Below are 115,343 nucleotides of genomic sequence, written 5' to 3'. Positions count from 1 at the left end.
TGCAGCCTGTCTCGAAAACGCCAGTTCATGCGGTACGTCTGAATTTTTGATAAACGACCCGTCTGCCAGCGATGCCTTGATCAGAGATATATAGGGATCACGACCCTGCCGGGGAGAGACGACGACAAATTCGTAGTTGATATGGGTAGATGTCTTTTGCCCGGGTGTGAATGTTTCTCCGCTGGTGGAGAAGTACGTCAGGTTACCATGTCGCTTCATATGGTCCAGCATTGTACCGAAGTCGTGAAAGCCCAGATCGTTAAATGCCTGCCGGATAGGCTTATTGAAACGAAGTTCCTCATCGATATATCTACGCTCTACTATTTGAAGCAATTCGCGTTCAATTGCGTCTCTAGTAGGAATATCTCCCTCTGCCGCAAAATATTCCTTGCGGATGACCTCAATGCCTTTTGAACTTTCACTATTTGGCACTTTGAGCGAGGTCCTGATCTGATCCAGTTGATAGGGTCCATTATCATCCTTGGTGAACAAGTAAACATGCAGCAGATCATTTTCATTTTTCGTGGCATCATATAGCGCAATGCCGTCTTTTCCAAATGAATCCACCTCCATAAATACAAACATGGCAGTGCCACGGATCGCATCAGTGAGTGTGTGCCCTTTCAGATCTAGCTGTTCCGAAATTTGTTTCTGTTCTTCTTTTGTCAGTTGGTCCCACATATTTTGATCTTTTTGGGTGTGTGTCGAGCATCAGGACGGTGTTATAGCCGCCTTCCTTTTGTTGGTTTAACCTGCTGTTGCTCGTTTAGCAACTTTTCCGGGAAAGTGTAAAGGGTACGAGTCCCGTCCTCACTGTTGGTTTTCAGGATGGCGCCCTCGAAAAGGGTATAGTGGTATTGGCCTTTGGAAGTCAGTACGGCAACCGACGCCCCCCAATCATCCATATAGGCACCGGGATGGACGAATTGGCAAAAGGCCATCAAAACACCAGAGGGATCGCCCGATGCACGTCTCAGCTCAGCCAGTTCTTTAAACATCGGGGTCTTACCTGTCAGTTTGATTCGTAAAAGATCCGTGGTCGTCATAATGAATGCCATTTCGTTCTAAACCATGCAAGGATGGGGTACGGTTCTCTTTTCCCTGGTCAAGCCGCTCAGGCCTTTTGCCCGCCGTCCAGGACCTTCCGGGGGGCAGGAGGCTTTTGTTGCATCGGGAGCTGCATCATCTTGTTGGGTTGTAACAGGCTTACCTGCACACCAGTCACGACCGTTGATGTGTCTGTCAGGAGTCTCGGAAAAAGGATGCTCAGGCAATCGACCTGGGGTGGGTCCAATTTGGTGCTATTGCCATTCGTGGCATCCACCAGGGTCCAGTTGTTCGCTACTTTGATAACATAATACATGGTAAACTGCTATTGAACTTGTATAATAAATGCCTGGTCAACGACCTTGTCGCTGAAAGCGCCACGGCATTTCCACCAGGAGGGCGTCGATCCAGCGTCGCGCGATGCTTTTCCAGCTTTTGAAGAAATTGCCCCTTTTGCTGGTCCATAACCGTTTTTCATAAAACAGGAAGAATGTTTCCGCTTCACGCTCGGGCATACCTTTCTGGTTGAAATACACTTTCACGTCCTGGATGGTCGGCGGCATAGAATTGGTATAAAGCATCGGTTTGCTGTCCATAGGCTATTTCCTTTTTTTGGTGTTGTCGTTGATGTATTGACCTGACCGGTTGCGGCCAGCGGTTTTTCGTCGCTCCAGCTCGCGGTTGATGTCGTCGGGGTCGTAAAAAAAAATTGCTCCCCAGCTTACTGTATGGAATAGTCCCGTTGTCCCGCAGCGCCTGAAGCGTCGCCGGGCAAACGCCCAAAAGTTGCCTGACCTCTTTGGTCTTGAGCCATTTTTTGGGTGGAGGATGGGGCTGTTCATGGACGATCACGCGGATCTCCCTGAGCATATCGGTCTTGAAGGTTTGGAGATCATCCACCGTGACGATCTGGTCAAGGGTGGGTTTGGGACGCGGTGGATGATACTCCTTACTGTTCATGCCTATGCTTTCGACAAATGTCGCATGGCAGAAAGGCGATTTCTCACAGTTTCGAAAGACGGGGAAAGATTTCCAGGAGCAAACCGCAAAGCGGTTGCCCGTAAGTTTTGACGGCTGAAAGAGGAATAAAGAATCAGCCTACGATGAACCGTGGGTCCATTTTTAATGCCTGGGGGGCAGGCAGGTCGATCTGTTGTTCGTGGCTTCTTTCATCCAGGTAGCAAATACAAAAGGAAAGTTGATTGGCACCGGGCATTAAGGGGATCATTCCGGGGTGATGCATAACAATGCCGTGCCCCTGGGTATAGGCACGCCATCTAAATTCATCTGTATGGGTTGCTGGAATATTGTAGCTGGACTTCCAGGCATTTTGTCCGCTATCGTGCAGGTTGAGGTTATAGATTTCGCCGTTGATATTAGCAACGATGCGGAGGTTGCGCATCGACCTGGCAACCGGATCGTCATTTTGTATGGTAGCCTGACAGTGAACTTCGTATATTTTTATTTGCCCTCCTTCCCGGAGATGGCTGCCGCGTCCATCATAGTGTGAATAAGAATAGCTGCAACGGGCATCATGAAACAGCAATTTTTTTCTGCCTTTTATTTTATCCCATAACCAACCCGTAGCCTTGTTGGCAATTGCGTTCTCAACCGGTGTTAAAGAAAGTAGCATAGGTGTAATTTTATTGATGTGGTTTAAATTGGCTGAATAAGGATATAGGTAGAGGCGGCTTTGAAATGGCTGCTTTAAAGCGCTCTTAGCATGGTAAATAGCAGATACAATGTAAGAAAAGTTGGTGGGACCTTAAAAAAGCGGGCTTTTGTAGTATTTCCCAGGCCAAAGGCATTCGGCATATTTTTGCGCCCTTCTACCCCGTTAACACGGCGGGCGACGCCAAGAATATTCCAAGATAATCCTACAACTAATAACTTCTTCCTGGTCATGATAATTAACAGAAAAAAATTTGAAATACTGCAATTTAACGAACATTTGTGCCGGGCAAATACCTGGTTACAGATTGCTTTTTGTAGCTGCTTTTGTTACCTTTCTTCTAAAAATATGTAACATAATCTAAGAATAAAAGAAAGAGCCATGTGTAGGAAAAATCGCCTTCTGCGTAATAAAATGTGGGAATCTAATCCTTACTGCGAAAATTGTGGGGTGCTCACCATATTACCCAAAGATGTCCCAGGGGAAATAAACCCCAATAATGGCCACAAGAACATAAAAAGTAGCACCGGACAATATGGCCACTGTTCACAACAAGTATTCACGTCTGCATGAGGAACGGCAAAACCCGTCCGACTACGAAAGACGGAAGTTCCTATGGTGCTATAAATGTACCCAGGAAGAAAGCGACATAGTTCAAAGTAATGTATCTATTGAATTATTGCATATTCTCTCCGGAAGGGGGACCGCTTTGGAAAAGTAAAGAGCGCATGTAAAGAACGCGCTCCTTTTATCTATCTCAAACGGCATACAGCCGAATGATCTTTGCGGGTTCTTCCTTGCTGGTGGTCGATATGCTGGACCTGAAAGTACCATCTGCATTGAACAGCTTTTCTTCCACCATCTGCATACCCTCGCTGATAGCGTTCTTATTGCCTTTTAGATAAATCATCAGCGTTTTGATAGATTTAATGCCCATGATCTTCATCAGGGTTTTCAGTGATGTGATGCCATTGTTAAAGGCAACCTCGTTGACAAAGTAATACCGAGAGGTGTGCCCATCTAACTTGATGTTCCAGCCCATTTGTTTTTCCATTCTTTTAAGCTCCCGGTTATATACGATATTGCTAGGGATCGGCAGGCAGCTACCGCGCTTTACGCAAAGGGGATGGTCTTTGTACTTTTCAATGAGATCACGGACGACCGGCAGCAGTGGCAGTGTTTCTTCTACCCCGGTCTTTCGGCGATTTTTCCCGCTCCACCGCTTACCGTCTATCCCGTCGACGATCTCGTCCGGCTTGAAGGAATACAATTCTGCATAAGCATAGCCGGTATAGCAACCGGCAATGTAGCAATCCCTTACCCTGTTCTGGAGATCATTTTTAAATACATGGGTCCTGAAATCTTCCAGCATCGTAGGGGTCGGCCATTTCCTATCGGTTTCATCATAGTGGCACTGGAACGCATCAAATACGTTGGCGGAAACCCATCCCTGGGAGGTTGCCCGGGTAAGTACTTCCTTTAAATTTTGGACATACTTCATCGAAGAATTATCATTCATGTCGTATTGGGTAATGTTGTAGATGAGGAGCTGGTCGGCCATCTTAAATTGCACCTTGTCGAGGGGCATGTCAATTGTATCATGTCGGTACTTTAAAAACTCGACATATCGCCTTTTCCGCCCCCACATACGTTCCAGGGTGGTATAAGACCTGTTTTCCGAAAAGGACAAGTCAAAAAAATTCACCAGGTGTTCGTCTACTGCCAGGATCATCGTCTTTTCCCAATCGGCATCATCGAAGATTTTGTTTCCCCGCTTTTTTATCTTTTCCAGTTCTTTTTTCAGGGCTTCCTTTTCCTTCTCCAATAGCTCGGCTTTGATCGTGTGGATGGGCATAGCCTGGTCCCTGGCTTTCTCGTCTTTCTTACAAAAGATGACATAGCGCCGGACCAGGTCGTCCAGGGCTTCGCTGAAGGCCAGGTTCTCAAGTTGCTCTTCTTTGCGCTTTTCTGCCTGGATGGGGGTTTTGTAGGCTTTGAACACCAGGGCGGGGGTAGCTACCCCTTCTTTAGCCTGGATCAGATCGAAGTGCCGGTTCAGGTCGGTGGTCATGTTGCTAAGGACCTTGTTCTTGGTGTCGGCTTGAGGGTCCGCATCGGTTATTACCTGTTCTTCCTGATCCCAATGTTCGGGATGAATGAACACACTGGTAGAAATTTCATCGACCAGCCCGTCGATGGTGAGTTTTACATAAAGGGGGACCAAGCCTTTACTGTTCTCCCTTTTGAGGCTTCTGTAAAACCGGATGGAAATGCTTTGCTTAACGTACATAAAAGGTCTTTTTGAGTTTGAAAAATTGCCTTTCGCGTACGTCGATGATCAACCCGGAAGAGGGGCTTTAAGGCCGCGGGGGCCTACAATATAGTCCCCTGAATTGTCCCCTAAATCAGGGGCCGAATCAGGTAGTTTGAAATAGATTTAAATGATGGGGAAAGTTTTCAGAAATCAGCGCAAACCCGCTTCCATCATGGGTTTGCACGAAAAAACCCGCCTGAAACAGGCGGGTTATACTTTCTACTGGTGACCCGGATTGGATTCGAACCAATGACCTACAGCTTAGAAGGCTGCCGCTCTATCCAACTGAGCTACCGGACCGGGTCACCAAATGAAAAATAGACCGTGCAAAGATAATTTTTTTTAGCTTGCGGGGGAACGGAATACACCAAATATGGACGTTAAGATTGCGCCCTCCTGGAAAACTGCATTACACAAGGAATTTGAACAGCCGTATTTTGGCGAGATTGTTCGCTTTATAAAGACGGAAAAGGCGGCGGGGAAGGTGGTTTATCCGCCTGGGTCCCAGATCTTTCATGCGTTTGACGCGACGCCGTTGGACGGGTTGAAGGTGGTGATATTGGGGCAGGACCCTTATCATGGGCCGGGGCAGGCGCATGGGCTTTGTTTTAGCGTGCCGGACGGGGTGAAGCCGCCGCCGTCGTTGGTGAATATCTTTAAAGAGCTGAAGGAGGACGTGGGGATGGAGATCCCGAAGAGCGGGAACCTGGAGCGCTGGGCGGACCAGGGAGTGTTGTTGCTGAACGCGGCCCTGACGGTGCGAGCGTCGGAGCCGAACAGTCACCAGGCGATCTGGGCGCCGTTTACGGACGCGGTGATCCGGACGATTTCGGAGCAGAAGTCGGGGATCGTATTCCTGTTATGGGGTAAATTTGCACAGGACAAGCAGGTGTTGATCGACGCGAGTCGTCACCATATCCTGAGGGCGGCGCATCCGTCGCCGTTTTCGGCGGACAAGGGCTTTTTCGGGTGTAAGCATTTTTCGAAGGCGAACGCGCTGCTGGTGAAGGAAGGGCGGGAAGCGATCGATTGGAGACTGGATTAAAAATAAACCATGCGTATTAAGAATATCTTGGGGCGGATTTTTGCCGTTTGGGGGGCCATCGTTTTTGTGGGGACCATGTTGCTGATCGTGATCCCGGTGGGGTTTACCTATTGGATACCGGGGCGTAAGGGGGTGGAGCAGTTCCGGAAGTTCGGGCGGGCGTGGATCCATTCCTTCCTTTTCCTGACGGGTTGCCGGATCGTCCGCAGAGGGGCGGAAAACTTTAAAAAAGGGGAGAATTACATTGTCATCGTCAACCATAATTCGCTGATCGACATCCCGATCTCCACACCGGAGATTCCTGGCCCGAACAAGACCATTGCCAAAGTAGAGCTGTCGCGCATACCGATCTTTGGGATCATCTACAAAAGGGGGTCGGTTTTGGTGGACCGCAAAAACGCGGAAAGCCGGAGGGACAGCTACCGGGCGATGAAGGCGGTGCTGGCGGAGGGGACCCACATGTGTATCTACCCGGAAGGCACCCGGAACAAGACCGGCAAACCGTTGGCGCCTTTCCATGATGGGGCCTTTAAATTGTCGGTGGATACCGGCAAACATATTGTTCCTGCCTTACTTTTCCATACCAAAAAAGTACTTCCTCAGCACAGGCCTTTCTTTTTCTGGCCGGCCAAAATGGAAATGCATTTCCTGGAGCCGGTATCGCCGGAGGGTTTGGACGCGAAAGCGCTGAAGGATAAGCTGCATGAAATCATGGAGGCGTACTACGTGGCGCACGCATAAGAGAGCGGCCCTAATACCCAGGTATATTCGAATAGTATGACCGCGTCCGGTTGATCCTCAGATCCCGGAGGATCCCGCTTTTCGGACTGAGCGTAATGGAGAACGACCGGTAATACCCGAGGGGGGTTACGTTGATAGCCATCTGCCAGCAGTGGAGGTTCCGGGCGATGGAGGCCTGGAGGAACTGGAATGAATAGGAGTCTATACTAAATGTACCGCTGCCGATGATCTTCCAGTTGGGGGTGAGGTTGAAGTCCCCGTTGAAGTTGACGGACTGGGTGGTCCGGTTGATATACCCGACGGAATTGGAATTGAGCTGGCGGCTGATGGTCAGGGAGTAGGACAGGCTGAGGTGCCAGGGGATGTTGAAGTTGGCGAACTCGGCGGGGTTACTCCGGATATAGTTGAGCTCCCGCTGGTCGTCGGACATGGCATTGGGGTTGTTCAAATCCTTATTATTGAGCAGGGAGTCCTGGACGTTTTCCTGGCCTTTGGCTTTTTTGGACTCGAAGGTGGTGGAGGCGGATACATAGCCACTGACAAAACGGCCTACGGAAAAGTTGTGGCCGGACCAGACATACTTATTGATCTGGTTGCCGATGGCGTTGGTTTGATAGGGGCTGAGGGTGGCGCCGCCGGAAAAGTTGATTTTATTAAACAAATTGCTCCGCGCGTAAAGGGATATAGGGGCAAGCTGGAAGGAGTCGGCGACGAGGTTATAGCTGGTGGATATACCGAAGTTGTCGATGAGCTTGACCTTTTTATAGGGGTTGCTGCCGGTGGTGTCTTTCCCATTCCGGACTTTCATTTCGAGGTTGTTGTCGAGGGTGAAGTTGATCCCGCCGAAGGTCCCCTGGCTGTAGGGGGAGAAGATGCCGCCGGCGTATTTGTTGTAGGTGCCCCAGTCGGGTTGCTGGGTACCGCCGTTGGTGAAGGTATCGATTTGAACGGAATAATAGGCGCCCTTGTTGAGGTCGGGCTGGTAGCTAAAGCCGATCTGGGGGCGGATGACGTGGCGGATGGCCTTGACATAACCGTTCCCGAAATTAAAGGTCCCGTACAACGCCGTGCTGGTGCTGACGCCATAGGTCATTTGGCGCTGCTGAAAAAAGCCTTTATAGATGGTGGTGTCGAGCTTTGAATTTTTGTTGTCCCAGGTCTTGATGAGTTGGCGGGAGAACCAGGTCTCGTCGTAGCTGACGCTGGGGGCGATCTGGACGGCGTGATTGAATATGGAGGGCAGGGACAGCGTGATGGGTATGGTGTGGTGGACGCCCCATTGGAGGGTGTCCAGGACTTGTTTGAAGGAAAAGGCGGTATCGTAAAACGACATCAGCGTCTGATAGGAACCGTTATAGCCGATGCCGAGGTTTTGGTACCATTTTTTGGTGCCCACCTGGTCCTTCTTTTGGAAAGGATAGATGGTATTCATGGTAAAATTGAGGTTGGGTAGCGAGACGTTCCACAACCGCTGCTGGGTGTTTTGGTTCTGGCTGAACGCGGCGGAAAAATAAAACGGGGTACCCGTAAAGGTCCTGGTATAGGCCACGGAGGACTGGACCTGGTTTTGGTAGACCTGGCCGATATAGTTGGTCTGGTACTGGTTGTATTTACTCGTCATCAGGTTCACCGAGGAATTGAAAGTGATGCCGGGGTGGGCCTTGGTGTCCTGGGTGTGCGCCCATTGGAGGTTGAAGTTGGTGGACTGCTGGTAGTCGGGGTCGCCCTTAAAGGCGATCTTGGTATCGATCACGGAGAAATTCACGGAACCCCTGTAGTGGTAACGGACGTAATAAGAGGGATCCAGGTCGAGTTCCCAACTGCCGTAGGAATAGATGTTCCCCTTGATGAGGAAGTCCATATTCTGGCTGATCACCTTGTAATAGCCCAGCCCGGTGAGCCCCAACCCCTGTTGGTCGTTGACGGTAAACGCCGGCGGCAGCAGACCGCTGTGCTGGCCGTCAACCAGGGGGAAGATGCCGTAGGGGATGCCTATGGGAAAAGGGATCCCTTCGAATTCGGGACGGGTATAGCCGGTGATGGCGAATTTCCCGGAGATATACTTGATGCGTTTGGCGCGGAAAGCGAAGTGGGGCGTGTCGAGGTCGCAGGTGGTAAACCGGGCGTTGTAGGCGTAAAAGGTGTTGTTGTCGATCTTTTTTGACCGCTGGCTGTGGATAAACATCTCCCCTTCCTGCCCGTCGGCATTAAAGCTAAGTCCCTTTTTCGATTTCATGTTGTACTTCATGGAATCGGACACTACGAGGTCCTGTTTCTGGGTAAACTCGGGGCGCTGGAGGAGCAGGCCGTTGGAGTCGACCCCGGGCGCGGGCAACGCGGTGAGGACCTGGGAGGTCTGGTCCATGACGATGATGCCGGATTTGAGCTTGAGGTCCTTGTAATCGGTTGTCGCCTGATCGTAGAGCAGGACGCGTTTGTGGGGAATGTCCAGGACCATGGAGTCTTCGGCCGCGTAGCTGATGGGGGCGTCGAGGGAATCTTTGGCCAGGGGGATCGCCAGGGAGTCGAGGACCAGGCGGTGGGTCGAGTCGCCGGAAGCACGGCTCGTCGTGTCACCCGGGGTGCGGTGCGTGGTGTCCGCGGCCCGGCCGGTGGTGTCGCCCTGCGCACGGCTCGTCGTGTCACCCGGGGCGCGGTGCGTGGTGTCGCCAAGTCCGCGGGCATGGGCCGTGTCGGCGGCCGCTGGCCGGACCGTAGCTCCGGGCCGCGTGGTGTCATCCCCGGCTGTGCGCAGCGGGTTGCTGACGGTACCCGTGACCGTGACCCGCCCCTGGACGGGGCCGGCATACCACGCCCTTTTCGAAAAGGGCCGCGGATGGGCGACGGCAAACAGGGATACGCATACAATGCCCGTCAAAAGATATTTATAGCTAAATTTGCGATGACTCCTCATACAGCACCGGGGCAAAAATAGCAAATGGGTATTATATTGCTCAGTAAAGGAGGGGGTTTATGAAAAATATAACTAAGGGTATGAAGCGACAATCCATAGGCATTCTGACTGGCTGTGTCCTGCTCCTGTTCGTGACTGTATGTTCGTTTTACCGTGGCCCCGTGAAAAAGGGTCCGTTCCAACTACACAAAGGGATCAATACCATCATCGTTGACGCAGGCCACGGGGGGCGCGACAATGGGGCATCCGGCTCCTATTCCAAGGAAAAGGACCTGACCCTGCAGATCGCCATGAAATTGGGGAGAACCTTGCACGAAACCCTGCCGGGCGTACGCATCGTGATGACCCGCACGACGGACGTTTACCAGCCCGTAGGAGAAAAAGCACAGATCGCCAATGATAACCATGGGGACCTTTTTCTTTGCATCCACTGCGACTATATGGACCTGGTCAAGCGGCGCTTCGAAGGATACCGCAGAGTCGCGTACTATACGGGCAAGGGCAGCGCCCGCAAACGCCACATACGCAAGATCCCCATCTATCACAAATACTTTGTCGCAGACCCGGAGCCTGTCGGTACGGCTACCTTTATCTTCACGGCCAGGAAGGCAGAAGACAAAGTAAAAGCGGCGCTGGAAGGCCTGGCCGACAGGGATACCACCACCGCCGAGGGCGAAATGGAGTCGGATTCCACGGACTCGGAAAACACCCTGCCCGACTCGCCGGAAGCCACGATAGAAGCCATGCTTTGGTCCAAGAGCTATTTCCAGAAAAGCTATAAACTGGCGGGCATGATCGAGGACGAGTTTGGGGACCGGAGCCTGGGTGTAAAGCAACGCTATACGGGTATCCGGGTCCTTGAATCCACGAACATGCCGAGCGTCCTGGTGGAAACGGGTTTCCTTTCCAATAAAGGGGACGAGGATTTCCTGAACAGCGACAGCGGCCAGCAGGAGATCGCCGACGCGATTACCCGGGCGGTGGTCAAATACAAGGCACAGGCGGAAGGCAAGACGGTGGCGGAAATCACCGATTCTACGCGGCGGAAATGAAAATAACGCCTTACTTTTGGCGTTGGGGCGTCTTCGGCGCCCCGCAACCCAGATAAAGACCAGCACACAAACCGGAATGAAGATATCTAATGAAACAAAGGTAGGCGCCCTGGCGGCGGTTGCCATCACGTTGCTGATCCTTGGCTTCAACTTCCTGAAGGGCCGCAATTTGTTCTCCAATGCGCACCGGATTTACGCGAAATACGCCAACGTATCCGGCCTGGGGACGTCCAACCCGGTCATGATCAACGGGCTCCAGGTGGGCACTGTATACGACATCAAACCGCTGGATAAGAACGTCGACACCATCCTGGTCACCCTTAACCTGACCAGGGACATCAATATTCCTGACAATTCGGTCGCGGCTATCGCCACCCCGCTCCTGGGAACCCCGGAAGTGGACCTCAGGATCGGGAATTCCACCCGCCTGATCCAGGTGGGGGATACGATCCAAAGCCAGGCCGCCCTCGGCCTGATGGACAACGCCCTGAAAACGGTGGACCCGGTACTGACGCAGGTGGGTCTGGTCCTGCATTCGGTGGATTCTGTCCTGAATAAGTTCTCGGACATCCTCGACCCCAGGACCAAGGGTAACCTTCGCGACATGATCGCCTCCTTTAGCAAGGACGCCAGCGCCCTAACGGTCACCCTTAACCGGGTCAACGGCCTGCTCGACAAGGAGAACGGCTCCCTGTCCAAGACCATGGACAACCTCGATTCCTTTACGGGGAACCTGGCCAAAAACAACGACGCCCTGACGGGGACGCTTCAGAACCTCAAAAAAACGACCGACCAGTTGGCGGACGGTAACCTGGGAAAGACCCTGGAACAGTTGAAAACGAGCACCGCCCAGTTGCAGGACATCCTGACCAAAGTCAACAACGGCAGCGGTTCGGTAGGGGCGCTCTTAAACGACAAAACCCTGTATAATAAGTTAAATTCGACGGTGCGGAGCATCAATACATTGGTGGATGACTTAAAATTGCACCCGAAGCGTTATGTCAACATCACCGTTTTTGGTAAAAAAGACCGGTCTACGCCCCTGAAGGCACCGTTGAGCGAGGACAGCACGCAGCACTAAGCATGAAAAGCGGCATTTTATTTATTATACTGACCCTGTTGGGGGTCGCTGTTTTTGCGCAGCAGAAGCCCGCGGGAGCACCCGTGGCGCCCGCTCCGGATACGGGCACGCGTATCGTCATTATCATCCACACCGACCAGCTCGAACAGATCACCCGGGACACGGTGCAGTTGGAAAAGCTGATCGGCCATGACACGCTCCGGGAGGGGAATACAAAGCTGTACGCGGACAGCATGTATTTCAATCAGCGGGCCAACGAGGTCGAGGCCTTTGGCGCGGTCCACATCAACGACAACGACTCCATCAATATCTATTCGCGCTATCTGAAATATTACGCGACGCCGAAAAAGGCCCTGTTGCGAAGGGATGTGCGGATGACGGATGGGAAAAATGTATTGACCACGGATTCCCTGGACTATGACCTCCCGACCCACGTCGGCACCTACATCAAAGGAGGAAAGGTGGTGAATGGCACGACCGTCGTCACCAGCATCAACGGTCTTTATAACGGGAACACCAAGGATGTGACCTTTATAAAGAACGTCCACCTGGTGGACCCCGCCTATAAGATTACGAACGACAGCCTGACCTATAATATGGAGACGAAGGTGGCCAGTTGGGAGGTCCCGACGGTCATCGTCGATTCTACCGGTACGATCCACACGAAAAGCGGGTATTACGACCTGAAGAAAAACCTGTTTTACTCCACGAAGCGGCCCGTGATCGTCGACAGCGCCGGAAGCGTCACCGCGGACCAACTGGCTTACGACAGGGCGAGCGGGAACGGGGAAGCCCGGGGGAACGTCGTCTACAAGGACACCTCGTCAAATACGATGCTGGCAAACCATGTCTTTTTCAACCGCGCCCGGAAAAACGTGCTGGCCACGGAAAAACCGGTGCTCATCGTGCTCCAGGGCAAAGACACGACGTATATCGCGGCGGACACCTTTTATTCGGGTTTGGTCAGACACCTGAGGGTTTTCCGCAGACACCTCAACGCGCTGGGGGACACGAGCCTTTTCCCTCCGGGATCGGATTCGTCCTATCATCCCAGGAAGAAGGACACCTCGGCCCAACTGGCGTACGAGGAACCCACGGACAGTCTGCCGCCCGGCAAGGACAGCACGCTTCGCTTCATGATGGGTTTCCACCACGTGCGCGTTTTTTCGGATTCGCTCCAGGCGAAGTCGGACAGCCTTTTTTACTCGGACGTGGATTCGGTATTCCAGTTTTTTACCAAACCCGTGGTGTGGGCCAACAAAAGCCAGATCACAGCGGATACGATGTACCTGTATACCAAACACCAGTCCCCGTCGCGTCTGTTTGCGTTTAACAACGGGTTTATCATCCAGAAGGTGGCCAAGGATTTTTACAACCAGATCCAAAGCCGGACGATCAACGGCTATTTCAAGGACGGGGCGATCGATTATATGCGGTCGAAAGGGAATGCGCACAGCATTTATTTTGCGCAAAACGACAGCCTGCAGTTCCTGGGATTGAGCCTGGACGAGGCGGACGCGATCGACATGTATTTTGAAAAACGGGAGCTGGACCATGTCGTGTATAGAAATGGGGTGAAAGGGACGACCATCCCGATGGGGCAGATCCAGATCGAACAAACCCGTTTGCCGGGCTTCCGCTGGCTGGAAGCGCTCCGGCCCAAATCGAAGGAAGAGCTTTTCCAATAACTGCACAACAGCATCTTATGAAAGTCTACACCGGCCAGCAGATCCGGGCGTGGGACGCCTATACGATTGCCCACGAGCCCATTTCTTCCCTCCAGCTCATGGAACGGGCCGCGGTGGCCTGTTGCCACTGGATCACGACCAACTACGCCCTCAAAGGGAAGGTCTATTATATCTTTTGCGCCAAGGGCAACAACGGGGGGGACGGTCTGGCCCTGGCCCGGCTCCTGCTGGAACGGCACATCCCCACACAGGTATTCATCCTGGAGTTCGGGAACAAGGGGACCGAGGACTTCCAGGCGAACCTGTCCGCGTTGCACGCGCTGACCCAGAACATCATGTATATCCAGGGCGAGGACGCCTTCCCTACCCTCCCGGCGGGCGCGGTCATCGTGGATGCCCTGCTGGGTTCGGGTCTGAACCGGCCCCTGGAGGGGCTGACGGCTGCTTTGGTGCGTTTCCTGAACGGCAGCGGTCTGCCCATCCTGGCGATTGATCTGCCGACGGGTTTGCGGACGGACGAACCCAGCACGGAGGGCCCGTCGGCAACAGGCACCGGGGCACAAGGCGCCAGCACACCGGGTGCCGGGGCGCCGGACGGCGGAGCCGTCGTGATCCGCGCCGCCCATACGCTGACGCTGGGCGCCTGGAAGCTGGGGCTGCTCCTGGCGGAAAACGCACCCTTTTTCGGGGAAGTGCACCTCCTGCCCATCGGGCTGCACCCGGGTTACGAGGCGGAGTCGCGGCTGGAAGTGGTGGAGCCCGCCGTGGTGGCAAAATGGTACCGGCCGCGGCCCTCCTTCGGACACAAGGGTACCTTCGGACACGCCCTGCTGGTCGCGGGAGGTGAGGGCAAAATGGGAGCCTGTATCTTAAGCGCCCGGGCTTGTCTCCACAGCGGCGTGGGCCTGACGACGGTTTTTGTCCCGCATGCCCAGGTGCCCATCGTTCAGACGGCGGTACCCGAAGCCATGGCCCTGGCAGACCTGGCCCGCATAGACCCTGCGTCTTATAAAGCCTTGGGGATAGGCCCGGGCATGGGGACGGACAAAAAGGCCCTGGACCTCCTGGAGCGGTTGCTGGTCATGGCGCGCTCGACGCCGCTTGTCCTGGACGCCGACGCCCTGACCCTGTTGGGAAATCATCCTCATTCATGGAAGGATGTTCCGGAAGGGGCCATACTGACGCCCCACCCCAAGGAATTCGAGCGGCTATTCGGCCCCGTCGCCACCGACTTCGAGCGGCTCCAGATGGCCCTGGAGCAGGCGGTAAGGCGCCAATGCGTCATCGTCCTCAAGGGACACCGCACCCTGGTCGCCGGCCCGGACGGATCCGGGTATTTCAATACAACGGGCAATGCCGGTATGGCCACCGGCGGGAGCGGCGACGTCCTTACGGGCATCCTTACCAGCCTTTTAGCCCAGGGCTATCCCAGCTTCCAGGCCGCCGTTTTGGGCGTTTACCTGCACGGTCTGGCGGGGGACCTGGCGCTGGACGAGCAGTCCATGGAAAGTTTGACGGCCTCCGGGATCGTGGATAGCTTGGGGAAAGCCTTTAAACATTTGGGTTCTGGACATATATAAATCGACCCATTCCCTTATTTTTGCCGTCATTTTATTATTGTCATTGCTATGAGTAATATTGTTTACCTGGTTCCAGCGGCCGGCATTTTGGCCCTCATTTATACCTTTATTCGTTTTAGTTGGGTCGCCCGCCAGGATGCCGGGAACGACCGGATGCAAGACATCGCCAGACACATTGCGGAAGGCGCCATGGCCTTTCTCAAGGCTGAATACAAAATCCTAAGCTATTTCGTGATCATCGCCGCCCTGCTGCTTGGCTACATGGGCAGCCAGAACGCGGGGTCGAGCTACCTGATTTTCCTTTCCTTCGTACTGGGCGCCGTATTTAGCGCCCTGGCCGGGTTTATCGGGATGCGGGTCGCCACCAAGGCCAACGTTCGCACGGCCCAGGCCGCGCGGAGCAGCCTTGCCAAGGCGCTCAACGTCTCCTTTACCGGGGGCTCCGTCATGGGGCTCGGGGTAGCCGGTCTGGCCGTCCTGGGTCTGGGCAGCCTCTTTATCGTCCTGATCAAATTGTTCGCACCCGACGTCATGGCGACCGATCCCCTGGTCACCAAGGCCATCGAGGTCCTCACCGGTTTCTCGCTGGGCGCCGAGTCCATCGCGATGTTTGCCCGTGTCGGCGGCGGTATCTACACAAAGGCCGCGGACGTAGGGGCTGATTTGGTAGGAAAAGTAGAAGCAGGCATCCCCGAAGACGATCCGCGCAACCCCGCCACCATCGCCGATAACGTAGGCGACAACGTGGGCGACGTCGCCGGTATGGGCGCCGACCTTTTCGGTTCCTATGTCGCCACCGTCTTAGCCACCATGGTGCTGGGTCATGAAACCCAGGCCTCCGACGCCTTTAACGGGTACTCCCCCATCCTGCTCCCCATGCTCATCGCGGGAGCCGGGATCATCTTTTCCATCATCGGTACTTTCTTTGTCCGCATATCGGATTCCGCCGGTATCAGCACGACTGCCGTACAAAGGGCGCTGAACATGGGCAACTGGGGGTCGATCATCCTGACTGCCATCGTCGCCTACTTCATCACCAACTGGCTCCTCCCCGATACGCCGATGGAGCTGCGTGGTTTTAGCTTTACCAAACTCCAGGTCTTCGGCTCCATCGCCGTGGGTCTTGTCGTGGGTACGCTGATGAGCCTGATCACCGAATACTATACGGCCATGGGCCGGGGTCCGGTCACCAGCATCATCCAACAATCGGGCACGGGTCACGCCACCAACGTCATCGGCGGTCTCGCCGTGGGTATGGAATCAACCTGCCTCCCCATCCTGGTCCTCGCCGGTGGTATCTATGGTTCTTATGCTTTTGCCGGGCTTTACGGGGTGGCCATTGCCGCCGCGGGTATGATGGCCACGACGGCCATGCAGCTCGCGATCGACGCCTTTGGTCCCATCGCCGACAACGCCGGCGGGATCGCCGAAATGAGCGAACTGCCCAAGGACGTCCGCGAAAAAACCGACATCCTCGACGCCGTGGGCAACACCACCGCCGCCACGGGTAAAGGCTTTGCCATCGCATCCGCCGCCCTCACGTCCCTGGCCCTGTTTGCCGCTTTTGTGGGCGTCGCCGGGATCACCGGGATCAATATTTATAAGGCCGACGTTCTCGCCTGTCTGTTTGTAGGCGGGATGATCCCCTTCGTCTTCTCTTCCCTGGCCATCCGCGCCGTTGGACAAGCCGCCATGGCCATGGTCGAGGAAGTCCGCCGCCAATTCCGTGAAATCCCGGGGATCATGGAAGGCACGGGTAAACCCGAATACGAAAAGTGCGTGGCCATTTCCACAAAAGCCTCCATCCAGAAGATGCTCCTGCCCGGCGCCATCGCCCTGCTGTCACCGTTGATCATCGGGTTCCTCGTGGGTCCCGAAGCACTGGGCGGTTTCCTCGCCGGTGCTACCGTGAGCGGTGTTTTGATGGGTATCTTCCAGAACAACGCCGGTGGCGCCTGGGACAATGCCAAAAAGAGCTTTGAAAAAGGCGTCGTCATCAAAGGCGAAACCTACTACAAGAAATCGGAACCCCACAAAGCCTCCGTCACCGGGGACACTGTGGGTGATCCGTTCAAGGATACGTCCGGGCCTTCCATGAACATCCTGATCAAACTGATGAGCATCGTGTCGCTCGTGATTGCACCGACGCTGGCGGCGGTGTGGCACACGAAGGATGCGGCGCCTGCGGCGAAGGTGATCAAGCACGAACCCGTGAAGACGGTGGCTGTGCACACCACTGCCTACGCCCACTAGATTATATAATTATTAAGCGCCCCCGGGAACCACTTCCCGGGGGCTTCTTTTTTTTACTTTCGCCGTCACATTGACTGGCGAGCTCATATACGAAGAACGTTTGCTCCTGGCCCGCATAGCGGAAGGAGACAAAGACGCCTTCCGGCGCCTGTTCCATCGCTACAACCCCACGCTCTGGCCATTTATTCTAAAGCTCACGGGTTCCCCCTCCGCGGTGGAAGACGTCCTCCAGGAAGTCTTTTTAAAGATCTGGATACACCGGGACAAACTAACAGCCGTTGAAAATCCGAAGGCGTATATCGTCCGCATCGTTTCCAACGAATCGGCGAACTACCTGCGGCAGATGGCGCGGGAGAAGCGTTTGTTCGCGCCGGGGCTGCCCGGCGCTGCCCCGCTGGCCGATGAGCCCTCCGCCCCGTTGGTCGACGAAGCCCTCGCGCTCCGCGAAACCGAATCCCTGCTTCGGGATGCCGTCAGCCGCCTGCCCGAGGCCTGCCGGCAGGTGTATCAGATGAGCCGGGAAGACGACCTCCGCATCCCCGAGATCGCCTCCGAACTCCACCTCTCCCCTCATACCGTCAAGAACCAATTGAGCAAAGCGCTTCGCGTGCTGAGAGGGCAATTGGGGCCGGCGGCGATGGGCCTTCTTATTTTTTTTAACCGCCCGTAGTCCCATTCCCATTTTGTAGCGTCTTGTAAGTATATGCTACAGGACCTGCTCCGCAAATACATGCAAGGCACGATCAGTGAAACAGAACTTCACGAACTGGAAGAATGTCTTGATTGCGCGGACACGAGTCTTTCCGAAGCGTTGGCAAGCCTTCTCGAAGAAGCCCCGGAGATGCCCGCTTACCGGGATGAAGACTGGGAGCCGGTCTACGCGCGCATCGAGGCGCGTCTGCCTGAGCGGGCGCGCCCCGCGGGTATAACGCGCCGGCAGTGGCCGCGGTTTGCCGCCACTGCTGCGATCGTGCTCGCACTGCTCGGGGTCTTCCTGCACAAACAATTTTCCCGCCCCGCGCAGGTTGCCCCTGTGGTCGCCCATGATATAGCGCCCGGCGGAAACAAGGCGACCCTCACCCTGGCGAACGGGCGCGTGATCGATCTGGGCGAGGCACAGGAAGGGCTCCTGGATAGACAGCCGGAGGCAAAGGTCGTCAAGCAGGGCGAGGGAGTGGTGGCCTACCAAAAGGATTCTAGCATGGCGGGTGACGGTACGGCCTATAATACACTCGCCACGCCGAGGGCGGGTCAATACCGCGTAACACTTTCCGACGGCACCAGGGTCTGGTTGAATGCGGCGTCCTCGCTACGGTATCCCGCGGCCTTTCACGGACGCGAGCGCGTCGTGGAACTCACAGGGGAAGCCTATTTTGAGGTGGCGCCGCACTCGTCCATGCCTTTCAAGGTCACGGCCAGGCGCACGCCGGACGCGGCCCCAGTCGAGGTCGACGTCCTGGGGACGCACTTCGACATCATGGCCTACACGGATGAGCCACACATAGAGACGACGCTCCTGGAAGGATCGGTCAGGGTACGGAGCGGTGACCGCTCCGTTTTGCTCCGGCCGGGACAACAGGCGCTGGAAGCCGGTTTTGCCCAAAAGGTAGACACGGATGAGGTCGTTGCCTGGAAAAACGGATTATTCAAATTCAACGAGGCCACGCTTGCCCAGGTGATGCGACAGGTATCCCGCTGGTATGACGTCGACGTGGTCTATCAATATACCCCTTCTCAGGACCGCTTCGGTGGAGAAATGTACCGGAATGTACCGGTGTCCAAATTGTTAAAGGTGCTGCAAGCCAGCGGCGTCCACTTTCGTGTGGAAGGAAGGAAGATTATAGTCAATTGATTGGACTGGCCCTAAAAAACCAGGAGCGTGGCAACCGCTCCCGGGGAATGTTGGGTCTGTTTGATATATAACGCGAATCACACATCAATGTAAACCCAAACACGGCAAAATTATGCAATTGCACCCGCATGTAAAAAAATCATTATTCAACATCATGAAATTGACCGTCTTCCTGCTAACGGTAGCGTGTTTGCAGGTCCACGCATCGGGTCTGGCCCAAAGGGTCACCCTGTCGGTGAAAGGACGTCCCCTGGAGTCCGTCTTCCAGGATATAAAAAATCAGACAGGGTATGTATTCTGGTATAACATGGACGTACTCAGGTACGCCCGGAATGTGACCCTCAAAGCCAACAATGAAGACCTGACGCAGGTGTTGGCGGAGCTTTTTAAAGACCAGCCCCTGTCTTACGAGATCATCGACCGGACGATCGCCGTCAAATTAAAAGATTCGTCGGTAACCATGGCGGAGCCGCCTCCCGGGATCACGGTCAGCGGTCGCGTGACCGATGAGAAGGGGAACCCGCTCGCGGGGGTGTCCATACAGGTGCGGGCGCATGGCGCGACCCGCGGTGCGCAGGGCGGCGACGCGGCGCAAGCCACGCAGGCGGCGAGCGGCGCAGCCCAGGACGCCGGCGGCCCGGCGCGGGGCGCGCAAACCGACGCCAACGGGCGTTTTAGCCTCGAAAACATTCGCGAAAACGCGGTGCTGATTTTCTCTTACGTAGGCTACCAGGAGCAAGAGGTGCACGTAAACGGTAGGACTACGATCGATATTACCCTCCGCCCGGTGCCCCAGGCGATTGGCGACCTGGTGGTGGTCGGTTATGGGAAAGCGAGCCGGCAAAACCTGACGAGCGCCATTTCTACGCTGAAACCGGACGACCTGAACCAGGGGGCGATCACGGACGTGGGGCAGTTGCTCCAGGGCCGTGCGCCGGGGTTGAACATCACGGCGAGCGGGGACCCGAACGTCCCGGCGGCGGTGATCCTGAGGGGCGCGTCGACGATCAACAGTCCCGGGGGTCCTTTTTATGTGATCGACGGGGTACCGGGGGCGGACATCTCGACGGTGGCGCCGGACGACATTGCTTCGGTGGACATCCTGAAGGACGCGGCGGCCACGGCCATTTATGGGAACAGGGCGTCAAATGGCGTGATCATGATCACGACAAAAAGGGGGAGGAAAGGACAGACGCAGGTCAGCTATAACGGGTACGTGGGCTTGGAAGAAGTCTCCCGGAGCCTCAAGGTGATGAATGCGTCTCAGTTGAGGGCCTTTGTGAAAAAGAACGGTCTGGGTTTTTCGGCTGCGGACGACCAGGGAGCCAATACGGACTGGCAAAAGGCGATCGAACGGCCTTCGGCGGTGTCGACCAACCACAACCTCTCGTTCTCCGGAGGGGGTGACCATGGGTCGTACAGTGCGAGCCTGAACTATGCCCAAAAAGAAGGGATCATCCGGAACACGGACCTGACGCGCATCATCGGCCGTCTGAACATAGACCAGTATGCCTTTAACGACCGGGTGAAGTTCAGCTTAGGCGTCGTGAACTCGAACAGCAACGGGGACGAGGTGCCTTACCTTGGGGTGATCCTTCTCCAGGCGGCCAAGTACCTGCCGGTCTCGCCGGTGAAAAACCCGGACGGGTCCTACTTCGAGGACCTGACGACGGGGAACCAGAACCCGGTGGCGATGATGAACAACAGCACGATGAACGATAAGAACAACAACCTCATCGGGAGCCTCAACACGGATGTCAAACTGCCCTGGGGGTTGTCTTATGACATCAACCTTTCCTACCAAAGCTATTCCAACCTGCACGGCGAATATTACGACTCGTATTTTACGAGCCACTACAACGACATGTACAACAACCCCAACCCGGGTCCGGCCAGCCGTACGCAACAAAGCTTCGGCCCTAACGGCCAGGCGTACCGCAGCTCTTATACGAGCACGGCCAAGGTCATGGAGATGTACTTTACCTGGGACAGGCACTTCGGCGCCCACGCGCTGAACGCGGTGCTGGGGTATTCGTGGCAGGACAACATCAACAACGACGGGTTCCAGGTGACCTCCTTCAACTACCCGGTGGACAATATCGGCTACAACAACTTTGCGCTGAGCGCGCCTTATGCGTCGCCGACCTATCCGCACATCAGCCTGGGCCCCGACGGTCTTTACCAGGAAACGAAACTGATCGCGGACTTTGCCCGGGTGAACTACAGCTTCCAGGACAAATACCTGCTCCAGGGTTCCATCCGCAGGGACGGCAGCTCGGTCTTCGGGGCCAACCACCAATTCGGGTATTTTCCCTCCGTAGGCTTGGGCTGGCGGCTGACCAAGGAAAAGTGGTTCCACATACCGGTGCTGGACGACCTGAAGCTGAGGGGCAGCTATGGCGTAACGGGGAACGCTTTTGGGTTTAATGCCTATACGGCCCAGTTCTTTTCGGGCAGCCTGGGGACGTACTATTACAACGGCAACCAGGTTAATGCCTACGGCCCCACGCAGGCGGCCAACCCGTACCTCCAGTGGGAGCAGACGGCGACCGGCGAAGTAGGCCTGGACGCCGCGGCCTTCAAGGGACGGATCGCGGCTTCGGTAGACCTGTATAACAAAAAGACGACCGAAATGATTTTCCCTTATTCCGTCAACCCGGTCCTGGTGCCCAGCGGGAGCATCGTGGCCAACGGGGGCGGCATGAGCAACAAGGGGATCGAAGTGACCCTGACCGCGGGCGTGATCCGCAAAACGGACTTTACCTGGACCACCGCCCTGAACCTGACCCATAACGTTAATAAGATCACCAGCCTCAACAACCCGCTCTTCCCGGGCGTGGACTCCATACCCGAAGCACAGCCTTCCGGGGGCGGGGAGTCCGGGGTGTTTATCCAGGTGTTGAAGGCCGGAAAGGCCCTGGGTACTTACTATTCTTTGCAATACGCGGGCAAAAACGCCAGCGGCGTCACGCAGTTCTACGACCACAACGGCAATCCTACGGTGTCGCCTGTCGCGGGAACGGACTACCACTACTTAGGCAATGCCCAACCGAAGCTGCTGTTGGGTTGGACCAATACCTTCCGCTACAAACGCTGGGACCTGCGCGTCTTTATGCGGGGTGTATTCGGAGACAAACTGTTTGACGCCACCAGGGCCGATCTTTTCCGTCCGGCCACGGCGGGCACGGCCAACATCCTCGTGGATGCCGGTAACGAGTCCTCCGCAGATGGAAACGTCTTCCGTTATTCTTCCCGTTTTGTGGAGAACGGGGCTTACCTGAGACTGGACAATGCGACCCTCGACTATAACGTGAAGGGTATAGATCCTTATGTAAAGTCCATCCGGTTGTACGTCACGGTGAACAACCTTTTTGTCCTCACGGGATATAAGGGGATCGACCCTGAGATAAACCAGGGCGGTATCGCACCGGGTGTCGACTACAATGATTTTTATCCAAAGACCCGCACGTTCCTGTTTGGTGCCAACGTAAACTTTTAATTCCTCAAACATGAAAAAGATCACGCTCTATATACTCGCCGCCTTTGTGCTCGGCGCCTGTCAGAAAGTGGGGGTCGCCGTCACGACCGAGCTGACACCCCAGGTCTTTCCGCAAAACAACCAGCAATTTATCGAAGCCTCGGGACCGCCTTATGCGGCGCTCAGGGGTAACTTTTCCCTGGATTATTGGTTTATGCAAACCCTGAGTACCGACGAGGCCATCCTTCCGGCACGGGGTGGGAACTGGTATGATCCTTCCAACGGGTACAACAACCTCCACTACCACAACTGGGGCCCCGCCAACGGCTGGACCAACTCCTGCTGGTCCTGGCTTTCCACGGTGATCGGGGCGACCAACCAGGCGCTCTCCATTTTAGGTACCACCGAGCCGGACAGCCTTTCCTACAAGAAGTCCAACCTGGCGGAACTGAAGATCGTCCGGGACATGGCCTATTTCTTCCAAATGGACCTTTACGGCAACATCCCCCTGGACACGACGTATGGTGACTTTACGCCGAAGGTGAATACCCCCCGGGCGCAGGTGTTCGCGTGGCTCGAAGGAGACATCAAGGCGCAACTGCCTTACCTCAGCACCGCCGCGGGTACCCTGATGTATGGCCGGGCCAACAAGTACACGGCGTATGCCCTCCTGGCCAAGATGTACCTGAACGCCGAATACTATACGGGTACCGCCCGCTATAACGACTGCGTGGCGGCCTGCGACAGCATCATCGACGCGGGTAACGGTGTCCAGTATGCGCTCCAGCCCCGGAGCACCTATCTCCAGATGTTTTATCCCACAAACGGGCCCACCACGCAAACGGAGTTTATTTTTGCCATCCCCTACGACCCGAGTGCCATCGCGTATCCCGGTACCAACGGTTTTATGTACCATGCGCGGTACGACCTCGACCGCACCCTGGGGATCAAATACGGCTACGCCGGGGGCACCCCGGGTTCCGTCGTTGACCCCATCGTCGGCCAGGCCTATCCCGGTACCGGTTTGATCGCTACCTCTCCCAGCGGACCTGAAAGCACCCTCCCAAGTTTTTATGCTTACTTCTCTGATACCAACGACATACGCAACGGCCAATGGCTGACCGGTCTCCAGTACAACAAAGACGGTACGCCCCTGATGGTCAAAACGACAAAGGGCGGCGCCCAGGGCTATGACGCGACCTATACGGGTACGGACGCCGGCGCGACGTACTACTACCAACTGAACCTTACCCCGGACGTGTATTTCCGCACCAACCCGGCCAGCGGCGCCAACCCCGCGCTGTTCGACCTTGGCAACGACCACATCGCCTGGAACATGGGTTACCGGAACATCAAGTTCCTGGCGGACTACACCAACCCGTCCAACCGCAACCAGAACAACGACGTCCCGGTATTCCGGTATGCGGATGTCCTTTTGGAAAAAGCCGAGGCCATCCTCCGCGGGGCCACGCCCACCCAGGGCCAGACGGCGCTTTCCCTGGTCAACGCGGTCAGGGCGGCGCGGACCACTTCTGCCGCCTGGGGTTCCCTTACCCTGGACTCTGTCTACAACGAACGTTGCCGGGAGATGACCTGGGAAACCTGGCACCGCAACGACATGATCCGATTCGGGAAGTATGAAGGCGCCTGGGGATTCAAAACGGACGCGGATCCCAATCACAGGATTTACCCGATTCCGAATACGGCACTCTTGCTTGACCCGGCACTGACGCAAAATCCGGGGTACTAAAACGAACGACCCGGGGAGACCATCCCCGGGTTTCTTTAACTTTTGCAACATGAAACTTTTTCTCGGCTTAGCATTTTCCTGCGCCCTCCTGTGGGCCGCGCCGGATACCGGTCTGGACGACCTTACCATCAACCAGGTCCAGGTGATCGGTTCCCACAACAGTTACAAACAAGCCATCGCCCCTGCCTTGTTCCGGCTGATCATGGCCAAAGACTCGGTGCACGCGCCGGCGATCGAGTATAGCCACGTACCCTTGTCCGAACAGCTGGACCTGGGTCTGAGGAACCTGGAGATCGACGTGTACGCGGACGAAAAAGGGGGGAAATATGCGCACCCCAAAGGACTCAACTGGGCGAAGCCCCAGGATCCTTATGATACCGGGGGCGTGATGAACCAACCGGGCTTCAAGGTCTTTCACATACAGGACATCGACTTCCGGAGCAGCCAGCTCACCTTTTCGGGTTGCCTGCGGGAGCTCAAGGCCTGGTCCGACAAACACCCCAACCACTATCCCATCTACATAACGATGAACGCCAAGGATGAGGCGTTCAAGCTGTCCCCCGAAAACCTCCCGGAAAAGTTCACCTCCGCGGTCTTCGACCGGTTGGACAAGGAGATCCTGGACTACCTGGGCAGGGAAAACCTCATCACGCCGGACGACGTCAGGGGCGACTACCCCACCCTCGAAAAAGCAGTCCTGGCGGGTCATTGGCCCACGATGCGCGCGGCGCGCGGGAAGTTTATGTTTGTCCTGGACGAGCACGGGGAAAAACGGCAGGCGTACATCGCCGGACACCCCTCTTTGAAAGGGAGGGTGTTCTTCGCGGACGCCCCGGTGGGGACTCCAGAGGCAGCCTTCCTGATCATGAACGATGCCAAAAAAGACAGCGCGTTGATACGCTCGCTGGTTCAGAAAGGGTACATGATCCGGACCCGGGCCGACGCGGATACGAAGGAGGCACGTGCGAACGACCGCAGCAGCTTTGAGGCCGCCTGCGCCTCCGGGGCCCAGGTGATCACCACGGATTATTATTATAAGAGCACCTTTTTCCCATCCGACTATAAGATCAGCTTCGAGAACGGGACCTATATACGCCGGGACACCGTTTTCCCGGACAAATTAGTCACCTATGTCGATCCGTTTATCGGGGCCGCGGGCCTGGGGCACATCTTTATCGGCCCCTCCTGTCCCTTTGGGATGGTCAAACCCGGACCGGACAACAGCATGCATTCCAACAGCGGGTACTCGGTGGATCCCCGGATGCCGGTCTATGGCTTTAGCCAGACCCATGTCAGTGGAACGGGCGGGGGTGCCAAATACGGGAACATCACCATCATGCCCTTTGGCGGGGACTTTGACTCGGTCCACCAAACGTCGCTCCGCGACCAGGAGACAGCGGCGCTGGGTTATTACGGTGTGCGCCTGACCAAGTGGAACATCAAGACCGAGCTCACCGCGTCCCGCCGTGTCGCCTTTTACCGCTTTGTGTTTGGTCAAAAGGGGCGCAAGGGCATCAAGATCGACCCGGGGGAATACCTGGGCGAAACCCCCGATCCCGACGGGCGCGAGAACCAGCAGTTTGTCGGCTGCGAGACCCAGTGGGTATCTCCCACGGAAATCCGCGGGTACAGCCGTATCCGGGGCGGGTGGAATAACGGTGCCGCCTATACGGTGTATTTCTCTGCGGTCTTTAACCGGCCCGCAGCGCAGAGGGCTACGTTCAGGGACGGGAAGCTGCAGCCCGGGCTTCAGCAATTTGACGCCGGCGACAAAAACGGAGCCATCGCCTTTTTCGACGGCGGGGACACGATCCTTGTCAAATTCGGTATCTCTTATATCAGCGCCCTCAAAGCGCGCGAGAACATCGACGAGGAAACACCCCGGTGGAGTTTCGAGGAAATCCTCCACCAGACCCAGGACAAGTGGGAGGCGTTGTTGAGCAAGATCGCCATTGATGGCACATCCGATCAAAAGGTGATGTTCTATACCGGTCTTTACCATACGATGCTTCAACCCGTGGACCGGACGGGGGAAAACCCGCTGTGGCAGTCTCCCCTGCCCTACTATGACGACTTCTATGCCATCTGGGATACCTTCCGTTCTTCCAACCCGCTGATTACTTTGATCACCCCATCGCGGGAAATAGACATCGTCAATGCCTTGCTGAACATTTACCACCGGGCCGGCTATATGCCCGATGCCCGGAGTGGCAACGACAACGGGCGTACCCAGGGGGGCTCGAATGCCGAGGTCCTGATCGCTGATGCGTACGTCAAAGGATTACAGGGGATCGATTATGAAGAAGGCTTCCGGGCAATGCTCAAGGACGCCAATGTACCGCCCGGGGGAAATGAGGAAAAAGAAGGCCGGGGCGGGCTGACCGACTACAACACGCTCGGCTATGTCTCCAACCGTTTTGTCCGCTCCGGGAACCGTACCGTGGAATACGCGTATGACGATTACTGTATCGCCGAGGTCGCCCGCGGACTCGGTCATACTGACGCCTATGAACGGTTTCTTCACCAGTCCGACAACTGGCAAAACCTGTGGCGGCCCTACACCGACCACGGGTCCACCGGCTTTATCCTACCGCGGGATCCTTCCGGCCGCTGGGTGGACTCGATCGGATGCGATGTACTCAATCCGCGTGCCCCCTCTATTGCTTATACGCCCCTTACCCGGGACTACCCCAACTGCGTGTGCTGGTGGTGCGGCTTTATGTATGAGGGCAGCTCCTGGGAATACTCCCTGTACGCGCCGCACGATGTCGCCTCCCTTATCCGCAAGACCGGGGGGGCCGAGGCATTCCAGCAGCGTCTGGATACTTTTTTCGGGAATCATTATTTCAATGTCACCAACGAGCCCTCTTTCCTGACGCCCGTTTTGTACCACTGGATCGGCCGGCCGGATCTCAGCTCCAAACTCGTCCGCGACATCATCCACCGGTCCTACGGCACGTCCATGGCGGGGCTGCCCGGGAACGACGACTCGGGGGCGATGTCGTCCTGGCTGGACTTTCACATGATGGGGCTGTATCCGAATGCGGGGCAGTCTTATTACCTGATTACGTCGCCGTTTTTTGCATCAACCGTCGTACACCTGGAGGACGGGAAAACCTTCCGGATCGTGGCGAACCATCTTTCCGATAAGAACATCTATATACAATCGGCCCGGCTCAACGGGGTGCCGTTTGGGCAGTCGTGGATCGAGCATGCCGACATAGTCAAGGGCGGGGTGCTGGAATTAGAAATGGGCGAGGCACCGGCAGGTTGGGGGGGCGGGGCGCCGCCGTCGAAGAGCTAAAGCGCGGGTACGCCGATACCGGCATCTGCGGGCGGGCCGTCGGCCGGCGCGGCGGACGCGGCCGGCTCGCGCCCGCGGATCTTCTCCCGGTGCATCGCACCCCACTCGCGCAGGGCGCCCAGGACGGGACTGAGTGTGTCGGCATAAGGCGTCAGCCGGTATTCCACCACCACCGGGGTACCGGTGTCGACCGAGCGCTCCAGAAAACCGTTTAGCTCCAGTTGTTTCAATTCGGTGGACAGGACCCGGGCGGAGATGCCCCGTACGGACCTTTGGAGTTCGTTAAAGCGAAGGGGGCCGTTCTCCCTCAGGGCGACGATCACCGGTAATTTCCATTTTCCGCCTACGACGTATAAGGCGTCTTGCACGGCGCCCATGGCGGCCATGCATCCTTGTAAGGTTTGGGGTCTTCCGTTTACGGGCATCTTTATTCCTTTTACTAACCCAAAGGTAACTACTAACCTTTAGTTTACTACTTACTTTTTATAAGCATGCGGGTCTAGTTTTGCCTTATGAAAAAGATCCTGCACGTTATTTCGAGTCCCCGCAGCGGGGAGAGCGTTAGCCTCAAGCTGGGCAATGCGATTATCGACAAGTTGCTGACGGCCTACCCAGGCAGCACGGTAACCACCAAAGACCTTAGACACTTACCGCATGTGAATGAGAAGCACATCGCCGCGTTTTTTACGCCGGCTGACGCGTGGACCCCGGAAAATGAAGAAGCGATCCGGTATTCAAACGAGGCAATCCAGGCCATTTGGGACGCGGACATCCTGGTGATCGGGGCGCCGATGTACAACTTCAGCATCCCCTCCAGTCTGAAGGCCTGGCTGGATCAGATTGTACGGGTCGGGGTCACGTTCAAACCCGGGGCAACCGGAATCGAAGGGCTCATCACCGGAAAGAAGGTGTACCTGGCGGTTGCTTCCGGCTGGGTGTATTCCGAAGGGCCGATGAAGGAGTACGACTTCGTGGTGCCTTACCTGCAGCGGATACTCAGTACGATCGGGATGAACGACATCACCGTCATCCGGGCGGAAGGGGTAAACCGTCCGGAAACGAAGGTGGGCGCGTTCGAGAGGGCCGTAGACAGCATTGTCCTCTAGGTTTCGTACCTTGTAGGAATGCATCATGCTCCGTCCATCCTGGTCCATGCGATCCCCGGCTTTATCCTCCTGATCGTCGCCGAAGTCATCTACGCGGTACGGACACAACGGGAGCTCTACGAGGTGAAAGATGCGTCGACGAGCATCGCCCTGGGGCTGGGGAACCTGGCGGTAGGGCTGGTAAGTAAGTCGCTTATCCTGGCGGTCTTCCTGCTGATCTACCGGTACCGGTTATGGACCATCCCTTATGGCGCCTGGTGGGCGTGGGTCCTGTGTTTTTTTGCGGACGACTTCAGCTACTACTGGTTCCACCGGACCTCTCACGAAGTCCGGTGGTTCTGGGCGTCGCACGTGGTCCATCATTCCTCGGAGCGGTATAACCTCGCGGCGGCCCTCCGGCAGACCTGGACGGGGGACATCACGGGGGCTTTTATTTTCTGGACGTGGATGCCCCTGGTGGGTTTTGAACCTGGGATGATCCTGGCGATGCAATCCTTTAGCCTTTTGTACCAGTTTTGGATCCATACCGAGGTGGTCGGGAAGATGCCGCGGTGGTACGAGGCCGTTTTCAATACGCCGTCCCACCACCGGGTCCACCACGGTTCGGACATCGACTACCTGGATAAGAACCACGCGGGGACGCTGATCGTCTGGGACCGGCTTTTCGGGACCTTCGAGGCGGAGGTCCGGCGGCCCACCTATGGGCTGACCCAAAACGTCCATACGTTTAACCCGGTCAGGGTGGCGTTTCACGAATGGGTGCGCATGGCGCGTGACCTGGGGCGGGCGCGTACCTGGCGGCAGGCGTGGCTGTTTGTCTTTGGGGCGCCGGGGTGGAGCCCCGACGGGAGGACAAAGACGACGAAGGCGATGCGGCGGGAGCGAACGGCCACCGGGATCACGCAACTGCGGCACGAGCCGGCGCGGGACCCGCGCCTGGGCGCCTAGCGCTTCGGCACTGAGGGCCGGCGGCTCATCAATTTATGAGGCTGGGCATTTCTCCTTTTTCCTCAAAAAATACTCAGTTTTGCCTTCTATTTTTATCTCATGAAGTTCGCCACCCTCCTCGCCCTCTTTCTTTTCGCCTTTTTCGTTGTACAAGCCCAGGACAATTACGAGATCCAGGTCTATGCGTCGCCTACCGTGGGCAAGGACACCACGATGGTCGAGCTCCACAGCAACTATAGTTTTATCGGGAACGGGGCGGCGGACGGGGTTGTCTCCACGAATCACATGGACCGGGAGACCATCGAGATCACCCATGGGTTTACGCCCTGGTTCGAGGTGGGTTTTTACATCTTTAATTGTATCGGGGATATGGGGCGGAGCAATTATGTAGGCAGCCATATCCGGCCCCGGTTTATGGCGCCCACCTCCTGGAACTGGCCGGTGGGGGTCAGTATCTCCTTTGAGGCCGGGTTTGTCAAGGACGGTTATGACCCGGATCCCTGGACACTGGAAATCCGGCCGATCGTCGACAAACAACTGGGCCCGGTTTACCTGGCCTTTAACCCGGTGGTGGACTATACTTTTAAAGGCGCGGACGCCGGGCGGGGGGCCATTTTTGCACCGGATTTCAAGTTCAGCTACCAGATCGGGAAGGTCTGGGCGCCGGGGATCGAATATTATGGCTCCGTGGGGCCTTTTCAAAAGTTTGACCCGGTGGCGGTCCAGCAGCACCAGTTGTTCATTGCCGTGGACGCAGACTTCGATCCGCGCTGGGAATTTAATGCCGGGTACGGGTTCGGGTTGACGCCCAGTATCGACCGGAGCATCTTTAAAGTTATCTTGGGGCGGCGATTTGGGGGCGGGGGACACCGCGCGCCCGCGCGGAAGGCGCCTTAACGCACGGAAGGCTCCCTAATTTTTCCACAAATTTGATAAACGGTTTTGATCCCACGAACCAACTCGTATATTTGAGTACGAAAATTATCGTAAAATGGGTAAACAATTAAAGCCAACCGAAAGTGAACTGGAGATTCTCCAGGTATTGTGGGAAAAACAAAAGGCAACCGTGCGGGAGGTGCATGAAACCCTTGCCCAGACAAAGGATGTTGGGTATACCACGACGCTCAAACTGATGCAGATCATGTATGACAAGGGGCTGGTGAAACGGGACGAGAGCAGCAAGACCCATGTCTACGAACCCCTGGCCAGCCGGGAAAAGACCCAGAAACAACTGGTCAGCCGGATGGTCGATACGCTTTTCCAGGGTTCCCCGGCCCAGCTGGTGATGCAGGCCCTGGGGCAACACAAGACGTCCGCGGGCGAACTGGAAGAGATCCAACGTTTATTGGACAACCTCAAAAATCAGTAACATGACTTCCCTGAGTGGGTCTGCTTTCCTCCAGGCATTGGGATGGGCCATTGCCGGCAGTCTTTGGCAGATGGCGCTTCTCTGGACCATCTACCAGCTTTGTTTCGGTGTGTGGCGGAACATCCGGTCTTCGGTTAAGACCGGCGCCGCCACGGTACTCCAGATGGCGGGTTTCGGATGGTTCGTTTGCTCCCTGGCGGAGCACTACTGGAAGCTGAAGATGGCGCCCCCGACGACGTTCGCCAGGACGTTTTCGGTCTCCCCCGAGTCGCATGACCCACTCTTTTGGATCAACCGAGCCCTGGCCTGGTCCGAGCACTACCTGCCCTACCTGTCCGGGGCCTACCTGTTGGTCCTTGCGTTCCTGCTGGCGCGGGTGTTTAAGGCCTATCGCCACGTCCAGGCGGTCCGGACCGAGGGGCTTTCCAAGATCGACGTCGAATGGCGGGTCTATGTACAGGAGCTGGCGGCCCGGATCGGTATCCGCCGGGACATCCGGGTCTGGCTGAGCGAAAAAATCGACATCCCGGCCACCATCGGCTACCTGAAGCCCCTGATCCTGCTGCCCATCGCCAGTTTTAACCACCTCAGCCCCGAGCAGGTGGAGGCGATCCTCTTGCACGAGCTGGCCCACATCAAACGCAACGACTACCTCCTCAACCTGATTCTCACGGTGATGGACACCGTCTTGTTCTTTAATCCTTTTGCACAGCTCATCGCACGGCATATCCGGACGGAGCGGGAGAACAGCTGCGACGACTTCGTCCTGCAGTTCCGCTACAACCCGCACGTCTATGCCTCCGCCCTGCTCAGCCTGGAGCAACAACGCCTGTCCCCCGAGCTGGCCATGGCGGCGGCCGGTAAAACCGACCTTTTGGACCGTATCCGGCGGATCATGAATGTGCCTTCCCGGCCGATGAACTATGGGCAAAAGCTGATGGCCCTGCTGATTACCGCGGGCATCCTGGCGTCTTTGGCCTGGCTGACGCCGGAGAATATCGAGCACAAGCCTATTTTGAAGACGATGGCCGTGCTGCTGCCTTCGCCGCCCCCGGTGGCGCCGGTGGCACCGGAACCCGTGATCGAGGCGCCCGCGCCGGCGCCCGTCAAGACGCACCACGCCTGCCCTGCGCCGGCACCTTCTCCAAGGAGCGCCAGCGATGCCCCCTCTTCCTCACCGGAGGACGACGTGGTGATCGATGAATCTCAACCTTCGGGTAATGCTGTCTGGATCGCGCCGCCTACGTATTCCCCGGACAAGGTGATGCGGATGACGTTGAATCCCAAGACCTTCTACTTCCGGGCGGATTCCATCCGCGCCATCAAATTTCAGATGGATACGCTCCAGGTACAGTTGAGGAAAGCCTTCCGGATCGGACAGGAAGCCCTGCAACAACGCCAGGACGAGTTGGCCCGGGTGTACGAGGACCAGGCCCGCGATTACCGGGCGCAGCGGCTTTCGCAGACAAAGGACGAAGAGGCCCTGCGGCTCGCCATGTCAAAGACAGCGGAAGCGCAGCGGCTCGCCAGCCTCAAAGACCGCCAGATCCAGTTGATCCAGCTCCACGAACTGGAGCTCCAAAGCCGGCACCTGTCCAAGGAACAAAGCCGCCGGGTCCAGGAAGAAATTACCCAGGAAAAAAAGAATACCGTCCTGGTGATCCAGGCCATCGATAAAAAGCTCCATGACGCGGCCAGGGGCATCAATGGGTACAGCAGCCGCAATGGCTACGGAGGCCGCTTAAAAGCCAAAGTCCTCGACCAGCAAGCGGAAGACGACGACAATGGGATATCCGCGGATCAGCCGGAGTTCCAGACGCCGGCCGTTACCAACACGGCGTCTTCCCGCTGGAAGTTCATCCCCGTTACCTATACGGTGTCCCAGAAACACAAAACGGCCACCGCCTACCGGGAACGGTATACGCTCTCCTATTCCCCTCAGGCCAGCCGCAGCCGTGAAAACGCCTCCGCCTCCGGAGAAGCCTACAGCGAAGCGTCCGGTCCTTCCAGTGCTTCCAGCGAGGACGAGAACAGCACCGACCAGGACTGTTCCAAGTCCATCCGCAACACTTCCGTGGACCTCGTCCATAAGCTGGAAACCGACGGGTTCCTGTCCGGGAGCTGCAACGTCCGCATTGTCGTGGAAAACAACTCATTGACCATCAATGGGGTACACCAGTCCGAAGGCGTGTACGCGCGGTACAAGGATTGCCTGGACGGGAAGGCGATTGTCATTCTTTCTACGGGGAAGGTGATACAGGTGACGGTGCGCTAAGCGCGGCGCGTTTAGGCGCCGCCATTTTCGCGGCGCGCTGCCTCCAGGATCCCTTTTGCCCCCGGTCCCTCGCAAAACAGCAGGTCCAGGATGCACAGGTTGGCCACGAAGCCGTGGCGGTCTTCGAAAACCTGCGGGTAGCGGTAGGGCGCCTCCGTCATCGGGGCGCTTTTATATTCCACCCTTTCTCCGGGGGTCTCCGTTTGCCCCCATTCCCCCGTCCATTTCAGTTGTTTCAGGACCCATTGCTGGGTCATCCGGTTCCATTCGTCCAGGTATTCCGGCCGCTCTTTAAAGAGCGGTTCGAGACCGTGTGCATAGTATTCGAACCAGGGCGATCGCCGGTAGGCGTCGTGGATCGATCGCCAATGCCGCACCCCCCATTGCTCGCGGTATGAAATTCTGACATCTTTCAAATGCGTTTTTTGACCCCTCCCGGCCTCCAGGGGGACACTTAAAACGAGGGGGTTATTGGGCCCCAACAGGTAGCAACGGTTCAAATGACGGCCTTTTTCCCACCTTTGGTATTGTTCAAAATTCCAATATGAGAATTCTATTGAAGCAACATAGTAATCTATGCTTCCAAAATATTGACTTTCAGTTGTTAATACCATTTTATTTTTGAAGTGTTTCGGGGGCGTAGGGAGTGGGGCTTTTAGGGTGGGATTTCGTTTTCTGGCGGGAGGATTTATTTTTATTTTAGGTATTGATAGGCGTTATATTTTATTGATTAACATTGATTAAAGTAAAAATATAAATGCTAATTATATTGGGTTGCTGCGGCTTTTACTTAAATATTAGGTAAAGCGGGGAATACCAAGGATTTTAGTAAAGGTACGAAAGGTTTTTGAAGGGCATAATCTATGGCCCTTCAGAAGTTGGTGCCATGTCTGCGCCCACCTACCCTTTCAAAAGCCCTAAACAGGAAAATGACAGTTTGTCCTTAGATTTGAATTATGAAATATACCCTGCTGGCCCTCGCCCTCATCGCCTGGCCCGGCCCCCCACCCCTGACCATCACGCACCTGACCGGTGACTGTTATGTATATACCACCTACCGTCCTGTGGGCGGCGAACCTTACCCCGCCAACAGCATGTTCCTGGTCACGGGGAAGGGAGTGGTGATGTTCGATGTCCCCTGGGATACCACCCAGTATCAACCCCTATTCGACAGCATCTCGACCCGGTTTCACCAACCTGTGGTTCTTTGCATTTCAACCCACTTTCATGACGACCGCACCGCGGGATTGTCCTTTCTCAAACAGCGGGGGATTCCCACCTGGTCATCGGCGCTGACCCGAGAGCTTTGCGTGCTGCACCATAACGACGTGGCGGAAAATGTCTTTACAAAGGATACCACCTTTACCGTGGGCAATTATTCCTTCAGCACGTTTTATCCCGGTGCGGGGCACACAACGGACAACATCGTCATCTGGGTGCCGAAAGCCCGGGTTCTTTATGGAGGCTGTTTCGTCAAAAGCACGGAGGCGCCTGGCCTGGGTAATCTGGCGGACGCGGATCCGGTCGCGTGGCCGGTGTCCCTCCAACGGTTGATGAAGGCGTTTCCGGATCCGGATTTCGTCATCCCGGGTCATCTGGGCTGGACAGACAAGGAATCCCTGCGGCATACGGCCAGGCTATTGCAAGCGTATAAGGGGGGACAGTAAAAGATCGACGCCCGTGTGCTTCTGACGACGAAATAAAGGTTACCTTTGTGCATTCATTTCCCCCGGTCCTTGCCTATTCAGCCACTATCAAGTCTTTGGCAATCAATTATTAAGGTGCAAGTCGGCCAGTCAAAACATTAGTCACTAACAGTATATTTATGGGCGAATCATTTTCAAAGAAGGACAAAGCGAACAAAAAAAAGAAGGACAAACAGGACAAGGCCCAGAAAATGCTGGACAGGAAGTCCAATAACAATAAGGGCAAGGGGCTGAATGATATGCTGGCCTATGTAGATGAAAACGGGAACCTTTCTTCTACTCCGCCAAACGCGGCGGCGAGGAAGGAAATTGCCCTTGAGGATATACAGTTGGGCGCCGCTCCCATACAACCGGAAGAAACGCAAAGAACGGGAACCGTCTCCTTTTTCAACAGTACCAAGGGATTTGGCTTCATTACCGACGATAAGAGCGGTGAAGACGTCTTCTTTCACACAAACCAGTTGGCCCAGCCTGTCAAGGAAAAGGACAGGGTCAGTTTTGAAAGGGAAAGGACGCCCCGAGGATACAGCGCCGTACGGGTCGTCAAAACGAAATAATCAGTCTCCGGGGTTCTCATAATCATCATCCTTCAGCACGTCGAAATAGGCGTGGAGGACCTTTGCAATAAATAACCAAAACGGCGGTGCCACGCAACTCATGAATTGGTCCGGGATCAAATGCCGGGACCGCCAGATGTGCCGCAGGGCCATCGTGGAAAGGATCAGTGCACGTTCCCTGTCGTGGGTCAGCGCATAAGCATGGGCGTTGGAAAAGTCCTGGTGTTTGATGATAAGCGCCTTATAGGCTTCTTCATCGTCCCCCTTTAGCTCGGCGACCAGAATAAAGTCGGGGAGTCCCTCTTTGGTATGTGTGGGTGCAAGCATAGGTCCGAACCGTCCGTTAGATTTTGAAAAACAAAATAGAAAAAATCAATTGCATCATAAAGACAAACTTTATACTCTTTACGATTATAAATATCGTCTTATAGAATATAATTGATTAAAATTCAATTATTTAAGGGTGGCTATCTTTGTCAACTTCATGACGAGAGCCAGGTACAACAGGATTAAGGCGGCGCTTTCTGAGGCGAATTTGACGGCTGGGGCGTTGGCGGAACATATGTGTGTCCACAAGTCCACGGTGTCCGACTGGTGTACCAATAACAACCAGCCCTCGATCCAGGACCTTTTCAAAATCGCCAAGTTTCTGGGCTTGGATCATCCGGGCGATCTCCTGGTTCCTATCAAAAAGGCGTGGCCGCAAAAGACCAATTAGTGGGCGCCGGTAACAACCGGTTTACAAATTAGGACTACCTCCTTCCAAAATATAAGTGTATATTCGACATACATCTAGTACTCATGAAGAAACGTGTTTCAGCCATCCTGATGATGGTATTGGGGAGCATGCTGCTTTTTATGGGATGCTCCAAGACGGCTTACTTCGAACCGCATTCCCCCACCAGCTTTTACACAACGGATGCGAGCGTGGCTCCTTTTTACGGGGACACGGTGCTGCGCGTGACGGGCAGTACGCTCCAGGATTACCTGTTCCGGCCGGCTGCGATCAAAAGCCAGGGGCATTTTGTAACCTGGCCGGCGGGGTTGGTGGTTGACCCGCAAACAGGGGTGATCAACGCGGCGTTGAGCGAGCCGGGGGCCCGGTATAACGTGGGTTTTGTGAGCGCAAAAACCGGGGATACCGCCTATAGCCAGGTGGTCCTGGCGGGGATTTCATTTAGCAACACCGTTTATATCAAGAATGATGGGGATTCCGTCCTGGCGCCCTATGCGATGGGAGGGACGATCACCGGTATCGGGAACCATGCGATCAACCTGAATGCCCTGCAACCGGGGACGCACGAAATAAAGGTGTCGTTCCGTATGGATGGAGGGGCGGTGCAAACCACGACCGTGCTGGTGTCTTTTAGTGACGTACCCCCTCCGCCGTTGGTGGAAACCATGAGCATAACCGCTTCACCGGCGTCAAAAGTGACGGTGACGAACGTGAAACCGACGGCCCCGGCGCCGTGCACGCCGCGGCCGCCGCAGATCGTTATTATCAATAAGGGACACTGAGGTGGCCCTTTAAAATATTATGCGCCCGGTCAAGGCTCTTACCTATTGTCTCCTGGGTTGTCTGCTCTGCTTGAGCGGCCAGGGCGCGTTTTGCCAAAGCACGTTTGACCGCGCAAGCGCTTATTTCGCCACCAATCATCCTACAGTCTTGACGGATTCGCTGGCCCTGGCCCTGTTCGACCGGGTTATCCGGGAGGCGCATCCGGGGGACAACGTATTGGCGCGGTCTTACCTGGACAAGGGGATCCTTTTAGACGTGAAGGGGCGGTTTGGGGATGCGCTGGAGGCTTACCGGGGCGCGATAGCAAGCGCCGGTGCCGGCCGGAGCGACACCTTGCTTTTCCAGGCGTTCGTTTACGGGGGAACGGATTTCTACCGGCTGGACGATTTTGACTCGGCGGAGGCCTTCCTGACAAGGGCGGAGGCCTTGGACAACCCGGGTTTGCCGGAAAGGGACCGGTTGTACAATGCCCTGGGGGCGCTGAACTATGAGGGGGGCAATTACCTGCAGGGCAAGGACTACTTTATAAAGGCGTTGGACATCACCCGGCGGGAAAGGCCGGGGGACATGGTGTCCCGCAGCAATTTCGAGAACAATATTGCGAGTTGTCTCTACAAACTGAAGGACTACCGGGGCGCGCTCACGATTTACCTGGGGTTGACGGGGTCGGAGCAGGTGTACCTGAATATGGGTCAGTGTTACCGGGAAATGGGTGATTATAAAAGCGCGCTGGCGATGTACCGGCGCGTCCGGCCCCGGAACCTGCCGGGGGTGTATAACGAGATGGCGAATGTATATTTCCTGAAGGGGGACGAGGACTCGGCCCTAACGTACCTGGATACCTGGAGACGGGAAGCCCGCCCGACAAAAGTAGACGAAGGCATTAACGCCCTTTACCGGGCGCAGGTGCTGATGGCGCGGCGGCAGCACCTGGAGGCGCTGGGGTATTTGCAGGATGCGATCATTGCTTTTTCCAGGACATTCCGGGACCAGGATATACACGCGAACCCGTCTTCGTTTACGGGGGCCTTTGCGTCTTACCGTTTGTTTGACGCCCTTTCCTTTAAAGCGAATACCCTGGAAAGCCTGTATAGCCAGACGGGCAAGGGGGAATACCTGGAAGAAGCGCTGGGGGCGTATAACAGCGCCATCCTTTTGTTCCGGTATATCGAAAAGACCTACGCGACGGACGATGCCAAGCTTTTCCTCAAACGGAACAACCAGGACCTGTATGAAAACGCGGTCATGGCTTGCCTGGAGCTGGACCGGTTGCACCCGGGGGGACGCTACCTGGAAAAGGCCTTTATCACCGCGGAGGAAAGCAAGGCCTCGATCGTATCGGGGCGGCTGGAGGAGCGGGCCCTGAACCACCTGCCGGGAATGGATCCGCAACTGCTCCGGCGGCAGCGGGAGCTCAAACGCCGTATCGCGCGCCTTGACCTGCAGGATGACCTGGAACACTCTTCCGCGGCGGCCGGTCAAAGAGTCAATGAGGAAATCGAGCTCGCCTCGGTCCAGCGCGTCATAGAGCAAAACAGCGCTTATTATAAAGACGATTGCCCCTCCGTCCGGGAGCTCCAGGCAGGGCTCGCGGACAAACAGGCCATCGTGAGCTTTTTTGCGTCCAAGGAAGGTTTGCACATCTTTACCCTGACGGCAACTGCGTTTCACTGCCTGTTCGTGGATTCGCTGGCGACCCTGACCGCTAACGTCAGGGCCTACCTGGACCTGTTGGGGAATACCAACCAGGGGAACCGTTTTGGCGACAGGACACTGACGGAAGCATTGTACCACCGCCTGGTAAAACCCTTGCTGGACGACCTGGGGGACAAGGAAGAATGGACCATCATCCCGGATGGGATCTTTTACCGTTTTCCCTTCGAGGCGTTGCCGCTGGATCAACCGGGGCACTACCTGATCGACCGGGTGACCATCGGGTACCAATTGTCCACCAAATTCCTGGACAAGGCGTTTCACCACAGCAGGGCCCAGAACGAGCCCTATAACGTCCTTGCTTTTGCGCCTTTTGCAGACAGGGGCGCGCTCACCCGGACGCCGGCGTCGCGGTATATGAACCGGCTGTCGGGCTCGGGGCCCGAGACGGCGCATCTGCCCGGGGCGCGTTTTATCAACGAGCACGCGACAAAGGCGCGCTTTCTGGAGGAGCTGCCCCACTACCGGGTGATCCACCTGGCCACGCACGCCATCACGGATTCGTTGATTTGTTTTTTCCCGGTGGACGCGGATCCGGAGGACGACTGTCTTTTCCTCCCGGAAATTTATGGCTTGGGCATGGATTCCACCGACCTGGTCATCCTGAGCGCCTGCGAAAGCGGGAACGGCAAGATCGAAGGCAATGAAGGTCTGATGAGCCTGTCCAGGGCTTTTATGTATGCGGGCTGCGCGAGCACGGTGAACAGCCTTTGGAAAGCCGACGACGGGTCCACCGCGCTTATTTTAAAACAATTTCACGTCTACCTGGAAAAAGGACTGTCCAAGTCCGAAGCCCTGCGACAGGCAAAGCTGGATTATATCCACAGCAACGCGGTATATGTCAGTCCCAATTATTGGGCACACCTGGTGCTGGTGGGCAATACGGAGGCGATTGTGGGAGGGAAATCAAATGCTTTTGGCGCCTGGTGGTGGATCGCAGCGCTGGTCATTTTGTGCGCAGGATCAATAGGTCTACGCCGTTTATTTCTTTCACCTTCCGGTAAAAAAGATGTTCCGGGTCTGTCTTGATTTTTTGGAAAAGAAGGAGCGCCGAGTCGGTCTGGTGGCTGGCGAGGTAGGCCAAAGCAAGGTAATACTCCGACTCATCCCGGTAGTCGGTACCCAGGCGCCCGACCGTTCTGAACTGGTTGATCGCGGGTGCGTACTGTCCTTGCTCCATAAAGGCCATCCCCGCCAGAAACCGGTCCTCCGGGGTGGGAAATGCCTTCACCCGGAAAATATCGTCTACAGCAGACCAGGCTTTTGATTGATAAGCGTGTTCCAGGGGGGCGAGTTCTTCGCCTCCGCGGGTGGTGCCCATGTCATAGGAGGTATACATTTTATCATACATCCCGGTAGGGGTCGTCAGGAGGTATTTGCCGACGCACAGGATAAGGGCGATGCCTGCGGCGACGCTCAGGGAGATGACCGCCAGGCGGCGAACGGGGGCTTCCCGTTTTTGCGGGGGGGGCGGCTGAGACGCGGAGGCGCTGTCCAGCGGCTGCGCCGCGGGGGCGCCGTCGAGCGCCTGGTGGGCGCGGGCTCCATCGAGCGCCATTTGCGCACGGGCGCCGTCCAGTGCCTTGCGCACGCGCCGGCTGAGCGCGTCAAACCGTATGGCCTCCACCGCAAACGCCAACACCTTGTTCTCCTGCGCCGCACCTTCGGGGACGGGGTTCTCCCCTGCGCCCAGGCGTTCGTCAAGTCGATCAAGTTCGCGTTGGAATTCTTCCGGTGTCATACGTTTTATTTTGGCGCCCCCTTCAGGGGCACGCTTTGTTTAATGGAGGGGTGGCGCAGCCTCGGAAAAGGGGAAAAGACCGGTGAATGAATATATGATAAACGGTTGAAGTCAAAGTCGTGAGCTGGTTTCTTTCATGGACATCGGACATTCCCTCGTCGTGTATTGTAATGGTTTCAGAGGACTACTGGATGGATAGGGCACTTTGACTTTTCGGTTTTTCGTTCGGTATTGGATATAGGGCATATAGATGTTTCGGATCAGGGCGATAGCGTACGGATTAAGGGCAATATGAACCCGGTCTTTTCCCGCTTTTCAAAGAACTGCTTGTTATACTGAGTAAACGCAGCGGTCCGTTTCGTAACCACATTTTTATATATTTATTTTAATCATACATAAGTTTCACTTGTTCCATAACTTCCGGGTCATCCTGGATCATATCCGCGAGCGATTTCATGCATTTATATTTCCGGTTGCGGACAACTTGCTCGTTTTCGTACCCGGTTTCCTGAACGATCTCCTTAAAGGACCGGTTCTCATAATAGAATAATGTCAGGATGGTCCGGCAGGGTTCCCCGAGCCGGGTCAATAAGGTAAGAAAGTGACGGTGGAGCTCCCGCTCGTAGAGTTGGCCGGAGCCGTCTTCTTCTTCGGTGCCTTTGTTTTTCTCGTATACGGCTCCCCGTTGGTCAAGGCTTTTGCGTTTCCTGATTTCGTTGTACCAGACATGGCGTCCGATACCGATCAGCAAGGTCTTGACGGTGGCTTCGCCCCGGAATTTACCCCGTTGGACGAGGTCGATAAATGCCACGATGGTTTCCTGAAATACGTCGTCCGCGTCCTGCGAACTCCCCCCGTTTTGGAGGACATAGGCGGACACTGCACCGTGATACTGGTGGTAAAGAGGGTAAGCAACGTCGTCGATCCGGTCCGATAGAATCCCGGCAACGATGGACTGATCAGAAGCCAATGATTGCATGGATAAGGGGCTAGTACATAATGAATATACGAATTTATTGGTGTTTAAACACAAAAAGGGGCTGCCGTAAGCAGCCCCTTTCGGGAAAATTGGCGCGGCGGCGGGGCCGGGCGCGGTGGCAGCCCCTTCAAGAAAAGTTTCCGGCGCGCGGGCCGCAACCGCGGCCGCGGGTCACGCGGTTTAGTACCCCGGGTTCTGAGGGAAATTCGCGGTGTTATGGATAATATTCAGTTCGGAGGCCGGAATTGGATACACGAATTGGTGCGCATCGATCACGATGGGCGTCCCGGTAACGACCTCTTTCCCGGCGTCGGCGGCGATGGCGGTGATGGCATTGCCGGTGCGGACGAGGTCAAACCAGCGGTCGCATTCGAAGGGGAGTTCGAGACGGCGTTCGAGGTAGACCTCCTGACGGAAAGTGTTTTGGTCGGGGAGGCTGGCGGCGGTCTCGGCGGCAAGACCGGCGCGCTGGCGGACCTGGTTGAGGTAAGTAAACGCCGTGGGGTTGTAGCCCTGCTCGTTGAGGGCTTCGGCTTCCATAAGCAGGACGTCGGCGTATCGGAGTACGGGGAAGTCCATACCGGAATTGTTGGAAGCGTCGGGGGCGTCGATATACTTCCGGGGACCGGTAAAGCTGAGATTGGTGGGTTTGACGGCGTCGGTCAGGGTTTTGCGCAGGTCACCGGCGCCGTAGGCCTTGACGATGGAGCTGTCGATCGTGGGCAGGTTGTTGTTGTCGGTGAACCAGAAGGCGTGGTCCTGGCCGGTGATGCCGGAAGCATAACGGACGGCATAGAGGATTTCGGAATTGTACTTGGTGGTGAAGACGGTGGCGATATTGGCTTGCAGGCTATACACCCCGGCGTTGATCACGGCCTGTAGGGCGGTCGCGGCCTGGCTGTATTTTTTTTCGTACAAATATACCTTCCCGAGCAAACCGTTGGCGGCCCCGGCGGTCACGCGGCCGACGTCGGCGCCGGTGTAGGAGGCCGGGAGGTTGGCGGCGGCAAAAGTGAGGTCGGCTTCGATCTGCTGATAAATAGTGGCGACGCTGTCGCGTTTGAGCTGGAGGGCTTCGGAGGAGCTGATGACGTGGGTGACGAGAGGAACGGGGCCCCACAAACGCACGAGGTTGAAGTAGTGGAGGGCGCGGAGGAATTGGGCCTCTCCCCTCACCCGGTTTTTCAGGGTGCTGTCCATGGGGATGGGGCCGATCTGGTCCAGGAGGGAGTTGCAAAGGAAGACGCCGTTGTATAACTGGACCCACGCATTGTATAAGAGGGCGTTCGAGGGGTCCTCGATAAAGTGGGCGATCTTATAGTTGGTACCCGATCCGGCGGAGATGTCGAGGTCGAGGACGTTGTCGCCCCGTTCTTCCATGAGGACCTCGACATCGGCCCCGTACAGGTTGGTGGATTGGTTGACGGTATAACATCCGTTGACCGCGGTGATGGCGTCGGCGGACGTCTTATAAAAGGAACCGGTGGTCACCTCGGACTTGGGTGTCAGGTCGAGAAAGCTCTTGCTGCAGGAAGAGAGCAGTACCGCAGGCGCCAGGATGTATGCTAGTTTTTTCATTGCGTGTGGCTTTTTTTTGTTAAAAGGAAGCGTTTAACCCGAGGGCGTAGCTGCGCGCGACCGGGTAGGAACCATAGTCTTCCCCTTGGCGCAGGGCGTCGTTGGGCCGGTCGGATATCTCGGGGTTGAACAGGCTATAGTGGGTGAACGTAAAGGGATTCTGGGTCGCGGCATAGAGACGCACATTGCTCATGCCATACCGGCGCACGACGCGGCTGCTAAACGTATACCCCAGGGAAATCGTCTTGATCCGGACAAAGGAACCGTCTTCGACGTGCCAGGTGGAAATGGTCCCGTTGTTGCCGGTGGCGATGCGGTTGGCGCGGTTGATGTATCCGGTGCCGATGTCGTTGGGGTTTTCGTACCGGCCTTTCATCAGGTTGAGGTTGTTAAAGTTTCCTTCGGAGCTGGCGATATACCGGCGGAAAAGATCGAGGATCTTGCCGCCCTGGCTGCCCTGGATGACAAAGCCAAGGTCGAAGTTCTTATAGTTGACGGCACTGCTGAACCCAAAGATGTATTTGGGTTGGTAGTTCCCGACGATCGCACGGTCGGTCAGGGCGTTGAGCTGGCTGCCGCCGTCGATGGGTTTGAACTTGAAGTCGCCTACATGGGAGTTGGAAAAATGGGGGTTGTTTTGCAGGTCTTCCGTATTCTTATAAATCCCGTCCTGGACGAGCAGGAAGTAGCTGCCGATGGGCTGACCGACCTGGGTGATGTAGTAGGCCGTACCGGTGCCCCCGGAGACGATGATGGGCTGGTTACCGGGCCCGAGTTGGTTGACGGTATTCCGGTTGAACGAGATGTTTCCACCCAACGACACGCTCCAGTTTTTATCGATCGAATTCGTGTAGGACGCCTGGATTTCGACGCCCTTGTTGGTCAGGGCACCGATGTTTTGCAGGGCGGAGCTAAAGCCGCTGGTGGCCGCCGTGGGTACGTTGAGCAGGAGGTCGGTGGTTTTGGAATGGTAATAATCCACGGACACGCTGAGGGTATTGTGGAGAAAACCAAGGTCGATCCCGGCGTTGGCGCTGGCGGTATGTTCCCAGGTCAGGGAAGGGTCCGCAGGGGTGCTGACGACCGCCCCGGCCGTCAGTGATTGGTTGCCGAGGATATAGTTGGCAGGGGTTACCTGCGACTGGGCGCCATAGTTAGGGATGGAAAAGTTCCCGGTCAGGCCGTAGCTGGCACGGAGCTTCAAGTTACTGACGAGGGACAGTGCGGGTTGGAAGAAGGCTTCCTTTGACATCGTCCAGCCGCCGGATACGGAGGGAAAAGACCCCCATTTGTGGTCGGCCCCAAAACGGCTGGACCCGTCCTGCCGGAAGGACGCGGCGAGGAAATAGCGGTCCAGCAGGTCGTATTGTACACGGCCGATCATCGACACCAGGGTCCATTGTTCCAGTTCGGAATAGGCGGCGGTGGGCTGACCCGCGTTGAGGGTCGTCACGAGGTCGTTGGGGAATTTGTCGGCCACCGCGTAGTTATGAAACTGGTTTTCTTTCTGAGCACTGTAGCCGGCCAGGGCATTGAGGTGTCCACGGCCGATCCTGGTATCATAGGTCAGCGTGTTCTCCAGGTCCCAACTGAGGAATTGATCCGTCTTTGTCAGACCGTAGGCCACCGACGGCAGCTGGGCGCTTTGCACGGGGAGGTTGGTGGGCCGGTAGTAGTTTTCCAGGAAGTTGTTGTAGTCCGCGCCAAAAAATAGTTTATACTTTAACCCCTTGATAAACTCGCGTTCGGCAAAGGCCGAACCGGTGAACCGGAAGTTGTCCACTTCGTCCCTGGTGAGCATCGCGATGGCGACGGGATTCAACACGGCCGTTTGTCCGTAGCCCCATTGGTTGACCGAGTCCGCATAAGTGCCATCGGGGTTATAGATGGGGAAAATGGGCGCATACGTGAGCGCGTTGGCCACGACACCCGCGGTCTGGGGCATCCCGTAAGGATTGGAGCCGGCGGACCAGGGGCCTTCGGAGGAGACCTGGTGGTTGATGGTATAGGAAGGTGCCAGGTGGACACCGAAACGGAACTTGTCCTTGCCGCCTTCGATGTTCCCCCGGAGGGCGTAGCGTTTGAAGTTGTTGTTGATGATGATCCCGTCCTGGTCGAGGTAGTTGCCCGATACATAGTAGTTCAGGTCATCGGTCCCCCCGCTGACACCCACGGAGTAGTCCTGGAAACCTGCGTTGCGGAAGATGGCTTTTTGCCAGTCGGTATTGGTCAGGCCCTTGGTGCCCGCCAGGTAGGGCAACACCTGGGGTGGCACCTGCATGGAAGGATTGTTGGGACGGATGTTGTTGGGGTCGGTGGCCTTCCCGGTGGGAACGGCGTCGAAGTAAGCGTTGTTGTGGCTGTCGTATGCTTCTTTCGCATAGTCGTATGCATTCATCACGTCGACGTGTTTGTTCACCTGCTGGATCCCCCCGTTGATGGAAAGGTTGACACGCGGCTTGCCGGCGATACCCTTCCGGGTCGTGATCAGTACGACCCCGTTCGATCCCCTCGACCCGTAGATCGCGGCGGAAGCGGCGTCCTTGAGCACGTCTATGGAGACAATGTCGTTCATGTCGATAGACGCCAGCGGGTTCAGGGGTTGTTGATAGTTGTCGGGGTTGGCGGTGTAGTTCGTCGTGACGTCCTGGGAAATGGGCAGACCGTCGATCACGAACAGGGGGGTGTTCCCCGCCGATATAGACGAGATTCCCCGTACGCGGATGGATACATTTCCACCGGGTTCCCCGGTTGTTTGCATCACCTGTACACCGGCCATCTTCCCCGCCAGCGCCTGGTCAAAGGAGGTCACCACCTGGTCTTTAATGTCGTTGCTTTTTACCGTGGAGATGGCGCCGGTGACGTCACTTTTTTTGCGGACCCCGTAGCCGATAACGACGACCTCGTTCAGGTTGGCGCTCGCGTTCCGCATGCGGACGAGGATGGAATTGTGCTCGCCGGCCTTGACCGTGTAGGCGAGGCTGTTCTCTTCGTATCCGACGTGGGTAAATGTAATTTCGTATTTGGCGCCGGTCCGGAGGTTGGACAGCGTACACACCCCCCGGTCATCGGTGGTGTTGGTTTGTTTGTCTGTCGTTCCTTGTTGCTTGTACAGCACCGTGACGCCCCCCAGCATTTCGCCGGCTTCGGAGGCGACGGTGATCTTGAGCGTGTTTTGTGCCGCTGCACTCATGCTTATCGCGAGCATAAACAGCAGCCAGGTCAATTTTCCGTGTTTGAACAAAAACATATCATCGGGTTTAATGGTGCATAGTTCTCTTGCTGCGTCCCTTGTTGGGGGCACAGAAGGCGCTTTCCTGGTACGAGCCTATCTTGTGGTTTGGATCACGATCCTGCCTTCTTCCTGCCGGTAGGTAAGACCGTTCATATTACAGATCACGGACAGCATCATCGTCAGTTGGTCTGTTTCCTGGAAGCTGCCGGTAAACCGGAGTTCCCGTATATCGTTCGGATCGTAAGTGATCTGTATATGGTGTTTGTGCGCGATGCGCTGGAAAACGATGTTGAGCGGGGTTTTGTCAAAGGTCAGGGGCTCGGCCTCTTGCGTCTTTTTCAGCGTCTTTAACATCTCGCGCCCGGTGGCCGTTACGGATTCTCCCGGTTTCAGGTAGACCGTTGACGCCCCTTCCACCAGGACCCGCCCGGACAATAGTTGCACCGTAACCCTTTGCGGGGTTTGCGCATTGACGATAAACTCCGTTCCAAGGACCCTTGTCGTCACGTTACCTGCCTGTACACTAAAGGGCCTTCCCGCGTCTTTTGTTACCTTGAACCGGGCCTTTCCTTTTAGATATATGCGGCGGTCTGTGCTGTCGAAGGCTTGTCCCAGTATGATAAGGCTTTGGGGCTCCAGTTGTACGGTCGACCGGTCACGCAGGGTAAGCGTTTGGGCGATCGTGCCGTCGTTTCTCAGGGTATCGGTTTGCCTCGGTATTGCCTTTGCGACTACGGGCTTTACGACCTCGTGTTCTTTTTTCAGTAGTGTGGTGGCGATCACCCCTGCTACCACGGCAGCGGCGGCGGCCCACCCTATCCAGCTCAATGACCGGACCTTCGGGGGGGCGGTCTGTTGCAGGAGTGTTTTTAATATCTCTTCCGAGCGCTGTTCGGACATTGCGGGCGTTTTTTGTCTGAGGTCTTGCTCATACAAAACCCTGAATGTCTCGTTGGCGCCTTCACTGGACAACCATTGCAGCAAACGGTGTTGCTCTTCGGGACTGGCGGTCCCTTCCCAGAATTTCCGTATCAGCGATGGGAGGTCTTGCATATACTCCATATAAAATGTCGGAAATGGCCCGGAGGGGGGTGTGGGGGGGTGTTACCAAAATGTTACCAAAACTCGCGGGCGCCGCCCGCGCTGCCTGCGGGCCACCCGCGATGCTGTGCGCGCCGCCCGCGCGGTTGCGCGCGCTTACCCTTGGAAATACAGGGCGGCTTCGAGCACGCATAGCCCCATCAGGGCGGGGCTTTGGGCCAGGACGTATTGTTTGACAAACTGGGAGGCGGTCTTGACGTAATCCTTGACGGAGGCCGTGGTCAGGCCCAGCTCGTCGGCGGCTTCCTGGTAAGTTTTTCCTTCCAGGCGGCAGAGGCGGAAGGCCATTTTTTTGCGGGGGGGCAACAGGTCGATGGCGGTATGCATGACCGAAAGCCGAACCTCCTGGCCGGCGTCCCAGCCTTCGTCCGGGACGTCCTGGATGCTGTCGGGCAGGGGTTGCAGGTTTTCCTTTACGGCTTTGCGCAAGTGGGCAGAGGCCTTATAAAAGCTGGTCGTAAACAACCAGCCGGCCACGGTATGTTCGGGCTTCAGTTGATGCCTTTGCTCCCACAACAACAGGAAAACTTCCTGGAGCAGGTCTTCGGCGACGGTTTCGGGATGTACCAGGCGGCGGATGTTGGCAAAAACAGCAGAATGGTATTGCCGGTATATTTCCTTAAAAGCCTCGTTGTCATCACTTTGCAACCGTCTCACCCATGGATCTTTGGTGGACTCGTCGGACATACGCCATTTTTCGGGGCCAAAGATCGAAATAATGGGTAAGGGAGTGTATTATCTAATTTTTATTTTTAGTGCATGTCCATAAAAGTAAAGTTTAGTTGTTTCTGGCAGGATCATTTGGCTGCGTACCACCACATGCAACAATATGCGTTCGGAAGCCCGGTCTGGAAAGACATGGAACTGGTAGCGGATGAATCGTATGATGTTCTTGCCATTTTGACCCGCCCGCACCATTCCCTGCGGCAATACGACCGCAGCAAAGCCGTTACCTTCCTCACCGAACCGCCGGAGTCAAAGAATGTGATCCCCCATGAAACCTCATCGATCGTTCCCATGTACCTCCCGCTCCCCTTCTGGCAAAATTTTTCCGCCGGCGAGCGTCAACATGTACAAACGGTCAACCTCCCCAAAACAGAGCTGCTGTCCTCCGTCACCAGCGACCTTACCTTCCTGGAAGGGCATGTTGCCAGGCTGCAACTGATCCGTCTGTTGGACCAGAGGATCGAAGACGGCTTTGACCTATGGGGCAAGGCCTATACCGATACATTCTTTGACAAGATCACCGCCTACAAGGGGGAGATTACCCAGAAATACGACGCCCTTTGGCCGTACCAGTATCACCTCGCGTGCGAGAATTCTTTTGTCGACAATTATTTCACGGAAAAAATCGCCGACCCGATCCTCGCCGAATGTCTTTGTTTTTACGATGGGTGTCTGAACATTGCGCAATTCATCGATGACAGGGCTTTTATCAAGATAGACGTCTTTGATCCGTTCAACGCCATAGACACCATCATTCGTTCCATCGAGGACGACGAATGGAGCAAACGAATCACCTACATCGCCGCACAGAAAAAAAGGCTGTTGTCCGATTTAAATCCGCTTAACATCGTATGGCTTGCCCTAAAAGGCAAGGATGTCATCAAGGAATGTTCGCTTTAATTCCTAATTTTAGCCCATGTCGACACTCCGATGGCTTGCAGCCGTGACCTGCCTGGCGCTGATGACCAGCTGCCGTTCCTACCAATCCCTGGAATTCCGCCGGATCGAAAACGGCCGCATGGCCCACTTCGATTTCGTACACCCCTTGGTGATGGCGGACGTCGTGTACTACAATCCCAACAACGTTGGGTTTAATTTTAAAGGAGGTGAAGTGGACGTCTACCTGGATTCGCTTTGGCTGGGACATGCGCTTTTGGACACGACCATCCACATCCATCCGCGTTCTGAATTTACCATCACGCTCCCCATGCAACTCGACCTCCAGCGGTTGATCAAAAGCGGGGTACAAACGTATCTGAACCGCCAGGTACATGTCCGTGTCGATGGTTTCGTCCGGGCGTCGAAGGGGTTGGTGCAAAAAAAGTTCCCCATTCATTTTGAAGGGGAACAGCGTTTGGACCTCAAGTTATTTTAGGGGGCGCTTCGCGGGCGGCGCGCGCCGCCGCATTTTCCGCGCTTCGCGCGGGCGCTATTGCCTCTTCGGCATGCCGCCGCCGTCTTCGGGTTTCTTACAGCACAGCGGTAAAGCCTTATAGGAATCCGGATTCGCGGTTACGTCGCCCGCGTCATAGCCGACGTTAGCGATTGCGGTCTTGATGTTCTCGATATTCGTCCGGGAAGTTTGGTAGGTCACGATGGTGATCTTCTTGCGCCAGTCCACGTTGATCTTGGTGATCCCGTCCTCGTGGCTCATATAGTCTTCGATGCGCTTTTTGCACATCTCGCACTGGACGGTGGGGGTCTTGAGGGTATCCGTTACCTTGTCCTTCATCTGGGCGGATGCGCCGGTGGCAAAGGCCAGGCCGATGAGGCCAAGAAGGATTGTTCTGATGTGCCGCATATAGGGTTCGTTTTGTCCTAAGTTACGACTTTTTGGGGTGCCGCTCATTTGCCCCATAAGGCCGGGTTTTGCCTCCATTCCATCAGCAACGCCTGCTGGCTGGGATTGACGAGGCCGCGTTCGACAGCCAGTTCGATCAGGGTGGCGTAGTTGCTCAGGGCGTAGTAGGGTACCCCGGCCGCGGCAAAGGCGTCCCTGGCCGTGTCGAAGCCATAGTCGAAAATACCTACCGCACCGATCACCTCGGCGCCGGCCTGACGAAGAACGGCGACGGCTTCCAAACTACTTTTCCCTGTAGAAAAAAGATCCTCGACGACCACCGTCTTCTGGCCGGGTTCGAAGTGCCCCTCGATCTGGTTGCCCAGCCCGTGTTCCTTGGGTTTGGAGCGGACATAGACGTAGGGCAGTTTCAGTTGGTCGGCGGCCATGGCCCCCCAGGCGATCCCGGCGGTGGCTACCCCGGCCAGGACCCCGGCGTCTTCCAGCTCGGTAAAGATGAGGTTGCAAAACTCGCTTTTGATGAACTCCCGGACCGGGGGAAACCCAAGGGCTTTCCGGTTGTCACAGTAGATCGGGCTTTTCCAGCCGCTCGTCCAGGTAAACGGACTTTCGGGATTCAACCGAATGGCGTTAATTTGCAGAAGCCTTTCGGCTACAGCCTTTTGATTGGTCATACAGCGCAAAGGTATGTATATTAAAATCTACTTCGGGGAGAAACCGGTTTTTCTGTGCGACGAGATCGACGATACGCTGCACGAATACCTGCACCATCCCGACACCATTTTCCTGGACGAGGTCTCCGGCCCGGCCATCAAGTCGTTGCTCCACGAGATCGTCAAACCCGACTACCAGGCGGGTATCCTCTGGCACTCGAAACTCGACGTGCTGAAGAAGGCATTCTGGAAACACTTCACCATCGTCAAAGCGGGCGGTGGTTTGGTGGAAAATGAAGCACACGAAGTGCTCCTTATCCATCGCCGGGGCAAATGGGACCTGCCCAAGGGCAAACTCGACCCGGGTGAAACGATCGAACAATGCGCGCTTCGTGAGGTCCATGAGGAGACCGGGTTACAGGCCGCATCTTTGGGCGCCTTTTTGTTGACCACGTATCATACCTACAACGACTACGGCCACGAGGTCCTGAAAGAATCCTATTGGTACCGGATGAAGGCCGCCTCGTCAGAACACCTCGTTCCGCAAACGATCGAAGACATTCACGAGATCAAGTGGGTCGCGCGCAAGGACCTGGCGCCGTATATGGTAGAGACGTTTCCTTCGGTGAGAGACGTGCTGCGGGCGGGTTCTATGGCTTCTGCGGGCGAATGATCGCCACCGTGAGCCGGCTGATACACACGAGGTGCCCCCCTTCATCCCTGATGCGAATATCCCAGACGTGGGTTGTTTTCCCCAGATGAATCGACGTGGCGGTACCCGTCACCAACCCCGACCGCACGCCGCGGATGTGGTTGGCATTGATTTCCAGGCCGACGGGTTGAGCTTGTGTGGGGTCGATCACCAGGTAGGAAGCCACGCTCCCCAAAGTTTCCGCGAGGACGCAGGAGGCGCCGCCGTGCAAAAGACCTGCGGGTTGATGGGTGCGATGATCCACCGGCATGGTGCCCGTCAGAAAGTTGTTTCCGATTTCGGTGAAAAGAATGCCTAAGTGACCGGCCATGGTGCGGTCGCTCAGGGGTTGTATGTCGGCGATGGTGACGCCGGGGTTGAGCCAGATGGAAGGCATGGGCGTTATTTTTTCGGCGCCGCCGCCTCGGTGGGCTCGGCTGCCTTGGCCGCCGCCAGCGACTTTACTACCGCCGGGGGCAGGAATTTGGCCACATCTCCGCCATTGCGCAAGACGTCGCGGACCAGTGTGGAGGCCACAGACGTGAACTCCGGCAGACAGGTCAGGAATACCGTTTCGATGTGTCCCTCCAGGCTGCGGTTCATGTCGGCAATGGCCTTTTCGTATTCGAAATCGTTGACATAGCGGATGCCCCTCACGATATAAGAGGCCCCCACCCTTCGGCAGCACTCGACAGTCAGCCCGTCGTAGACCACGGTTTCGATCCGGGGCTCGTCCCTGAAGATCTCGTTAAACCATTCCAGCCGCTGTTCGTTGGAGAACATGGGCACCTTGCTGATGTTGGTTCCAATCCCGATAAAAAGCCGGTCGAAAAGGGGAAGTGCCCGATGGATGATGTCCAGATGGCCCAGGGTTACCGGATCGAAGGTCCCGGGGAATAGCGCAATACGTTCCATGGATGGTGATTCGCAGCGAATATAGTGTAAATTACAACCAATCCTCGCAATATGAGTACTGAATACAGCGCGCGCGGGATCGTCCGCCGGAAAAGCCCCCACTCGGTAAAAGAATCCCTGGACCGGTTCCAGGAATTGCTGGCCGTCAAAGGTATCGGTGTCTTTGCACGTATCGACCAACAGGCCGAAGCACGGAAAGCGGGGCTCGACCTGCGACCGACCGAGCTCCTTGTTTTTGGCAACCCCAAGGCGGGCACGCCGCTGATGGAGGCATTTCCATTGTCCGCACTCGACCTGCCGCTGAAGCTCCTCGCATGGGAGGAAGAGGGGGAGGTGTGGCTTGCCTATAACGAGCCTTCTTACCTGCAGGAACGGTATGGGCTGACCGAAGAAATGGGGCGAAAGATCGATTTTTCGAGTATGGTGCAGCTCGTGACGGGGACATAAAAAAAGCCTCCCGAAGGAGGCTATCGTGCCCGTAGTCATATACCCTAAAGAAGGTTGTATACAGTAGTAAAGTAGCTGCTTTCGCTATAAGAAGACGCCGTGGGGTTTGCATCCCAGGCGGGCGTCACCATATTCATAGACCCGCCGTCGCCGTTCCAGGCCCAGGCCATGACGGTCCAGCCCTTGGTGGATTTGGCATAAGTGACGATCCCCGACCAGTTGGCGCTGCCCGAGGGCGAATTCCCAAACTCCCCGATGATACCGCCCCTGCCGGCCGTGGCGAGGTCGTCCAGGTCCGAGTTCTGGAGCCAGTGGTTCAGCGCCTGGTTCCAGCCGTTCGGATAAACGTGGACCGAGGGCAGGATCTTCGTATCGCTGATTTTGGTGATCCCGCCGGTGCCCAAGATCGCCTCGGCTGCAATATGCGTTTCCTGTCCCCAGCCCGGGCAATCGATGATGATGGTCCCGCTATACACGGTGCGTACGATCGCGATGGCCTGGTTGTACGCACTGGCATAAGCACTGGCCGTAAGGTTGTGGTCTCCCCATTCGTTCATCAGGTTGACGGTAAACGAACCCGATTTTGCCAGCGTGGCGTAATTGGCCTTCCACCAGTTGGCCGCCGCGAGCAGATCGGAAACGTTGTCCGAACCAAGGACGGAGGCCTTGTGGTAGGTGGCGATGATCGCAAAACCGTTGCTTTTTGCCTGGCTGATCCAGCTCGCCGCGGTGCTGATGCTGACGCCCGGCTCGATTTCGATGCGCACGGTTTTGATCTTCATGTTCGCCTTCATCAGAGACCATCCAAAAGTGACGTTTCCACTATTATAGTAAGACGGCTGCAGGTTGACGCCGTCGCCGAGACCGGCTGTGACCGCCCTCGGTTCCGTTACGCCTGTGTCCTGCGTCAGTGTGGGCTTTCCGCACGATGCCAGCAACGCTGTGCCGATCAGTGCACAGCATGTATATTTCATAATCATACAGCAAGCAATTGTAAAGGTTGGTTATGTCGAGGCCTCGGATGTGGGATAAAAATAATAACATCAGGATCGCTGATGTAATACTTTTTTGGCTAATGTTTGGATTTGTTTGTGGTGACGAAGTTTGTCAAAATGCTCCTACAGTCAGCCTTCCCAACTGGAGGTCACAAATGGTGACCTCCAATTCCGGCGCCGTCTTGAGGTGTGGATTTGGCACCCCATGTTACCCGGAGTTTCTACTGGTTTCCATATAGAAACATATAGTGATAATAAAAATATTTTGTGCACATTTGATGTTTGGTAGGGGCAACTTTTCCAATTTTGAGGTATGGAAAAGGAAACACAATCGGCCGCGGTAACGGACGAAACTGTCATGAGCAGCATTTATGTAATTAGAGGACAGAAGGTTATGATCGATTACGACCTGGCTATTCTTTACGGTGTAGAGACGAAAGCGCTCAAACAAGCTGTACGGCGAAACCTCAAACGCTTCCCCACCGATTTTATGTTTGAGCTGACAAAAGATGAGTTCGCCAACTTGAGGTCACAAATTGTTACCTCAAGTTGGGGTGGCAGGAGGTATATGCCACTGGCATTTACAGAACAGGGCGTAACCATGTTGTCCTGCATCCTAAACAGCGAACGAGCCATCAAAGTGAACATCCAGATCATCCGTGTCTTCACCCGTATGCGGGAAATGTGGGTCAGCAATCAAGAAATCCTGCTAAAGCTGGAGCAGTTGGATCGCCGGGTAACGGGACACGATGCTGAGATTGAGGAGATCTTCAGGTATCTGAAGGAATTGCTGAACCCGGCGCGGCCGGCGCGGCAGATGATCGGGTTTAAGGCGTAGCGCGAGGGCGCGCTAGTTACTCAACGTCCTGAAATCCACCGGCACGAGCTTACTCACGCCCGGCTCCTGCATGGTGACCCCGTAAATGACGTCGACGGTGGACATGGTGGTTTTGTTGTGGGTGATGATGATGAATTGGGAGTTCTCGCTGAATTTGCGGATCATCTGGGTGAACTTGCCGACGTTGGCGTCGTCGAGAGGGGCGTCGACTTCGTCGAGGATACAGAAGGGCGCGGGCTTGATGAGGTAGATCGCGAAGAGCAGGGCGGTGGAGGTCAGGGTCTTTTCACCGCCGCTGAGCTGGGTGATGGAAGACGGACGTTTGCCTTTGGGCTTGGCGATGATGTCTATGGTGGTTTCGGCGAGGTTCTCGGGGTTTTCGAGGATGATGTCGGCGGTGTCTTCTTCGGTGAAGAGGGCTTTGAAGACGCGCTGGAAGTTCTCGCGGACGGCGTTGAAGGTGTCGAGGAACTTCTGGTTGGCGGTGGACTCGACTTCCTGGATGGTTTGGAGGAGGGAGTCTTTGGCGGTAACGAGGTCGTTCTTTTGCTCCAGGATGAACTCGTACCGTTTTTTCATTTCCTGGAAGGCTTCGATGGCGGTGGGGTTGACCTCGCCCATATTTTCCATACGCTTTTTGAGGCGTTCGGCGGCGGCGGTGAGGTCTTCGACGGAGGTGTCGGTTTCGCGCTCTTCGTCGATGATGGCGTCGAGGTCGACGCGGAATTCGACGCTGAGGCGTTCCTTGATGCCGGCGAGCTGGAGCTTGAGCTCGGAAACCTTGTCTTTTAGCTGGCCGAGGAGGAAGTCGACTTGTTCCTTTGACTTTTGTTTATGGCGGAGCTCGCTTTCTTTTTCGGCGAGGCTGTTGCGGAGGTTGTAGTAGGCTTGCTCGGAGGTGTTAACCTGGTGTTCGGCTTCTTCTTTCCGGCGCATGAGGTCGACGAGGCTTTCGTGGGAGTCCTGGAGGGCGTCCCCGGATTCCTCGATCTGGCGGGTGGTGTCGGCGAGGTGGGCGTTGTTTTGCTCGACCTGCCCCTGGAGGTCGCGGAGCTGGTTGTTTTTGAAATCGAGCTCTTGTTTTAGCGCAGTGACCTTGCTTTGCTGACGGGTGAGGTGGAGGTTGGCTTCGTTGTATTGGGCCTGGGAAAAATTATATTCCTGCTCGGCCCGTGCATAAGCTTCCTCGGCGCCTTGCATGCGTAAAGAGAGTTCTTCGAGCTGGGCATTGAGGCGTTCGAGGAGGTCGCGTTGGTCGCTGACGTTGTCGTTGGTGCGCTGGAGGTTGTCTTCCAGGTCTTCGAGACGGCGGGCGCCCGCGGCTTCCTGGCTGTGGAGGTTTTCGAGCTTGTTTTGCAGGGCGTAGGCCTGGTTGGTGAGCTGGTTGATCTCCTGCTGGGTCTGGCGGATGGCCTGTTCCCTGAGCTGGCCGGTGTAGTGGGCGACTTCCTGGTGACGGGCCTGTATCTGTTCCTTGATGCCGGACACGACGCGTTCCTGGGCGTCGATCTGCCCGGCGAGTTTTTCGAGGTTTTTGGCGCGACCGATTTTTTTGCCTTCGAAAAGGCCTACGCTGCCGCCGGTGAGGCTGTAGTGGCCCTTGACGTATTTACCGGTCTTTTCGAGGACGACGGCGCCGTTGCTGTGGTAGAGGGCGTCTTCGGTTTCGGCGATGAAGACGTTGCCCAAAAGGTGGTGCACAAGCGTGCTATACCGGGGGTCGACTTCGACGACATCCAGAGACGGCAGCGTCCCGGAGGGTTGGTGCGGGGCGGTGGAAGCGGCGTCACCGAACTGGTCGAGCAGGAAGAAGTTAGCCTTGCCTTTCTTGTTATCGTCGAGGAGGTGAACGGCCTGCAGCCCTTCAGCGAGGTTGTTCACCACGTAATAGTTGAGGTAAGGTTCGAGCACATTCTCGACGGCGGCGCGGTATTCTTCCTTCACATAAATGATGTCCGAAAGGATGGGCGCCTCGTGGTTCCAGCCCTTGTTGTTGTGGAGGAACTTGACGCTTTCGGGGTAGCCCTCCATGTTGTCGATGAGGCTTTTCAGGAGGTCGTGTTCGTTGCGGCGGGCGTCGAGCTTGCGGCCTTCATCGGCGAGCTGGAGACGCAGTTGTTCGACGCGTTCCTGGGTTTGGAGGATCTGGGCCTTGGCGTGTTCGTGTTGGGCCTGGAGGTTTTCGAGCTCGGTCTTTTTGGCGGCGAGTTCGGCTTCCTTGGCGACCTTTTCCTGTTCGAAGCGCGTGATCTGGTCGCGGCTCTGGGCCTGTTCGTCCCGAAGCTGGTGGACGCCGCGCTGCAGGTTGAGGATGGAGGTATCGGCGACGGCGACGTTTTTCTCGGCGTCGAACTGTTGGCGCTGGAGGGCCTGGTTCTCCTTGCGAAGGAGGTCGGTGGCGGTGCGTTTGTCGTCAAAGATGTAGCGCTTGTCCTCCACGCCTGCTTTGAGGTCGTCGAGACGGTCGCGGCTTTCTTCGAGGCGCTCCTGTTCCTCGGTGACCTGCTGGCCGGAGAAGCCGATGCTTTCTTCGAGGCCCTTGAGCTGGCTTAATGATTTATCGAGGAAATCACGGGTATTGAGTTCACGTTCCTTGAGGTAGTGGAGCCGCTGGGAGGCGAGGTTCTTTTCGTTCTCCTTGGTGCGCAGCTCCTGGACCAAATCGTTGTATTGGTGTTGCAGGGACTGGAGGGCGCGTTCCTTTTCCACAAAACCCACCTTCTCCTGTTCGACCGTGGCTTCTTCAAGGGCGATGGCGGCTTCCAGTTGGATGCGGCGGTCGGTCTCCGTTTCCTGTTGGTCGTGGAGGTCCTTATAGGTGAGGTTAAACCCTTCCAGGGAGGCCTTGGCGAGCTCGATGGAGAGGGTGCGGTATTCCTTTTTGGCTTCGAAATACTTTTCGGCTTTTTTGGCCTGGCTTTCCAGGGTTTTGAGCTGATTGTTGATTTCGAAGAGCAGGTCTTCGATCCGCGCGAGGTCTTGCTCGGTGGCATCGAGCTTTTGACGGGCCTCTTTTTTGCGCGTTTTATAGATGGAAATACCGGCGGCCTGTTCGAGCATGCGCCGGCGGCTGTTGTCTTTGTCCTTTATGATGTCGTCAACCATCCCGAGCTCGATGATGGCGTAGGAGTCGGTAGACACACCCGTGTCCATAAACAGGTTGTGGATGTCCTTCAAACGGCAGGACACGTCGTTGAGGCGGTATTCGCTTTCCCCGCTTTTATAAAACTTGCGGGTGACCGTCACCGTGTTGAATTCGGTGGGGAGGAGGTTCTTGGTGTTCTCGAAGGTCAGGGACACCTCGGCCAGGCCGCTGGACGAACGGGTCCGGGAGCCGTTGAATACAAGGCTTTCGAGGTTCTCCGAACGGAGGGAACTCATTTTGTGCTCCCCGATCACCCATCTTATGGAGTCGACGATATTGCTTTTGCCACAACCGTTCGGGCCGATGACCCCGGTAATGCCTTCGTCAAAATGCAACACCGTCTTATCGGCGAAGCTCTTAAATCCTTTTATTTCGAGGGTCTTTAAACGCACAGTCTGACCATTTAGCGAACAGCAAATATAATTTTTCCGAAAGGGGTGCCCGGGGTTGTTATGCACTAGTTTTCAACAAAAAATCAGCCATATATGTAATGGGCTGAGTAATAATACCTATATTTCAGCATGCCGACCCGTTTTCCCACCATCGTTTGCCTCGTCGTTGTCCTTGCTGCCTGCGGGCATAAGGAGAACGGGGCTGTTTCCCTGACACCGACGTCTCTTTATAATATCGATTCCGTCCGGAGCGTCCTGGCACCCGTCGAGGATAAGGGACTGGCCGCCGCCGTCGCTTTGTATAAGGAAAAAAAAAGCTATGCGGCAGCCGCCGATTCGCTGAAAAGCGTCCTTTATAGAGCCCCCACCGCCCGGGGCTATTTTGAGCTGGGGACCGCGCTGTTGTTGGGAAAATCCTATCCGGAGGCGGTACAGGCGCTTAGGATCGCCGAGCAATTGCAGTACGCACCGCTGACAAAAGTCCTGTACGAATTATCGGCGGCTTATGCCAACGACACCGGGACGTCCGTTACCAGCCAGATAGACAATCGAGTCAAGGCCGCCCGTTATATGCAGGTTGCGATCCAGATGGGCTTTCCCGATCCCGGGCAATTCAACGAGGATCCGGCGTTTGCGTCGATCCGGGCCGATTATATATTCAAGGAAGGCTTCCGCAATGCGCTGTCGGGCCGGCAAGACCTGTCTGCCTCGCTTTGGACGGACTTCCTGAAGGGTTTCAAACCGGTTACCCTCCCCTACTCGATCGACACCGGTTGGCTGCACAGCAATGGCCAGGCCGTAAAATCGGGCGACATCGACTTCAACTACGAGAAGTTCATTACGGAAATACGCGGCGCCCGTTTTGCGCGGGGCGATGAACCGGGTTATTTCTCGATAGGGTGTGTGCGGCAGGACAGCAACTATGTGGCACTCCTCTATGGTGGATCGGATAACTGGGGGGACGGAGACGACACGGACCCTACGGATAGCACCCAGGATCAATACCGTAGCCCCGTGTTTTTTTACCTGACGACCTATTCTACGCAGGGGAAGATCATCGACAAGCTCATGGTGGCGGGACAGGAAGTGGCCACCCAGCCCTATAAAACCTTTAGCATGCTTCCTTCACTGGAATTTGCGGTAACGGAGTTGCAGAAACCTGGGGATTCGGTATTGGCGGTCGTACACTACCGGATCAACGCTTTGGGGAAGTTTGAGAAGGTCGACGCCGCCCCGCTCGCAGCATTTTACCCACGCCCCGGTACTGGATCAGCCATTCCGCTACCAGCAGGTTGGGTACCCAGCTCAGCCACGCGGTGACAATGTAGATGTCGCGCGGATGTACGGGCGCCTGGAACCATTGCAATAAAAAAGTATAAGAACGGAGGGTCAAGGCTGATAGGGTCAGGGCATAGCTCCGGTACAAAAAAGCGCCGTGGAGCAGAAACCGCTTCCGGACGGCGAACCACCAGGCAAGGGTGGTAAAAGTTATCCAAAGCGACGCCAGCAATACAAAACTCGTCCGGGCCGGAAGGCCGCCATTGGCATAAAAACCCATCACCAGGGCGGCGGGACCGGTGACAAACACGACCGTCAACACGTATACGTAACCCATGACACGGTGGACTCGCGGATAACGTCTGAGGATCCACCCGTTGAACTGCGTAAATCCTGCCAACAGCACAAGACAACTGGTAAAGACGTGCGTGAAAAAGCTAACCCGCCAGTAGGGAATATAATACACCCCTTGCTTCGATTTCAGGAAGTCTATGTCGCTCCGGAGGGCGGTATAAGGTAAAGACAGCCGGATCATCAGGAAACTGAAAAAAGCCAGCGCGACCAGCAGGATGGTCCACCAAATATATCGCAGCTTTGCGCTCATATCAATCCATCATCTCTTCCAACACCCATCCGTTCCCTTTCAACTGACGCACGGAGTCCCCGGGATCGCCCATGGGTTGCATCACCACCTTTAGGGTCATCTGGCGCGCCGGTGTGAATGGATTTTTCTCCCAGTCGATCCGGATGGTATTGCCGGTCTTTACATAGTTGCCCCGGACCGTGTTCACCTGGGAAGTAGAATCTTCTGCGTGTTTGTAGAAGTTGTACTCGCAATACCCGTCATCGTTAAACACCAGGAGGGAGTCCGCACCCACGTTCCAGGTTCCGCTAATGCTGTTGGAAGAATACGGTGAGTCCAACGCAACGACAAAGTGCAAACGGATCTTTTGTTCCGAAGCCTTTTCCGGATGTTGCGGTTTCCAGTCCCCGGTAATACGCAGTTTCGCCGTATCAAATGTGAACGAAAAGATGCCGTCATTTGGATGATCACCAGGTTCGTTCAACGTGAAGGCAAAATGGTCTCCCTCCGCTTGTAGATGTCCGTTGACATTCCGGCGGGCGCCCTGGTGTATGTCAAAACCCGAGACGATGTCGCCGTTGATATAGTTCAGCGTAAGGGATAATACCCCTTTACCCATGTTTCCCCCATAGGTGCCCAGGAGTTTCTGGGTGTCGAAAGCGGAGGGGGTGCGGTGGCAGGCGGAAAGACCGAGCGCCAGCAGGAGGTAAACGGGGCGGATACGCATGTATTTTAACATTTATGGTAGCCAAATATAGGGTTCCTTTTTATAATTTGTTGTTACAATTCACCCGCATGCGCCTGTCCGCCTTGCCTTTATTCCTGCCCGCCGTTTTCGCCTGCCAATTGCGGCGAGACCCTGTCCTGAGTACCTCCGCCCTGTACAATATCGATTCGGTGCGGGTGGCCGTTGCGGCCTCCCGGGGGGATAGTACCCATTGGGATAGCTATCGGCTCGCCGCGGATTCCGCTTCATCCTGGACGGCAGGTGCCGGTACGCTTAAAAACATCCTGCGCCGGGCGCCCTCTTCCCAAGGGTATTTCGATCTGGGCCTGGTGCTGCTCAATGGGGGCCAGTATGCCGAGGCGGCCCGGGCGTTGGACATCGCAAGGCAATTGGGATACGCGCCCCAGGCGGAGGTCTGGTGCAGGCTGGCGGAGGCTTATGCCGAGGCCGAGGTCCGGGATGACAGCATTCGCACCGATGTCCAGAGCAATGCCGACCGCGCCATCGACTGTGTGCGGAACGCGATAAAACTTGGATGCGTCCGGCCGGAGCGGTTTGTACGGGAAAAAGAGTACCGGCAGGTCGCTTATACCGACGGATTTTATCCCGCTTACATTGCCGCCTTATCGACAGACAAACGTAAAGGCCTTTGGCGGGCGTTTAAAGCCGGTTTTACTGATCTTCCCCTCCCGCTTTCCATAGATACTTCCTGGATCGGGAACCATATTGATTCGGACGGTGTAGGTTTATTTTTTTATTTCCAGCCCTTCATTCCTTCGATTGGAAAACCCTTGTTCTCCCGGGTAAAAACAGATGTCTTTTTCAGCGTGGGCAAGGTTGCAGAGAACCCGGCCTATACGGCTTTCATATACCGGGACTTCTTTTTGCTGGAGGATGATCCCCTGGAAATGGACACCGCCCGGACAGCAACACAAAAGGCTGTCCGGGACGGCGCCACTTATTACCTTGTGACATACACTCCCTCGGGTATCCCTATCGATAAAATGGTGGTTGCCGGTCATCTCGGGTTGTACAAACCCATGAAGATGTTCCGTATGACACCCAGCATGGATTTTACCGTGTCGGACCTGGTGTCCCGTTTCCCGCCGGGGGGTGAGCTTCCCCTGTCGTCTGCAGTGGAAAACGTCCAGCACTATAGGATCGACGATGCCGGCCACATCGTCAAGGCTCCGTTGGGGGCGGGCGCCACAGGGGGCATGTAAGGCCGTGGGCGGTGCGGCTTACGCAAAGTCAATCCCGATCCACTTCCTTTTTTTCTTTTCAAACTTGTCGAAATCAAACTTGTACAACCGGCCCGGGCGATGGGGGACGTCGTCCTCGTATTCCCCGGTGTCGATGAGGAAGTCCATGGAGAAAAACTTTTTCCGGAAGTTTCGGCGGTCGAGGCGGACATCGAGGATGGCCTCGTAGAGGTTCTGGAGTTCACGCAGGCTGAACTTATCAGGCAGCAGGTTGATGCCGAGGGGGTGTTCCTGGATGCGGCGCTGGAGCCACGTATAACAGACCTGGACGATTTCCTGGTGGTCGAAGGCCATGTCGGTGACCTCGTGTACCGTGTGCCAGTGGAGGCTGTTGTCGAGCTTCCGGAGCGTGTGGTGGCGAATGTTCACCAGGGAACAATAGGCCATGGTGATGACACGGCCACCGGGGTGCCGGACGGGGTCGCTAAAGGCCCTTACCTGTTCCAGGTAGATGTCGGACATCCCCGTGCGTTCCCGGAATATGCGGTGGGCGGCGGCGTCCAGCGTTTCGTTGTCTTGTACAAAGTCTCCGAGCAAGGTCCATTTACCTTCAAAAACTGAAATATCACTTTCGATCAGGAGCACCTTCAGGGCATTCTCGTCAAATCCAAAAACGACACAGTCCACGGTTAAAGGTACTCGGGGGTATGACGCAACTAGCTTTTGTATATCGCTGATTTTCATGGCAGGTTTAGGTAGCTAAAGGTAACTAATTTCCGTAAGTAGGGGAAAATGACTAGCTTGCCCGCCATGGCGAACAAACAATCGGAAGCGCCGGTACGCGTTACATCCGAAATCGGCACACTGCGGAAACTATTGGTACACAGCCCTGACAGCGGGCTTGGGAAGGTGGTGCCCTCCAAGGCACAGGACTGGCTTTTCGAGGACATCGTCCACCTGGACACCATCCGCCGTAAGGAATACGATTATTATACAAAGATCCTCCTGTACTTCCTGGACCCTGACCGGATCAAGGGGAAACTCGCGGAAGCGGACGACCCGGGCCGGGGTTTTTACAAACCGGGGCGCCCGACCTTTTTCAAGTCGGACAAGGTGGTGGAGCTTCAGTGGCTGCTGGCGGAAATCCTGGAAAACCGGGAGATCCGGATGCAGCTCATCGCATCGGTTTGCGCCATCGAAAGCTGTTCCTTCCAGATACAGACCCGTCTCCAGGATTTGAAACCGGAACAACTGGCCAAGGTCTTTATCACGGGCAGCGTCGATGAGAAAGAAATGCTGTTCCCACCCATCCCGAACTTTATTTTCACCCGGGACATCGGGATCGTCATCGGGGAATACCTGTTGCTCAACAAACCGGCCAAAAAGGCAAGGACGAGGGAAGCGTTGCTTTCCAAATATATATTTTTCCATCACCCGTTTTTCGAACGGCTTCGCCCCAACGTGCTGGAGCTGTCCGAAACGTTTCAACACTTCCTTTTGCCAAAGGACGGGGAAGAGCGGAAGGTGACCCTGGAAGGGGGAGACATCATGGTGGTTACCCCTGACCACGTACTCGTGGGGGTCAGTGAGCGGACGTCGATGGAGGCGGCCTACCAGGTCACCAACCTGCTTTTTTCCCGGAATGTCGTCTCCAAAGTTTCCATCATAAGGATTCCTAAGAAAAGGGACTATATGCACATCGACACGGTGTTCACCCAGGTCAAACGGAACGTCTGGGTGATGCTGGGTAACTTTTCGAAAAAGGCCATCACCAACGAGGACTCCGACCCCGTTCAGCGCATCCTGGAAGGACAGAAAAAAGACGACCAGCTCCGCATTATCCAATTCAGGAAGGATAACGTGGAAAATCCCACGTACTTCAACAACCTGGAAGACCTTTTGGTGGACATCAGCCGCAGCGACCTTCACAGCACCGAAGAAACGGTCTTCCTGTATTCGGGCAACAACGAATTCCCCTTTGACGTCCGGGAGCAGTGGACGGATTCCTGTAACCTCCTGGCGCTAAAAGAAGGCGTGGTCCTGGGGTATGACCGGAACGACAAGACGGTGGAGGCTTTCCGCAAAAACGGGTTTCACACCATCCATGCGGAAGAGCTGATCGAACAGCTGGACAGCGGGCGATTGACGACGGCGGAGATACACGATACCCTGATATTGATGCCGTCGGCGGAATTGTCGAGGGCAAGGGGGGGATTCCATTGCATGAGCATGCCGCTGGTAAGGGAAGACATTCGCTAACGAATATGCAAACGACTTCACATATTCTGATGATCCGCCCGGTCAACTTCGCGTTTAACGAAGAGACCGCGGTGAACAATGCCTTCCAGGTGGAGGGTGCGGGCGACGATGCCCAGGCGAAGGCCGCCCGGGAGTTTGACGCCTTCGTGGCGCTGCTCCGGGAAAGCGGTGTGGACGTGACGGTGGTAGGTGATACGCCTGAGCCTTATACGCCGGATTCTATTTTTCCCAACAACTGGGTATCCTTCCATACGGACGGGACGCTGGTCCTTTACCCCATGTTCGCCCCGAACCGGCGGCTGGAGCGGAAGGAGGGGGTGCTGGACGCGCTAAAAGAGCATTTTGTGATTCGGAGACGCTTTGACCTGAGCGGTTGGGAGGCGAAATCGAAATACCTGGAAGGCACGGGCAGCATGGTCCTGGATAGGGACCAGCGTATCGCTTATGCTTGTCTTTCCCCCCGGACGGACCCGCAGGTACTGGATGAATTCTGCCGGAGGCTGGAATACCAACCTGTTACCTTTACCGCGCTCGACGCGGGAGGGCTTCCCATCTACCATACCAACGTCATGATGTGTGTGGCGGATACCTACGTGGTGATCTGTGCGGACGCCATCCCGCACGCACACGAGCGGGAGACGGTCCTGGAAACGATCCGGGGGACGGGGAAGGAAATCGTACGCATCACCCTGGACCAGATGGCGCGCTTCGCCGGGAATATGTTACAGGTGGAGGGGGCCGAAAAGCTCCTGGTCATGTCTTCCCAGGCATTCGGGTCGCTTTCGGGCGAACAATTGGCCGTACTGGGCGCGCACAACCGGATTCTTTATGCGGACCTGACGACCATCGAAACAAACGGGGGCGGCAGCGCGCGTTGTATGATGGCGGAAGTTCGCCTACCGCTCCGTAAGGCCTAGTGTCAACAGGATTCCTTCGTCGAAGGACACCGGCTCGAAACCCAGTTCCCTCCTGGCTTTGTCAATGATAAACCCCGTCCGGGGAGGCCGTCGGCCCGGCTGGAAAAAAGTCGACGCGTCCACCTTGACCAGGAGGGCTTCATCCAAACCCAACAAACGCGCGGTGCGCAGGGTCATGTCGTAAGGCGTCAGAAAGTCCCGCCCCGAGATATGATAGACGCCTTGCTTTTGCAACCGCAACAGCGCCGAAATGCCTTCGGCCAGGTCTCCGACGTATGTGGGGGTTCTCCATTGATCGGAGACAACCTTGATGGTGCGGCCGGCCTGGAGGCTGTCCCGTGCCCAGCTAATGATGTTGGCACGGGTGCCGCTGAAGGGAGTGCCGTAGACCAGTATCGTGCGGACGATGGCCCAGTCAAGACCGGAACGCATCACGAGTTTTTCGGCTTCCCACTTGCTTTGGCCATAGACGCTGATGGGTGCGGGGGTATCGTCTTCTTTATAAGGACCCGCGGCCCCGTCGAAGACGAAGTCGGTGGATACAAAGACAAACCGGGCACCCACCGCCTTTGCCGCGTCCAGTAAAAGATCGGTCCCTTCTACATTGACCTGGTAACACTTCAGCGGGTCTTCCTCGCAGGGATCGACCTGTGTCATGGCACCGGCGTGGATGACGACCGAAGGCTTCCAGTAGTCCATGACATGACGGATAGACGCCGGGTCGGTAAAGTCCATATCCGCATAGATATAGGAGGGCGCCTGTTGAGGGGTGCCTTTAAACACCTCCGCGTGCAGGAACCGGCAGACACCGCGGCCCGTCGCCACGAGGAATTGGCCTTCCTCTATCAGAACCTTCACCAGGTATTGGCCCAACAAACCGTTGGCGCCGGTGATCAGAATGGGTCTTCCTCTTTCCGTCATCGATACTGCATTCCCAGGTTATACATGATAAAACTATAGATGTCGGCGGCTTCGTCGATCACCTTGGCGGTCGGTTTACCACCCCCGTGACCGGCCTTGCTGTCGATCCGGATCAGCGTGGGGTTTGGTCCCGCATTGTCGGCCTGCAGCCTTGCTGCAAACTTAAAGGAATGCGCGGGGACAACCCGGTCGTCATGATCCGCGGTCGTGACCAACGTGGCAGGATAAGAAACACCCGGTTTCAGGTTGTGGTAGGGCGAATAGCCGTAGAGATAAGCGAAGTCTTCGGGTTTGTCGCTGCTCCCGTATTCGGTGACCCAGGCCCAGCCGATGGTGAATTTCTGGAACCGGAGCATGTCCATGACACCGACCTGCGGGATGGCGACCTTGAACAAATCGGGGCGTTGGGTCATACATGCACCGACCAGCAGACCGCCGTTGGAGCCGCCCCGGAGGGCGAGCCTGTCTTTGTTGGTGTATTTGCCCTTGATGAGGTATTCGGCGGCGGCGATCATATCGTCGAATACGTTTTGCTTACGGTGGAGCATACCCGCTTCGTGCCAGGCCTCCCCATACTCGCTGCCGCCCCGCAGGGCCACCTGGGCATAGATCCCTCCTTCTTCCACAAAGAAAAGGGTGGAAATGCTAAAGGTGGGGGTCATGGGAATCTGGAAACCGCCATACCCGTATAACAGCACGGGGTTGTTGCCGTCCCGCTTCATGCCTTTCCGGTAGGTCAGGAACATAGGCACTTTGGTGCCGTCCTTCGATGGGAAAAAAACCTGGTCTGTCTCGAAGTCATCCGGGTTGAACTGGACCTCCGCTTTCCGGAAAAGGGTGGATTTCCCGGTGGTCACGTCATAGTGGAAAATCGCGGGTGGATAGCTAAAAGAGAAATAGGTATAAAAGAATTCCTTGTCCTGGTGTTCACCTCCAAAGCCACTGGCGGTGCCTATTCCGGGCAGGGCGATCTCGCGGACGAGCGCTCCCTTGTAGGTGTGTTGGTACACTTTTGTGGAGGCGTCCTTGAGATAGTTGGCGTAAAGGTATCCCCCACCGGTGCTCACCGACTGCAAGGCTTCGGTGCGTTCGGGGATGACGGTGATCCAGTGATCCTTGCCGGGCTGGTGGGGATCGATGGAGACGACCTTGTAGTTGGGCGCGTCCGCGTTGGTCTGGACCAGCAGCCTTTCTCCGTCGTTGTCGACAAAGCCGGCTTGCGTGTCAAAACCGGGGACGATGAGTGTAAAACCGGTGTCTTTCGCGCTGAGATCTTTGGCCAGCAGTTCCGTTCCGCTGGTGCCCTCGGAAACCGTCAGCAGGAGGAACCGGTTGTCTTCGGTCGTAAAGGCGCCGACGGTGCGCAACGGGTGTTCCCGGTCCTCGTACACAAGGACGTCTTCCGACTGGGGTGTGCCCACCTTGTGAAAATACACGGTATGGTATTGGTTCTGGTGACTCAATTTCGTTTGTTCGTCGGGTGTGGGATAACGGCTATAGTAAAAACCGTCGTCCCCCAGCCAGGAAAGACCGGTGAATTTGAGCCAGCGAAGGGTATCCCCCAGGTCCTGGCCGGTCGCGACGTCCTTGATATACGCCTCTTCCCAGTCGCTGCCCGAACGGGCGATCGTATAGGCCGCATACTTGCCGTTCCTGGAGAAGCTCATATTGTTCAAAGCCGCGGTGCCATCCGCGGACAGCTTGTTGGGATCGAAAAATATTTCCGGGGTGGCGTCTAGTCCTTTTTGCCGGTAGAGTACTGCCTGGTTTTGAAGACCGTCATTCTTATTGAAGTAATACCATTCGTTTTTTTTGAAAGGGGAACTGTATTTGGGATAGTTCCAAAGCGTTTCCAGACGGGCGCGTACCTTATCCCTGAAGGGAATGGCCGACAGGTATTCCTGCGTCACCTTGTTCTGTTCCTCTACCCAGGCCTTGGTGGCCTCACTGTTGTCATCCTCCAGCCAGCGATAGGGGTCTGTGACTTTTGTTCCGAAATAGTCGTCGGTGACGGGATGTTGTGCGGTAACAGGATATTGTTGCGCCGGGAGCGGGGTGGAAACGGTCATGCAAATGATGATTACATTAATTTTAAGCAACATACACCCAGGATTTGACCCTACAAAGTATAAAATCATATCCGGCAAATCCTTATTTTTGGGCGCCCGAACGGCAAAATTATTGATAAATAAAGGAGTGCTTTAGTAAAAAATGGATAAAAAAGTAACAAAGATCGGCGTTTTGACATCGGGAGGAGACTCCCCTGGGATGAACGCCGCTATCCGGGCGGTTGTACGTACAGGATTGTATAATAACCTGGAAGTTTTTGGGATCACACGTGGTTATATGGGGATGATCGACGACGACATCGTACCCATGCACTCCCGAAGCGTTGCCAACATCATTCAAAGGGGCGGTACGATCTTGAAATCCGCCCGCTGCAAGGAATTTTATGAATTCGAAGGCCGGAAAAAGGCATACGAAAACCTGCGCAAGCACGGGATCGAAGGCCTGGTCGTGATCGGCGGAGACGGTTCCTTCCGGGGTGCCCAGAAGTTCGCCACCGAATTCGATATCCCTTGTATCGGTCTCCCGGGCACCATCGATAAAGACATGGCCGGGACCGACTTTACCATCGGTTTTGACACCGCAGTCAATACGGCGGTAGAAGCGATCGACAAGATCCGGGATACCGCGGATGCACACGACCGTTTGTTCATCATCGAGGTGATGGGCCGGGATTCGGGCTATATCGCCCTGCACAGCGGGATCGCCACCGGGGCAGAAAACATCCTGATCCCCGAAGCCAAAACCAATATCGAAGACCTGATTGCTTCCCTGGAAGACAAACAACGCCGCAAAAAGCTGGTGAACCTCATCGTCGTGGCCGAAGGCGACGAATTCGGCGGAGCGGAAGAAGTGGCCAAGGTCGTCCGCCAGCGGCTTCCGGATATGGACACCCGTGTTTGTATCCTCGGGCACATCCAGCGCGGAGGCTCCCCCTCCTGTATCGACCGCCTGGTGGCCAGCCGGCTGGGCTATGCCGCCGTGGAAGCCCTGATGGAAGGACGTCACAACGTTATGATCGGGATCATCAACAACAAACTGCACTACACGCCGCTGGATCTGGCTGTTAAAGCCAAACAGAAGATTGACAAAGAGTGGCTGAAGATCGTGAAAATTCTCGCCAGTTAAATCATCGACCCATAATATGTCAAAAGCCGTCTCGAAGTACCTGCATACTGACATGGATCAAAAAGCAGGCATAGAGCACACTTTCCACAAAACGAAGATCGTCGCCACCGTGGGCCCGGCCTGTGATACGTATGACAAACTCCTGGAGCTCGTCAAGGCCGGTGTCAACGTCTTCCGCCTGAATTTTTCCCATGGGAGCCAGGAGGACAAAGCCCGGATCATCGAGTACATCCGCACCATCAATAAGACCGAGCCGTACAACATCGCCATCTTAGGGGACCTTCAGGGGCCCAAATTGCGGGTGGGCGACATAGCGGGAGGTTCGCTGGCCATCAAAACGGGGGACATCCTGACGTTCACCTCCAAAGAAAAGGTAATGGGCACGATGGAAAAGATCTACGTGTCTTATCCGAACCTGCACAACGACGTCAAAGTCGGCGAGAAGATCCTCATCGACGACGGCAAGCTGGAGGTACAGGTAACAGAGGTTACACCCGCCGGGGATGTAAAGGTGCGGGTGAACTATGGAGGGACCCTTCTGCCGAAAAAGGGCGTCAACCTCCCGGATACCGCGATTTCCCTGCCGGCGATGACCGAAAAGGACATTGCCGACCTGGAGTTCATCATCGAGCAAAAGCTGGACTGGGTTGCCCTCTCCTTTGTCCGTAAGGCAGACGACATGGTGGACCTGCGCCGCCGCGTCAACGAAAAGCAAAGCACCATCAAGATCATGGCCAAGATCGAAATGCCCTCGGCCATGGAAGACCTACGCAATATCATCATCGAGTCCGACGGCATCATGGTCGCCCGGGGTGACCTGGGGGTTGAACTGCCGGTGGAAAAAGTGCCGATGGCCCAGCGGGACATCATCCGCAAGTGCATCCACCGCGCCAAACCGGTGATCGTGGCCACCCAGATGATGGAGTCCATGATGGACCGCGTCAAGCCCAACCGGAGCGAGATCACCGACGTGGCCAACGCCGTGCTGGAAGGCACCGATGCCGTCATGCTCAGCGGGGAAACGGCCATGGGCCAGCATCCTGCGCTGGTGGTGGAGACCATGAAAAAGATCATCATCGAGGTGGAAAGGACGGAGTACCGTTATAACAGGGAAGAGGACCTCAAACCCCAACCCCACTCGCCTTCGTTCCTGAGCGACGCGATTTGCTACAATGCCTGTAAAAGCGCCCATGACGTGCACGCCGATGCCATCATCGGGATGACCCAAAGCGGGTATACGGGCTGGGTGCTGTCGAGCTACCGCCCCAAATCGCCCCTGTATATTTTCACAAAGAGGGAGCACCTCGTCAACCAGCTCAGCCTGAGTTGGGGCGTACGGGCCTTTTTCTACGACGAGGAACAAAGCCTGGACGACATCATCTTCGACCAGATCGACATCCTCAAGGGGCGCGGGTTCCTGAATACCGGGGACGTGGTGGTGAACACCGGCAGCACCCCGGTCAATCAACACCTGCCGACCAACGTCATGAAGATCACCAAGGTGAGCTAATGTCGAAACAACTCTATTACATAGCGATCGTGTGTCCCGCATCCGTGAACGAGGATATCCTCGCCCATAAGCACTGGATGCGGGAACACTTCGGTTGCAAGGCCGCGTTAAAATCCCCTGCGCACATCACCCTCATCCCTTCCTTCCTGATGGAAAAGCGGTGGGAGGATGACCTGGTGGAGACGCTGTCGACGTTTCACCCTTTGATCTCCCCTTTGGACATTCAGCTACGCGACTTCGATCATTTCGGGTCCGCTGTCATCTTTGCTCAGGTCTCGGCCAACGAGGGACTCGCTGCGCTCAAAACAGCCCTGGAGGAACACCTGGACCAAGACCCGGACCTCGGGATCCGCCACGATTCAAAGGCCTTTCACGCGCACGTCACCATCGCCAACCGGGACCTCCAGGAAACGGACTTTCCTTCCGCCTGGGCGCACTTTGGTCCGCTACACTACGAAGCCTCTTTCCAAACGGGGCAATTTGCCCTGCTGCAGCTCGAAGGAGCGCACTGGGAGGTAGTGCATACGTTTGAATGGTAGGACGAGCGGCGGGGCGGTTTGGGTGGTTTGCCTTACTTTTAAGCCGCCAAACCATCCCCCACATGAGAAAATTCCTAATCGTTTTACTGTTGGTGGGTTTGTACCTGCCGGGAGTTGCCCAGGACCGCGCCGCGGACTCCACCTGGTTTCGTGACCATTATGTCAAAAGGGAGCGGTATATCCCGATGCGTGACGGGATCCGCCTTTTCACCGCCATTTATATGCCCGTGGACAGCACGGGAGCAAACCATCCCATCCTGATGATGCGGACGCCCTATTCCTGCGCGCCTTATGGGGAAGACCGGTATAGCGGCCGTTACTACCGGGGCTACATGATGCAATATGTCCGGGAAGGCTACATCCTCGTCGTCCAGGATGTCCGTGGCGCCTGGATGAGCGAAGGGAAGTTTGAGGATATCCGGCCATTCGATCCGGCGCGAAAGTCGCCCGACGAAGCCAGCGACACTTATGACGCCATCGACTGGCTCATTAAAAACGTGCCGGGAAACAACGGGCGCGTCGGCGTATTTGGCATCTCTTATCCCGGATTCTACGCCACGATGGCCGCCCTGAGCGGTCACCCGGCACTCAAGGCAGTGAGCCCGCAGGCGCCCGTCACCGACTGGTTCCAGGGGGACGACTTCCACCATAATGGGGCCCTGTTCATCATGGACGGATTTTCTTTCTATTCTTCCTTCGGCCTGCCGAGGCCAACACCCACGACTACCCGGCCCGGGGGCATCCGTTTTGAAAGCGACGACAACTACGACCTATACCTGAAAACCGGTGCCATCCCGCATTTTTCAGCCTTGATGGGTGACAGCGTAGCGTTCTGGAAGGACCTTTGCGCCCATCCCAACTACGACGCCTGGTGGAAGGCGCGAAATGACCGCCAGTACCTCACCGATGTAAAACCCGCCATGCTGGTGGTGGGCGGGTTGTTCGACGCGGAAGATTGTTTCGGCGCCATTAATGTGTACAAAGCGCTCGCCGATCATCGTCAGAATGCACGCTTTGTTTTTGGCCCCTGGTATCATGGCGAGTGGGCCTCGGGGAACGGCTGGAACCTCGGGAACATCCGCTTTGGCAGTAATACGGCGGAGTATTACGAGAAGAACATCGAGTTCCCTTTTTTCCAATACTATTTAAACGGCAAGGGGTCGCCCGATTCACTGGCGCGCGCCAACGTCTTTTTCACCGGGGAGAATGCGTGGCATCAGTTTGCTTCGTGGCCGCCGGCCGGCGTATCTTCTTCGTCTTTGTACCTTCAACCGGGGGGCGCCTTGTCGTTTGACGCGCCGCCGGCGTCAGGTGGGTTTTCTTCCTACACCAGCGATCCCGCCAAACCCGTTCCGTATACCTCCGACGTTCATTTCGAACGGACCCGGGAATACATGGACGACGACCAGCGTTTTGCCGCCCGGCGGCCGGACGTGCTGGTGTTCCAGACAGCGCCGCTGACGTCGGATGTCACGCTGGCGGGTCCTTTGGTGGCCGATCTGCAAACCAGCATTTCGACGACCGACGCGGACTTTATCGTGAAGCTCATCGACGTGTTCCCGGATGACTTTAGTTACCCGGCTTCCATGCGTGGCAACGGGTCGCCGTATCCCATGGGCGGCTACCAGATGCTCGTCCGCGGAGAGGTGATGCGGGGGCGCTACCGGTCCAGCTTTGCCGCCCCCGAGGCGTTTACCCCGGGTGTTGTTTCTCGGGTACGGTTTACAGCGACCGACGTCGCGCACACGTTTAAAAAAGGCCACCGGATCATGGTCCAGGTACAAAGCACCTGGTTCCCGCTGGTAGACCGCAATCCCCAGCAGTTCGTGGATATTTATCACGCCTCCGACAAGGACTTTATCCCATCGGCCATCCGCATTTATCACGACGCGGCGCATCCATCCCGTATCATTTTACCCGTTCTTCAATAGCACTGTATGAAAAAAACGCTTCTTCTCATGCTTCTCGCTCAGAGCACTCTTGCCCAGTCACGAATCAACATCGTACCGTTGCCGGTATCGGTCACGGAACACTCTGGGAGTTTTCTCTTGAGCCCCACTACCCGCCTGGTCGTAAAGGACGCGTCGCTCCAAAAGGAAGCCGCTTATTTCAACGACTACCTCCAGCAATTCTACGGCTTTACGCTCCAGACCAGCACGGAAACCGGGTCCGGATCGATCGTGCTGGGCGAGGGGAAGACAAAGCTGGAAGGGGACGAGGCCTATCACCTGGAGGTATCCCGCAAAGGTGTCAAGATCGGGGGGCGGACGTCCACCGGTGTGTTTTACGCGCTGCAAAGCCTGATCCAGTTGCTTCCGGTGCCGGACAGCGGGGCGACGCTATCTGCTTTGTCTATACCCGTTGTTTCCATCGAGGACGCCCCACGTTTTGCCTACCGCGGGTTGCACCTCGACGTAGGCCGTCACTTTTTTAACGCGGCTTTTGTCAAGAAGTTCATCGACCTGATGGCGCACTATAAGTACAATACCTTTCACTGGCACCTCACCGAGGACCAGGGCTGGCGGATCGAGATCAAACGCTATCCCCTCCTGACGCAGGTGGGCTCTGTCCGGAAGGAGACCATGATCGGCAAGAATTTCAACCCCTACAAGGGCGACGGCACCCCCTACGGCGGTTTCTATACCCAAGACGAGATCAGGGATGTGGTGCAATATGCGTTGGCACGGCACATCACCATCATCCCGGAAATCGAAATGCCCGGACACTCGCTGGCGGCGCTGACGGCCTATCCTTATTTAGGTTGTACCGGGGGTCCCTATGAAGTCGGTACCAAGTGGGGCGTCTTTGACGACGTCTATTGTGCAGGGAACGACTCCGTTTTCACGTTTGTCGAAAACGTACTGGACGAAGTGATGGATCTTTTCCCCTCCAAATACATCCACATCGGCGGAGACGAATGTCCCAAGACGCGCTGGAAGACGTGTCCCAAGTGCCAGAAACGCATCCACGACCTGGGGCTGAAAGACGAGGAACAACTCCAGAGCTATTTCATACAGCGCATTGAAAAATATGTCAACAGCAAGGGCCGCAGCATCATCGGCTGGGACGAAATCCTGGAAGGCGGGCTGTCCCCCAACGCCACGGTCATGAGCTGGCGAGGGGAAGAAGGCGGTATCGCCGCCGCCCAACAACACCACAACGTCATCATGACGCCGGGCAAATGGACGTACCTGGACCACTACCAGGCGGATCCTTCTACGGAGCCCCTGGCCATCGGCGGTTTCCTGCCCGTCGATACCGTTTATAGCTATAACCCCTACCCCGCGGCTTTGGCGTCCACCGAAGCCCACTATATCCTTGGCGCCCAGGGCAACGTCTGGACGGAGTATATGGCCACGACCGATTATGTCGAGTACATGGTTTATCCGCGGGCACTGGCGCTGGCGGAGGTCGTGTGGACACCGGCTTCGTTGCGCGGGTATCCGGGTTTTCTTGTGCGCAACCGCGCCCAGCAAGGCAAGCTCCTCAAACTCTGGCACGTCAATTATGCACCTCATATATTTCAATAGTATGCGTATTCATTTGTTATTCCTTGGCTTGCTGGCGGCTTCGGGCGTTTTCGCCCAGGAAGAAGGCCCGTATGTTCCCCCTACCGACACCGCCGTTCAGCGGAAGATCGCCTGGTGGCAGGACCTGAAATTCGGTCTCCTGATGCACTGGGGAACCTACAGTCAGTGGGGGATCGTGGAAAGCTGGAGCCTTTGTCCCGAAGACGAGGGATGGACGCAACGCAAGGGGCCGTACTCGGCGGACTATTTTACCTATAAAAAGGCATACGAGAATTTGTTGACGACGTTCAACCCTACGTCTTTCGATCCCTCGCGTTGGGCGGCCGCGGCAAAGGCTGCGGGGATGCGCTACGTCGTCTTTACGACCAAGCACCACGACGGGTTTTGCATGTTCGATACCCATCAGACGGACTACAGCGTCATGCACAGTCCCTTCCACCGCAACATAGCGCTGGAGGTGTTCAACGCCTTCCGTTCCCAGGGATTTGGCATTGGCGCCTACTTTTCCAAACCCGACTGGCACAGCAACGACTACTGGTGGTCCTACTTCCCTCCCAAAGACCGGAACGTCAACTATGACCCCGCCAAATACCCCGAACGCTGGCAACACTTCAAGGACTATACCTACAACCAGATCCAGGAGCTGATGAGCGGGTACGGGCATATGGATATTCTTTGGCTTGACGGGGGGTGGGTACATCCCAACCATACCGAGGGTCATTTTAACCAGGACATCGATATGGCGCGTATCGCTTCCATGGCCCGGGGTTACCAGCCTGGCCTAATCGTCGTCGACCGGGCCGTGGGTGGTCCTTTCGAGAACTACCGGACGCCCGAGCAACAGGTTCCTACCCAGCCGCTCACTTACCCCTGGGAAACGTGCATGACCATGGGCGACAGTTGGAGCTATGTGCCCGGGGATCACTATAAACCTTCTTCCCAGTTGATCCACCTGCTGGTGCGGATCGTCGCCTGGGGCGGGAATTTCCTGCTAAACGTCGGTCCCAGTCCGGACGGCGACTGGGATCCCCTGGTGTATGAGCGCCTTCGGGACATCGGCGGGTGGATGAATATCAACGGTTCAGCCATCTATGGGTCGCGGATGATCGCACCTTATGGGAAGGACCGCGTGTATTATACGCGGTCGGCCGACACCACTTATGTGTTTTATCTGTCCGCAGAGGGTTCTGATACGGTGTCGTTGCCGCCGTCTTTGCCGTTGGATGGGTTTACCATTCCCGCGGGGTCGCGCGTAACACTGCTGGGCTCAGGGGCACGCATTCCCTTTTCGGGTAGTGTGCTGATGATTCCGCACAAGCTTGTTGGTAAGGAAGCGGGGAAATATGCCGTGGTCTTTGCGATCACAAAGCGCTAACTTTAGGGTATGGAAAACCCTGCCATTTCCGGGGTCGACATCCGTCGCTATAGCGGGGGGCAATTATCGCCCTCTCAAGACCGGTTAGCCGTCGAGGAACCTTTGGAAATACGGCTGGTCTACGGTCCTTTGGAGGCCCGCGTACTGCAAAACATTTCCGTGACCATGCGCACCCCAGGGGCGGACCGGGAGCTGGCCCTGGGGTTTCTTTTTACCGAGGGGATCCTGAAGGATATAGCGTCCGTTTTGTCTTGTACTGTTTCGGGAAACGTGATGACCGTCGAGATCCGGCCAGGGGTGGTGCCTCATTTATCGTCTGTTGCGCGCAACTTCTACGCTACCTCCAGTTGCGGGGTATGCGGGAAGGCTTCGATCGACGCGATCTCCGTGGTGTCGCCTTACCGGTCTTTCGTTTCGTCGCTGTGTGTCCCGGCATCTGTTCTTTATGGCCTCCCTACTTCTTTGACTGCTGCCCAGGACGTTTTTGCCCTGACCGGCGGTCTCCACGCCTCCGCCTTGTTCGATCCGGAAGGACACTTGTGGTGTATGCGGGAGGACGTAGGCCGGCACAACGCCCTGGATAAGGTCATCGGTTTTGCATTTTCCGCCGGCATGCTTCCGCTGGACAATTCCCTCCTCCTGCTCAGCGGAAGGGCCGGTTTCGAGCTCATACAAAAAGCGGCCATGGCGGGTATAAAGGTCGTGGCGGCCATCGGTCCCCCTTCCAGCCTGGCTTTGCAGTTGGCGCGGGAGAATGGGATGACCCTGGTGGGGTTTCTCCGGGGGGAGAAGTTTAATGTGTATTGCGGGGAGGAAAGGATAAATCTTTGAGGTATGGAAAAAAAAGCCACGTCGCCGGACATTGGCCCTGAGCAGGTCAACGGCTTTCACCACGGCCACGTCAAAAAGGCCGCCGCCGGGCTACCTGCGGTCATCCACTCGTTCCAGCATGTCTTTGGCGAGGCCGGGCTTGCCCGCGGCTGGAAGGCCCTCAAACATTTAAACCAGAAGGACGGCTTCGACTGTCCCAGTTGTGCCTGGCCGGACCCGGACGACGAGCGTTCGGGGATCGCCGAGTATTGCGAAAACGGGGCCAAGGCCGTCGCCGAGGAGGCTACGCTGAAAAAGCTTGAACCGGACTTTTTTGCCACCCACTCAGTGGCGGAGCTTGCCGCGCTGACCGATTTCGAGATCGGGCGCAAGGGGCGTATCGCCCAGCCGATGTACATGCCTTCGGGGGCTCCGCACTACCAGCCTATCTCCTGGGACGACGCCTTTGGTCTTTTGGGCCGCACCCTCGATAGCCTGGCCTCACCGAATGAGGCCATCTTCTATACCTCCGGACGCACCAGTAACGAAGCTGCCTTCCTATACCAACTCTTCGCCCGCGCCCTGGGGACCAACAACCTCCCCGACTGCAGCAATATGTGCCACGAAAGCAGCGGGGTGGCCCTCCGGCAGGCCCTGGGTGTAGGCAAAGGCTCGGTGACCCTGGACGATTTTTACAAGGCCGAGGTCATCATCATCCTCGGCCAGAATCCCGGCACTAATGCACCGCGGATGCTTACCGCGCTGCAAAAAGCAAAGGCTGCGGGCGCCCTTATCATTTCTATCAACCCCCTCCCTGAGACCGGGTTGATGGGATTCAACAACCCTCAGCAGGTGGCGGGGCTTCTGGGGATGGATACCGCGCTGACGGATTTGTTTCTGCAGGTGCGGATTAATGGGGATATGGCGTTGCTGCAGGGCGTCAACAAGTTACTCTTGGAGGGGTCGTTTTTCGATCGCGACTTCGTTTCTTCCAGGTGCTCCGGCTTCGAGGCGTACGCCGCCCATCTGCGGGCGCTCGACTTGTCTTCTTTGAGCTCTTCCTGCGGCATTGCCCTCGACCAGATCCACGAAATGGCCCACCTGCTGGCCGGCAAAGAACGGATCATCGCCTGCTGGGCCATGGGGCTCACCCAACACACCAACGCCGTCGACACCATCCGCGAGGTCGTGAACCTCTTGCTGCTCAAAGGCTCCATCGGCAAACCGGGAGCGGGCACCTGCCCCGTCCGGGGACACAGCAACGTCCAGGGGGACCGGACCATGGGGATCTGGGAAAAACCGCCTGGTGAGTTTCTGGACGCGTTGCAGAAACGCTTCGGTTTCACGCCTCCCCGCGCCCACGGATACGACGTCGTCGACGCCATCAAAGCCATGCACGCCGGTAAAGCCTCCGTTTTTATGGGCATGGGCGGCAACTTCCTTTCCGCCACCCCCGACACCCACTTTACCGCTGAGGCCCTTCGCCGCTGCCGGCTCACCGTCCATGTATCCACCAAGCTCAACCGCAGCCACCTCGTCCACGGTACCGAGGCGCTCATCCTCCCCTGTTTCGGGCGCAGCGACCGGGATCTCACCGGGGGTGTTGAGCAATTTGTCTCCTGCGAGAATTCCATGGGGGTTGTCCAGGCGTCGCACGGGGTGCTCGCGCCTGTGTCCGGTTTGTTGCTCAGTGAACCGGCTATTGTTTGCCGGTTGGCCCTGGCTACGCCTTCCGTTCGGAGTAAAGTAGACTGGATTCGATACCTCTCTAACTACGACACCATCCGCAACGACATCGAACAAGTCATTCCCGGTTTCGATCGATACAACGAACGCGTCCGGCATCCCGGCGGATTTTACCTGCCCCACCCCAACCGGGAAGGGCGGTTTGCTACCGCTACCGGTTTGGCCGCTTTTAATATCGCGTCCGTGCCGGCTTCATCGCTCGGGCCCGATGACCTCGTGATGATGACCATCCGGAGCCACGACCAGTTCAACACCACTATTTACGGTCTTGACGACCGATACCGCGGTGTCTACCACGAACGACGGGTCATTCTCATGAACCGGGGCGATATGCAGCGGCTGTCGCTCGAAGAAGGGACAGTCGTCGATATACACGGGGCCGCGGGGCGCGTGGCCCACAACTTCGTGGTGGTGGCGTATGCCATTCCTTTGGGGTGCGCGGCGACTTATTTTCCGGAGACGAATGTGTTGGTGCCTATTGATAGTGTGGCGGCGTTTAGTAATACGCCTGTGTCCAAGCATGTTGTGGTGCAGGTGAAGAGGGCGGGAGTAATCTAACTTGCTTTGTTCTGAGCCACCTTGTCATCAATGATCTGAATACCTAAGGTAACTTCAAGGTTTAATATAGTTTCAAGGGTCAGGTTTTCCTGCCCACTTACAATTTTACTAATCTGTTGGGGGGATACGTTCATCCGTTCCGCCAGCTCTTTTTGAGAAAGGCCCTGCGCTTTCAAGGCATCCAGTACCCGTACGGCGATAACTGCCGATTTTCGCAACCATTCCCGGTTTTCACGGCGGTATTTCGCGTCAGCCTTCCAATCGGAGGGCTGATCGGACGCCAAGCTGAACAATTTTTCCCTTAGCTTACTCATCGTTATAATTATTTAAATCTTCTGGATAGTCTATCCCATGGAAACGCAAGAACTGTTTAGACAGTTCCAATTTTTTCAATTCAAGTTGCAAATGGTCTCTTTTCATATCCGCCGATAGCTTGATGGCTCCACCTGTCACGAGATAACAATTTTTAGCCAGCCGTATCGCATATACTCGTAACCACCCGTTTCTAATTCTTGCCTTACTTTTTTGGTGATTGGCAATCGTGTATTCAAAATTATTCAGGGGCTTGAATAGATGCTGAAGATTGTTAACTGAGCCATTAAACCCCTCTTCCAAGAAATCATACAGCAAATCCTCCATTTTTTCAGCCTCGTTCAACGTTCTCAGTACTGCTATTTCTGAAGTAATGCTTCCAAAAAAACCGCCGTGCAGATCAGCCTTATTCCGGTCAAAGAAATTATACAGCCAGTTGATGTCATTCACGAGACTAAAAAAAATTTTGAACTCGTTCTTGGTTTCACCGTCCAACTGAATCGACCATAAACCGTCATCCGACGACCGTGCTACAAAAATAGGGACTATTTTCATGAAATCAACCTATAGGTTTATTTTTTAAATAAGCCATGAGGTTGCAAAATTCGACCGCCCAGGATTTTTCCACCTAGGCTGAGCATCAATTGTGAGGTCGCATCGGCTGAATTGACCTCTTTACACGGCAATACCGTACGTTTTTTCCGGGAGGAATGGGTGGAAAAAAAGGAGCCCCGCAGACGCGGGGCTCGACCTTCCAAACTTAATCGTATAATCGAGGCTCAGGCAAGAAAAAGCCTTGGGGGCGCGCCATGGCGCGAGCTGCGCGCTATGGCGTATCCCACCACATGCGCGACACCATTTTATCTCCGCTGGAGAGGTCGGCCACGGCCGCATTGTAGTTGGCGGCGTTGGTACCGGCCTCGCCTTGGGGATAGGTGAAGCGGCGGGGGATGGTGCCATTGGTGACGTTACCGGGGTAGTTGGCCACAGGGGTAAGCGCGGGATAGCCGCTGCGCCTCCAGTTGTTCCAGGACTCGACGTCATCCATGAAGGACGTTACCCAGTACTGGGAGTTGAGCTGGTTGAGGGCACCGGCGGCGTTGTAAGGGTTATTGGTGAGGTAGGTGGTGATGTCGGTAGCAGAGGGGCCCACACCAAAATGGGAAGTGAGCATTTGCATGGAGGCGGTTACCCCGTTGATGTAGTGGGTGGCGGGGGCGTCGGAGATCCAGCCGCGCTCGGCGGCTTCGGCTAAGAGGAGTTCGGTCTCCCCGTAGGTGACAAACAGCGTAGGCGCGTCGAGACGGGCGAACGTATAACGGTTGACCACGGAATACAGGTTAGGATTGCCGGGGTATCCGGGGGCTTTGGAGAGGTCGTAGGGGCTGCCGCTGAGGGCGGGGTCATAGCCATTGGGCTGACCGAGCTGTTTGGACCAGGTCGTGTCGCCCATATCGGACGAAGACGAGGGGTTGGTACAAACGGTCCCCAGGTAGGAAAGCCGGGGATCGTTCGTGCTTTTCAGGTAGTTGACAAAGGATTGGCTAAGACGGGAGGCGTCGGGGTCGTTGAGCAGCAGGACCAGACCGTTCCCGTTCCGCACGGGCGTGCCGCCGACGTCCTGGTGGGCGACCGCGGCATCGTCTGCAACGCCGGCCATGGTACCACCGGCGACGGCCGTCTGGACCCATTTTTGGGCGTCAGTGGGATCAACCTTGCTCATCCGCATGGCCACGCGGACCATTTCGGAATAGGCGAATTTCTTCCACTTGGTGACATCCCCTCCGTAGAGGAGGTCGGCGGCGCCCCAGGTGGAGGTCGGGTCACTGGCGTTGAGGCTGGTGGCAGCGTCGGACAGCTCGGTGAGGAGACCGGTATAGATGTCCTGCTGTTTGTCGTATTTCGGGCTGGTGATACCGGAAATGTACCCCAGGCCGGCCTCGGTGTAGGGGCAGTCGCCATACATATCGGTCATCCGCTGGAACATAAAGGCTCGGAAGATGCGGGCGATGTTGTACAGATTTACCTGCGAGGTGTCGCTTTTCGTGTTATAGACGACCTCTTGTATGTCGGTGATGCTGTTGGGATAGTTTTGGTCCCAGTACGCAGAGGCATAGCTGGGGTTGAAGAGGTATTTGTCGCCGTCCCAGTAGCCGGTCGTGGAGGACAGTTGTTGGACCATACAGGCGGAATAGATCAGGTTGGTCCGCCAGTCTTCGTAAGCGTTGGCGTCGCTGTTCCCGGAGGTGATCAGCTCGGCGGAAGTGAGCATGTACGCAAACTTCATGCTGGACGCCGTGATGTGGTTGGGATCGGTATTGATGCTGACGAAGTCCTTTTTACAACCGGAGAGGAAAAGTCCGGTGGCAAGGGCTGCGACGGCGGTGAATTTATGTGTCGATGTCATCTCTTGTAGGATTTATGCGTTAGAACTTCACATTCACATTAAACCCATAGCTCCGGAAGGCAGGGAAGCCGGAGAGTTCCAGGCCCTGGCCGTTGGTGGCGTTGAGGTTCGATTCGGGATCTATGTTCGGAACGTGTTTCATCAGGATGGCGAGGTTGCGGCCCACCAGCGAGAGGCGGACACCTTTGACAAAGCTGTGGCCCAGCACCGAGGAAGGCAGGGAATAGCCTATGGACAGGGAGCGCAGTTTGATAAAGCTGGCATCGTACACGAACTCCTGGGCGATGTGGTCGGCGCCACCGGCGGAAATGTCCTGGAAATAGGTCTGGGCAGCAACCGCCGTCGTATTGACGTTTCCTTTGTCGTCGACGCCCTTGCCGATGTACCCGCTTTCACGACCCTGGAGGGTTGTCTTTTGCAAGCCGTATTCATACAACAACAGGTTGGTACCGGAGTAGATCTTCGCGCCGAACTTGCCGTCCAGGAGGAAGGAAAGGGTGATTCCCTTGTAGGTAAACTCGTTGAAAAAACCACCGGTGGTGGTGTAGACACCGGAACCCAGCGGTACGACCTGGGTGGGGATGGGCTCGCCCGCAGCCACGGGGTTGGCACCACCGCTGCTGTATACGATATTCCCTTTCGCGTCCTTCGTATACGCAAAACCCATGATCTGGGAGTAGGGCAGCCCCACCACGTTGCTGATGTTGACTTCGGAACCCCAGCGCGGATAGGCGCCATTGATCACGAGGCTGGGCAACCCACCCAGGGACAGGACCTTGTTGTTGTTGTGCGCATAGTTAAAGGTCAGGTGCCAGGTGAAATCCCTTGAGCGGACCGGGGTCAGGTTGATCAACAGTTCGACACCGCGGTTGCGGATCTGGCCGATGTTCTGTACCTGGTAGTTGTACCCGGAGGTAGGGCTCACGGTGGATTGAACGATGTCGTCGGTGGTGTGCTTGTTATACACGGCCACGTCGAAACCGACCCGGCTGTCGAGGAAGTCCATGTTCAGACCCACTTCCTGTTCCGCGATTTTCACCGGTTCGAGGTGGGCGTCGGGGATGATGTTGGTAGCGACGGTACCGACGGACTGACCGCTGATGGTGTAGGAGGCCAGGTTATACAGCAAGGCGTTTTGATACGGGCTGGTCCCGTTGGAAGCGGCCGCGTAAGAGGCCCTCAGCTTGCCGAAGGTGATCCAGGAGGGCAGGCGCAGGGCGTCGGAGAAGACAAAGCTGCCGGCCACGGAAGGATACAGGTAGTGATCGGAGTTGACCGACAGGGTGGAGAACCAGTCGTTACGTGCCGTAGCGGTCAGGAAAAGAAAGTTCTTATACCCCAGGTCCACGCTTCCGTACACCGAATTGACGCGGTAGTGGGCGTAGCCGTTGTACGCGGGTTTGTTGGCAATGTTGTTGGCGGTATAAAGACCGCTGATGGTGAAAGGACCCGCGGGACCTTGAGGGTTGATCCCGTTAACGAGGGTAGGTACAGCCCCTACGCCATAGTCGCTTATGACATTATCCTGCTGGTTGACGCCCGCATTGGCCGTCAAATGAAACCTACTGCTCAGCGCCTTGTCGATCCCGACCATGGCGCTGCTATTCAACTCATGGTAGTTGATCTCATACTGTGTTAGATTTCCACCTGTCACACCATTCCCCGTATACGGCACGCCGGAGGGAGTGATGTTGGTTACATCATATATATAACCGTCCCTCGTCACCTGTCCCTGAAGATACAACCAATCCAGGATATTATACTTCACCGTCAGGCCGCCGGTGAGGCGATTCCTGCTGGTTTTATTCTGGTATTGATAGGCGATGTAATAGGGGTTCTCGAAGTAGATGTCGGTCCCGGGCAGGAGCTCGGACCCATTCGGGTTCGTCTGGTTGTTCTTCAACCAGCGGATGTCGAAGGTATTGGCGAGGTAAAGAGGACCGGCAATGACGTTCCCGGGTGCATCGGAAAAGGAAGCCCTGTTCTGCACCTGCTCAAACGCATAATCCGCCGTGAGGGTCATTTGCAGGCGGTTGGTCACGTTAAAGGTGCCGTTGAAATTGAGCGCCTGGTTTTTCATGTTGGAGTTGGGGATCACCACTCCGTTGTACGAATTGGAAAGACCCAACCGGAAGTGTCCTTTGTCGTTTGACCCGGACAAAGCGACCGACGTCTGGTTGGTCGTAGCCGTCTTGAAGAAGTTTTCAAAGTTCTTTTTATAGGCCGTGTACGCCACCGGCTGACCCAGGAAGTTGACCGCCTGGGAGCCGTCGATCTTGGCCCCCCAACTGTCATAAGGGGCGGCCAGCGCGGCCGCCTGGGACGTGGGTTTGACACCCAGCAGCCCCTGGCCGTACGTATATTGATAGTCACGCTCGTCCATCACAGAATTGAACACAAGGTTGTTGTTCAATTCGATATTCATCCCGCGGTTGCGGGCACCGGACTTGGTCGTGATCAGGATGGCGCCATTACCACCGCGGAAGCCATAAAGAGCGGAAGCAGCAACCCCTTTGAGCACCTGTATGCTTTCGATGTCGTCAGGGCTGATGCCGGACAAACCATCTCCAAAGTCGGCCCCACCCCATTGGCCCGCGTTGCCCCCCAGGTTTTGGTTGTCAAAGGGCACCCCGTCGATCACGTACAAAGGCTGGTTGTTACCCGTCAGGGAGGAGTTCCCGCGGATGACCACGCGGCTGGTGCCCATGGGGCCGTTGGCGACACCGGCTACGTTGACGCCGGCCACCTGGCCGGTGAGCGCGTTACCGAGGTTTTGTTCGCGGGAATCGGTCAGGGCGCTGCCGTTCACTTCCGTCGTGGAATACCCGAGCGAGCGGGCCTGTTTCTTGATACCCAGCGCGGTGACGACCACTTCGTTGAGTTGTTTGGAAGATTCCAGGAGGCTGACGGCAAGGTCGCCGCTGCCTACTTTCACTTGCTGAGCGGCATATCCTATCGAAGAAATAACGAGGATGTCCCCTTTGGACGCATTGATGGTGAAAGAACCGTCCGTTCCCGTGGTGACGCCCTTCTTGGAGCCCTTGATGGACACATTGGCGCCGGGAACCGGGCTTCCGTCCGGACCGGTCACCTTACCATGGACAACCTCCTGGTAAGCGCCGGGCCGCGCGAGCGGGGCTATCCCTAAGGGATAACCATAAGCTTCGTCAATGGCTATCTGAGCCATGGCGAGGCCTGCACACAATAGAATCTTGTGCGACATTTTTTTCATAATGCAGCCGTTTTAGTGATCTGAAAGATGGTTTGTGGTACGAGGCATGCCTGCCCCTTTTATAAAGTGCCGCCTGTTACCTGTTTGTAATGGAAATGTGAAATCTTTTTTAAAACTTCAGATTCACGTTGAAGCCGAGGCTGCGAATGGTGGGATAACCGGACAGCTCCAGCCCTTGTCCGTTGGTAGCGTTGAGGTTAGACTCAGGATCGATGTTGGGTGTGTGTTTGAGCAAGGTGAGCACATTCCGGCCCACGAGGGAAATACACACTCCCCTGATCCTCGACCCCTGTAGATGGGAGGGGGGGATGGAATAAGAGAGGGAAAAAGAACGGAGTTTTATAAAGCTGGCGTCGTAAATAAATTCTTCGGCGATATGGTCGGACCCGCCCGCGGAAATATCCTGGAAGTACTGTTCCGCAGGAACACTGACCGAATTGGGTTTCCCGGTAATGTCGTTGACGCCCTTGCCCACATACCCTCCTTCGCGTCCCTGGAGCGTTGTCTTCTGGAGACCATAGAAATACAAAAGCAGGTTTGTCTGTGAATATATTCGCGCCCCAAATTTATAATCGATCAGCCACGACAACGTCCAATTGCGATAGTGCAACTGGTTGGACACCCCCCCTGTCACCTTGTATACCCCGGAACCCAGGGGAACCACGCCGGTCTGATCCGGTTCTCCGCCTGAATTGTACAGGATATTTCCGTGCGCATCCCGTTTGTAAGCATATCCGACGATCTGGCCATAAGGCAAGCCGACCACATTGCTCACGCTGACCTCCCCGCCCCACCGGGCCTGGGCGCCGCTGATGACATAGCTCGGCGTACCGGGCCCGAGGTTGAGGACCTTGCTGGCGTTGTTGGCATAGTTCCACGACAGGTCCCACTGAAAGTGACCCGCCTTTACCGGCGTGGCGGTGACGAGCAGTTCCACCCCCTCGTTGCGGACGGACCCCGTGTTGAGGTAGTCGCCCGTATACCCGGAGGTCGCGCTGATGGAGACGGGGAGGATATCGTCGGCCGTTTTTTTGTTGTAATAGGCGACGTCCAACCCCAACCGGCCGCCCAACAGACCCAGGTTAAGCCCCGTCTCCCACTCGCGGATGCTGACGGGTTTGAGGTGGGCGTTGGGGATATAGCTTTGGGCGACATACCCGAGGGACTGGCCGCTGATCACATAGTTTTGTATGCCGTAGTTCAACACGTTCTGATAGGGCGAGGTGCCGTTGGACGCCTGGGCGTAAGACGCCCGCCATTTCCCGAGGCTGATCCATTTCGGCAGGTGCCAGACCTCGGAGAAAACAAAACTGCCGCTCAACGAGGGATACAGGTAGCGGTCGCTGGCGATGCTGAGCGTGGAATACCAGTCGTTACGGGCGGTGGCCGTCAGGTAGAGGTAGTTCTTATAGCCAACGTCCAGGATGCCATAAAAAGAATTGACGCGGTAGTGTGCATATCCGCGGGTATAGGGTTTCTGGAGAATGTTGGCCGCGGTATAGACATACGGGATATTGAACGGGCTGGCCGCAGGTTGCTCCGCGACACCCTGCACCAGGGTGGGCACCATGCCCACCCCATAATCCTGGGTGAGGTTGTCCTGGGAATTGCCGCCGCCGTCGATCGTCATCTTCAGGTCCCTCCCGAATTGGCGGTTCCACCCCATCATAAAGTTTTCGTTGAGCTCCCGGAAGTTGAGTTCGTATTGGGTAAACTCGCCACCCGTCGCATAACCCGTGCCGGTAGGCACTACGTCGGTCACATCGAATACATACCCGTCCCGGGTGACCTGGCCTTGCGCAAAGAAGCCATGCAGAAAGTTGTACCGGAGGGTGATGGCGCCCGTCAGGCGGTTCCGGTCGGTATTGTTCTCGAACCGGTAGGCCACGAAATAGGGATTGCTGAAATATGTCGCCCCCGTCCCCGGTAAGAGCTCGCTTCCGCTGGCGTTGACCTGCGGCTCCAGCCAGCGGATGTCAAAGCTGTTGGCAAGATAAAGGGTAGTAGCAATCAGGTTACCCGGGGCGTCGGAAAAAGACGCCCTGTTCTTCACCTGCTCGAAGACATAGTCGCAGGTCGTTGTCAATTGCAGGTGGGACGTGATGTTCAGCGTGGAATTGAAGTTAATACCCTGGTCCTTCATATCGGAATTGGGGATGACCGCATCCAGGTACAGGTCGGAAACCCCCAGCCGGAAGTGGCCCTTCGAATTACCGCCGGAGACGGCCAGGGAGGTTTGATTGGTGACCCCGGTTTTATAGAAGTGTTCGAAATTGCGCCGCTGCGGCAGGTAAGCATAGGAATTACCTAAGAAGTTGACGGCGCGGGAGCCGTCCATCTTCCCACCCCAGCTATAATAGGGATAAGACATGTTGGCGATCTGGGTGGTGTCTTTGGTGCCCATGGTCCCCTGGCCATAGACGTATTGGAAGTCCCGCTCGTCGATGACCCGGTTGACCGTTACATTGTTGTTCACCTCCACGCGTATCCCCCTGGCATCCGCTCCCGACTTCGTGGTCACCAGGATGGCCCCGTTGCCCCCCCGGTATCCGTACAGGGCGGAGGCCGCCACACCCTTGAGGACCTGGATGCTCTCTATATCGTCCGGATTGATGTTGGACAACCCGTCTCCATAGTCTTTTCCCCCGTATTGGCTGGCAAAACCGCCCCAGTTGGTGTTGTCGTAGGGAATACCGTCCACGAGGTAAAGGGGTTGGTTGTTGCCCATGACGCTGGCATTTCCGCGGATGATCACCCGGCTGCTGCCCGAAGGGCCCGTGGCGTCACCTGCCACGCTCACCCCCGCGACCTTCCCGGTAAAGGCGTTCCCCAGGTTGGTTTCGCGCGACTGGGTCAGGTCATAGCCCGGTATGGTGGTCGTGGCATACCCCACGGATTTGTTGGGCTTTTTGATCCCCAGTGCGGTCAGCACCACCTCGTTGAGCTCCCGTTTGGCGGGCTTCAGGATCACTTGCAGGGGCCCGGTCCCCGCCTCCATGACCCGGTCCTCATACCCCACGCTGGAGAACACCAGGGCGGAACCCGGAGGCGCCTGTATGCTAAAGGCCCCGGTCTCGTCGGTAATGGCCCAAGGCCCCTTCGGGCCGTCCCCTTTGACACGGACCGTCACCCCCGCCAGCGGACCGGCTTCCGTCGACGAGACCAAACCCGTGAGCTGCGTGTTGCCCACAATCGACATCCCTGCCTCCTGTAGCAAATTACCCGTCGGTCCCGGGTTGGTCGCCGCGTCTCCCTCCAGGATGACAAAAGTGAGGGCATTCACCTTACGGTAATGCAAATGGGTTCCCTTTAGAATTTGTGTAAGGATGTCTTCCAGCTCCGCGTTGACATTGTACGTGTCGTTGACCAGCGTTTCCCCCACCGACCTGGCGGTGTACAGGAAATAAACGCCCCGGGTGCGGTTGAGTTCCTTAAGGACCTGGAGAAGCGGGACAAGAGCAACCGGCGTATGTTTGGAGGCGGCAGGCACATAAGGATGTTGTGCGTAAGAAGGTGTACACACAAGCAGCATAGCTGCCCCCCAGCAAAGAAGGGTCTTCCTCGACAGACAATTCATCATGCAGCCCGGGCCTCGACTCCCGGTTTTGGTGAGCGGCGGCTACCGGATCACATATTGGTCGCCGTCCTTTTGTATCGTTAGATTATTCGCCAGTGCCAATGCTTTAAATAAGACGTCCAGGTTGTCATTAGCCAGCATTCCGTTGACCGGGCTATGCAGAAGCGCGGGATTGTCCAACCTCACCTTTACCCCATAGTGTTGCCGGATCATGGTCAATACGTCTTCCAGGGTGGCGTTGTCAAAGACCACCCTCAGATTGGTCCACGCAATCACGTTATCGGGGTTAACCGTCTGGCGGACCAACTGGCCGTCCCGGTATTGGACCTGGTCACCCGGTTGCAACTTGGCTTCCTCACCTTTAGCAGTGCGGACCGTAACGCTTCCTTCCTGAAGAACCACCCCGTCACCAGCCTCGACGCTGCTGACGTTGAAGTGCGTGCCGGTAACAATCACATCGAAATGATCCGTATGTACGATAAACCGCTCGTGTTCCGGCTTTTTGGCCACGTGTAAGTAAGCCTCGCCCTTGAGCCATACCTCCCGGTCTTCCCCTTCACGCATCTTGCGCCTCCAGGTAAGGCTGGAATGCGCGTTCAGGGTCGCCTCCGTCCCGTCCGGGAGGACGACCGACGCAATCTGACCGTAGGGCGTATCGAGGGTTTTCTTGCCGCTGATCCAGTTTTTGTCCAGCCAGGCGGCCAATGCGACCACCAGGACGCAAGCGGCAGCGGATACCCAGGTCCGCCAGGAGCGGAGGCGGATGACGCGGGTGGGGCCCACGTGGGCCGGGGCGGGTATTTCCTGCGCAGCCACGGCAGTTCCCGCCAGGCTGTGGGCGGCCTCGGCGGGCGCCCCGCTGCCGGCGGCGGCTTCGCTTTCGGGTACCCCGCTGCCCTGGGGCATCCCCGCGATGCGGGCAAAAAGTTTATTTTCCGCGGCGCTGACCTGCCCCTCGGGTATGGCGACTTCCTTTACGTCGAGCTGCTGTAATAGCACAATGGCCTGGTCCGCCACGGCTTTCCGTGCCGGATCACGCTCCAGCTCATGCTGCCAACGTTGGAATGCGGTGGCATCGGACCGCCGATACCACGCCAGAAACGACTCATCCGCCAACAGGTCCTCCAAACTCGGACCTTCCGTGCCTTCAAAATTGGGCATATCCATAATCAATGCAGCGCCTTTGTACTTACTAGTACGTAATGATAAAAATTTGTAACCAATTTTTGCAATCTTTTTCAAATTACTGTTAATTGCGGTAGAAAACTAACGTCGGCTTGTTGGAAAATACCGTCCAGGACATAGCATTGTGGGATTCCTTTAAAAAAGGAGAGCCGGAAGCCTTCCGCCAGCTTTTCCGACGATATTACCCCTCCCTTTACCTTTACGGCCACAAAATCACACCGGACAAAGAGCTTCTCGAAGACTGCATCCAGGACCTGTTTACCGAGCTATGGCTCAGTCCCAGCAAGACGCCCGTCCAGTCTGTCCGTGCCTACCTGCTCAAGGCGCTCCAGTATAAACTCCTGAAAAGCATCCAAAAGCGGTCCAAGATCCAGTTGGGAGAGGATACGCCCGATACCTTTCAGATCAGCCACGAAAACTTCATCATCCTCCGCGAGCACCAGGAGGAAAACGGGGAAAAGGTCAAGACCGCCATGGAGCAATTGTCTCCGCGGCAGCAGGAGATCGTTTACCTGCGCTTTTTCCAGGAACTGAGCTATGAGGAGATTTCGGAGGTGATGCACATCAACTACCAGGTGGCGCGCAATCTTTTGTATCAGTCTATCAAAGCGCTCAGAAAAACGCTCGCTTAGCGCTCACCAGCGCCCCGCGCGGCCTGCGGCCATTTTGCGCAACCGTTTTCGCGTGTTTTTCTCGAAATAATGTTACAAATCAATGCCTTTTGTCACTATCTTCGGGCGCCATTCGGCTATCGGTTGCCTGCCTTTGTTTTTCCCATAATAAAAATTGTCCATGAGTACGGTAGACGCATTTGAAAAAATTCCAGTCAAGATCTTTACGACCCCGAAGGAAGGCTCTAAGTACGCCGCCAGGGAAATCGCCCATTTGATCCGTTCCAAGGCAGACCAAGGCCTCCCCTGTGTACTGGGGCTCGCCACCGGCTCCACGCCCATTTCCCTCTACGCCGAACTCGTGCGGATGCACAAGGAGGAAGGCCTCAGCTTCAAAAACGTCATTACCTTCAACCTCGACGAATACTATCCCATAGAACCGGAAACCCTGCAGAGCTATCACGCGTTCATGCACCGGAACCTCTTTAGCAAGGTCGACGTCGACCCGGCCAACATCCACATCCCGGACGGCCGCGTTGCCAAAGACAAGATCAAGGAATATTGTCAGAAGTACGAACAAAAAATTGAAGCCGTCGGCGGCATCGACCTCCAGATCCTCGGGATCGGGAATAACGGCCACATCGGCTTTAACGAACCTGGCTCCAGCCGCTACTCCAAGACCCGCCTGGTGACCCTGGACAATTCCACCCGGGTAGCCAACGCCCGCGAATTCCAAAACATTTCCCAGGTGCCGCGCATGGCCATCACCGCCGGCATCCAGACCATCATGGGCGCCAAACGCATCCTCCTCATGGCCTGGGGCCTGAAAGCAGGTATCGTTCAAAAGGCCGTGGAAGGCGATGTCACCGAGCATATCCCCGCCTCCATCCTCCAACAACACAACGACTGCACCTTCGTCATCGACGAGCTGGCCGCCACTGAACTCACGCGGTTCAAATCCCCCTGGCTCGCCGGTGAAGTCGAATGGACACCCAAAATGATGCGCCGGGCCGTCATAGCTCTCGCCTTGAAGCTCCAAAAGCCCATCCTCAGCCTGACGACCAACGACTATATCGACGGCGGCCTGGGCGACCTCCTGACCGAACACGGGGACGCTTACGAAATCAACCTCCAGGTCTATTACCAGTTGCGGGATTCCATCACCGGCTGGCCCGGCGGAAAACCCAATGCCGTCATCCCCGCCCATCCCGAGCGGTCCACCCCCTACCCCAAGCGCGTGGTTATCTTTTCCCCCCACCCTGACGACGACATCATCAGTATGGGCGGCACCTTTATGCGCCTCCACGACCAGGGACACGACGTCCACGTCGCCTACCAGACGTCCGGGAACATCGCCGTCACCGACGAATTCGTGACCCGTTTCCTCGACTTCGCCGTCGGCTTCGAAGACATGTTCGGCATCGACGCCAAAAAATCCAGAGAGATCCTCCAGGAAGCGCGGGCGTTTTTGTTTAATAAAAAGCCCAGCCAGATGGACACCTCCGAGATCCGTGCGATCAAGGGGCTCATCCGCCGCTGCGAGGCCAAGGCCACCTGCCGTTACGTAGGTCTGACGGACGACCACGCCCACTTCATGAACCTCCCGTTCTATGAAACCGGCGCGATCGAGAAAAAACCCATGGGCGAAGAAGACATCCAGATCACCATGGAATTGCTACGCAAGCTAAAACCCCACCAGATATACGCCGCCGGCGACCTCGCCGACCCCCATGGCACCCACAAGGTCTGCCTCGACATCATCTTCGAATCCATGCGCCGCCTCAAGGCCGCCGGGGACGAATGGATCAAGGACTGCTGGCTGTGGCTCTACAAGGGCGCATGGCAGGAATGGGACATTTCCGAGATCGAAATGGCCATCCCCATGAGCCCCGAACAGGTGATGAAGAAACGCTTCGGCATCTTCATCCACCAATCCCAAAAGGACATGGTCCCCTTCCAGGGCACCGACAGCCGCGAATTCTGGCAACGCGCCGAAGACCGCAACAGCAATACCGCCAACCTTTATGCAGAGCTGGGGTTGACACGGTATGCGGCGATGGAGGCGTTTGTAAGGTGGATATACTAGGCGCGCTTTAACGCGCCGCTTTATCGCGGCAGTGCGGCCAGCACGTTCCTGATGACGGTGTCCATCCCTTTGCCCGTGATCCATCGGGCCACGATCACGAGGTCGTGCTCCGGATCTACATAGATGACGTTCTGCCCATTACCGATGTGCGCAAAGGCCGTTTTGGGGGCGCTGGGGAACAGCTTTTGGTCCCCATTAAGGAACCAATTCATATAGCCGTAGCCTTTATTGGCCGTAGTGGGCGTCAACGCCTGCATCACCCAGGTATCGGAGACGAGTTGCTGGCCATTCCATTTGCCCCGGTTCAGCGTCAGGAGGCCAAAACGGGCCATGTCATACGCATTGATAAACATGCCCCCACCCCAGTGACCGCCCCCGCTCACCGATTGTACCGGCTGCCCGTCGATGACGATCCAGGCGTTCCGGTAGCCCATCCAGCGCCACGTATCCGATGCGCCGATCGGGTCCATGACGTAGGTCTTTAACACCTGCGGCAAAGGCTTGCGCCACACGTTCGTCGCCGCCAGCGCCAGGGCGTTGACACGGACGTCGTTGTATTTCCAAACCGTGCCCGGGGCGTGCCGTTCCCGTTGCAGCGCCGCGTTGGCCGTGGCTTCCGGCCGATCCGCCCAGTCGGGTTTTCCCCAAAGGGTGCCCTCCCAGTCGCTGGTTTGCCGCAGCATGACGTCCCAGGTGAGAAAGCGGTTGTGCGGTGTGGCGAAGGGGTATAGCAGTTGTGGCTGAGCCCCTAGCGGGGGCCCGCCCTGGGGCTGGAACAACTCGATCGGGGCCATGTAGGGCGCTATCGTATCCAATACACTCTTTATCAACCCCTTATCAACCGCCACACCGATGACCGTTGACAGGAAGCTCTTGGTGACGCTGTTTGTCATTTCCACCTGGGTGGGGTCGCCCCATATAGCAATGATATAGCCCTTGTATACGATGATCCCGGTGGGGTCACCCCTTTCGCCGAACGCACCCTCCGCTTCCAGGTAAGGTTCCTTCCAAAAGTCCTGGACCTGGGCGACCGCCAGGTCGCGGGAGTCCTTGGTCTCGTTGGCCTTTGCGGCCTGGATGGCGTCCTTTATCTTGGTCGTGTCGACTTTCAGGCTTTCCGGGGAGCGGGTTTCCCAGGCGCCTTTCGGCGGGAAATAAAACGGCTCCTTTTTCGACGTTTTTTGCGCGCCGGCAGCCGTCGACAGGATGCTGCAAATCAGCAGGGTTATGAGTTTTCTCATGTCTTGAAAATACGGTCTTTTTTCTTTTTGCGGATTGGGCCCTCTCCCCTATCTTTGCACTCCCAATTACGGGAATGGCTCCGTAGCTCAACTGAATAGAGCATCTGACTACGGATCAGAAGGTTTCAGGTTTGAATCCTGACGGAGTCACAAACATGTTTTTTAACGGATTCGCCGCGGCAATAGCCGCGGCGGTCGTGTTTATAGGGCCGCGTGTCGAGCTTGCTCGACTAAGCGGACCTGTGAACACGACTAGCACCGCCGAAGGCGGGGCGTAAATCCGTTATAGGCATGGTTGGGTTAGGCTAATGCGAAGAGGATCATCGGAGGCGCCACCAGGCGCCGGAGATAATCCTGACGGAGTCACAAGGGCAAAAATTACGAGGACCTGCCGCAGCGAAAGCTGTGGCAGTTTTTTTATAAAACCTACAGCACTTTCAATGTGATCGAGGTATCCTTTACGCCCCCTGGTGGCAATATAACGCTGTCCACGCCTTGCAGCTTCAGCGAATCATACCGGTTATACGCGTAGATAAAGTATTTTCCCGGCGCGAGGTTGTATTCCTTGGTTTCACCCGTAGAGTCCGTTGAAAAGCTGTACACACTTCCCGCCGGGGTGCCCGTAAACGACACGGCATTTTCCCACAGCACCCGGCTGCTAAACAGGTACACCTTGCAGTCAGCCAATGGATCGGAAAGGCTGTCGAAGGTCCGATAAATAAGTTCATTCCCGGTAGTTATCAGCGGAAGCACCCTGGATATAATGCCGCTGACGGGCATGGTCAAGGTGTCTGTAGCGGTCAGCAACTGTCCGGTGGGAAAACCTACAGCGTGAACATAATAAGGGCCTGGCAAAATATTGGTCTGGACGCTCCTCCCGAAGTTGTCGGTCCTCAGGATATAGGAGGCGCCAATAGAATCACTTTGCGCCCACAAGGTTTGGCTACTGAACAAATATAAGCTTCCACCGGGCACGGCGCCGCCGAGAGGGTCCACCAGACGATAGACCAATATGTTCTGGCTGGTAGCGGTGGGATACAGCTTTAGGGTATCGGAGGCGTAGACCGAAGTTCTGGAGTTGGCGGGAAAGGTAACCATACCCGAGAAATGCAGCTGCAGGCTATCGAAGCTGGCGTAGACGACATAAGCCTGCCCGGGATCGATCCCATTAAAGGAAAACTGACCGGTGACGCTGCTGGTGGCGTAAGTCAGATAACCCGTCGAATCGGATGGATACTTCAGGTAGACACTTATGGGGTGCACATATATATATTGTCCGTTTCCGGCCAGGGTATCGTACAGCAAAACTACGCTCCGGATAGTGCTGTCTCCCGAAAGGTCATTAAAGGAAGGTCCGTCTTTTTTGCATCCGGCAGGGATACAAGAGAGCAAAACGACGAAAAATAACAAGTTGCGCATACCGTTAAAAGAATGATTTGACGATAGTAAAGAACAACACCGGGTCGACTGTAACCGCAAAGAACGAGTTGCCCGTGTGGAAGACGCGTTCTGAATTTATGATCTGGTTGTTTTGTACCTGGTAGGCCGTCTTCACATAGTAATTTTTACCCAGGATGAAGCTCAATCCCGGTACAATATCGTATCCAAATCCCGCGTAAAAATCGTTAAGCGGGTGCAACATATTAAAGCCGCCAAAAACGCTGAGGTGCCTGAGCGGGTATCGGGGTATGATTCCATTGTCCCGGTTGAAACTCCTTATGGGGTAGAATTTTATACCGAGCACGGCCGCGGCGGTACTACTGGCTGTCTTGACTTTGAACCCGCCTCCGGAAGTATCAATGGTCGTTATGGTGGCGGGCTGGGTTAAAAAGGCAAGCCCTGCCGCCAACTGAAAGTGCCGCAGCTTGCCCACGTTTACAAAGGACAAGGTCGTCATGGTGTCCTTCTTGATCACTTGCCGGATCGAAAAGGAATCGGAATACGGCGCCGACAGCAGCGTCATAGGTCTGGCAAAAGTCGCAAACAACGGGGCAGTGTAGGTTTGACGTGCGAAAAGGTCCGCATTTAAAGGGAAAGTGATATTTCCGGCCTGGTAGTCATCGCGCAAAGATTTGAGCATCTGCACTACCCTGGCCATGTCGTCGCCACCGGGCGGCGCGCTACCCGGTGGAATATTGTTACCCAACAGACGAAATGACTGCAGGTTATTTACGATACCGGTCACCTGGCTGGCGGAGCCACTGACCGAAAAATTTAACGCGTTAACCCCGTTTTTGGTAAAATCCGCCTGATCGTCGAAGGCTCCGGGCTTTTCCGTGAGTTTCACCGACGCGGAAGAGTCGATATTGTAAACGACGACGAATAGTCTTTCGGTCTGCGGTATTTCCGAAACCCGCTGTTGACGTCTCTCCCTGGCCCATGCGTTCGACAAACGGCTGGCAGCGTCAAATTGCTTTTGTGGACGGACCAGGTTGCCCCTCGACAGGTAAACATCAACCTGGTTTATTATGGTGCCTACGCCCAGGCTTGCCGGGTCGGAAGCATTCACCGCCTTCAGCAGGGCCACCCGTTCGAGCGAATCAGACTTGATTTCCGCCTGGATATCCGCGCCTTTGGATTGCACCCTTTTAAACTGATCCTCCCTCCATTCCTTAAAGGGGACGTGCCTTTTGACACTATCGTTGAAAGCAAGACGCTCCCGCAACATGCCAATCGTGCTGTCGAGCATGCTTGCCCGACACGTCGCGTCGCTCACCTTTGTCTTGCTGATCTGTCTGAAAGGGTCTAAGACAAACTGGCCCTTGGATAACCAAAACCAATCCATAAACCACCCGCGCAGGCTCGTCACCAGATTACGTGCTATGGTATTCGGGTGTGCACCATCCAGAGCGAGCAGTTGATTTATGACATCATCATAATTGAGTTGCTGAAAGCCCCTGTTTTTCGCCACTTTGTACCAATCGGCGGCGGTCTTCGTGAGCGGATTAAAGCGGACCAATTGGAAGCGTAAAGAATCCAATGGCATCGAAGGACAATTTTTACAAAAATACCGGTGAAGGTGTACCGTACCAATAAATCTTACGCATATATCGGTGCAATGCCCGTTATCAGCCGCTAGTTGAACGACATCCAATTTCCGGGACCGGTCCATCACCAGGATTTCAAACTGATTGTCGTAAAGGTTTTGGAAAAAAGCATCCACCGGGAGATGCAGGTTGTTACTGGTTATCCGGGAAGCACATGACGAAGGCCAGTGCGCCAGCAGGTCCCTTACTGCGGCAGTATAGTCGTCGATCGTATCTGTGTTGATGAACGCTTTGTAAGCTCCATTTACAAGGGGATCAGCTAAATAACCGGAATCCGCCTGCAAAAGCGCTTTGAATGCCACCAGTTCGGAATCCAGCAGGGCACGGGGTACCTCAACCGAAAATTGAATGTCATCTCTTCCCCGGACGACAGGGGTAGGATATTTCACCATCTGGCCCGTCGAGTCGAATCTGACGTGGATGGTCGTTTGTGCGCACAGGCCGTTGCCGGCCAATAGCAGCATCAGGAGGGGTAAGCAGTATCGGGTCATCATACTTGTTGGCTAAATGTTGTTATTTGTTGTTCGAGGGCCTCCTCGGTCGCATCCGAGGGTGATACTTCGCCATTCAACCAGTCGGTGGTCGAGATGGCTACCCAAGTCTCCTGATTATATTTTTCATAAAACGACCGGTCGATCGTCACGATCCGGCCCCAGGACACCGCGAAAATGGTATCGTCCGTGTCGTAGCCGAGAACAGTCACCGTGTGGAGGGATTTTCCTGGTGGGTCGCCGGCAGGGATGCTCCATCGTGTGGATGCTGCATCGTCCTGAATGGTACCGGGTAAATTGAGGCTGACGAGGCTTCCCCCATACCAAAAAGTGGCCATTTTCAAAGTATCGAAGTCATTCGCCTTGACTTTTTGAAAGTCCCCTACGATGTCACCGCCAATGCCTTTATCCTGCCAGTAAAACAGCATATTGAAAATGCTCAATCCATCGGCGGTGCCCCCGGCTTTCGTGTATGCGTCGAGAACGGCAGACACCAGTGGCAATGCAACATTTGCCGGGTTGTTGACGGCTTTCCAACTGATGATAAGATGAGCGGCCGCGGCGGCAGTGCAGGTGTTGGCGGTTTTATTGCCATAGTAGCCCCAGATTCCATTGAATTTGCTGTACCATTGACAGGGTACTTTTGGCGCCCCGAGCGCAGCAGACGCCCCTTTGGCCATTCGTGCCATTAATTTCATAGGGCCTGCTGCATTACGAATGCTCCCGGTTTTCCCGGGGGGAGAGGGAAGGTTCCCAAATTTGGTCCCGTCTTGTATTTCAGGAGGCGTCGTTGGTTGGTCCGCAGCGGCCAACGGCCCAGGCCTTTGGGGGGCTGCCGTGTTGTCCTGCAACGCTCTAGCCTTCTTAAGCTCTGTTTCCAACGCATTTTGCTCCTGCAACCGGGTAATCCTGAAGTGAAATAACTCTGAGGGAATGGAAAAGATCGCCTTGAGCAACCGGACAGGAATGGAGATAAAGGCCTCGGCCTCGCTGGGCTTTTCGAGGTGCATCTTCTGGAGCAGTCCGTTTGAAAAGGCAGGATTGCTTTTAACTTTGACAAAGAAATACCGTTTCATCGGAACTGTCAGCACTGTGGAGACATCCGGGACCAATGCGGTAATGTTAAAGGTATTCCCGGTCAATAATCGGGGGCCATTGACCTGGGTGACGCTGATGGGTATTGTCCTTTTGACCAGGGGCCTGGTCAAAAGGCCATTGTATACATCGGCCTTCAGCCCATTTTTCCGACCGGTGGCGAAAGAGGCCTCCAACACCAACTGCAACTGGTTGTCCTGGCCGAAAGCAAGACCATCCGTGCGTAAGGTCCATTGCCTTTTGAACGAACCGGTTTCCATCTCCCCGGCCGTGATGATGAACGTATTTTTAAAGGTCTCTTTCCGGTAGATCGTTGGCTCGGTCACCTGCTCGATGCGCTCACTATCGCGCATTTCCGCGCCACGCCCCAAAAGTGCCTTGGGCAGGTCGGCGATCTCGGCAACGACAGAAGTCACCCGGTCATCGGAAGTGAATGCGACATTTTGCAGCAACCCCAGGTCATTGGTCGTTACGTCCACCTCGTCATTGGCGAATATGAAGGGAACATAAGAGACAGCTATCGTATTTTCTGTATCCGGCTCGATATTGACCTTGCTCTCCAAAACCAAATTGGCAAGCGTTAAACCCACAATCAATCCGGTATTTGACCCTACAATTATGGAGACTTCCGCGACGGCCTGGATGGTCAGTGACGCGGTTGGCAGGAAATAATACTGGAGTATCTCGGCATCCCGGTCACGCAGGACTTTACTTTTGATCATCTGCAGATCGGTCGCCGATATGACCGTAAAATACACAAGCAACAGGGCGGACACCAAATAAATCAATATTTCCCCGATAGTGGTCCAGGGCAGATCGGTAAGCAATTTGATCATGTGCCGGTGTTTCCACCAAACTAGAAAATAATATTTACTGTTCCCAATAACACGCTCAATAAGGGTGAAAACACCCTTTTTCCCAAAAGAATTTCGATTTACGTAGTTATACCTGCCGCTTCCGGTAGATGTACCCTTGCGGCCACCTGCAAAGCGGGATACTTTTATGGCAATAACACCACAAAAGATCCCCCCGGTTTATGGTCACAGACGAAGTCGCTAACCAAGGCATGCCAGATAAGCCGCTACCCAGTGGTGTACCTGAACCGGTGGCCAAGCCGGTAGGCGATCATTCGGAATACGCCAAGACAAATCTCATTCAAATCCCATCAATACCGCTTCCAAAGGGGGGCGGGGCGCTGAAATCCATTGACGAGAAGTTTCAGGTGAATTCGGCCAACGGCACGACAGCCTTTAGCGTGGCAGTGCCACTGTCTAAGTCACGGAGTGAATTTATGCCATCCCTTTCGCTGAGGTACAATTCGGGAAGCGGGAACAGTCCGTTCGGGCTGGGGTGGAACATCAGCCTTCCCTCTATCAGGCGCCGGACAGAGAAGTGCCTGCCTCGTTACGAGGATGAAAGCGACGTTTTCCAACTGTCTGATGCAGAAGATCTTGTTCCGCTATTGACGAAGAACGCACAGGGTGACTGGGTGCAGGAGGTAAGAACCCCGGGTGTGTACCGGATCAGGACATTCAAGCCTCGCATCGAAAGCGGGTTTGTACTGATCGAACAGGTGGCGGCGCCGACGGGTGTGTTTTGGAAAACGACGGCCAGGGACAATACGGCGACCTTTTATGGTCTGACGGAACAGGCGCGGGTGGCGGATCCCGGGGACACCACCCGGGTCTTTGAGTGGCTGCCGGAACTATCTTTTGATGATAAGGGGAATTGCATACAATTCGTATATACACCGGAGAACCTGGTCGGCGTACCGGACCTGTTGCATGAGGGCAACCGTCTGAACGGCAACCAGGGGATCTCCAATACCTATTTGAAGACGATTCTTTATGGGAATACCGTACCCTATAACCCCGGATCGGCGGATCCTTATGGGCCGGTGATACCGGACGGCACGGGGTATCTTTTTGCGTTGGTGTTGGACTATGGAGACCACGATCTGGGGACACCAACGTTTACACCTTCAGGATCCTGGGGATCGAGGCTTGATCCTTTTTCGGACGGGAAACCGGGGTTCGATATGCGGACGTACCGGTTGTGCCGCCGGTTCCTGATGTTCCATAATATACCGGAGTTGGACGCGGAACCGGTCCTTGTAAAATCGCTGGACCTCGCGTACCAATTCTACGATTTCACGACAGCGCCCGATCCCTATACCTTGTCATGGGTCGAGGTGGATTTTATCGTGTCGGTGACCGAAACGGGGTGGTCGGGCACGGCGGGCAAAGGATACGAACAGTCCTCCTATCCCCCGGCGTCCTTTTCATATCAGTTGCCGGTTTGGAATACGGAGGTACAGACCGTGGACGAGGAGAATCGCATCAATATCCCACAGGGTTTGATCCCTCCTTATCAATTCACGGACCTGTATAACGAAGGCATTGCGGGTGTGTTGAGCGAACAGTCGGAGGGCTGGTACTACAACCACAACCTGGGAGGAGGTGTGTTTACGCCAGCCTCCCAGGTGGCCCCCAAGCCTTCATTTACCGGGCTGAACACGGGGAGTCTGCAATTGCAGAGTCTGACGGGAGATGGACGGAAGTTTATTGTCAGCACCCTTCCCCCCCATCAAGGTTTTTTTGCGCTGACGGAAGAGCGGGAGTGGTGGCCCTTTAAAGGCTTCGACCGTTGCCCATCGATCGACACGGGTGATCCCAACGTAAAGCTGATCGATCTGAATGGAGACGGGATGCCGGAGATTGTTCTGTCCGAAGAGCAGGTGTTCACCTGGTTCCCCGCGGCTGGAGTAGCGGGTTATGACGCCCCGGAGCTGGCGCCCAAACCGTTTGACGAAGAGAAGGGGCCTGCCGTCGTGTTTGCGGATCCGGTCCAGAGCATTTTCCTCTCCGACATGACGGGGGACGGTCTTACGGACATCGTCCGCATCCGGAATGGGGAGGTATCATACTGGCCCAATCTCGGCTATGGGGTCTTCGGAGCCAAAGTCAACATGAGCAATGCGCCGGTATTCGACACCATAGACCAATTTAACCCGGCCTATCTTCATCTCGCCGACATCAATGGCACAGGGGTCTCGGACATACTGTACCTGGGACAGGACAAACTCCGTGCGTGGCTGAACCTCAGCGGGAATGCATGGGGCGATCCTTTCGAAGCGCCGGCATTTCCCGGTACGGCCGCGCCCAATCAGCTTTCGGTGACGGACTTTTTGGGGAACGGCACGGCCTGCATCGTCTGGTCATCTCCACTGGAGGCGAATGCGCCGTGTCCTATCCAATATATCGACCTGATGGGAGGACAAAAGCCTTACCTGATGAGTGGGTTCACCAATGGAATGGGCAAACAGGTTACCCTGACGTACAAGTCCTCCACGTATTATTATCTCCAGGATAAGCTGGGGGGCACACCCTGGGTCACCCAGCTTTGCTTCCCCGTCCAGTGCGTGTCGGGTATACAGGTATCGGATGCGGTGACAGGAACACAATATTCCAGCAGCTATACCTATCATCACGGTTACTATGACTATCCGGAAAAGGAATTCAGGGGTTTTGGACGCGTCGAACAAACAGATACCGATCTTTTCTCCACGAATTCAGGGGCAGACCAGGTACCGATGCTGACCAAGACCTGGTACCATACGGGCGCTTATTTCGGACTGGATGACCTCATTGGTAAATTGGCCCTGGAATATTTTCAGAACCCATCCCTGGCGGAATACCATCTTCCGGCTTCGATCATGCCCACCGGCCTGACAGCGGACGAGGCACGGGAAGCAGCACGCGCCTGCAAAGGCATGGTCCTCCGCCAGGAGGTGTATGCCCTGGATGCAGCGGTCAACCCCACACTTGCTCCCATTCCCTATTCGGTGGCGGAACATAACAATGTCGTCAGCCTGCTTCAACTACAGGGTCCGAATCCCTACGCGGTTTTCCTTTCGCTGGAAAGCGAGGTGATCAATTATCACTATGAGCGCAACCCGGCAGACCCCAGGATAGCGCATACCCTCAACGGCGCATATACCGCTTACGGGGACATCGTCGACACCTACGCGGTCGTCTATCCCCGTCAACCGGTGAACCCGGCCAGCCCCGGCGGGATCACCTTGCCCGGGAACCAACCCCTGCCCGCGCCCGTGATGGCCGGGCAGCAAAATACGTATATCATTTATACTCATTATGGCTATACCACACCGATTATTACCGCCCAGACATACCGTCTCCCCGCCGGGTGCGAGACCATTGCCTACGAATGGACCGGGGGGCCGCCGGGCTCCGGTACCGGCTACTACCTCCTCTCCGATTTCACCAGCCCGTCTACTACGCCGGTCCTTACCAGGCTCAAACACCAACGCACCCTGTTCCTGCAGGACGACCTCCTGACCATCCTGCCCTTGTACACCATGGATACCCTCGGCCTGGTTTACCAGCAATACCACCTTGCGTTTGACGCCGGTGTTAGTGCCCTGGCGGGCAAGGCAACGGCGGCACTGCTCCAGGCCGGGCAGTATGTGGAATCGGACGCCTACATCGGGGCGCATTACTTTCCCCCGACCGATCCCTCCGGGGAATGGTGGGTTCCATCGGGCAGAATCGACTACCTCGACGGGGGCGCAGCGCTGCCTTTTCTGTTGCCCTACCGGTACATCGATGCTTTTGGATCCCCGACCACGATCGGTTTTGACAGCCACTGGCTGCTCCTTACGTCGGTAACCGACCCCCTGGACAACACAACGGCAGCCACCGCCCTGAATTACCGGGTATTGTCACCCGGAACCATCACGGATCCCAATGGGAACCAAACAGACTTCGCCTACGACCGGCTGGGGTTGGTGGTCGCCATCGCGATGCGGGGCAAAGGAGAGGGAGATACCTTCGATGCCACCCTGGTGAGCGACCTGAGCGCAGCCCAGATCGATGGTTTTTTTGCGGATCCTTTTACCAACGGACCGGCCCTGCTCCAGGGCGCCACGACCCGGTATATCTACAGCTATGGCATTCCTTTCAGCGCCGGCAGCATCAACCGCCAGTTGCACGCGGGCCAAACGCCGGACCCACGGGTAGACACTTCTGTTCCGTTTCAATACGGCTTCGAGTATACGGATGGTTTGGGGCGGTCTGCCATGAAAAAGGTGATGGCGGACAGCGGTACCACCTGTGATGGCACCAATCCGGCCCAGCACCGCTGGCTCGGAAAGGGCAAGACGGTATACAACAACAAGGGCAACGCGGTGCTGGAATACGAGCCGTACTTCAGCGATAGCCAGGCGTACGAGGAAGCCCCGGCTTCCGGGGTCAGTGCCGTTCTGCACTATGACCCGGCGGGCCGGTTGATCCGGACCGATTTCCCCGACGGAAGCTTTTCTCAAACACAGTTCGATGCCTGGGTGGAGATCGACTACGATCAGAACGATACCGTCAAGGACAGTGTATGGTACCAGCAACACAGCACGTCCACGGATCCGCTCCAGGCAGACGCCGCGGCAAAGGCCGCGGCACACTACAATACACCCACGGCCAGGCACCTGGACCCTTTGGGCCGGAACTTCTATACGGTCGAATTCAATATAACGGGCGGTGTCGACGCATTCTACGCGGTCCAGGTGGTGTTCGACCTTACCGGCAATCCCCTCCAGGTCATTGACCCCATGGGGAATACGGTCATGCAGTATGACTATGACCTGCTGCAGCGGCTGGTGCACAGGGTTAGCATGGATGCAGGGGAACGATGGACGCTGCACGACTGCCTGGACAACCCCTTTTATGAATGGAGTGTCAAGGGGACGGACACATTTATCTACCGTTACCAATACGACGGCCTGCACCGGGCGCTGCGCAGCTATGTCACGATCAACGGGTCCACCTACCTTTACGGATACAACATCTATGGGGAGGGCATCTCCATCAACGGCTCGACAGATCAGGCGTGCAACCTCAGGGGCCGGCTTTACCGACAATTCGACGACTCGGGCCTGGTCACGCACTACCTGTATGACTTTAAAGGCAACCTCCTCCAAAGCAGCCGCGTTTTTTCCAGGGCTTATGCTTCCCCCGACCCGCTGCTCCCCGTGAACCAATGGAGTGGTTCGGAGTCCACCGATATGGGGGCGCTGGAAACAGATCCCTCGACCCAACTGCCCGTCGAATACACCTGCCTTGTCCAGTATGACGCGCAAAACAGGCATATCCTGGAGGTCCGGCCGTTCATACCTGCCCCGTCAGCCATAGGTACGGTGATCGCCCTTCCCTATACCCAGGCGGCCGTCAATAATGCCGATGTCAGCCTCCCCGGCTACGGGGAATCGGGGGCCCTGAACATGGTGGATGTTTATTACCAGGGCACAGCCACCGGCCCCACGGCCTATGTCGCACAAATCCGTCACAACGAGAAGGGCCAGCGCGCCTGCATCCGTTACGGAAACAATACGGTCACCCAATATTTTTATGACCCGGATACCCTCCGGCTGCTCCGGTTGCTGACCACCCGTAACAACGGTGCGGACATACTCCAGGACCTGAATTATTACTATGATCCCATGGGGAATGTCACCTATCTGCTGGACAAAGCCCAGCCCCCTGTCTTTTATAATAACCAGAAGGTGCTGTCCGACGGCAACTATACTTATGACGCGGTGTACCGGCTTATTTCGGCTACAGGAAGGGAACAAGTCGCCCAGAATACCGTGGATGAAAGCGCATCGAACACAGACTACCGGAACTACCCCTTTGACGCCATGAACCCGCTGCCGGCACCCACGGACAGCCAGGCCATGCGCGCGTACACGGAGTATTATACATACGACGCCACGGGGAATATGAAGACACTCAGACACGTCGCCGGTACCGGAAGCTATACCCGTTCCTTCGCCTACAACAATAATGTGCCGGACCGGACCTCCCTGGGTGTGTCTCCGGGCACGCCGATGAACAACCAGTTGCTGGCGACGACCATCGGCTCGGGCACCCCGGTCCGGTATGCTTATGACGGCCACGGGAATATGCTCAACCTGCCCGAATTGCCCGCGATGCAATGGAACGTAAAAGACCAGCTTGCCGCCGTGACCCAGCAGGTCGTCAGCGGCCCGGGACCGGGTCTGACCACCTATTATACGTATGACGCGACGGGCGGCCGGACCCGGAAGGTGACGACAGGACAGGGGCAAACCGGGAAGGTATCCGAACGGATTTACCTCGGAAGCTTCGAGGTTTACCGGAGTTATGACACCACCGGGAATGTAACCCTGGAAAGGGAAACCTTCCACGTCATGGAAAACAAGAACCGCGTGGCCACCATCGACCGGAAGACCGTCGACAGCGGGGGAACGGATCCTTCCACACTGGGGGCGTATTATCCGCGGTTTCAATACGGCAACCAGTTGGGAAGCGCCCAGTATGAATTAGACATGCTGGCTAATATTGTCTCCTATGAGGAATACCATCCTTTTGGCACGACCTCATACCAGGCGGCCGACCCCAGTCTGGATGTACCGGCGAAACGGTATAGGTATACGGGAAAAGAACGGGACGAGGAAAGCGGGTTATACTATCACGGGGCCAGGTACTATGCGCCCTGGCTTTGCCGCTGGACGGCGGCCGACCCGATCGGTATCGGGGACGGGGTCAACGACTATTGTTATCTGAAAAACAACCCGGTCAATGCCACCGATGCCACGGGCTTATGGGACTCTGACGATTGGAAAACCCTGGCGGTCGTCGCCGCCGTCGTTGTCGTTGGGGTGGGTGTCACGGTCCTTACGGCTGGTGCCGCCGGTCCCGCCGTAGGTGCGGTGGCCGTGGGTATACTGGGAGAAGGCGCCGCTGCCACCGTCGCCACCGGCGTGGTCGTGGGTGCGGCTTCCGGGGCCGCCGGGGGAGCAGCGGCGGAATTTACCCGGGAGGTCGCACGGGACGAAAAGGTCGACGGGGACAAGATCCTGGACTCGGCGGTCGGCGGCATGGTCGGGGGCGCGGTGACCGGTGGACTGGGCAGCGCCGCCACGGCGCTTCGTTCCGCCAATACCGCTACGGCAGCGGTGAAAACCGCTACCACCGCAGCCAAGGTGGTCAATGCCACCAAAAAAGTGGTGGGCGGAGCCGCCCTGGGCGCCACCTCGTCCACCGCCAGCGAAGCGACCCAGGAAGTCATGAGCGGACAAGGGCTCAATGAGAAGAAGCTTTTCAACACCGCGGTATCCGGTGCCGCCGTAGGCGCCGGGGTAGCGCTGGCGGGGTATGGTATAGCCGCGCTCAAGGGTACACCGCCGCCGGAATCCAATACCGGGGGTACGAGCAACGAGGCGCCACCACCGCCTCCACCCGCTCCACCGCCCGAACCGCCGGCTGCACCGCCGACACCGGAACCTGCGCCTGCCGCAGGACCTTCCTTCCCCAAACCGGGGTTCCCCGCGCCTTCGCCCCCCGCGGCGCCGACGGCAGCGGCCCCGCCCCCGGCCGCTCCTCCACCGGCGGCTGCCCAGGCGACCCCACCGCCGGCACCGGCCGCCCCCAGCGGTCCCCAATACCGGATCGGAGAAGGTGTAAGAAGATCCGTAGCGACGAGGGAATTGGGTGGCGCCTCCGCCAACGCCCGTGTCCTCGGACCGTCGGGCACGTTGGGTCCGCCGCAACAAATTCCCTTGTCACAGCTTTTATCGCCCAAACCCAGCATACCCAGGGATCCCCGGTTCACAGGCCTCTTACAGTTGATCGGCCGGGATATGCAAAACGGGACCAACACGATAGATCCCATCGAGGTGAGCCCGATCACACCGGGTTCGGATACCAGCCAGTTGACACCTGTGTTGTCCGTACGGCTGTTAAGATGGAGAGGAGCGCCATGAGCGGTCGGGAGAACACCGCCTGTTTCAACAAAAACATACATCGTCACAACATTATTATATGCAAAAAATTCTTTTCCCTATCCAATCCGGTGATCGGGGGCCAGAGATCAAAAACCTTCATGAAGTCATATTGGCGCTCAGCCACAAGATGAAAGAAAAGGAATTCGAGGTATTGTTCAAAAACCCCGATTTCAGGGAAACCTTTGGTCACGAACGGTCGGAGGGGACCTTTGGTGAGGCCACCCGGCAGATCGTGAGCCTTTTTCAGGTCGTCGGTATGAAGACGGCGCCCACGGGGATGATCGACGAGGCCACCGCCGATGCCATCAATACACTGTTGTCCCAATACGGGCTGGTCTCCTCCACTCCGGTCGTCTACGAGGTGCAAGGCACGATCTATGACGAGTGGATAGAACCCCTGAAGGAAGCGCGCGTCATGGCATTCGACAAAGGCATCCGGGACGAGCACGCGCTGGGAGAGGCGGAAACGGACGATAAAGGCCGGTATATGATTACCTATGATCCCCTCCAGGGGAGCGCCAACGTCGTCGTCCGTGTCTATGATCCCGGTGGAATGTACCTGGTTTCTTCCGGTCCCTTTTATAATGCCCCCGCACAATTGACAGTAGACGTCAACATGGGCCCCAGGGCTTTTATGGGTCCCTCCGACTTCACCAGGGCGGTCCGGACGGTCCGGTCATTGATCGGACCCCTGACTATAGAGGATCTGTCGCAAAACGAAAAAACACAGGACCTGTCCTTCCTAAATGCCAAAACGACGCTCAGCGCGAACGTCATCCTGTCCCTGGTTGCCGCCTTCCGGTTTGCACAATGGACGAAATTGGAAGCCAGTGTATTCTACGGCATTCTTATCCAGGGTAAGGTCATGGGCCAGGCGATCCCCCCCAACGCCGACACAGCCATCGAACAGGGGTATGCGACGTTTTTGACCCTGTCGGTCGACGATATGATCGCCAACCTTCAACAAGCCGCGCTTCAAAATAACATCCCTTACAAAACATTATCCGGCCAAACCGATATACGCCGCCAACTCCAGGAACTGAAGAATGCACCACCCCAGGTACCGGGAGGCACGCTACCCCCCGCCCCGGTCTACGCAAAGCTCACGCTCGCGGGTTTGAATGCAGCCCAACAACAGGCCTTTCTAAATATTGACCCCAAAACCGCGGCCCCGGCCATTTGGTCCACACTGTCGACGGACCCTGCCTACGCGGGCGCAGCGGGTCAGGCCGCACTGGCAAAACTCCAACTGGTATTCCAGCTTTCCTCCTGGACATCGGACAATACGCCGCTGGTCTCCTACTTGATGGGGCAGGGGAAACTCAATACCCCCGACGACCTCGGCACTTTGGTGGATAAGGACGTGAGTGACTGGGCAAGCCTCCTCCGGGCCGCAGGGACCGCAGCACCCACGGACATCCAAAGCACCGCCGCCACCCTTGCGGCCGGCATTGAAAAGATCTATCCCACCCAGGTCTTTGCTTCCCGGTTTCAAAAAAACACCAGTTGGACACTGGCCAACAGGGATTACATCACCGGTGTGCTGACACAACCGGATTTCGACCTCATACACACTCCCGTCAGCCCTTATCTGAATACCCATGTACAGAAAAATCCCCTGCCGGCGGGCGTAGACCAGCAGACCGTCACCAACCAGGTCATGGGGATACAACGTGTCTACAGGTCCACGCCGGGTGCGGACGCAGCCCTGACGCTCCTGTCGGCCAATATTCGCTCGGCCCGGCAGATTTATGCCATGGGAAAAACTGCTTTCGTCGGCCAGTTTGGCAACACACTGGGCGGAGCAACGGTTGCGGAGGGGGTCTTTGACCAGGCCTCGACCGTGCATGCTGCGGCAACGTATGTCGCCGGCCAGGTGGCCACGAGGTTGAACAACCCGTCCACCAACACGATGACCGACTATAATCCGCAATTGCCTACCTCTAAATTCTATTCCGACTACCCCGACCTCGCCAACCTTTTCGGGATAGGTCCGTCCTACTGTGCCTGCGCGGACTGTACATCGTTCCTCAGCATACCCGCCTATGTCACCGATTTGCTGGATTACCTGTTCTTGCGAAAAACCGCTTCCGGTTCCAACGCCCGGGCTTTATTGCAAGCCAACAATTATAAAAACGCCGGTTTGCAGTGGAGGCGCAGACCGGACATAGGCGATATCGACCTGAACTGCGACAATACGAACACCGAACTGCCTTATATCGATATTGTCAATGAGTTGCTGGAAGACTACATCATTCCCCCCATTGCCGCTATCCGCATGCTGCTGGAAGGCAATGACTGGGAGACGGTGTATGCCGAATTCCTGATCTGGTTGTATATCCATTTGTTCCCGGGCACCATCAACCCCGTTTTATATGATCTGCTGATGAAGATCGGGGCGGACCCCAAAACCCCCATCTGCAACATATCGCTCCTTACGCCCCAGGCAGTCGTGTCGGAGATCTTCTTTTCGGACTCGGAGAATTACCCCGAATGGATCACCGGCGGCCGTTCGTGGGTGGCCCAGTGGGTGATCCGGGACCAGTACATCACGCTCAAACTGGCCCTGGTCCTGGAGAACCGGGACTCGGACGTGTACGGGAACATTCCCGGGTTGGACGTGGTAGACGGACAGGTCATCAACAATGTCAAGGTAGACCGGCCCACCCTGGCGAAATTGTCATCGGTGATCACCCAGGATATATTTAATCCAGCGGGCGGCAGCGAGGGGAAGGTCAAGACCTTTTTTGACCTGGTCGTGATGGAAACCCACCAGACACACCTAGGAACAGACGACATCAATGCCAACCCGGAATATACCAATACGAACGTCTACAATTCGCTCAGCGACCCGTTCGACACCTTAGGCAACAATAAGTGGCACCTCTACCCCACGCTGATCCCGCAACAACTGCCCTTCGACCTCTACAGCAACGAAGCCAATACCTTCCTGGAGAAGATGGGCAAACAGCGCTACGCGCTGATGGAAACTTTTAGTAAACAAGGGGACACCCTTACCGCGGGTATCGTGATCGCTTACATGGGGCTGTCTACCGGAGAGGCCGACATCATATTCATCCCCAGGGTCCAGGTGCCTCCCGCGGCGGACCCCCAACTGCGTTTCTGGGGCGCCCTCGATGTAAGCCAGCCCGAAGTGGACAAGTTCCTCGTGGCCGCGGGGTTGGATTTTACGCAATTGCAAACCCTGCTGACCTTACGTTTCATCAACCCCAAAGGGGATTCTTATATAGGGGACAAGGTGGCCTCCAATACCTGCGATACGGCCCTGATGGTGATCACGAATATGACCTCGGAGAAATTCGATCATATCAACCGGTTCCTCCGGCTGTGGACAAAACTCAACCAGATGGCCTCCGTATCGATATCGATGACGGAGCTGGACGATTGCATCATGTTCCTGGGCGGCGGCCAACTAAACATCGGTTTCGGGGCAAACCTGTTTTATTTTCTCCAACTGATGCAACAATTAGGTCTGACGGCCACCCAATTGCTGACCTTTTATGAAGACATGGACCCTGGCCTCTACCAGCAGCTTTTTCAGAACCGGCAGATCACCAACCCGCTGGTCGCTGCTTTCCACTGGCCTTTGTCCGGCACCACCCAGATCACGGACGCCCAGGCCAACCCGGGTGCCGTGGCGGTTATCCTTACCGTTTGCGGGATCACACAGGACGACCTCACGGCCATCATCAATGCCGGCAATGGCGCTTACAGCGCCCTTTCCCTATCGAACCTCTCCCTGATCTATTCCTGCGGGCTTTTAGCCGGTGCACTGGGGATCAGCGTATCGGACCTGTTTACGTTTTCCGGCCTGGTGGGCGTCAACCCGATGCACGCGGTGCTTCCCAGCCCCGTCAAAAAGGCCAGCCCGGAAAGCACCTTTTCGTTTATCCGTCTATTCAATAGTATACAACAGGCCGGGTTCACGGTGGACGACCTCAACTATGTCCTGACCAACCAATCCAATGCCAACCCCTCCCTGATCCCAGACCCCGCCACCGTGGTCAATGGACTGGAAAGCATCCGGTCAGCACTCCAAACCGCCATCGCGTCTGCGACCGTGGCGCCCGATCCCAAGGGTGCCCTGTTGTCGAAATGGCTGGCCGATCCCGACCTGGGCTGGGACAAGGGTATCGCCTCCAAAGTCCTTTCTATCCTCGGCCAGACCGACGCCACCACCTATCTGGACCAGGTGCTGGACAACCTTCGCCTGTTTCAATTACTGCGGACCCAGTACGCGCAGTCCTCCACCGCCACTTACCTGGAGCGTCTGCCCGTGCTATCGCTGCCGGACAAGACGATCACCGGTCTCCAATATGATACCACCCACTACTATATATTCGTAAACGACGCGCTCGCCGGGACAGACAGCACGTACCTCGGCCACCTTCCCGGTATCGATGCCGCCGGTCAGACAGCCATCCAAACCCTCTATCAACAGTCACAAACCTGTCCCGTATCGGCCGTGCCGGTCGGATCGTCCGTTCCAGCCTGGCTCACTGCCAACGCCACCGCCATCGCCCAGAATGTCCCCGGTTTCTCCTGGGGGCAGGGCGCCCTGGGCTTTACGGGGGCTATGAGCGCCCCGGTGTATAACGCATTGCTTGCGCAAAGTGCTGACCCGGTATATACCTGCGCCCTGACACAATTGCTGGTCGCCAGCCAGGGCGCCCTTGCACCTACCGTCACCTATGTCCGGCTCGCCGCGATACCCGTGATCGGTCTGCCCGATGCGGGGGTGGATGGGCTGGTTTATGCCGCGGATACCGGGGGGGTCATGGAACTTTCTTTTACCGGTGCGATGAGCGCCGCAGATTGTCTGGCACTACTGGGCATTTCCACGGATAAGAATTTTCAACAGGCGGTCTGTCAACTTTTCATCAGCGCCCAACCGGGGCAAACCGTGTCCACCCCGCTGGCAGCCCTTCCTTCCGGCTGGACCGGGCTGCCTGACCTTAGCGGGATCACGGGCTTATCGGCAATGGCCAGTCCCCCTATGGTCAGTTTCGCGGGGCAGATGAGCGCCACCGTACGCGACGCGCTGAACAACCTCAGCAGTCTGAACAACTGGAGCACTACCGTCGCCGCTTTGTTCCAACTCGCCAATACCGCCGGTACCTACGGCGTCACGTTGCCCCAGCCTCCGGGTTTGAACACCACCCAGTTCGCGGCGAACGGCGTCTTCTATAACGCCAGCGGCACCAACATGACCCTGACGTATACCGGCCAGATGCAGCCCCAAACACAAACCGCCCTCCTGGCCCTCAGCGCTGACCCGGCCTACCAGGCAGCGATCGGGTGTCTGTATAACCAAACGTCCGCTATCTTCGGGGCCACCCTTCCTCCCGCTTATGTCCCGTTGCCGGACGGCAACATCGGGAGCACGGTCTATACCAGCGGAGCCATCATTTTCACGGGAACACCGGATACCTCCTGCAACGACGGGTTCAACCTCGCCCAGTTGGGCACGGATCCCGGTTATACAGACGCCATCCAATTCATGTACAGTACGCCCCCCCCGCCCTCTAAAACGACGGGAGTGGTGCTGGCCGCGCTTCCTTCCATCTCCTTTCCGGCGGGCGCACCGGTCTCCTGGCAGGATGGCCAACTCTCATATACCGGCCAAATGCCGGATGCGGAACGCGACACCCTGCTGGCATTGAGCGACAACGCCTCCTACCAGGCCGCCGTCCGGCAGCTCCACGACCAATCCCAGGTCACCACCGTGGTCTCCCTGGAAGCAGTTTCCGGTGGAGGGCTGCCGGATGGCGTCAAGCCTTCCGACCTCCAGAGCCAGGGCGTCACCGTACAGAGTACAGGGTCCACCTATGTGCTGAGCTTCACCGGGCAGATGACCGCCGCGCAGCAAAGTGCGCTCCTGGCCCTGGTCCCTCCGTCCACGAATGACACGTACACCCAATCCATCCAAAAGCTGTATACAGGGTCGCAAACCGTCGTTGTCAATACCACCCCGCTGGCAGCCCTCCCCCCCGTGCTCATTCCGTCAGCCGCTAAGACAGCCGGGTGGGGCTATGATAGCAACAGCAGTATCCTCTACTATTCCGGGGCCATCCCCATACCGCCCGCAACGGTTACCCTGTTGACGGCCGGCATACAGACCACCGATCCCGATTTTGCCGCCGCGGTGCAACAACTGGCGACGCTGGGGGCGAACCCCGGGAACATCATGGTCTTCGCCCCACCACCCGATACGCCGTTTAGCGCTTCCGGTCTGACGTTGTCGGGCGGAGCGGTCATCAGCTACCAGGGAGGCACCCTCTCGTTTACCGGGCCCATGTCCTTTGTCGATTACGTGGGCCTGCTCGCGCAATCCCCGGACCCAGCCTACCGCAACGCCGTAACAGGCATCTACCTGGCTTCCCAGCCCAGCGCCCCCGGCACCGTGGTAACGTCCACGGGGTATTTCGGCCTTCCTCCCCTTATTTTCCCGCCGGTATACGCCAACCAGTTATCCTTTTCGGCGGACACCGGTACCTTGACGCTGGCCGGATGCATTGCGTCCGCCGATCTTGCTGTCCTCCAGTCGCTGGGTAGCGGTTTTGCCTACCAACAGGCCTTGTCCCTACTTTATCAGTCGTCCGGCGATGCCAACAGGGCGGCCGGCGCCGGGTTCGACGCCCTATACGCCACCCTGGCTACCCCCACCATCGCCCAGGCGGACCGGTACGCCTACTTCCTGGATACCCTCAGTACAAGCTACCAGACCATCAAAGAAATGGATGCGCTATCCGCCCAGATCGCCTCTAACTTCGGCGTGACAGCGGCAGTCGCAGGGGTGCTGACGAACTATGTCACCGCATTTATAGACCCTGCTTTTACCGGCAATAACAAAGCCCTCAACCCCGACCCTACCCAATATCCACTCGCACAAACCTATATGAAGCTGGCCAGGGCTGCCTTTCTCATCAATACCTTCAACCTGTCCTCCACGGATATACAATGGCTGCTGGAGCTGGGTTCTTCCATTGGGACACCCGATCTCTTTGCCTGGCCGACGCCTTCATCCCCCATATCCTTCGGCTCGTGGAGCATCCTCAACGATCTTTGTCTCTTCGAACGGCAATACAAGACGATCACCATACCGGACCTCGCCCAACCGGGACAAACCACCCAGTTGTCCGTCTACGACATCATCTCCGCAGCACTGATGATTGGCCAGGACCTTTCCGCCACCCCGGTGATACCACCGAACCCCGGGGCCTTGTTGCGGGCACTCATCCAACTGACGGGCTGGGACCCCATCCAACTCTCCTACCTGCTGAACGTGGGTCAGCCCAACCTCCCCAACCTGGTCTTGAATCCCCTTAAGCTAAAAGATACAGCCGTCCCTCCGGTAGGATGCATCCCCGACCTGGGGGATATCACCACCCTCCTCTGCCTGTCCAGCTGTTTCCAGTCGGCAGGACAATTGAAGGTGACACCCTCCCGCTGTGTCAACTGGACGATCAATCCCATCACCGAAACGGTTGCCGTGGACATCAAACAGGCACTGAAGTCGATTTATCCGGACGACACCAGTTGGATGAGCGCCATACAGCCTTTGATGAATACACTGAGACAAGAGCGACGGGACGCGCTCGTGGCTTATCTGTTGTCCAACAAAGTCACCAATCCTTATGGAAAGTTCGATATCTTCCCGGATACCTTTACGGTATACGGCAACTTCCTGATCGATGTCGAAATGGGCGCGTGTCAACCGACGACACGGACAATACAGGCCTATTGCTCGATACAACTCTTTGTTCAACGCTGCCTGCTTAACCTGGAAGCGCCGAGGATACAGGCCAATACGACGCTCGACGAAGACTGGGAACAGTGGAGCTGGATGGG

Annotated in this window: 80 protein-coding genes and 2 tRNA genes (2 of these 82 only partly in view); 43 read left to right on the top strand and 39 right to left on the bottom strand. The window is 56.2% G+C overall.

Going from position 1 to position 115,343, the window contains the following annotated elements:
* The 8 genes from EDB95_RS24235 to EDB95_RS24205 all read right to left on the bottom strand — a co-directional run.
* A protein-coding gene (locus EDB95_RS24235) for a hypothetical protein (RefSeq protein ID WP_133998624.1) crosses the window boundary here: on the bottom strand, positions 1–681 show its 5' portion. Its footprint begins 150 nt before the window's first position; 681 of the gene's 831 nt are visible here — the first part of the coding sequence; it begins with the start codon at positions 679–681; the stop codon falls past the left edge of the window.
* 41 nt (positions 682–722) lie between these two features.
* Positions 723–1,046: a hypothetical protein gene (locus tag EDB95_RS24230; protein ID WP_133998621.1), complete on the bottom strand. Its 324-nt coding sequence runs from the start codon at positions 1,044–1,046 to the stop codon at positions 723–725.
* Positions 1,047–1,114: 68 nt separating this feature from the next.
* Positions 1,115–1,363, bottom strand: coding sequence for a hypothetical protein (locus tag EDB95_RS24225; protein ID WP_133998618.1), 249 nt, complete (start codon positions 1,361–1,363; stop codon positions 1,115–1,117).
* A 37-nt stretch (positions 1,364–1,400) separates the two neighbouring features.
* On the bottom strand, positions 1,401–1,610 hold the full coding sequence (locus tag EDB95_RS27405; protein ID WP_162852653.1) for a hypothetical protein: 210 nt from the start codon (positions 1,608–1,610) through the stop codon (positions 1,401–1,403).
* On the bottom strand, positions 1,549–1,917 hold the full coding sequence (locus EDB95_RS28050) for a helix-turn-helix domain-containing protein (RefSeq protein ID WP_394346397.1): 369 nt from the start codon (positions 1,915–1,917) through the stop codon (positions 1,549–1,551). Before EDB95_RS28050 ends, EDB95_RS27405 begins: the two co-directional genes overlap by 62 nt.
* Before the next feature lie 223 nt (positions 1,918–2,140).
* The gene (locus EDB95_RS24215) at positions 2,141–2,680 is read right to left on the bottom strand and encodes a hypothetical protein (protein ID WP_133998613.1); all 540 of its coding nucleotides are present in this window, start codon (positions 2,678–2,680) and stop codon (positions 2,141–2,143) included.
* A 796-nt stretch (positions 2,681–3,476) separates the two neighbouring features.
* Positions 3,477–5,009 carry a phage integrase SAM-like domain-containing protein gene (locus EDB95_RS24210; protein WP_133998610.1) on the bottom strand — a complete coding sequence of 511 codons (1,533 nt, stop codon included), beginning with the start codon at positions 5,007–5,009 and terminating at the stop codon, positions 3,477–3,479.
* A 247-nt stretch (positions 5,010–5,256) separates the two neighbouring features.
* A tRNA-Arg gene (locus tag EDB95_RS24205) sits at positions 5,257–5,333 on the bottom strand.
* A 73-nt stretch (positions 5,334–5,406) separates the two neighbouring features.
* Between EDB95_RS24205 and ung the strand changes: the two genes are divergently transcribed.
* Positions 5,407–6,078: a uracil-DNA glycosylase gene (ung, locus tag EDB95_RS24200; protein WP_133998607.1), complete on the top strand. Its 672-nt coding sequence runs from the start codon at positions 5,407–5,409 to the stop codon at positions 6,076–6,078.
* Between the two features lie 9 nt (positions 6,079–6,087).
* Complete coding sequence (locus EDB95_RS24195) at positions 6,088–6,819, top strand: lysophospholipid acyltransferase family protein (RefSeq protein WP_133998604.1); 732 nt, start codon at positions 6,088–6,090, stop codon at positions 6,817–6,819.
* A gap of 10 nt (positions 6,820–6,829) precedes the next feature.
* Here the strand turns inward: EDB95_RS24195 and EDB95_RS24190 are convergent, their stop codons facing one another.
* A complete protein-coding gene (locus EDB95_RS24190) occupies positions 6,830–9,697 on the bottom strand; it encodes a putative LPS assembly protein LptD (protein ID WP_133998601.1) in 2,868 nt (955 codons plus the stop codon).
* Between the two features lie 116 nt (positions 9,698–9,813).
* On the opposite strand from EDB95_RS24190, the gene EDB95_RS24185 reads away from it, so the two are divergent.
* From EDB95_RS24185 to EDB95_RS24140, 10 genes are all read left to right on the top strand, one after another.
* Positions 9,814–10,785, top strand: coding sequence for an N-acetylmuramoyl-L-alanine amidase family protein (locus EDB95_RS24185; RefSeq protein WP_162852767.1), 972 nt, complete (start codon positions 9,814–9,816; stop codon positions 10,783–10,785).
* Positions 10,786–10,861: 76 nt separating this feature from the next.
* Complete coding sequence (locus tag EDB95_RS24180; RefSeq protein WP_133998595.1) at positions 10,862–11,866, top strand: MlaD family protein; 1,005 nt, start codon at positions 10,862–10,864, stop codon at positions 11,864–11,866.
* A gap of 2 nt (positions 11,867–11,868) precedes the next feature.
* On the top strand, positions 11,869–13,554 hold the full coding sequence (locus EDB95_RS24175) for an OstA-like protein (RefSeq protein ID WP_133998593.1): 1,686 nt from the start codon (positions 11,869–11,871) through the stop codon (positions 13,552–13,554).
* A 17-nt stretch (positions 13,555–13,571) separates the two neighbouring features.
* Positions 13,572–15,134, top strand: a complete 1,563-nt coding sequence (locus tag EDB95_RS24170; RefSeq protein WP_133998590.1) for an NAD(P)H-hydrate dehydratase — start codon at positions 13,572–13,574, stop codon at positions 15,132–15,134.
* Positions 15,135–15,182: 48 nt separating this feature from the next.
* Positions 15,183–17,387, top strand: coding sequence for a sodium-translocating pyrophosphatase (locus EDB95_RS24165; RefSeq protein WP_133998587.1), 2,205 nt, complete (start codon positions 15,183–15,185; stop codon positions 17,385–17,387).
* A 70-nt stretch (positions 17,388–17,457) separates the two neighbouring features.
* On the top strand, positions 17,458–18,057 hold the full coding sequence (locus tag EDB95_RS24160; RefSeq protein ID WP_133998584.1) for an RNA polymerase sigma factor: 600 nt from the start codon (positions 17,458–17,460) through the stop codon (positions 18,055–18,057).
* 33 nt (positions 18,058–18,090) lie between these two features.
* Positions 18,091–19,239, top strand: a complete 1,149-nt coding sequence (locus tag EDB95_RS24155; RefSeq protein ID WP_133998581.1) for a FecR domain-containing protein — start codon at positions 18,091–18,093, stop codon at positions 19,237–19,239.
* Between the two features lie 154 nt (positions 19,240–19,393).
* Positions 19,394–22,738: a SusC/RagA family TonB-linked outer membrane protein gene (locus EDB95_RS24150; RefSeq protein WP_133998579.1), complete on the top strand. Its 3,345-nt coding sequence runs from the start codon at positions 19,394–19,396 to the stop codon at positions 22,736–22,738.
* 10 nt (positions 22,739–22,748) lie between these two features.
* Positions 22,749–24,467 carry a RagB/SusD family nutrient uptake outer membrane protein gene (locus EDB95_RS24145; protein WP_133998576.1) on the top strand — a complete coding sequence of 573 codons (1,719 nt, stop codon included), beginning with the start codon at positions 22,749–22,751 and terminating at the stop codon, positions 24,465–24,467.
* 49 nt (positions 24,468–24,516) lie between these two features.
* Complete coding sequence (locus EDB95_RS24140; protein WP_133998573.1) at positions 24,517–27,771, top strand: Ca2+-dependent phosphoinositide-specific phospholipase C; 3,255 nt, start codon at positions 24,517–24,519, stop codon at positions 27,769–27,771.
* Here the strand turns inward: EDB95_RS24140 and EDB95_RS24135 are convergent.
* The gene (locus EDB95_RS24135; protein WP_133998570.1) at positions 27,768–28,196 is read right to left on the bottom strand and encodes a winged helix-turn-helix transcriptional regulator; all 429 of its coding nucleotides are present in this window, start codon (positions 28,194–28,196) and stop codon (positions 27,768–27,770) included. The two genes, EDB95_RS24140 and EDB95_RS24135, sit on opposite strands and share 4 nt — an antisense overlap.
* A gap of 87 nt (positions 28,197–28,283) precedes the next feature.
* On the opposite strand from EDB95_RS24135, the gene EDB95_RS24130 reads away from it, so the two are divergent.
* The 5 genes from EDB95_RS24130 (at position 28,284) to EDB95_RS24110 (ending at position 33,469) form a co-directional block, all read left to right on the top strand.
* A complete protein-coding gene (locus EDB95_RS24130; protein WP_133998567.1) occupies positions 28,284–28,877 on the top strand; it encodes an FMN-dependent NADH-azoreductase in 594 nt (197 codons plus the stop codon).
* A gap of 18 nt (positions 28,878–28,895) precedes the next feature.
* Entirely contained in the window at positions 28,896–29,825 is a 930-nt protein-coding gene (locus EDB95_RS24125; RefSeq protein WP_133998564.1) for a sterol desaturase family protein, read from the top strand.
* Positions 29,826–29,924: 99 nt separating this feature from the next.
* Positions 29,925–30,722 (top strand): hypothetical protein, encoded by a 798-nt coding sequence (locus tag EDB95_RS24120; RefSeq protein ID WP_133998561.1) that lies wholly within the window; start codon positions 29,925–29,927, stop codon positions 30,720–30,722.
* Between the two features lie 94 nt (positions 30,723–30,816).
* Positions 30,817–31,194 (top strand): BlaI/MecI/CopY family transcriptional regulator, encoded by a 378-nt coding sequence (locus tag EDB95_RS24115; RefSeq protein ID WP_133998558.1) that lies wholly within the window; start codon positions 30,817–30,819, stop codon positions 31,192–31,194.
* A gap of 1 nt (position 31,195) precedes the next feature.
* Positions 31,196–33,469, top strand: coding sequence for a M56 family metallopeptidase (locus EDB95_RS24110; RefSeq protein ID WP_133998555.1), 2,274 nt, complete (start codon positions 31,196–31,198; stop codon positions 33,467–33,469).
* An 11-nt stretch (positions 33,470–33,480) separates the two neighbouring features.
* Here EDB95_RS24110 and EDB95_RS24105 read toward each other — a convergent pair whose 3' ends face one another.
* The gene (locus tag EDB95_RS24105; protein ID WP_133998552.1) at positions 33,481–34,083 is read right to left on the bottom strand and encodes a WbqC family protein; all 603 of its coding nucleotides are present in this window, start codon (positions 34,081–34,083) and stop codon (positions 33,481–33,483) included.
* A gap of 342 nt (positions 34,084–34,425) precedes the next feature.
* Between EDB95_RS24105 and bla the strand changes: the two genes are divergently transcribed.
* Together bla and EDB95_RS24095 are read left to right on the top strand one after the other, a co-directional pair.
* Positions 34,426–35,136, top strand: coding sequence for a subclass B1 metallo-beta-lactamase (gene bla / locus EDB95_RS24100; protein WP_133998549.1), 711 nt, complete (start codon positions 34,426–34,428; stop codon positions 35,134–35,136).
* A 158-nt stretch (positions 35,137–35,294) separates the two neighbouring features.
* Complete coding sequence (locus EDB95_RS24095; RefSeq protein ID WP_133998546.1) at positions 35,295–35,732, top strand: cold-shock protein; 438 nt, start codon at positions 35,295–35,297, stop codon at positions 35,730–35,732.
* Here the strand turns inward: EDB95_RS24095 and EDB95_RS24090 are convergent, their stop codons facing one another.
* Positions 35,733–36,059, bottom strand: coding sequence for a hypothetical protein (locus EDB95_RS24090; RefSeq protein WP_133998543.1), 327 nt, complete (start codon positions 36,057–36,059; stop codon positions 35,733–35,735).
* 157 nt (positions 36,060–36,216) lie between these two features.
* Between EDB95_RS24090 and EDB95_RS24085 the strand changes: the two genes are divergently transcribed.
* From EDB95_RS24085 to EDB95_RS24075, 3 genes are all read left to right on the top strand, one after another.
* On the top strand, positions 36,217–36,450 hold the full coding sequence (locus tag EDB95_RS24085; protein WP_133998540.1) for a helix-turn-helix transcriptional regulator: 234 nt from the start codon (positions 36,217–36,219) through the stop codon (positions 36,448–36,450).
* Positions 36,451–36,533: 83 nt separating this feature from the next.
* Positions 36,534–37,250: a hypothetical protein gene (locus EDB95_RS24080; RefSeq protein ID WP_133998537.1), complete on the top strand. Its 717-nt coding sequence runs from the start codon at positions 36,534–36,536 to the stop codon at positions 37,248–37,250.
* Positions 37,251–37,269: 19 nt separating this feature from the next.
* Entirely contained in the window at positions 37,270–39,993 is a 2,724-nt protein-coding gene (locus EDB95_RS24075) for a CHAT domain-containing protein (RefSeq protein ID WP_133998534.1), read from the top strand.
* Here the strand turns inward: EDB95_RS24075 and EDB95_RS24070 are convergent.
* The 6 genes from EDB95_RS24070 to EDB95_RS24045 all read right to left on the bottom strand — a co-directional run bounded on the left by EDB95_RS24070 (position 39,911) and on the right by EDB95_RS24045 (position 48,285).
* Entirely contained in the window at positions 39,911–40,705 is a 795-nt protein-coding gene (locus EDB95_RS24070; protein ID WP_133998531.1) for a tetratricopeptide repeat protein, read from the bottom strand. The genes EDB95_RS24075 and EDB95_RS24070 overlap by 83 nt on opposite strands.
* Positions 40,706–41,090: 385 nt before the next feature.
* Complete coding sequence (locus EDB95_RS24065; RefSeq protein ID WP_133998528.1) at positions 41,091–41,684, bottom strand: RNA polymerase sigma factor; 594 nt, start codon at positions 41,682–41,684, stop codon at positions 41,091–41,093.
* Between the two features lie 180 nt (positions 41,685–41,864).
* On the bottom strand, positions 41,865–43,262 hold the full coding sequence (locus EDB95_RS24060) for a RagB/SusD family nutrient uptake outer membrane protein (RefSeq protein WP_133998525.1): 1,398 nt from the start codon (positions 43,260–43,262) through the stop codon (positions 41,865–41,867).
* Between the two features lie 19 nt (positions 43,263–43,281).
* The gene (locus EDB95_RS24055; protein WP_133998522.1) at positions 43,282–46,512 is read right to left on the bottom strand and encodes a SusC/RagA family TonB-linked outer membrane protein; all 3,231 of its coding nucleotides are present in this window, start codon (positions 46,510–46,512) and stop codon (positions 43,282–43,284) included.
* Between the two features lie 78 nt (positions 46,513–46,590).
* On the bottom strand, positions 46,591–47,550 hold the full coding sequence (locus tag EDB95_RS24050) for a FecR family protein (RefSeq protein WP_162852766.1): 960 nt from the start codon (positions 47,548–47,550) through the stop codon (positions 46,591–46,593).
* Between the two features lie 144 nt (positions 47,551–47,694).
* Positions 47,695–48,285 (bottom strand): RNA polymerase sigma factor, encoded by a 591-nt coding sequence (locus tag EDB95_RS24045; protein WP_133998516.1) that lies wholly within the window; start codon positions 48,283–48,285, stop codon positions 47,695–47,697.
* Between the two features lie 72 nt (positions 48,286–48,357).
* Here EDB95_RS24045 and EDB95_RS24040 point away from each other — a divergent pair, with 72 nt between their 5' ends.
* A complete protein-coding gene (locus EDB95_RS24040; protein ID WP_133998513.1) occupies positions 48,358–49,224 on the top strand; it encodes a glycosyltransferase family 10 domain-containing protein in 867 nt (288 codons plus the stop codon).
* A 16-nt stretch (positions 49,225–49,240) separates the two neighbouring features.
* Positions 49,241–49,699 carry an LEA type 2 family protein gene (locus tag EDB95_RS24035; RefSeq protein WP_133998509.1) on the top strand — a complete coding sequence of 153 codons (459 nt, stop codon included), beginning with the start codon at positions 49,241–49,243 and terminating at the stop codon, positions 49,697–49,699.
* A gap of 54 nt (positions 49,700–49,753) precedes the next feature.
* Here EDB95_RS24035 and EDB95_RS24030 read toward each other — a convergent pair whose 3' ends face one another.
* Positions 49,754–50,125: a heavy-metal-associated domain-containing protein gene (locus tag EDB95_RS24030; RefSeq protein WP_133998506.1), complete on the bottom strand. Its 372-nt coding sequence runs from the start codon at positions 50,123–50,125 to the stop codon at positions 49,754–49,756.
* 44 nt (positions 50,126–50,169) lie between these two features.
* Positions 50,170–50,799 (bottom strand): orotate phosphoribosyltransferase, encoded by a 630-nt coding sequence (pyrE, locus tag EDB95_RS24025; RefSeq protein ID WP_133998503.1) that lies wholly within the window; start codon positions 50,797–50,799, stop codon positions 50,170–50,172.
* Between the two features lie 13 nt (positions 50,800–50,812).
* On the opposite strand from pyrE, the gene EDB95_RS27920 reads away from it, so the two are divergent.
* Positions 50,813–51,451, top strand: a complete 639-nt coding sequence (locus EDB95_RS27920) for an NUDIX hydrolase (RefSeq protein WP_133998500.1) — start codon at positions 50,813–50,815, stop codon at positions 51,449–51,451.
* Here the strand turns inward: EDB95_RS27920 and EDB95_RS24015 are convergent.
* The gene (locus EDB95_RS24015; RefSeq protein ID WP_133998497.1) at positions 51,429–51,866 is read right to left on the bottom strand and encodes a hotdog fold thioesterase; all 438 of its coding nucleotides are present in this window, start codon (positions 51,864–51,866) and stop codon (positions 51,429–51,431) included. The genes EDB95_RS27920 and EDB95_RS24015 overlap by 23 nt on opposite strands.
* A gap of 5 nt (positions 51,867–51,871) precedes the next feature.
* Positions 51,872–52,384 (bottom strand): pantetheine-phosphate adenylyltransferase, encoded by a 513-nt coding sequence (gene coaD, locus EDB95_RS24010; protein ID WP_133998494.1) that lies wholly within the window; start codon positions 52,382–52,384, stop codon positions 51,872–51,874.
* Between the two features lie 51 nt (positions 52,385–52,435).
* On the opposite strand from coaD, the gene EDB95_RS24005 reads away from it, so the two are divergent.
* A complete protein-coding gene (locus EDB95_RS24005; protein WP_133998490.1) occupies positions 52,436–52,831 on the top strand; it encodes a DUF302 domain-containing protein in 396 nt (131 codons plus the stop codon).
* Between the two features lie 44 nt (positions 52,832–52,875).
* Here the strand turns inward: EDB95_RS24005 and EDB95_RS24000 are convergent, their stop codons facing one another.
* On the bottom strand, positions 52,876–53,805 hold the full coding sequence (locus EDB95_RS24000; protein WP_133998488.1) for a glycoside hydrolase family protein: 930 nt from the start codon (positions 53,803–53,805) through the stop codon (positions 52,876–52,878).
* 334 nt (positions 53,806–54,139) lie between these two features.
* Here EDB95_RS24000 and EDB95_RS23995 point away from each other — a divergent pair, with 334 nt between their 5' ends.
* Positions 54,140–54,664 (top strand): ORF6N domain-containing protein, encoded by a 525-nt coding sequence (locus EDB95_RS23995; protein WP_211352201.1) that lies wholly within the window; start codon positions 54,140–54,142, stop codon positions 54,662–54,664.
* Between the two features lie 12 nt (positions 54,665–54,676).
* On the opposite strand, the gene smc is transcribed toward EDB95_RS23995, so the two are convergent.
* The 3 genes from smc to EDB95_RS23980 all read right to left on the bottom strand — a co-directional run bounded on the left by smc (position 54,677) and on the right by EDB95_RS23980 (position 60,789).
* Positions 54,677–58,201 carry a chromosome segregation protein SMC gene (gene smc / locus EDB95_RS23990; RefSeq protein WP_133998485.1) on the bottom strand — a complete coding sequence of 1,175 codons (3,525 nt, stop codon included), beginning with the start codon at positions 58,199–58,201 and terminating at the stop codon, positions 54,677–54,679.
* Positions 58,202–59,396: 1,195 nt separating this feature from the next.
* A complete protein-coding gene (locus tag EDB95_RS23985) occupies positions 59,397–60,083 on the bottom strand; it encodes a DUF2306 domain-containing protein (RefSeq protein ID WP_133998483.1) in 687 nt (228 codons plus the stop codon).
* 1 nt (position 60,084) lies between these two features.
* On the bottom strand, positions 60,085–60,789 hold the full coding sequence (locus EDB95_RS23980) for a hypothetical protein (protein ID WP_133998480.1): 705 nt from the start codon (positions 60,787–60,789) through the stop codon (positions 60,085–60,087).
* A 68-nt stretch (positions 60,790–60,857) separates the two neighbouring features.
* On the opposite strand from EDB95_RS23980, the gene EDB95_RS23975 reads away from it, so the two are divergent.
* Complete coding sequence (locus EDB95_RS23975) at positions 60,858–62,012, top strand: hypothetical protein (protein ID WP_162852765.1); 1,155 nt, start codon at positions 60,858–60,860, stop codon at positions 62,010–62,012.
* An 18-nt stretch (positions 62,013–62,030) separates the two neighbouring features.
* On the opposite strand, the gene EDB95_RS23970 is transcribed toward EDB95_RS23975, so the two are convergent.
* On the bottom strand, positions 62,031–62,678 hold the full coding sequence (locus EDB95_RS23970; protein WP_246073777.1) for an NUDIX hydrolase: 648 nt from the start codon (positions 62,676–62,678) through the stop codon (positions 62,031–62,033).
* 123 nt (positions 62,679–62,801) lie between these two features.
* On the opposite strand from EDB95_RS23970, the gene EDB95_RS23965 reads away from it, so the two are divergent.
* The gene (locus tag EDB95_RS23965) at positions 62,802–64,250 is read left to right on the top strand and encodes an arginine deiminase family protein (RefSeq protein ID WP_133998471.1); all 1,449 of its coding nucleotides are present in this window, start codon (positions 62,802–62,804) and stop codon (positions 64,248–64,250) included.
* Between the two features lie 5 nt (positions 64,251–64,255).
* Entirely contained in the window at positions 64,256–65,167 is a 912-nt protein-coding gene (gene ctlX / locus EDB95_RS23960) for a citrulline utilization hydrolase CtlX (protein ID WP_133998468.1), read from the top strand.
* On the opposite strand, the gene EDB95_RS23955 is transcribed toward ctlX, so the two are convergent.
* Positions 65,147–66,088, bottom strand: coding sequence for an SDR family oxidoreductase (locus tag EDB95_RS23955; RefSeq protein WP_133998465.1), 942 nt, complete (start codon positions 66,086–66,088; stop codon positions 65,147–65,149). The two genes, ctlX and EDB95_RS23955, sit on opposite strands and share 21 nt — an antisense overlap.
* Entirely contained in the window at positions 66,085–68,157 is a 2,073-nt protein-coding gene (locus EDB95_RS23950) for a prolyl oligopeptidase family serine peptidase (protein WP_246073776.1), read from the bottom strand. Before EDB95_RS23950 ends, EDB95_RS23955 begins: the two co-directional genes overlap by 4 nt.
* 142 nt (positions 68,158–68,299) lie before the next feature.
* On the opposite strand from EDB95_RS23950, the gene pfkA reads away from it, so the two are divergent.
* The 8 genes from pfkA (at position 68,300) to EDB95_RS23910 (ending at position 79,351) form a co-directional block, all read left to right on the top strand.
* Positions 68,300–69,283: a 6-phosphofructokinase gene (gene pfkA / locus EDB95_RS23945; protein ID WP_133998460.1), complete on the top strand. Its 984-nt coding sequence runs from the start codon at positions 68,300–68,302 to the stop codon at positions 69,281–69,283.
* A 16-nt stretch (positions 69,284–69,299) separates the two neighbouring features.
* Positions 69,300–70,793: a pyruvate kinase gene (gene pyk / locus EDB95_RS23940; RefSeq protein WP_133998457.1), complete on the top strand. Its 1,494-nt coding sequence runs from the start codon at positions 69,300–69,302 to the stop codon at positions 70,791–70,793.
* Positions 70,793–71,332, top strand: a complete 540-nt coding sequence (locus tag EDB95_RS23935) for a 2'-5' RNA ligase family protein (RefSeq protein ID WP_133998454.1) — start codon at positions 70,793–70,795, stop codon at positions 71,330–71,332. Before pyk ends, EDB95_RS23935 begins: the two co-directional genes overlap by 1 nt.
* Positions 71,333–71,394: 62 nt before the next feature.
* Positions 71,395–73,263: a CocE/NonD family hydrolase gene (locus EDB95_RS23930; protein ID WP_133998452.1), complete on the top strand. Its 1,869-nt coding sequence runs from the start codon at positions 71,395–71,397 to the stop codon at positions 73,261–73,263.
* A gap of 6 nt (positions 73,264–73,269) precedes the next feature.
* A complete protein-coding gene (locus EDB95_RS23925) occupies positions 73,270–74,862 on the top strand; it encodes a beta-N-acetylhexosaminidase (protein ID WP_133998449.1) in 1,593 nt (530 codons plus the stop codon).
* Between the two features lies 1 nt (position 74,863).
* Entirely contained in the window at positions 74,864–76,237 is a 1,374-nt protein-coding gene (locus EDB95_RS23920) for an alpha-L-fucosidase (RefSeq protein WP_133998446.1), read from the top strand.
* Positions 76,238–76,246: 9 nt separating this feature from the next.
* The gene (fdhD, locus tag EDB95_RS23915) at positions 76,247–77,068 is read left to right on the top strand and encodes a formate dehydrogenase accessory sulfurtransferase FdhD (RefSeq protein ID WP_133998443.1); all 822 of its coding nucleotides are present in this window, start codon (positions 76,247–76,249) and stop codon (positions 77,066–77,068) included.
* A 3-nt stretch (positions 77,069–77,071) separates the two neighbouring features.
* Positions 77,072–79,351, top strand: coding sequence for an FdhF/YdeP family oxidoreductase (locus EDB95_RS23910; RefSeq protein ID WP_133998440.1), 2,280 nt, complete (start codon positions 77,072–77,074; stop codon positions 79,349–79,351).
* On the opposite strand, the gene EDB95_RS23905 is transcribed toward EDB95_RS23910, so the two are convergent.
* The 6 genes from EDB95_RS23905 to EDB95_RS23880 form a co-directional block, all read right to left on the bottom strand.
* Positions 79,348–79,665 carry a helix-turn-helix transcriptional regulator gene (locus tag EDB95_RS23905; protein ID WP_133998437.1) on the bottom strand — a complete coding sequence of 106 codons (318 nt, stop codon included), beginning with the start codon at positions 79,663–79,665 and terminating at the stop codon, positions 79,348–79,350. The genes EDB95_RS23910 and EDB95_RS23905 overlap by 4 nt on opposite strands.
* Positions 79,658–80,113: a hypothetical protein gene (locus EDB95_RS23900; protein WP_133998434.1), complete on the bottom strand. Its 456-nt coding sequence runs from the start codon at positions 80,111–80,113 to the stop codon at positions 79,658–79,660. Before EDB95_RS23900 ends, EDB95_RS23905 begins: the two co-directional genes overlap by 8 nt.
* A gap of 376 nt (positions 80,114–80,489) precedes the next feature.
* Positions 80,490–82,070 (bottom strand): SusD/RagB family nutrient-binding outer membrane lipoprotein, encoded by a 1,581-nt coding sequence (locus EDB95_RS23895; protein WP_133998431.1) that lies wholly within the window; start codon positions 82,068–82,070, stop codon positions 80,490–80,492.
* Positions 82,071–82,089: 19 nt separating this feature from the next.
* Positions 82,090–85,257, bottom strand: a complete 3,168-nt coding sequence (locus tag EDB95_RS23890; RefSeq protein ID WP_162852764.1) for a SusC/RagA family TonB-linked outer membrane protein — start codon at positions 85,255–85,257, stop codon at positions 82,090–82,092.
* A gap of 154 nt (positions 85,258–85,411) precedes the next feature.
* Positions 85,412–88,834: a SusC/RagA family TonB-linked outer membrane protein gene (locus EDB95_RS23885; protein WP_162852763.1), complete on the bottom strand. Its 3,423-nt coding sequence runs from the start codon at positions 88,832–88,834 to the stop codon at positions 85,412–85,414.
* Positions 88,835–88,921: 87 nt separating this feature from the next.
* On the bottom strand, positions 88,922–90,040 hold the full coding sequence (locus EDB95_RS23880; RefSeq protein ID WP_162852762.1) for a FecR family protein: 1,119 nt from the start codon (positions 90,038–90,040) through the stop codon (positions 88,922–88,924).
* A gap of 119 nt (positions 90,041–90,159) precedes the next feature.
* On the opposite strand from EDB95_RS23880, the gene EDB95_RS23875 reads away from it, so the two are divergent.
* Both EDB95_RS23875 and nagB read left to right on the top strand, forming a co-directional pair.
* Positions 90,160–90,696 carry an RNA polymerase sigma factor gene (locus tag EDB95_RS23875; RefSeq protein WP_162852761.1) on the top strand — a complete coding sequence of 179 codons (537 nt, stop codon included), beginning with the start codon at positions 90,160–90,162 and terminating at the stop codon, positions 90,694–90,696.
* A 160-nt stretch (positions 90,697–90,856) separates the two neighbouring features.
* Positions 90,857–92,761, top strand: a complete 1,905-nt coding sequence (gene nagB, locus EDB95_RS23870) for a glucosamine-6-phosphate deaminase (protein ID WP_133998416.1) — start codon at positions 90,857–90,859, stop codon at positions 92,759–92,761.
* Between the two features lie 20 nt (positions 92,762–92,781).
* Here the strand turns inward: nagB and EDB95_RS23865 are convergent, their stop codons facing one another.
* Positions 92,782–94,002, bottom strand: a complete 1,221-nt coding sequence (locus tag EDB95_RS23865; protein ID WP_133998413.1) for a serine hydrolase domain-containing protein — start codon at positions 94,000–94,002, stop codon at positions 92,782–92,784.
* 76 nt (positions 94,003–94,078) lie between these two features.
* Between EDB95_RS23865 and EDB95_RS23860 the strand changes: the two genes are divergently transcribed.
* Positions 94,079–94,152 (top strand) — tRNA-Arg (locus EDB95_RS23860).
* 276 nt (positions 94,153–94,428) lie between these two features.
* Here the strand turns inward: EDB95_RS23860 and EDB95_RS23855 are convergent.
* The 3 genes from EDB95_RS23855 to EDB95_RS23845 are packed head-to-tail and all read right to left on the bottom strand — an operon-like array spanning position 94,429 to position 99,471.
* Positions 94,429–95,421, bottom strand: a complete 993-nt coding sequence (locus EDB95_RS23855; RefSeq protein WP_133998410.1) for a hypothetical protein — start codon at positions 95,419–95,421, stop codon at positions 94,429–94,431.
* A 4-nt stretch (positions 95,422–95,425) separates the two neighbouring features.
* The gene (locus EDB95_RS23850; RefSeq protein ID WP_133998408.1) at positions 95,426–97,543 is read right to left on the bottom strand and encodes a hypothetical protein; all 2,118 of its coding nucleotides are present in this window, start codon (positions 97,541–97,543) and stop codon (positions 95,426–95,428) included.
* Positions 97,540–99,471: a hypothetical protein gene (locus EDB95_RS23845; protein WP_133998405.1), complete on the bottom strand. Its 1,932-nt coding sequence runs from the start codon at positions 99,469–99,471 to the stop codon at positions 97,540–97,542. Before EDB95_RS23845 ends, EDB95_RS23850 begins: the two co-directional genes overlap by 4 nt.
* A gap of 200 nt (positions 99,472–99,671) precedes the next feature.
* On the opposite strand from EDB95_RS23845, the gene EDB95_RS23840 reads away from it, so the two are divergent.
* Both EDB95_RS23840 and EDB95_RS23835 read left to right on the top strand, forming a co-directional pair.
* On the top strand, positions 99,672–107,450 hold the full coding sequence (locus EDB95_RS23840) for a SpvB/TcaC N-terminal domain-containing protein (protein ID WP_133998402.1): 7,779 nt from the start codon (positions 99,672–99,674) through the stop codon (positions 107,448–107,450).
* Between the two features lie 58 nt (positions 107,451–107,508).
* On the top strand, positions 107,509–115,343 hold the 5' portion of the coding sequence (locus EDB95_RS23835; protein WP_133998399.1) for a Tc toxin subunit A-related protein. It continues 4,690 nt past the right edge of the window; 7,835 of the gene's 12,525 nt are visible here — the first part of the coding sequence; its start codon is at positions 107,509–107,511; its stop codon lies beyond the right edge, outside the window.

This window comes from Dinghuibacter silviterrae, from assembly GCF_004366355.1.
Taxonomy (GTDB): domain Bacteria; phylum Bacteroidota; class Bacteroidia; order Chitinophagales; family Chitinophagaceae; genus Dinghuibacter; species Dinghuibacter silviterrae.
The sequence above is the reverse complement of the archived record's forward strand: the minus strand, read 5'-3'. Positions and strand labels throughout refer to the sequence as shown.

Coding starts and splice junctions, on each gene's coding strand:
- EDB95_RS24175 (WP_133998593.1), top strand. CDS start 11,869: ATGAAAAGCGGCATTTTATTTATTATACTGACCCTGTTGGGGGTCGCT.
- EDB95_RS24070 (WP_133998531.1), bottom strand. CDS start 40,705: ATGACACCGGAAGAATTCCAACGCGAACTTGATCGACTTGACGAACGC.
- EDB95_RS24035 (WP_133998509.1), top strand. CDS start 49,241: ATGTCGACACTCCGATGGCTTGCAGCCGTGACCTGCCTGGCGCTGATG.
- EDB95_RS23850 (WP_133998408.1), bottom strand. CDS start 97,543: ATGATGACCCGATACTGCTTACCCCTCCTGATGCTGCTATTGGCCGGC.
- EDB95_RS24085 (WP_133998540.1), top strand. CDS start 36,217: ATGACGAGAGCCAGGTACAACAGGATTAAGGCGGCGCTTTCTGAGGCG.
- EDB95_RS23955 (WP_133998465.1), bottom strand. CDS start 66,088: ATGACGGAAAGAGGAAGACCCATTCTGATCACCGGCGCCAACGGTTTG.
- EDB95_RS24125 (WP_133998564.1), top strand. CDS start 28,896: ATGCATCATGCTCCGTCCATCCTGGTCCATGCGATCCCCGGCTTTATC.
- EDB95_RS23975 (WP_162852765.1), top strand. CDS start 60,858: ATGCGCCTGTCCGCCTTGCCTTTATTCCTGCCCGCCGTTTTCGCCTGC.
- ung (WP_133998607.1), top strand. CDS start 5,407: ATGGACGTTAAGATTGCGCCCTCCTGGAAAACTGCATTACACAAGGAA.
- EDB95_RS23855 (WP_133998410.1), bottom strand. CDS start 95,421: ATGCGCAACTTGTTATTTTTCGTCGTTTTGCTCTCTTGTATCCCTGCC.
- EDB95_RS24005 (WP_133998490.1), top strand. CDS start 52,436: ATGAGTACTGAATACAGCGCGCGCGGGATCGTCCGCCGGAAAAGCCCC.
- EDB95_RS24075 (WP_133998534.1), top strand. CDS start 37,270: ATGCGCCCGGTCAAGGCTCTTACCTATTGTCTCCTGGGTTGTCTGCTC.
- EDB95_RS23890 (WP_162852764.1), bottom strand. CDS start 85,257: ATGGCTCAGATAGCCATTGACGAAGCTTATGGTTATCCCTTAGGGATA.
- EDB95_RS24050 (WP_162852766.1), bottom strand. CDS start 47,550: ATGCAAGACCTCCCATCGCTGATACGGAAATTCTGGGAAGGGACCGCC.
- EDB95_RS24015 (WP_133998497.1), bottom strand. CDS start 51,866: ATGCCTTCCATCTGGCTCAACCCCGGCGTCACCATCGCCGACATACAA.
- EDB95_RS23930 (WP_133998452.1), top strand. CDS start 71,395: ATGAGAAAATTCCTAATCGTTTTACTGTTGGTGGGTTTGTACCTGCCG.
- EDB95_RS23880 (WP_162852762.1), bottom strand. CDS start 90,040: ATGCCCAATTTTGAAGGCACGGAAGGTCCGAGTTTGGAGGACCTGTTG.
- EDB95_RS24030 (WP_133998506.1), bottom strand. CDS start 50,125: ATGCGGCACATCAGAACAATCCTTCTTGGCCTCATCGGCCTGGCCTTT.
- EDB95_RS23905 (WP_133998437.1), bottom strand. CDS start 79,665: ATGAGTAAGCTAAGGGAAAAATTGTTCAGCTTGGCGTCCGATCAGCCC.
- EDB95_RS24040 (WP_133998513.1), top strand. CDS start 48,358: ATGTCCATAAAAGTAAAGTTTAGTTGTTTCTGGCAGGATCATTTGGCT.
- EDB95_RS24195 (WP_133998604.1), top strand. CDS start 6,088: ATGCGTATTAAGAATATCTTGGGGCGGATTTTTGCCGTTTGGGGGGCC.
- EDB95_RS24065 (WP_133998528.1), bottom strand. CDS start 41,684: ATGCAATCATTGGCTTCTGATCAGTCCATCGTTGCCGGGATTCTATCG.
- EDB95_RS23910 (WP_133998440.1), top strand. CDS start 77,072: ATGGAAAAAAAAGCCACGTCGCCGGACATTGGCCCTGAGCAGGTCAAC.
- fdhD (WP_133998443.1), top strand. CDS start 76,247: ATGGAAAACCCTGCCATTTCCGGGGTCGACATCCGTCGCTATAGCGGG.
- EDB95_RS24145 (WP_133998576.1), top strand. CDS start 22,749: ATGAAAAAGATCACGCTCTATATACTCGCCGCCTTTGTGCTCGGCGCC.
- EDB95_RS24210 (WP_133998610.1), bottom strand. CDS start 5,009: ATGTACGTTAAGCAAAGCATTTCCATCCGGTTTTACAGAAGCCTCAAA.
- EDB95_RS23920 (WP_133998446.1), top strand. CDS start 74,864: ATGCGTATTCATTTGTTATTCCTTGGCTTGCTGGCGGCTTCGGGCGTT.
- EDB95_RS24090 (WP_133998543.1), bottom strand. CDS start 36,059: ATGCTTGCACCCACACATACCAAAGAGGGACTCCCCGACTTTATTCTG.
- EDB95_RS24120 (WP_133998561.1), top strand. CDS start 29,925: ATGAAGTTCGCCACCCTCCTCGCCCTCTTTCTTTTCGCCTTTTTCGTT.
- EDB95_RS24045 (WP_133998516.1), bottom strand. CDS start 48,285: ATGTCCGACGAGTCCACCAAAGATCCATGGGTGAGACGGTTGCAAAGT.
- EDB95_RS28050 (WP_394346397.1), bottom strand. CDS start 1,917: ATGCTCAGGGAGATCCGCGTGATCGTCCATGAACAGCCCCATCCTCCA.
- EDB95_RS23925 (WP_133998449.1), top strand. CDS start 73,270: ATGAAAAAAACGCTTCTTCTCATGCTTCTCGCTCAGAGCACTCTTGCC.
- EDB95_RS23995 (WP_211352201.1), top strand. CDS start 54,140: ATGGAAAAGGAAACACAATCGGCCGCGGTAACGGACGAAACTGTCATG.
- EDB95_RS27405 (WP_162852653.1), bottom strand. CDS start 1,610: ATGCCGCCGACCATCCAGGACGTGAAAGTGTATTTCAACCAGAAAGGT.
- EDB95_RS23950 (WP_246073776.1), bottom strand. CDS start 68,157: ATGACCGTTTCCACCCCGCTCCCGGCGCAACAATATCCTGTTACCGCA.
- EDB95_RS24180 (WP_133998595.1), top strand. CDS start 10,862: ATGAAGATATCTAATGAAACAAAGGTAGGCGCCCTGGCGGCGGTTGCC.
- EDB95_RS24165 (WP_133998587.1), top strand. CDS start 15,183: ATGAGTAATATTGTTTACCTGGTTCCAGCGGCCGGCATTTTGGCCCTC.
- EDB95_RS24000 (WP_133998488.1), bottom strand. CDS start 53,805: ATGAAATATACATGCTGTGCACTGATCGGCACAGCGTTGCTGGCATCG.
- ctlX (WP_133998468.1), top strand. CDS start 64,256: ATGCAAACGACTTCACATATTCTGATGATCCGCCCGGTCAACTTCGCG.
- EDB95_RS24140 (WP_133998573.1), top strand. CDS start 24,517: ATGAAACTTTTTCTCGGCTTAGCATTTTCCTGCGCCCTCCTGTGGGCC.
- EDB95_RS23845 (WP_133998405.1), bottom strand. CDS start 99,471: ATGATCAAATTGCTTACCGATCTGCCCTGGACCACTATCGGGGAAATA.
- EDB95_RS24185 (WP_162852767.1), top strand. CDS start 9,814: ATGAAGCGACAATCCATAGGCATTCTGACTGGCTGTGTCCTGCTCCTG.
- EDB95_RS24230 (WP_133998621.1), bottom strand. CDS start 1,046: ATGACGACCACGGATCTTTTACGAATCAAACTGACAGGTAAGACCCCG.
- coaD (WP_133998494.1), bottom strand. CDS start 52,384: ATGGAACGTATTGCGCTATTCCCCGGGACCTTCGATCCGGTAACCCTG.
- EDB95_RS24105 (WP_133998552.1), bottom strand. CDS start 34,083: ATGGTATTAACAACTGAAAGTCAATATTTTGGAAGCATAGATTACTAT.
- EDB95_RS23865 (WP_133998413.1), bottom strand. CDS start 94,002: ATGAGAAAACTCATAACCCTGCTGATTTGCAGCATCCTGTCGACGGCT.
- EDB95_RS24170 (WP_133998590.1), top strand. CDS start 13,572: ATGAAAGTCTACACCGGCCAGCAGATCCGGGCGTGGGACGCCTATACG.
- pyrE (WP_133998503.1), bottom strand. CDS start 50,799: ATGACCAATCAAAAGGCTGTAGCCGAAAGGCTTCTGCAAATTAACGCC.
- EDB95_RS23840 (WP_133998402.1), top strand. CDS start 99,672: ATGGTCACAGACGAAGTCGCTAACCAAGGCATGCCAGATAAGCCGCTA.
- EDB95_RS24135 (WP_133998570.1), bottom strand. CDS start 28,196: ATGCCCGTAAACGGAAGACCCCAAACCTTACAAGGATGCATGGCCGCC.
- EDB95_RS23935 (WP_133998454.1), top strand. CDS start 70,793: ATGTCGAAACAACTCTATTACATAGCGATCGTGTGTCCCGCATCCGTG.
- EDB95_RS24060 (WP_133998525.1), bottom strand. CDS start 43,262: ATGAAAAAACTAGCATACATCCTGGCGCCTGCGGTACTGCTCTCTTCC.
- EDB95_RS24095 (WP_133998546.1), top strand. CDS start 35,295: ATGGGCGAATCATTTTCAAAGAAGGACAAAGCGAACAAAAAAAAGAAG.
- EDB95_RS24225 (WP_133998618.1), bottom strand. CDS start 1,363: ATGTATTATGTTATCAAAGTAGCGAACAACTGGACCCTGGTGGATGCC.
- EDB95_RS23895 (WP_133998431.1), bottom strand. CDS start 82,070: ATGACATCGACACATAAATTCACCGCCGTCGCAGCCCTTGCCACCGGA.
- EDB95_RS24080 (WP_133998537.1), top strand. CDS start 36,534: ATGAAGAAACGTGTTTCAGCCATCCTGATGATGGTATTGGGGAGCATG.
- EDB95_RS23885 (WP_162852763.1), bottom strand. CDS start 88,834: ATGCTGCTTGTGTGTACACCTTCTTACGCACAACATCCTTATGTGCCT.
- EDB95_RS23985 (WP_133998483.1), bottom strand. CDS start 60,083: ATGAGCGCAAAGCTGCGATATATTTGGTGGACCATCCTGCTGGTCGCG.
- EDB95_RS23965 (WP_133998471.1), top strand. CDS start 62,802: ATGGCGAACAAACAATCGGAAGCGCCGGTACGCGTTACATCCGAAATC.
- pyk (WP_133998457.1), top strand. CDS start 69,300: ATGTCAAAAGCCGTCTCGAAGTACCTGCATACTGACATGGATCAAAAA.
- EDB95_RS24055 (WP_133998522.1), bottom strand. CDS start 46,512: ATGTTTTTGTTCAAACACGGAAAATTGACCTGGCTGCTGTTTATGCTC.
- EDB95_RS24130 (WP_133998567.1), top strand. CDS start 28,284: ATGAAAAAGATCCTGCACGTTATTTCGAGTCCCCGCAGCGGGGAGAGC.
- nagB (WP_133998416.1), top strand. CDS start 90,857: ATGAGTACGGTAGACGCATTTGAAAAAATTCCAGTCAAGATCTTTACG.
- EDB95_RS24110 (WP_133998555.1), top strand. CDS start 31,196: ATGACTTCCCTGAGTGGGTCTGCTTTCCTCCAGGCATTGGGATGGGCC.
- EDB95_RS24215 (WP_133998613.1), bottom strand. CDS start 2,680: ATGCTACTTTCTTTAACACCGGTTGAGAACGCAATTGCCAACAAGGCT.
- EDB95_RS23980 (WP_133998480.1), bottom strand. CDS start 60,789: ATGCGTATCCGCCCCGTTTACCTCCTGCTGGCGCTCGGTCTTTCCGCC.
- EDB95_RS24150 (WP_133998579.1), top strand. CDS start 19,394: ATGAAATTGACCGTCTTCCTGCTAACGGTAGCGTGTTTGCAGGTCCAC.
- EDB95_RS24155 (WP_133998581.1), top strand. CDS start 18,091: ATGCTACAGGACCTGCTCCGCAAATACATGCAAGGCACGATCAGTGAA.
- EDB95_RS27920 (WP_133998500.1), top strand. CDS start 50,813: ATGTATATTAAAATCTACTTCGGGGAGAAACCGGTTTTTCTGTGCGAC.
- bla (WP_133998549.1), top strand. CDS start 34,426: ATGAAATATACCCTGCTGGCCCTCGCCCTCATCGCCTGGCCCGGCCCC.
- EDB95_RS24115 (WP_133998558.1), top strand. CDS start 30,817: ATGGGTAAACAATTAAAGCCAACCGAAAGTGAACTGGAGATTCTCCAG.
- pfkA (WP_133998460.1), top strand. CDS start 68,300: ATGGATAAAAAAGTAACAAAGATCGGCGTTTTGACATCGGGAGGAGAC.